This is a genomic window from Burkholderia sp. AU6039 (genome assembly GCF_002223365.1).
GTDB lineage: Bacteria > Pseudomonadota > Gammaproteobacteria > Burkholderiales > Burkholderiaceae > Burkholderia.
Genome location: NZ_NKFK01000003.1, coordinates 397,965 through 510,801, shown reverse-complemented (window position 1 = coordinate 510,801; position 112,837 = coordinate 397,965). Strand labels below are relative to the sequence as shown.

109 protein-coding genes, 3 tRNA genes and 2 pseudogenes (2 of these 114 only partly in view) are annotated in these 112,837 nt (G+C 67.0%); 59 read left to right on the top strand and 55 right to left on the bottom strand.

What is annotated here, in order from left to right; all coding sequences use genetic code 11:
- The 4 genes from CFB39_RS04955 to CFB39_RS04940 all read right to left on the bottom strand — a co-directional run.
- Positions 1-646, bottom strand: partial view of a bifunctional (p)ppGpp synthetase/guanosine-3',5'-bis(diphosphate) 3'-pyrophosphohydrolase gene (locus tag CFB39_RS04955; RefSeq protein WP_089472334.1) — the beginning only. The gene continues 1,721 nt to the left of window position 1, outside the view; 646 of the gene's 2,367 nt are visible here — the first part of the coding sequence; the start codon lies at positions 644-646; its stop codon lies off the left edge, out of view.
- Positions 647-709: 63 nt separating this feature from the next.
- A complete protein-coding gene (gene rpoZ, locus CFB39_RS04950) occupies positions 710-913 on the bottom strand; it encodes a DNA-directed RNA polymerase subunit omega (protein WP_006025620.1) in 204 nt (67 codons plus the stop codon).
- A gap of 58 nt (positions 914-971) precedes the next feature.
- On the bottom strand, positions 972-1,655 hold the full coding sequence (gene gmk / locus CFB39_RS04945; RefSeq protein ID WP_089472333.1) for a guanylate kinase: 684 nt from the start codon (positions 1,653-1,655) through the stop codon (positions 972-974).
- A gap of 6 nt (positions 1,656-1,661) precedes the next feature.
- Entirely contained in the window at positions 1,662-2,585 is a 924-nt protein-coding gene (locus tag CFB39_RS04940) for a YicC/YloC family endoribonuclease (protein ID WP_089472332.1), read from the bottom strand.
- A gap of 173 nt (positions 2,586-2,758) precedes the next feature.
- Here CFB39_RS04940 and rph point away from each other — a divergent pair, with 173 nt between their 5' ends.
- The 9 genes from rph to CFB39_RS04890 all read left to right on the top strand — a co-directional run bounded on the left by rph (position 2,759) and on the right by CFB39_RS04890 (position 9,281).
- Positions 2,759-3,490: a ribonuclease PH gene (gene rph, locus CFB39_RS04935; protein ID WP_089472331.1), complete on the top strand. Its 732-nt coding sequence runs from the start codon at positions 2,759-2,761 to the stop codon at positions 3,488-3,490.
- Between the two features lies 1 nt (position 3,491).
- A complete protein-coding gene (rdgB, locus tag CFB39_RS04930; protein WP_089472330.1) occupies positions 3,492-4,118 on the top strand; it encodes an RdgB/HAM1 family non-canonical purine NTP pyrophosphatase in 627 nt (208 codons plus the stop codon).
- Positions 4,119-4,152: 34 nt separating this feature from the next.
- Complete coding sequence (gene hemW, locus CFB39_RS04925; RefSeq protein WP_043181762.1) at positions 4,153-5,367, top strand: radical SAM family heme chaperone HemW; 1,215 nt, start codon at positions 4,153-4,155, stop codon at positions 5,365-5,367.
- A gap of 44 nt (positions 5,368-5,411) precedes the next feature.
- A tRNA-Ser gene (locus tag CFB39_RS04920) sits at positions 5,412-5,499 on the top strand.
- Positions 5,500-5,641: 142 nt separating this feature from the next.
- Positions 5,642-6,037 carry a hypothetical protein gene (locus tag CFB39_RS04915; RefSeq protein WP_089472329.1) on the top strand — a complete coding sequence of 132 codons (396 nt, stop codon included), beginning with the start codon at positions 5,642-5,644 and terminating at the stop codon, positions 6,035-6,037.
- A 235-nt stretch (positions 6,038-6,272) separates the two neighbouring features.
- Positions 6,273-6,566 (top strand): hypothetical protein, encoded by a 294-nt coding sequence (locus tag CFB39_RS04910; protein WP_089472328.1) that lies wholly within the window; start codon positions 6,273-6,275, stop codon positions 6,564-6,566.
- Between the two features lie 335 nt (positions 6,567-6,901).
- A complete protein-coding gene (locus CFB39_RS04905) occupies positions 6,902-7,393 on the top strand; it encodes an energy transducer TonB (RefSeq protein ID WP_089472327.1) in 492 nt (163 codons plus the stop codon).
- Positions 7,394-7,686: 293 nt separating this feature from the next.
- Entirely contained in the window at positions 7,687-8,997 is a 1,311-nt protein-coding gene (locus CFB39_RS04895) for an MFS transporter (protein ID WP_089472326.1), read from the top strand.
- A gap of 104 nt (positions 8,998-9,101) precedes the next feature.
- Positions 9,102-9,281 (top strand): hypothetical protein, encoded by a 180-nt coding sequence (locus tag CFB39_RS04890; RefSeq protein ID WP_039343411.1) that lies wholly within the window; start codon positions 9,102-9,104, stop codon positions 9,279-9,281.
- A 19-nt stretch (positions 9,282-9,300) separates the two neighbouring features.
- Here CFB39_RS04890 and waaC (CFB39_RS04885) read toward each other — a convergent pair whose 3' ends face one another.
- A complete protein-coding gene (gene waaC / locus CFB39_RS04885; RefSeq protein ID WP_089472325.1) occupies positions 9,301-10,299 on the bottom strand; it encodes a lipopolysaccharide heptosyltransferase I in 999 nt (332 codons plus the stop codon).
- Between the two features lie 171 nt (positions 10,300-10,470).
- Here waaC (CFB39_RS04885) and CFB39_RS04880 point away from each other — a divergent pair, with 171 nt between their 5' ends.
- Entirely contained in the window at positions 10,471-12,030 is a 1,560-nt protein-coding gene (locus CFB39_RS04880; RefSeq protein ID WP_089472324.1) for a chloride channel protein, read from the top strand.
- 116 nt (positions 12,031-12,146) lie between these two features.
- Here the strand turns inward: CFB39_RS04880 and CFB39_RS04875 are convergent, their stop codons facing one another.
- From CFB39_RS04875 to CFB39_RS04855, 5 genes are all read right to left on the bottom strand, one after another.
- Complete coding sequence (locus CFB39_RS04875; protein WP_089460559.1) at positions 12,147-12,548, bottom strand: YXWGXW repeat-containing protein; 402 nt, start codon at positions 12,546-12,548, stop codon at positions 12,147-12,149.
- A gap of 160 nt (positions 12,549-12,708) precedes the next feature.
- The gene (gene minE / locus CFB39_RS04870) at positions 12,709-12,963 is read right to left on the bottom strand and encodes a cell division topological specificity factor MinE (protein WP_006476634.1); all 255 of its coding nucleotides are present in this window, start codon (positions 12,961-12,963) and stop codon (positions 12,709-12,711) included.
- A gap of 12 nt (positions 12,964-12,975) precedes the next feature.
- Entirely contained in the window at positions 12,976-13,791 is an 816-nt protein-coding gene (minD, locus tag CFB39_RS04865) for a septum site-determining protein MinD (protein ID WP_046545140.1), read from the bottom strand.
- A gap of 59 nt (positions 13,792-13,850) precedes the next feature.
- On the bottom strand, positions 13,851-14,636 hold the full coding sequence (gene minC, locus CFB39_RS04860) for a septum site-determining protein MinC (RefSeq protein ID WP_089472323.1): 786 nt from the start codon (positions 14,634-14,636) through the stop codon (positions 13,851-13,853).
- 169 nt (positions 14,637-14,805) lie between these two features.
- Positions 14,806-15,318 carry a GNAT family N-acetyltransferase gene (locus tag CFB39_RS04855; RefSeq protein ID WP_174968547.1) on the bottom strand — a complete coding sequence of 171 codons (513 nt, stop codon included), beginning with the start codon at positions 15,316-15,318 and terminating at the stop codon, positions 14,806-14,808.
- Positions 15,319-15,988: 670 nt separating this feature from the next.
- Here CFB39_RS04855 and CFB39_RS04850 point away from each other — a divergent pair.
- Positions 15,989-17,149 (top strand): alkane 1-monooxygenase, encoded by a 1,161-nt coding sequence (locus CFB39_RS04850; RefSeq protein ID WP_089472322.1) that lies wholly within the window; start codon positions 15,989-15,991, stop codon positions 17,147-17,149.
- A gap of 102 nt (positions 17,150-17,251) precedes the next feature.
- On the opposite strand, the gene CFB39_RS04845 is transcribed toward CFB39_RS04850, so the two are convergent.
- The 3 genes from CFB39_RS04845 to serS form a co-directional block, all read right to left on the bottom strand.
- The gene (locus CFB39_RS04845) at positions 17,252-18,787 is read right to left on the bottom strand and encodes a methyl-accepting chemotaxis protein (RefSeq protein WP_089472321.1); all 1,536 of its coding nucleotides are present in this window, start codon (positions 18,785-18,787) and stop codon (positions 17,252-17,254) included.
- A 505-nt stretch (positions 18,788-19,292) separates the two neighbouring features.
- Positions 19,293-19,383: transfer RNA gene (locus CFB39_RS04840), tRNA-Ser, on the bottom strand.
- Between the two features lie 115 nt (positions 19,384-19,498).
- Complete coding sequence (gene serS, locus CFB39_RS04835; protein WP_089424732.1) at positions 19,499-20,800, bottom strand: serine--tRNA ligase; 1,302 nt, start codon at positions 20,798-20,800, stop codon at positions 19,499-19,501.
- Positions 20,801-21,063: 263 nt separating this feature from the next.
- Between serS and CFB39_RS04830 the strand changes: the two genes are divergently transcribed.
- Positions 21,064-21,330, top strand: coding sequence for a DUF2164 domain-containing protein (locus CFB39_RS04830; RefSeq protein ID WP_047850576.1), 267 nt, complete (start codon positions 21,064-21,066; stop codon positions 21,328-21,330).
- 43 nt (positions 21,331-21,373) lie between these two features.
- Here CFB39_RS04830 and CFB39_RS04825 read toward each other — a convergent pair whose 3' ends face one another.
- From CFB39_RS04825 to CFB39_RS04815, 3 genes are all read right to left on the bottom strand, one after another.
- Positions 21,374-22,684 carry a replication-associated recombination protein A gene (locus CFB39_RS04825; RefSeq protein WP_089472320.1) on the bottom strand — a complete coding sequence of 437 codons (1,311 nt, stop codon included), beginning with the start codon at positions 22,682-22,684 and terminating at the stop codon, positions 21,374-21,376.
- Between the two features lie 178 nt (positions 22,685-22,862).
- On the bottom strand, positions 22,863-23,552 hold the full coding sequence (gene lolA / locus CFB39_RS04820) for an outer membrane lipoprotein chaperone LolA (RefSeq protein WP_089472319.1): 690 nt from the start codon (positions 23,550-23,552) through the stop codon (positions 22,863-22,865).
- Positions 23,553-23,598: 46 nt separating this feature from the next.
- Positions 23,599-25,908 carry a DNA translocase FtsK gene (locus tag CFB39_RS04815; protein WP_089430739.1) on the bottom strand — a complete coding sequence of 770 codons (2,310 nt, stop codon included), beginning with the start codon at positions 25,906-25,908 and terminating at the stop codon, positions 23,599-23,601.
- A gap of 441 nt (positions 25,909-26,349) precedes the next feature.
- On the opposite strand from CFB39_RS04815, the gene trxB reads away from it, so the two are divergent.
- The 3 genes from trxB (at position 26,350) to CFB39_RS04800 (ending at position 28,839) form a co-directional block, all read left to right on the top strand.
- The gene (trxB, locus tag CFB39_RS04810; protein WP_089472318.1) at positions 26,350-27,312 is read left to right on the top strand and encodes a thioredoxin-disulfide reductase; all 963 of its coding nucleotides are present in this window, start codon (positions 26,350-26,352) and stop codon (positions 27,310-27,312) included.
- Positions 27,313-27,449: 137 nt separating this feature from the next.
- The gene (locus tag CFB39_RS04805) at positions 27,450-28,229 is read left to right on the top strand and encodes a Smr/MutS family protein (protein ID WP_089424726.1); all 780 of its coding nucleotides are present in this window, start codon (positions 27,450-27,452) and stop codon (positions 28,227-28,229) included.
- Entirely contained in the window at positions 28,216-28,839 is a 624-nt protein-coding gene (locus CFB39_RS04800; protein ID WP_039343458.1) for a trimeric intracellular cation channel family protein, read from the top strand. Before CFB39_RS04805 ends, CFB39_RS04800 begins: the two co-directional genes overlap by 14 nt.
- 87 nt (positions 28,840-28,926) lie before the next feature.
- On the opposite strand, the gene CFB39_RS04795 is transcribed toward CFB39_RS04800, so the two are convergent.
- The 4 genes from CFB39_RS04795 to CFB39_RS04780 all read right to left on the bottom strand — a co-directional run bounded on the left by CFB39_RS04795 (position 28,927) and on the right by CFB39_RS04780 (position 33,330).
- Complete coding sequence (locus CFB39_RS04795) at positions 28,927-30,045, bottom strand: ABC transporter ATP-binding protein (protein ID WP_089472317.1); 1,119 nt, start codon at positions 30,043-30,045, stop codon at positions 28,927-28,929.
- A gap of 112 nt (positions 30,046-30,157) precedes the next feature.
- Entirely contained in the window at positions 30,158-31,015 is an 858-nt protein-coding gene (locus CFB39_RS04790) for a carbohydrate ABC transporter permease (RefSeq protein WP_011544828.1), read from the bottom strand.
- Positions 31,005-31,943 carry a carbohydrate ABC transporter permease gene (locus tag CFB39_RS04785; protein WP_039343490.1) on the bottom strand — a complete coding sequence of 313 codons (939 nt, stop codon included), beginning with the start codon at positions 31,941-31,943 and terminating at the stop codon, positions 31,005-31,007. Before CFB39_RS04785 ends, CFB39_RS04790 begins: the two co-directional genes overlap by 11 nt.
- 139 nt (positions 31,944-32,082) lie before the next feature.
- Positions 32,083-33,330, bottom strand: coding sequence for an ABC transporter substrate-binding protein (locus tag CFB39_RS04780; protein WP_069247370.1), 1,248 nt, complete (start codon positions 33,328-33,330; stop codon positions 32,083-32,085).
- A 432-nt stretch (positions 33,331-33,762) separates the two neighbouring features.
- On the opposite strand from CFB39_RS04780, the gene zwf reads away from it, so the two are divergent.
- The 3 genes from zwf to CFB39_RS04765 all read left to right on the top strand — a co-directional run bounded on the left by zwf (position 33,763) and on the right by CFB39_RS04765 (position 37,907).
- Entirely contained in the window at positions 33,763-35,232 is a 1,470-nt protein-coding gene (zwf, locus tag CFB39_RS04775; RefSeq protein ID WP_089472316.1) for a glucose-6-phosphate dehydrogenase, read from the top strand.
- Positions 35,233-35,320: 88 nt separating this feature from the next.
- Complete coding sequence (pgl, locus tag CFB39_RS04770; protein ID WP_089472315.1) at positions 35,321-36,001, top strand: 6-phosphogluconolactonase; 681 nt, start codon at positions 35,321-35,323, stop codon at positions 35,999-36,001.
- Positions 35,979-37,907 carry a bifunctional transcriptional regulator/glucokinase gene (locus CFB39_RS04765; RefSeq protein ID WP_089439434.1) on the top strand — a complete coding sequence of 643 codons (1,929 nt, stop codon included), beginning with the start codon at positions 35,979-35,981 and terminating at the stop codon, positions 37,905-37,907. Before pgl ends, CFB39_RS04765 begins: the two co-directional genes overlap by 23 nt.
- Positions 37,908-38,003: 96 nt before the next feature.
- On the opposite strand, the gene CFB39_RS04760 is transcribed toward CFB39_RS04765, so the two are convergent.
- Positions 38,004-39,221 carry a Bcr/CflA family multidrug efflux MFS transporter gene (locus tag CFB39_RS04760; protein WP_089472314.1) on the bottom strand — a complete coding sequence of 406 codons (1,218 nt, stop codon included), beginning with the start codon at positions 39,219-39,221 and terminating at the stop codon, positions 38,004-38,006.
- Between the two features lie 247 nt (positions 39,222-39,468).
- On the opposite strand from CFB39_RS04760, the gene CFB39_RS04750 reads away from it, so the two are divergent.
- The 8 genes from CFB39_RS04750 to CFB39_RS04715 all read left to right on the top strand — a co-directional run bounded on the left by CFB39_RS04750 (position 39,469) and on the right by CFB39_RS04715 (position 47,132).
- Positions 39,469-39,933, top strand: a complete 465-nt coding sequence (locus CFB39_RS04750) for a hypothetical protein (protein WP_011351244.1) — start codon at positions 39,469-39,471, stop codon at positions 39,931-39,933.
- Between the two features lie 176 nt (positions 39,934-40,109).
- Positions 40,110-41,393, top strand: a complete 1,284-nt coding sequence (gene hemL, locus CFB39_RS04745; protein ID WP_089472313.1) for a glutamate-1-semialdehyde 2,1-aminomutase — start codon at positions 40,110-40,112, stop codon at positions 41,391-41,393.
- A 15-nt stretch (positions 41,394-41,408) separates the two neighbouring features.
- Entirely contained in the window at positions 41,409-42,530 is a 1,122-nt protein-coding gene (gene ribD, locus CFB39_RS04740; RefSeq protein WP_089472312.1) for a bifunctional diaminohydroxyphosphoribosylaminopyrimidine deaminase/5-amino-6-(5-phosphoribosylamino)uracil reductase RibD, read from the top strand.
- 461 nt (positions 42,531-42,991) lie between these two features.
- Positions 42,992-43,510, top strand: a complete 519-nt coding sequence (locus CFB39_RS04735) for a DUF1993 family protein (RefSeq protein WP_069247362.1) — start codon at positions 42,992-42,994, stop codon at positions 43,508-43,510.
- A 206-nt stretch (positions 43,511-43,716) separates the two neighbouring features.
- Positions 43,717-44,859, top strand: a complete 1,143-nt coding sequence (gene ribBA, locus CFB39_RS04730) for a bifunctional 3,4-dihydroxy-2-butanone-4-phosphate synthase/GTP cyclohydrolase II (RefSeq protein ID WP_089424716.1) — start codon at positions 43,717-43,719, stop codon at positions 44,857-44,859.
- Between the two features lie 53 nt (positions 44,860-44,912).
- Positions 44,913-45,428 carry a 6,7-dimethyl-8-ribityllumazine synthase gene (gene ribH / locus CFB39_RS04725; RefSeq protein ID WP_039371042.1) on the top strand — a complete coding sequence of 172 codons (516 nt, stop codon included), beginning with the start codon at positions 44,913-44,915 and terminating at the stop codon, positions 45,426-45,428.
- Entirely contained in the window at positions 45,425-45,862 is a 438-nt protein-coding gene (gene nusB / locus CFB39_RS04720; RefSeq protein WP_021157083.1) for a transcription antitermination factor NusB, read from the top strand. Before ribH ends, nusB begins: the two co-directional genes overlap by 4 nt.
- A gap of 73 nt (positions 45,863-45,935) precedes the next feature.
- Positions 45,936-47,132, top strand: coding sequence for a pyridoxal phosphate-dependent aminotransferase (locus tag CFB39_RS04715; protein ID WP_039371039.1), 1,197 nt, complete (start codon positions 45,936-45,938; stop codon positions 47,130-47,132).
- A gap of 100 nt (positions 47,133-47,232) precedes the next feature.
- Here the strand turns inward: CFB39_RS04715 and CFB39_RS04710 are convergent, their stop codons facing one another.
- Entirely contained in the window at positions 47,233-48,345 is a 1,113-nt protein-coding gene (locus tag CFB39_RS04710; protein WP_089472311.1) for a transglycosylase SLT domain-containing protein, read from the bottom strand.
- Between the two features lie 596 nt (positions 48,346-48,941).
- On the opposite strand from CFB39_RS04710, the gene CFB39_RS04705 reads away from it, so the two are divergent.
- Entirely contained in the window at positions 48,942-50,498 is a 1,557-nt protein-coding gene (locus CFB39_RS04705; RefSeq protein WP_089472310.1) for a UbiD family decarboxylase, read from the top strand.
- A 58-nt stretch (positions 50,499-50,556) separates the two neighbouring features.
- Positions 50,557-51,219, top strand: a complete 663-nt coding sequence (locus CFB39_RS04700) for a LysE family translocator (RefSeq protein ID WP_089473223.1) — start codon at positions 50,557-50,559, stop codon at positions 51,217-51,219.
- A gap of 112 nt (positions 51,220-51,331) precedes the next feature.
- Here CFB39_RS04700 and CFB39_RS04695 read toward each other — a convergent pair whose 3' ends face one another.
- Positions 51,332-51,634: a hypothetical protein gene (locus tag CFB39_RS04695; protein WP_021157078.1), complete on the bottom strand. Its 303-nt coding sequence runs from the start codon at positions 51,632-51,634 to the stop codon at positions 51,332-51,334.
- Between the two features lie 517 nt (positions 51,635-52,151).
- Here CFB39_RS04695 and CFB39_RS04685 point away from each other — a divergent pair.
- Positions 52,152-53,081 (top strand): Rossmann-like and DUF2520 domain-containing protein, encoded by a 930-nt coding sequence (locus CFB39_RS04685; protein WP_089472308.1) that lies wholly within the window; start codon positions 52,152-52,154, stop codon positions 53,079-53,081.
- A gap of 71 nt (positions 53,082-53,152) precedes the next feature.
- Entirely contained in the window at positions 53,153-53,716 is a 564-nt protein-coding gene (locus CFB39_RS04680) for a YggT family protein (protein ID WP_089425861.1), read from the top strand.
- Between the two features lie 15 nt (positions 53,717-53,731).
- On the opposite strand, the gene CFB39_RS04675 is transcribed toward CFB39_RS04680, so the two are convergent.
- From CFB39_RS04675 to CFB39_RS04655, 5 genes are all read right to left on the bottom strand, one after another.
- Positions 53,732-54,082, bottom strand: coding sequence for a DUF190 domain-containing protein (locus tag CFB39_RS04675; RefSeq protein ID WP_089473222.1), 351 nt, complete (start codon positions 54,080-54,082; stop codon positions 53,732-53,734).
- Between the two features lie 23 nt (positions 54,083-54,105).
- The gene (crcB, locus tag CFB39_RS04670; RefSeq protein WP_011351225.1) at positions 54,106-54,492 is read right to left on the bottom strand and encodes a fluoride efflux transporter CrcB; all 387 of its coding nucleotides are present in this window, start codon (positions 54,490-54,492) and stop codon (positions 54,106-54,108) included.
- Positions 54,493-54,694: 202 nt separating this feature from the next.
- Positions 54,695-55,564 (bottom strand): Sir2 family NAD-dependent protein deacetylase, encoded by an 870-nt coding sequence (locus CFB39_RS04665; protein ID WP_089472307.1) that lies wholly within the window; start codon positions 55,562-55,564, stop codon positions 54,695-54,697.
- Positions 55,565-55,748: 184 nt separating this feature from the next.
- Positions 55,749-56,129 carry a DUF4406 domain-containing protein gene (locus CFB39_RS04660; RefSeq protein ID WP_089472306.1) on the bottom strand — a complete coding sequence of 127 codons (381 nt, stop codon included), beginning with the start codon at positions 56,127-56,129 and terminating at the stop codon, positions 55,749-55,751.
- Positions 56,126-56,725 carry an NUDIX domain-containing protein gene (locus tag CFB39_RS04655; protein ID WP_089439421.1) on the bottom strand — a complete coding sequence of 200 codons (600 nt, stop codon included), beginning with the start codon at positions 56,723-56,725 and terminating at the stop codon, positions 56,126-56,128. The genes CFB39_RS04660 and CFB39_RS04655 overlap by 4 nt, the downstream gene beginning before the upstream one ends.
- Positions 56,726-56,806: 81 nt before the next feature.
- Between CFB39_RS04655 and CFB39_RS04650 the strand changes: the two genes are divergently transcribed.
- The 3 genes from CFB39_RS04650 to CFB39_RS04640 all read left to right on the top strand — a co-directional run bounded on the left by CFB39_RS04650 (position 56,807) and on the right by CFB39_RS04640 (position 58,938).
- The gene (locus tag CFB39_RS04650) at positions 56,807-57,562 is read left to right on the top strand and encodes a DeoR/GlpR family DNA-binding transcription regulator (protein WP_089450074.1); all 756 of its coding nucleotides are present in this window, start codon (positions 56,807-56,809) and stop codon (positions 57,560-57,562) included.
- A gap of 228 nt (positions 57,563-57,790) precedes the next feature.
- Complete coding sequence (locus tag CFB39_RS04645; RefSeq protein ID WP_089472305.1) at positions 57,791-58,402, top strand: chromate transporter; 612 nt, start codon at positions 57,791-57,793, stop codon at positions 58,400-58,402.
- On the top strand, positions 58,399-58,938 hold the full coding sequence (locus tag CFB39_RS04640) for a chromate transporter (protein WP_089472304.1): 540 nt from the start codon (positions 58,399-58,401) through the stop codon (positions 58,936-58,938). The genes CFB39_RS04645 and CFB39_RS04640 overlap by 4 nt, the downstream gene beginning before the upstream one ends.
- Before the next feature lie 119 nt (positions 58,939-59,057).
- On the opposite strand, the gene scpB is transcribed toward CFB39_RS04640, so the two are convergent.
- The 3 genes from scpB to CFB39_RS04625 form a co-directional block, all read right to left on the bottom strand.
- On the bottom strand, positions 59,058-59,867 hold the full coding sequence (gene scpB, locus CFB39_RS04635) for a methylmalonyl-CoA decarboxylase (protein ID WP_089472303.1): 810 nt from the start codon (positions 59,865-59,867) through the stop codon (positions 59,058-59,060).
- Complete coding sequence (locus tag CFB39_RS04630) at positions 59,864-61,087, bottom strand: CaiB/BaiF CoA-transferase family protein (protein ID WP_089472302.1); 1,224 nt, start codon at positions 61,085-61,087, stop codon at positions 59,864-59,866. The genes scpB and CFB39_RS04630 overlap by 4 nt, the downstream gene beginning before the upstream one ends.
- A 61-nt stretch (positions 61,088-61,148) precedes the next feature.
- Positions 61,149-62,471 (bottom strand): MFS transporter, encoded by a 1,323-nt coding sequence (locus tag CFB39_RS04625; RefSeq protein ID WP_089472301.1) that lies wholly within the window; start codon positions 62,469-62,471, stop codon positions 61,149-61,151.
- Between the two features lie 169 nt (positions 62,472-62,640).
- On the opposite strand from CFB39_RS04625, the gene CFB39_RS04620 reads away from it, so the two are divergent.
- Entirely contained in the window at positions 62,641-63,573 is a 933-nt protein-coding gene (locus tag CFB39_RS04620) for a LysR substrate-binding domain-containing protein (protein WP_089473221.1), read from the top strand.
- A 55-nt stretch (positions 63,574-63,628) separates the two neighbouring features.
- Complete coding sequence (locus tag CFB39_RS04615) at positions 63,629-64,273, top strand: LysE/ArgO family amino acid transporter (RefSeq protein WP_089472300.1); 645 nt, start codon at positions 63,629-63,631, stop codon at positions 64,271-64,273.
- On the opposite strand, the gene CFB39_RS04610 is transcribed toward CFB39_RS04615, so the two are convergent.
- The 7 genes and pseudogenes from CFB39_RS04610 to CFB39_RS40110 all read right to left on the bottom strand — a co-directional run bounded on the left by CFB39_RS04610 (position 64,259) and on the right by CFB39_RS40110 (position 69,449).
- Entirely contained in the window at positions 64,259-65,419 is a 1,161-nt protein-coding gene (locus CFB39_RS04610; protein ID WP_089472299.1) for a mandelate racemase/muconate lactonizing enzyme family protein, read from the bottom strand. The two genes, CFB39_RS04615 and CFB39_RS04610, sit on opposite strands and share 15 nt — an antisense overlap.
- 116 nt (positions 65,420-65,535) lie before the next feature.
- Positions 65,536-66,000: a hypothetical protein gene (locus CFB39_RS04605; RefSeq protein WP_089430721.1), complete on the bottom strand. Its 465-nt coding sequence runs from the start codon at positions 65,998-66,000 to the stop codon at positions 65,536-65,538.
- A gap of 342 nt (positions 66,001-66,342) precedes the next feature.
- Positions 66,343-66,600, bottom strand: a pseudogene (locus CFB39_RS04600) (cupin domain-containing protein); the annotation flags it as partial.
- Between the two features lie 67 nt (positions 66,601-66,667).
- Positions 66,668-67,797, bottom strand: a protein-coding gene (locus tag CFB39_RS04595) for an IS3-like element ISBcen15 family transposase (RefSeq protein WP_089472298.1) whose coding sequence is annotated in 2 segments (ribosomal slippage) — positions 66,668-67,545 and positions 67,545-67,797 — 1,131 coding nt in all. Because the reading frame shifts where the segments join, the coding sequence is not laid out codon by codon here.
- Between the two features lie 81 nt (positions 67,798-67,878).
- A pseudogene (locus CFB39_RS04590) lies at positions 67,879-67,980 on the bottom strand (cupin); the annotation flags it as partial.
- 137 nt (positions 67,981-68,117) lie between these two features.
- On the bottom strand, positions 68,118-69,194 hold the full coding sequence (locus CFB39_RS04585; protein ID WP_089472297.1) for an Imm72 family immunity protein: 1,077 nt from the start codon (positions 69,192-69,194) through the stop codon (positions 68,118-68,120).
- An 84-nt stretch (positions 69,195-69,278) separates the two neighbouring features.
- Positions 69,279-69,449 (bottom strand): hypothetical protein, encoded by a 171-nt coding sequence (locus CFB39_RS40110; RefSeq protein WP_179257644.1) that lies wholly within the window; start codon positions 69,447-69,449, stop codon positions 69,279-69,281.
- Between the two features lie 155 nt (positions 69,450-69,604).
- Between CFB39_RS40110 and CFB39_RS04580 the strand changes: the two genes are divergently transcribed.
- On the top strand, positions 69,605-70,840 hold the full coding sequence (locus tag CFB39_RS04580; RefSeq protein WP_144030231.1) for a hypothetical protein: 1,236 nt from the start codon (positions 69,605-69,607) through the stop codon (positions 70,838-70,840).
- 5 nt (positions 70,841-70,845) lie between these two features.
- On the opposite strand, the gene CFB39_RS40700 is transcribed toward CFB39_RS04580, so the two are convergent.
- The gene (locus CFB39_RS40700; protein WP_256991356.1) at positions 70,846-70,968 is read right to left on the bottom strand and encodes a hypothetical protein; all 123 of its coding nucleotides are present in this window, start codon (positions 70,966-70,968) and stop codon (positions 70,846-70,848) included.
- Positions 70,969-71,443: 475 nt separating this feature from the next.
- On the opposite strand from CFB39_RS40700, the gene CFB39_RS04575 reads away from it, so the two are divergent.
- Positions 71,444-71,518: transfer RNA gene (locus CFB39_RS04575), tRNA-Gly, on the top strand.
- 134 nt (positions 71,519-71,652) lie between these two features.
- Positions 71,653-72,420 carry a tRNA (guanosine(46)-N7)-methyltransferase TrmB gene (gene trmB / locus CFB39_RS04570; protein ID WP_089439409.1) on the top strand — a complete coding sequence of 256 codons (768 nt, stop codon included), beginning with the start codon at positions 71,653-71,655 and terminating at the stop codon, positions 72,418-72,420.
- 111 nt (positions 72,421-72,531) lie between these two features.
- Here the strand turns inward: trmB and CFB39_RS04565 are convergent, their stop codons facing one another.
- The 3 genes from CFB39_RS04565 to CFB39_RS04555 form a co-directional block, all read right to left on the bottom strand.
- A complete protein-coding gene (locus CFB39_RS04565) occupies positions 72,532-73,362 on the bottom strand; it encodes an undecaprenyl-diphosphate phosphatase (RefSeq protein WP_046545097.1) in 831 nt (276 codons plus the stop codon).
- An 81-nt stretch (positions 73,363-73,443) separates the two neighbouring features.
- Positions 73,444-74,025: a DUF1439 domain-containing protein gene (locus tag CFB39_RS04560; protein ID WP_011351198.1), complete on the bottom strand. Its 582-nt coding sequence runs from the start codon at positions 74,023-74,025 to the stop codon at positions 73,444-73,446.
- On the bottom strand, positions 74,022-74,351 hold the full coding sequence (locus tag CFB39_RS04555; RefSeq protein WP_254600200.1) for a YkgJ family cysteine cluster protein: 330 nt from the start codon (positions 74,349-74,351) through the stop codon (positions 74,022-74,024). The genes CFB39_RS04560 and CFB39_RS04555 overlap by 4 nt, the downstream gene beginning before the upstream one ends.
- Before the next feature lie 163 nt (positions 74,352-74,514).
- Here CFB39_RS04555 and hemN point away from each other — a divergent pair, with 163 nt between their 5' ends.
- The 16 genes from hemN (at position 74,515) to ureG (ending at position 89,227) form a co-directional block, all read left to right on the top strand.
- Positions 74,515-75,906 (top strand): oxygen-independent coproporphyrinogen III oxidase, encoded by a 1,392-nt coding sequence (gene hemN / locus CFB39_RS04550; protein WP_089472295.1) that lies wholly within the window; start codon positions 74,515-74,517, stop codon positions 75,904-75,906.
- 79 nt (positions 75,907-75,985) lie between these two features.
- On the top strand, positions 75,986-76,243 hold the full coding sequence (locus tag CFB39_RS04545) for a hypothetical protein (RefSeq protein ID WP_006488573.1): 258 nt from the start codon (positions 75,986-75,988) through the stop codon (positions 76,241-76,243).
- 104 nt (positions 76,244-76,347) lie between these two features.
- Positions 76,348-77,004 (top strand): protein-L-isoaspartate O-methyltransferase, encoded by a 657-nt coding sequence (locus CFB39_RS04540; RefSeq protein WP_089472294.1) that lies wholly within the window; start codon positions 76,348-76,350, stop codon positions 77,002-77,004.
- A gap of 14 nt (positions 77,005-77,018) precedes the next feature.
- Complete coding sequence (locus tag CFB39_RS04535; RefSeq protein ID WP_089472293.1) at positions 77,019-77,342, top strand: rhodanese-like domain-containing protein; 324 nt, start codon at positions 77,019-77,021, stop codon at positions 77,340-77,342.
- A gap of 417 nt (positions 77,343-77,759) precedes the next feature.
- Complete coding sequence (gene urtA / locus CFB39_RS04530) at positions 77,760-79,067, top strand: urea ABC transporter substrate-binding protein (RefSeq protein ID WP_089472292.1); 1,308 nt, start codon at positions 77,760-77,762, stop codon at positions 79,065-79,067.
- Positions 79,068-79,216: 149 nt separating this feature from the next.
- The gene (gene urtB, locus CFB39_RS04525; RefSeq protein ID WP_089472291.1) at positions 79,217-80,836 is read left to right on the top strand and encodes an urea ABC transporter permease subunit UrtB; all 1,620 of its coding nucleotides are present in this window, start codon (positions 79,217-79,219) and stop codon (positions 80,834-80,836) included.
- Between the two features lies 1 nt (position 80,837).
- On the top strand, positions 80,838-82,025 hold the full coding sequence (gene urtC / locus CFB39_RS04520) for an urea ABC transporter permease subunit UrtC (RefSeq protein WP_089472290.1): 1,188 nt from the start codon (positions 80,838-80,840) through the stop codon (positions 82,023-82,025).
- Positions 82,022-82,879, top strand: a complete 858-nt coding sequence (gene urtD, locus CFB39_RS04515) for an urea ABC transporter ATP-binding protein UrtD (RefSeq protein WP_089472289.1) — start codon at positions 82,022-82,024, stop codon at positions 82,877-82,879. Before urtC ends, urtD begins: the two co-directional genes overlap by 4 nt.
- 4 nt (positions 82,880-82,883) lie before the next feature.
- Positions 82,884-83,576, top strand: a complete 693-nt coding sequence (gene urtE, locus CFB39_RS04510) for an urea ABC transporter ATP-binding subunit UrtE (RefSeq protein ID WP_047851116.1) — start codon at positions 82,884-82,886, stop codon at positions 83,574-83,576.
- Positions 83,577-83,784: 208 nt separating this feature from the next.
- Positions 83,785-84,660: an urease accessory protein UreD gene (locus tag CFB39_RS04505; RefSeq protein ID WP_089472288.1), complete on the top strand. Its 876-nt coding sequence runs from the start codon at positions 83,785-83,787 to the stop codon at positions 84,658-84,660.
- Between the two features lie 236 nt (positions 84,661-84,896).
- On the top strand, positions 84,897-85,199 hold the full coding sequence (gene ureA, locus CFB39_RS04500) for an urease subunit gamma (RefSeq protein WP_006406310.1): 303 nt from the start codon (positions 84,897-84,899) through the stop codon (positions 85,197-85,199).
- A gap of 8 nt (positions 85,200-85,207) precedes the next feature.
- Positions 85,208-85,513, top strand: a complete 306-nt coding sequence (locus CFB39_RS04495) for an urease subunit beta (RefSeq protein ID WP_046545089.1) — start codon at positions 85,208-85,210, stop codon at positions 85,511-85,513.
- A 29-nt stretch (positions 85,514-85,542) separates the two neighbouring features.
- Positions 85,543-87,249, top strand: coding sequence for an urease subunit alpha (ureC, locus tag CFB39_RS04490; RefSeq protein ID WP_089472287.1), 1,707 nt, complete (start codon positions 85,543-85,545; stop codon positions 87,247-87,249).
- Between the two features lie 22 nt (positions 87,250-87,271).
- A complete protein-coding gene (ureE, locus tag CFB39_RS04485; RefSeq protein ID WP_089472286.1) occupies positions 87,272-87,895 on the top strand; it encodes an urease accessory protein UreE in 624 nt (207 codons plus the stop codon).
- The gene (locus tag CFB39_RS04480; RefSeq protein WP_089473220.1) at positions 87,882-88,562 is read left to right on the top strand and encodes an urease accessory protein UreF; all 681 of its coding nucleotides are present in this window, start codon (positions 87,882-87,884) and stop codon (positions 88,560-88,562) included. The genes ureE and CFB39_RS04480 overlap by 14 nt, the downstream gene beginning before the upstream one ends.
- Before the next feature lie 17 nt (positions 88,563-88,579).
- The gene (gene ureG / locus CFB39_RS04475) at positions 88,580-89,227 is read left to right on the top strand and encodes an urease accessory protein UreG (RefSeq protein ID WP_046196649.1); all 648 of its coding nucleotides are present in this window, start codon (positions 88,580-88,582) and stop codon (positions 89,225-89,227) included.
- Between the two features lie 63 nt (positions 89,228-89,290).
- Here ureG and waaA read toward each other — a convergent pair whose 3' ends face one another.
- From waaA to CFB39_RS04455, 4 genes are all read right to left on the bottom strand, one after another.
- Entirely contained in the window at positions 89,291-90,646 is a 1,356-nt protein-coding gene (waaA, locus tag CFB39_RS04470) for a lipid IV(A) 3-deoxy-D-manno-octulosonic acid transferase (protein ID WP_089472285.1), read from the bottom strand.
- 37 nt (positions 90,647-90,683) lie between these two features.
- Positions 90,684-91,568 (bottom strand): Kdo hydroxylase family protein, encoded by an 885-nt coding sequence (locus CFB39_RS04465; protein WP_089472284.1) that lies wholly within the window; start codon positions 91,566-91,568, stop codon positions 90,684-90,686.
- Between the two features lie 34 nt (positions 91,569-91,602).
- Positions 91,603-92,598, bottom strand: coding sequence for a lipopolysaccharide heptosyltransferase I (gene waaC / locus CFB39_RS04460; protein ID WP_089472283.1), 996 nt, complete (start codon positions 92,596-92,598; stop codon positions 91,603-91,605).
- A 174-nt stretch (positions 92,599-92,772) separates the two neighbouring features.
- The gene (locus tag CFB39_RS04455) at positions 92,773-94,167 is read right to left on the bottom strand and encodes a phosphomannomutase/phosphoglucomutase (RefSeq protein ID WP_089472282.1); all 1,395 of its coding nucleotides are present in this window, start codon (positions 94,165-94,167) and stop codon (positions 92,773-92,775) included.
- 262 nt (positions 94,168-94,429) lie between these two features.
- Here CFB39_RS04455 and CFB39_RS04450 point away from each other — a divergent pair, with 262 nt between their 5' ends.
- Genes CFB39_RS04450 through CFB39_RS04430 form a run of 5 tightly spaced genes read left to right on the top strand, consistent with a single transcriptional unit; the run spans position 94,430 to position 99,867 of the window.
- Positions 94,430-95,686: a lipopolysaccharide biosynthesis protein gene (locus tag CFB39_RS04450; protein WP_089472281.1), complete on the top strand. Its 1,257-nt coding sequence runs from the start codon at positions 94,430-94,432 to the stop codon at positions 95,684-95,686.
- Positions 95,683-96,507, top strand: coding sequence for a glycosyltransferase (locus tag CFB39_RS04445; protein WP_089472280.1), 825 nt, complete (start codon positions 95,683-95,685; stop codon positions 96,505-96,507). Before CFB39_RS04450 ends, CFB39_RS04445 begins: the two co-directional genes overlap by 4 nt.
- A 51-nt stretch (positions 96,508-96,558) precedes the next feature.
- The gene (locus CFB39_RS04440) at positions 96,559-97,695 is read left to right on the top strand and encodes a glycosyltransferase family 4 protein (RefSeq protein ID WP_089472279.1); all 1,137 of its coding nucleotides are present in this window, start codon (positions 96,559-96,561) and stop codon (positions 97,693-97,695) included.
- A 15-nt stretch (positions 97,696-97,710) separates the two neighbouring features.
- Complete coding sequence (gene galE, locus CFB39_RS04435) at positions 97,711-98,733, top strand: UDP-glucose 4-epimerase GalE (RefSeq protein ID WP_006485111.1); 1,023 nt, start codon at positions 97,711-97,713, stop codon at positions 98,731-98,733.
- A 27-nt stretch (positions 98,734-98,760) separates the two neighbouring features.
- Positions 98,761-99,867 carry a glycosyltransferase gene (locus tag CFB39_RS04430; RefSeq protein ID WP_089472278.1) on the top strand — a complete coding sequence of 369 codons (1,107 nt, stop codon included), beginning with the start codon at positions 98,761-98,763 and terminating at the stop codon, positions 99,865-99,867.
- Positions 99,868-99,955: 88 nt separating this feature from the next.
- Here CFB39_RS04430 and CFB39_RS04425 read toward each other — a convergent pair whose 3' ends face one another.
- The 9 genes from CFB39_RS04425 to CFB39_RS04385 form a co-directional block, all read right to left on the bottom strand.
- A complete protein-coding gene (locus CFB39_RS04425; RefSeq protein WP_089472277.1) occupies positions 99,956-101,839 on the bottom strand; it encodes a nucleoside-diphosphate sugar epimerase/dehydratase in 1,884 nt (627 codons plus the stop codon).
- 12 nt (positions 101,840-101,851) lie between these two features.
- The gene (locus CFB39_RS04420; RefSeq protein ID WP_089472276.1) at positions 101,852-102,868 is read right to left on the bottom strand and encodes a glycosyltransferase family 4 protein; all 1,017 of its coding nucleotides are present in this window, start codon (positions 102,866-102,868) and stop codon (positions 101,852-101,854) included.
- 6 nt (positions 102,869-102,874) lie between these two features.
- Positions 102,875-103,840, bottom strand: coding sequence for an SDR family oxidoreductase (locus tag CFB39_RS04415; RefSeq protein WP_089473219.1), 966 nt, complete (start codon positions 103,838-103,840; stop codon positions 102,875-102,877).
- A 322-nt stretch (positions 103,841-104,162) separates the two neighbouring features.
- Positions 104,163-105,353: a glycosyltransferase gene (locus CFB39_RS04410; protein WP_089472275.1), complete on the bottom strand. Its 1,191-nt coding sequence runs from the start codon at positions 105,351-105,353 to the stop codon at positions 104,163-104,165.
- A complete protein-coding gene (locus CFB39_RS04405) occupies positions 105,350-106,426 on the bottom strand; it encodes a glycosyltransferase family 1 protein (protein ID WP_089472274.1) in 1,077 nt (358 codons plus the stop codon). The genes CFB39_RS04410 and CFB39_RS04405 overlap by 4 nt, the downstream gene beginning before the upstream one ends.
- Positions 106,427-106,451: 25 nt before the next feature.
- Positions 106,452-107,603, bottom strand: a complete 1,152-nt coding sequence (locus tag CFB39_RS04400; protein ID WP_089472273.1) for a glycosyltransferase family 1 protein — start codon at positions 107,601-107,603, stop codon at positions 106,452-106,454.
- Positions 107,600-108,517, bottom strand: a complete 918-nt coding sequence (locus CFB39_RS04395; protein ID WP_089472272.1) for an NAD-dependent epimerase/dehydratase family protein — start codon at positions 108,515-108,517, stop codon at positions 107,600-107,602. The genes CFB39_RS04400 and CFB39_RS04395 overlap by 4 nt, the downstream gene beginning before the upstream one ends.
- Positions 108,495-109,529 (bottom strand): GDP-mannose 4,6-dehydratase, encoded by a 1,035-nt coding sequence (gmd, locus tag CFB39_RS04390; RefSeq protein ID WP_089472271.1) that lies wholly within the window; start codon positions 109,527-109,529, stop codon positions 108,495-108,497. The genes CFB39_RS04395 and gmd overlap by 23 nt, the downstream gene beginning before the upstream one ends.
- Before the next feature lie 15 nt (positions 109,530-109,544).
- Positions 109,545-112,837: the 3' portion of a glycosyltransferase gene (locus CFB39_RS04385; RefSeq protein WP_089472270.1), read on the bottom strand. The gene runs 418 nt beyond the window's last position; the window shows 3,293 of its 3,711 coding nt (coding positions 419-3,711); its start codon lies off the right edge, out of view; the stop codon is at positions 109,545-109,547.

Genomic DNA, 112,837 nt, shown 5'->3' with positions numbered 1-112,837 from the left:
TGTCGAGCGTTTCCCGCGCGACGCGGCGGCGCTTTTCCATCGGCACCGCGCCGAGCGTGCGCATATTGTGCAGGCGGTCGGCGAGCTTGACGAGAATCACGCGCACGTCGCGTGCCATCGCGAGCAGCATCTTGCGGAAGTTTTCCGCCTGCGCTTCCTCGCGGCTGCGGAATTCCATCTTGTCGAGCTTCGACAGGCCATCGACCAGTTCGGCGACCTTCGGGCCGAACCGTTCGGCCAGCTCGCTCTTGGTCACGCCCTGGTCTTCCATCACGTCATGCAGCAGCGCGGCCATGACGGCCTGCGCGTCGAGCTTCCAGCCGGCGCAGATTTCCGCGACGGCGACGGGATGGGTGATGTAGGGTTCGCCGCTCTGGCGATATTGACCGAGGTGGGCTTCGTCACTGAAGTGGAACGCCGCCTTGACCTCTTTGATTTCTTCCGGAGGAAGATACTCGGCAAGCACGCCCGTCAGTTTCGCGATCGAAACGACGCCGTGCTTGCGAGGCTGCTCCGGTGTGGCGGTCGGCCCGAACAGATGCCGGAAGGACTGTTCGAGAACCGCGTCGATGTACTGGCGCGCAGGCGACTGGGCCGTGGCTTCGGTGGTCGAATCCGCGGAGGCGGACGATGGGGTGGTGCTCATATTCGCCTCCAGGTCGAGTCGTTGCGCGCGTGGATTACATGGCTGGAACGGGCCGGATGCGCGTTACACCGGCACCTTCTTCAGCATCTCGACGCCGACCTGGCCGGCAGCGATTTCGCGCAGCGCGACGACGGTCGGCTTGTCGCGGCTTTCGATCTTCGGCGTATGGCCTTGCGCGAGCTGCCGCGCGCGATAGGTGGCGGCGAGCGCCAGTTCGAAGCGGTTCGGGATTTGCTTCAGGCAGTCTTCGACGGTAATGCGAGCCATGTTGGTAATTCCTTCTGAATATAGTCCTTATTCTACCTTATGTCCCTCGTCCCCCGCGTCATTCCGCGTGGGGCAGATGGATGCCGAGCTCGATGAACAGCTCCGTGTGTCGCGCGTACTGCGAAGCAAAGCGCAGGCGCGTGGCCGCGACGATGCATTCGAGCTCCGCGAGCGCACGCTCGAAGTTCTCGTTGATCACCACGTATTCCGCTTCGGGCGCGTGCGCGATCTCGCTGCCGGCGGCCAGCAGGCGGCGCGTGATCACTTTCGGCTCGTCCTGGCCGCGCTTCTTCAGGCGCTCCTCGAGCGCGTCGAGCGACGGCGGCAGGATGAAGATGCCGACCGCGTTGCGGAACTGCTTCTTCACCTGCAGCGCGCCCTGCCAGTCGATCTCGAGCAGCACGTCGTGGCCGTTCTTCATCTGCTCTTCGATCCACACGCGCGACGTGCCGTAGTAGTTGCCGTGCACTTCCGCGCTCTCGAGGAATTCGTGCGCCGCGTGACGCGCGCGGAAATCCTCGACCGTCGTGAAGTGATAGTGCTGGCCGTCCTGCTCGCCCGGGCGCGGCTTGCGGGTCGTGTACGAGATCGACAGGCAGATGTCGCTGTCCTTCGACAGCAGCGCATTCACGAGCGTCGACTTGCCGGCGCCCGACGGCGCGACGACCATGAACAGGTTGCCGGGATAGACGCCGCCATGCAGCGAATGCGCGGCGTGTCCGTCGTGAGTGGATTGGGTCATGTTGCGTTACTCCAGGTTTTGCACTTGCTCGCGCATCTGCTCGATCAACAGCTTGAGCGCCATCGACGCGTCGGCGAGTTCCTTCGCCGCCGCCTTCGAGCCGAGCGTGTTCGCTTCGCGATTCAGTTCCTGCATCATGAAGTCGAGACGCTTGCCGACGCGGCCGCCCTTCTCGATCACATGGCGCGTTTCGTTCAGGTGCGCGGTGAGTCGCGACAGCTCTTCCGCGATGTCGATCCGGATCCCGTACATCGTCACTTCCTGACGAATGCGCTCCGCGGCTTCCTCGCGCGTGACGATCGTCGAGCCGCCTTCGGGCGCCGCGATGCCGAGCGCCTCCTGCAGCCGTTCGACGATCTTCTGCTGGTGCTTCGCGATCAGCTCCGGCACGAGCGGCGTGATGCGCGCGACGATCGCTTCCATCTCGGTGACGTTCGACAGCAGCATCGTCGCCAGTTGCGCGCCTTCGCGCGAACGCACGACGACGAGCTCGCCGATCGCTTCCTTGCCGCACGCGAGCACCGCCTCGCGGATCGCGTCAGCCGACACGCCGCTCTCGGCGATCACGCCGGGCCAGCGCAGGATCTCGCCCGCGCGCAGGCGGCCGACGCCCGGGAACGAGTCGAGCACCGAGCGCTCGAGCTCGGCGAGCTGGCCGAGCGCCGACTGGTTCAGCGCGCCCGCGCCGATGCTCTGCTCGCCGCGCTGCAGGTTGATGCGGATGTCGACCTTGCCGCGCGACAGCTTGTTCATCAGCATTTCGCGCAACGCGGGTTCGCACGCGCGCACGTCGTCCGGCATCCGGAAATTCAGGTCGAGAAAGCGCGAGTTCACGGTGCGCAGTTCGACCGACACGCTGGTGCCGCCGTTGCCGGTGGCCGTCGCGAGTTCGCGCGTCGCGCTCGCGTAGCCCGTCATGCTGTAGATCATGGTTCGTCTCGCCGTCTTTGTGCCCTCGCGGGCGGGGATATGTCGAGGCGCCCGGCGCATCGGAAAGCGCGGGGCGGGAAGCGCGCATTATCCCATTTTTGCGGACCACCCCGCCGGGCACGCCCGCCGTTCGGCGCTAAAATCGGGGTTTCCTCTCGTTCCGCGATTCCCACATGACGTCTTCCGTTTCCCGCCCGAGCGGCCGCCGCGCCGACGAACTGCGCAAGGTCGCCCTGACCCGCCACTACACGAAACATGCCGAAGGCTCGGTGCTGGTCGAATTCGGCGACACCAAGGTGCTCTGCACCGCGAGCGTGTCCGAGCGCGTGCCCGACTTCCTGCGCGACCGCGGGCAAGGCTGGCTGACCGCCGAATACGGGATGCTGCCGCGCGCGACGCATACGCGCAGCGACCGCGAAGCCGCCCGCGGCAAGCAGACCGGCCGCACGCAGGAAATTCAGCGCCTGATCGGCCGCGCGCTGCGCGCGGTGTTCGACCTCGAAGCGCTCGGCCCGCGCACGATCCACATCGACTGCGACGTGATCCAGGCCGACGGCGGCACGCGCACGGCGAGCATCACCGGCGCGTTCGTCGCCGCGCACGACGCCGTGTCGAAGCTGATCGCGGCCGGCAAGCTCACGCGCTCGCCGATCACCGACCACGTCGCCGCGATCTCGGTCGGCGTGTACCAGGGCGCGCCCGTGCTCGACCTCGATTACGCGGAAGATTCGCAGTGCGACACCGACATGAACGTCGTGATGACGGGCGCCGGCGGTTTCGTCGAAGTCCAGGGCACGGCCGAAGGCGTGCCGTTCTCGCGCGCCGAGATGAACGCGCTGCTCGACCTCGCGCAAGGCGGGATCGCCGAGCTGGTGCAGCTTCAGAAAGACGTGCTGGGCGCCTGACATGCCGGACGACCACACCACCGCGCCGCTGTCGCGCATCGTTCTGGCGTCGAACAACGCGGGCAAGCTGCGCGAATTCACCGCGCTGTTCTCGACGGTCGGCATCGAGATCGTCCCGCAGGGCGACCTTGCCGTGCCTGAGGCGGAAGAGCCGTTCGGCACCTTCATCGAGAATGCGCTGACGAAGGCACGCCACGCGTCGCGGCTCACCGGGCAGCCGGCGATCGCCGACGATTCGGGCCTGTGCGTGCGCGTGCTGCGCGGCGCGCCGGGCGTCTATTCGGCACGCTACGCGCAGCGCGCGGGCCGTGACAAGGGCGACGCGGCGAACAACGCGTATCTCGTCGAGCAGCTGCGCGGCGTCGACGACCGGCGCGCATACTATTGCTGCGTGCTCGCGCTCGTGCGCCATGCGGACGACCCCGAGCCGCTGTTCGCCGAAGGACGCTGGGCGGGCGAGATCGTCGACACGCCGCGCGGCGAGCACGGATTCGGCTACGACCCGTATTTCTACCTGCCGTCGCTCGGCGCGACGGCCGCCGAACTCGAGCCGGCCGTGAAGAACACGCACAGCCATCGCGCGCTGGCGCTGAAGGCGCTGCTGGCGCGGCTCGCGGAGGAAGCATGAGCACGCCCGATACCCGTTCGCCAGCGGAGGTCGCATGAGCCAGGCCGCGGAAACCGGCGCGCGCGTCGTCGCGACCTTCACGTCGCCCGGCCAGGTGCGGCTCACGTCGCTGCCGCCGCTCGCGCTGTACGTGCATTTCCCGTGGTGCGTGCGCAAGTGCCCGTACTGCGATTTCAATTCGCACGAGTGGAAGGGCGAACGGTTTCCGGAAACCGAGTATCTCGACGCGCTGCGCGCCGATCTCGAGCAGGCGCTGCCGCTCGTGTGGGGCCGCCAGGTGCATACGGTATTCATCGGCGGCGGCACGCCGAGCCTGCTGTCGGCGGCCGGCCTCGACCGGATGCTGTCCGACGTGCGTGCGCTGCTGCCGCTCGACGCCGATGCCGAGATCACGCTCGAGGCGAATCCGGGCACGTTCGAGGCCGCGAAGTTCGCGCAGTTCCGCGCGAGCGGCGTGAACCGCCTGTCGGTCGGCATCCAGAGCTTCAACGAAACGCACCTGAAGGCGCTCGGCCGGATTCACGACACGACGCAGGCACGCGCCGCGGTCGAAATCGCCGCGAAGAACTTCGACAACTTCAACCTCGACCTGATGTTCGCGCTGCCGAACCAGACGCTCGACGAATGCCGCACCGACATCGAGACCGCGCTGTCGTACGCGCCGCCGCATCTGTCGCTGTATCACCTGACGCTCGAGCCGAATACGCTGTTCGCGAAGTTCCCGCCGGTCGTGCCCGACGACGACGCGTCGGCCGACATGCAGGAATGGATCCACGCGCGCACGGCCGAGGCCGGTTACGGGCGCTACGAAGTGTCCGCGTATGCGAAGCCGAATCATCAGTGCAAGCACAACCTGAACTACTGGCGCTTCGGCGACTATCTCGGGATCGGTGCGGGCGCACACACGAAGCTGTCGTTCCCGAACCGGATCCTGCGGCAGGCACGCTACAAGCACCCGGCGACCTTCATCGAGCAGGCGATGGCCGGCACGGCCGTGCAGGAAGAGCGTGAAGTCGGCGCGCGCGACCTGCCGTTCGAGTTCATGCTGAACACGCTGCGGCTCGTCGAGGGCTTCCCCGTGCACAGCTTCGCCGAACGCACGGGCCTGCCGATGAGCACGATCGAGCCGGCGCTGCAGGAAGCGGAACGGCGCGGGCTGATCGCGCGCGATTTCGCGCAGATCGCGCCGACGCCGCTGGGCCAGCGTTTCCTCAACGACCTGCAGGAATTGTTCCTGCGCGACGATTGAAGGGATGAACCACGCGGCATTTCGGTTACAATGCCGCCTCGTGTGGAAGCGTGGCCGAGCGGTTTAAGGCACCGGTCTTGAAAACCGGCGACGGGAAACTGTCCGTGAGTTCGAATCTCACCGCTTCCGCCAGGAAGTTCGCCAAACCCCGTCCATTCACCGAATGACGGGGTTTTTTGTTGGTCCGCGCACGCCCATCCCCCACGTTCCGACGCGTCACGCCGGATGCCGTTACAATCCGGCGCTCCGATTCGCGAAACGGGAAACCCACGTCATGAAGCCCTTCATCGTCTCGTCGCTCGCTGCCCTGCTGGTTGCCGTCAGCACGCCGGCGACGGCCGACACCGCCGCCGGCAACGACGCGCAAGCGTCGTGCGCGATCGCCTACGTGACGGGCGTCGGCGGCTCGCCGCGTGGCCTGAGCGAATACCTCGCGAGCCCGTCGCCCTACAACTACGTGAAGGACAACGACCTCCAGTGCAAGGTGGGTGACGATGGACGCACGTCGAACTGCACCGGCGTGACCTACCTCCGGAACGAACAGGTCAGCGTGTACGACGATTCCGATCCGGCAACACTGACCGTCGTGGCGCGCGTGGAGCTCGACCACGGCCAGAAATACCCGGTGATCATCGTCGTGCAGCGCAAGGACGCACGCTGCAAGCAATGATGCGGCGCCGCGCACGAGCCCGTCCGCCGAAACGGCACGGGCGTTCGCGCCGGCCGTCGCGCAGCACCTGAGCGGCGGGCACCGGCAGCGGCACGCCATTACATCGCAACGCGCCGGAAGCCCCCTCCCGGCCGGCCGCTCGATCACCTAGAATTCGATCAACACGGCGACACGACCGCCGCCGCGTACTCGATGCCGCGCGCGCCACCCCTGCGTGCGGCACACGGAGATCGCCATGACCGAACTGTCGACACCGGCGGAACACGTCGATTACGAAGGCTTCGAGATCCATGTCGTGCCGGCCGTCGCGCCCGGCAGCGACACGCGCTACACCTACACCGGTTACGTGTGCCATCCGGGCGCGAATCCCGCCTTGCCCGGCCACGCGGTGCCCTTCCATGCGGACGGCGAGGAAAGCTTCGCGAGCCTCGACGAAGCCGTCCACGAAGCCGTCCACATCGGCAAGAGCATCATCGACGGCACGCACCCCGACCTGTCGATCCTGTCACTCGTCACGCACGGCTTCTGAACCGGGCCGCACGCATCGCCGAAGATGGCGCGGGCGCGCCCGTGGTGCTGCCTGCAGCGACCCGCTGCGCTCGCGCCGGACCCTCGCCACGCGCCGGCGTGCCAGTCGCGTTCCTCGTGTTTCTTTCAACCTTGCAACACGCACGCCGCGATGCACGCGTGCGGCAGCCACGCGAGCGTACTGTCACATGTCACGTCACATCGCGATGCGCGAGCGCACGCCTTCTCGTCATCAGCGCTCGCATCATCCGGCATCGCCCGTTATGCGTTTCTCCCGATATCGGCTCGCATCCGTGCGCCTATCATTTTTTTATAGTCACTTCCGGCTAGCCTCCCATGCGCCCCCTTCCCCGTTTGCATGTCGACCGGTTGCGTGCAGTTGCACTGGCCGTCGTCGCCATGCTCGCGGCGTGCACGATCACGCCGCCTCCGTCGCTGCACTCGATCCTGACGATTCCGTCGATCACCCGCAGCGGCAACCTCGACCAGTACCGCGTCGAAGTCGCGCACCGTGTCGCCGAACGCAATCCGTCCGGCATGCTGCACGGCATACCCCAGGCCATGCTCCGCTCGCTCGTCGTCGTGGCCTTCACCGTCGATGGCAGCGGCCGGCTCGTCAACGCGTCCGTCTATCGCAGCAACGGCGACAGCGAAGCGGAAGCACTCGCGCTCGCGTCGCTGCGCCGCTCGGCGCCGCTGCCGCCGCCGCCGTCGCGACTGCTCGACGGCAACGGCCGGCTCGAACTGATGGAAGGCTGGCTCTTCAACGACGACGGCCACTTCCAGTTGCAAAGCACCGCGTCGGCGCAGGCGCAATCGATCGACTGAGCGGTCGCCGCCCCGCGATTGCCGGTGCGCGGCGGCGCTGGCTATAATTTTCCGCAATCGCGCGGCCATCACGCCGCGCGCGCGTTCGCGCGCCCCACCCGGCATGCGAGCCGACCACGCCGGCACCGGGCGGCGGCGACATACCCGTCTCCATCGTCGACCGGCGGGTGACGTCCGCGCCACGGCGCGCGTCCACGCCGCCACCGCATCATCCGCTCGGCTGCCCCCGGCAGGCATCCGCCTGCCCGACCGCACGCTCAGCCGACCGCCCCAACGACAAAACGGAGACATCCATGTCCGCATCCCCCCCGACCGTTGCACACGCAACCGGTTCGGCCGGCGCCATCAGCCACCGGCGCATCGTGTTCGCCAGCTTCATCGGCACCGCGATCGAGTTCTACGATTTCTACGTGTATGCAACGGCCGCCGCGCTCGTCATCGGCCCGGTGTTCTTTCCGCACGGGTCTGCGACCGCACAGGCGCTGTCCGCCTTCGTCACGTTCGGCATCGCGTTCATCGCTCGCCCGATCGGCTCGTTCCTGTTCGGGCACTTCGGCGACCGCATCGGCCGCAAGTCGACGCTCGTCGCATCGCTGCTCGTGATGGGCGTGTCCACCACCGCCATCGGCTTCGTGCCCGGCTACGACGCGATCGGCGCGCTCGCGCCGGTGCTGCTATGCGTGCTGCGCTTCGGCCAGGGGATCGGCCTCGGCGGCGAATGGGGCGGCGCCGCGCTGCTCGCGACCGAGCACGCGCCGCAGGGCAAGCGCGGCTGGTTCGGGATGTTCCCGCAGCTCGGGCCATCGGTCGGCTTCCTGATGTCGAACGGGCTGTTCTTCGCGCTCGCGCTGTCGCTGTCGGACGAGCAGTTCCGCAGCTGGGGCTGGCGCATCCCGTTCCTGGTCAGTGCGGTGCTCGTCGCGCTCGGCCTGTACGTGCGGCTCAAGATCACCGAAACACCCGCGTTCCAGGCTGCGCTCGATCGCAACGAGCGCGTGCGCGTGCCGGTCGCGACGCTGATCACGCAACACTGGCGGCCGACGCTGCTCGGTGCGCTTGCGATGGTCGTCTGCTACACGCTGTTCTACATCTCGACGGTGTTCTCGCTGTCCTACGGCGTGTCGGCGCTGCATATTCCGCGCCAGAGTTTCCTCGGCCTGCTGTGTTTCGCGGTCGTGTTCATGGGACTCGCGACGCCGCTGTCCGCGTGGGCATCGGACCGCTTCGGCCGCAAGCCGGTGCTCGTCGTGGGCGCGATCGCCGCGCTGCTGTCGGGTTTTGCGATGGAGCCGCTGCTCGGTAGCGGCTCGATGCCGCTCGTCGCACTGTTCCTGACGATCGAGCTGTTCCTGATGGGCGTGACGTTCGCGCCGATGGGCGCGCTGCTGCCGGAGCTGTTCCCGACCAACGTCCGCTACACGGGCGCGGGCGTCGCGTACAACCTCGGCGGGATCCTCGGCGCGTCGATCGCGCCGTATATCGCGCAACTGCTGGCGGCGCGCGGCGGGCTGTCGTGGGTCGGCGGTTATGTATCGGTTGCGGCGGCAATCAGCCTGATCGGCGTGCTGCTGATGCGCGAGACGCGCGACGCATCGCTCGTGTGAGACTCCGGGGCGACCCGGGTTGTGCGGCGACCGGCGCTGCCTATACTCGATCCTGGGTGCGCCGCTGCGCGCGCCCGGGATCCCGCCCCGAAGGAGCCGCCGCCATGAACATCCGCCTCGGCAATGCCGATCTCGTCCTGATCCTCGCGCTCGCGCTGGGTGGCGCGATCCTGCTCGCGATGCGCTTCCGGCCGCAGACCTGGCGCGGCCTCGTGTTCGAGGCGCTGCTGGCGAATCTGGCGGCCGTCGCCGCCGTCGTCACGGTCGAGGCGCTGCTCGCCTGAACCGGCACACCCCGCTTCGTCAGGCGGTCATCCGCGCGCGCAGCGCGCCGTAGGCCGGGCTGACCGTACCGATCGCGTCCAGCGCCTCGTCGACCGACGGCATCATGCCCGGCTCGCCGATCGACAGTGCATTCGGCGCGCCGCCGATCCCGCAATGATGGCGCGACGTCGCGACGAAAATCATCACGGTCGGCCGCTGCAGCGCGTGCGCCATGTGTACGAACCCCGTATCGACCCCCACCACGAGCGCAGCCCGGCCGAGCGCGGCGCCGAGCTCGCGCACCGTCATCGCGGGCAGCACGACCGAACCCGGCGCGCGTGCGGCGATGTCCTGCGCATCGTCATGCTCGGCAGCCGATCCCCACGGCAACAGCACGCGTAGGCCACGCGCCATCATCTGCGTGGCGAGCGCGGCCCAGTGGTTGGCCGGCCATTTCTTGTCGGGGTTGGACGTCGCATGGAACAGCAGCATGAATGGGGCGCCATCGGTCACGGCGGCCGGCAGGTTCACGTCCCGCGGCGGGACGATGCCGTACGTGGCCATACCCTCGGGGGCGTAGCCGAGCGCCTCGCCGGCGCTCACGCGCATCCCGTGCCACGCGTCGCAGTCCGGCCGCGGGCCAAAACGATGCGAATACGCGAAGCGTGCGCCCGTTTCTCCGAGATCCTGCGTCTGGTAGCCGACGCGGCGCGCGGCGCGCGCGAGCGCCGAAATGATCGCGCTCTTGTAGACGCCGTGCAGGTCGATCACCGCATCGTAGCGATGCGCCCGCAGCGCGCCGATCGACGCCGTGATCGCCTTCAGGTCGCCGCGACTGCGCATCTTCTTGAAGCGGCGCAGCGGCGCGCCCAGGACACGGCTGACGCCCGGATGCCAGCGCACGACCTCCGCGCACGATTCATCCACCGCCCAGTCGACCGTTATGCCGGGAAAGGCGCGATGCAGATCCGCGACGACGGGTAACGTCTGGACGACGTCGCCGAGCGACGTCACTTTCACGATGAGGATACGTTTCACGATGTGTGGGGATAGGCAAGCCAATTTGGCATGCTAACGATGGTTACCCATCGCGAACATTACGCTAACATTACTTTTGCAACAAAATGCATCTCGTTGGTGGGCTATTGTCGCACCCCGCACGCATGCCGTTCTTTTTATAATTCGATCTTTGCCTACCGGCCCGCGTCGATGCCACGCCCCGCTCTTCCCGCCCTGTTTCCCGCTCTTACCCGTCGTTCGCTGAGGATCTGGCGCCAGTACGGCGTGTTCTGGCTCGGTGCGATCGTCGTTGGCCTCGCGGCCGTGCTCTACGCGCGTCTGATCGACTGGGGTTACGAAACCTTCCGCACGATGCGCGATCACGCCGCGTGGCTGCCGCTGCTGCTGACGCCGGCCATCGCCGCGCTGTCGGTATGGATCACGCGGCGCTTCTTCCGCGGCGCCGAGGGCAGCGGCATCCCGCAGGTGATCGCGACGCTGCACGCGCGCCCGAGCGCGTTCGGCTCCCGGCTGCTGACGCTGCGCATCCTGTTCGGCAAGGTGCTGGTGTCGTTCCTCGGCATCCTGGGCGGCTTCACGATCGGCCGTGAAGGGCCGACCGTGCAGGTCGGCGCGGCGCTGATGTTCAACCTGCGACGCTTCTACCCGCGCTCGAACGCGCAGATCGAACGCCAACTGGTGCTCGCCGGCGCGGCGGCCGGGCTGTCGGCCGCGTTCAATACGCCGCTCGCGGGAATCGTGTTCGCGATCGAGGAACTGACGCGCAGCTTCTCCGCGCGCGCGAGCGGCGTGCTGATCACCGCGATCATCCTCGCCGGCGTCGTCGCGCTCGGGCTGAACGGCAACTACACGTATTTCGGCACGATCGATGCCGGCCCCCATTTTCCGAAACTGCTCGCGCTCGCCGTGCTGGTCACCGCGATCGTCACGGGGATCGCAGGCGGCCTGTTCTGCTGGCTGCTGCTCAACACGGGACGCTGGCTGCCCGCGCAGCTGCTGGGCCTGTATCGCGAGCGGCCGATCAGGTTCGCCGCGCTGTGCGGCTTCGCGATCGCCGTCGTCGGCCTCGTATCGGGCGGCACGACCTTCGGCAGCGGCTATGCCGAGGCGCGCGGCCTGCTCGACGGCAGCCAGCATCTGTCGGTGTTCTATCCGTTCCTGAAGATGATTTCGATGGTGGCGTCGTACCTGCCGGGCATCCCGGGCGGGATCTTCGCGCCGTCGCTGTCGATCGGCGCCGGGTTCGGCAACCTGTTGCATCTCGTGTTCAGCAACATGAGCCTGCCGATGCTGATCGCGCTCGCGATGGTCGGCTACATGGCGGCCGTCACGCAGTCGCCGATCACCTCGTTCGTGATCGTGATGGAGATGATCAACGGTCACGCGCTCGTGATTTCGCTGATGGCCACCGCGCTGGTGTCGAGCCGCGTGTCGCGCTTCTTCGCGCCACCGCTCTACGAAACGCTCGCCCTGCGCTATCTCGCGCCGCCCGTCACGGCCGCCGAACCGACTGCGGCAACCGCGGCGAGCGCGGCGGCGGCAACCGGCGTCACCGAGCCGCAGGATGCGGCCGCGGCGCCCGCCGATCCGCTCGACACGCTGCGCGACGAAGGCGGCAAGGGCGACGAAGCGTCCCCCGCCACCGTGCCGGCCGAAGGCGCAGCACATGCACCGGCGCCGCACGACGACGAGCCGGCCGCAGCCGGGACGCACGACCCGGCACAGCGTGGCCCGCGCGACGCTCAGTAGATCACGACGGGCGCCGGCCGGTAGTACACGGGCCGCGCCGGCACGACGATGCATCCGGCCAGCGTGATCGCGACGAGTGCGATGGCGATTGCGGTTCTTTTCATCGTCCGGCTCCATCAGGCCCAGTGACCACGGGTCCAGAACCAGTTCGGACCGCGCTGGTCCCAATGGCCCGGCACCCATTGCATACCGACGCGCTCGGCTTCCCAGTGACCGCCGATCCACACGTAGCGGCCATGCTCCCAGTGCCAGTGCCCGCGATCCCACACGTAGCCCACGCGCGAGGCCGGCACGACCTCGTAGCGCACCGGCGGCGGCGCGTTCGGCGCGACGATCACGACTTCCTCGGTGCGCACGGCGACCGGCTCGGCGACGACCATGCGGCCCTGCGGCACGATCACGGGAGTGCCGACGAGAATCTCGTCCGCATGCGCGGCAAGCGGCGCGACGACGGCTGACAGGCTCGCGGCAAGCAAGGCGAGCGAAACGATACGACGTTGAACGGTAGAGACAGCCATCACAACCTCCTGGTTGAACAAGTTACGCGAGCGTATTCGTTCAATGCGGGAGGCGCGGTAACGGCCGACAGACGCCGTGTTACGGCATGCCCGAAAGTGCAACAGGGCGTAAGACGCGCACGGCGGCGAGTGCCGCCGTGCGGAGGGATACCTGCAACGGTCAGGCTTGCGGGATCTCGATCTTCACTTCGAGGACTTCGAGATCGTCCTGGCGCTCGAGGCTCACGCGGATGTCATCGTCCGAAATATGGACATACTTCGAGATGACCGCGACCAGCTCCTTCTGCAGCGCCGGCAGGTAATCGGCCGGCGGCCGGCCGCCGACGCGCTCGTGCGCGATGATGAGCTGCAGGCGCTCCTTCGCGACCGATGCGGACTTTTTCTTCTCGCCGAGGAGAAACGAAAGGATGGACATGGGCGGCCTCCGTTACTTGCTGCCGAAGAGGCGCTGCAGCAGGCCCGGCTTCTGGTAATCGGTGAAGCGCAGCGGCTTGTCTTCGCCGAGGAAACGCGCGACGACGTCCTTGTACGCTTCCGCCACGTCGGTACCGTCGATATGCACGGCCGGCAGACCCTGGTTCGATGCATGCAGCACGGCTTCCGACTCGGGCACCACGCCGATCAGCTTGATGCGCAGGATCTCGCTGATGTCCTCGAGCGACAGCATCTCGCCTTCGCTGACGCGCTTGGGGCTGTAGCGCGTGATCAGCAGGTGTTCCTTGATCGGATCCTTGCCTTCGGTCGCGCGCTTCGTCTTCGACGACAGGATGCCGAGAATGCGATCCGAGTCACGCACCGACGACACTTCCGGGTTCGTGACGATCAGCGCTTCGTCCGCGAAGTACATCGCGTGCAGTGCGCCCGCCTCGATACCGGCCGGCGAATCGCAGACGATGTATTCGAAGTCCATCGCGACCAGGTCGTTCAGCACCTTCTCGACGCCGTCACGCGTGAGCGCATCCTTGTCGCGCGTCTGCGACGCCGGCAGGATGAACAGGTTCTCGCACTTCTTGTCCTTGATCAGCGCCTGGTTCAGGTTCGCTTCGCCCTGGATCACGTTCACGAGGTCGTACACCACGCGGCGCTCGCAGCCCATGATGAGATCGAGGTTACGCAGGCCGACGTCGAAGTCGATCACGGCCGTCTTGTGGCCGCGCAGCGCGAGACCGGACGCAAAGCTCGCGCTCGTCGTCGTCTTGCCCACGCCGCCCTTGCCCGAGGTCACCACGATGATTTTTGCCATTTACCCAATACCCTGTGTTCGTCAATGAGAGCCGATCGATCCGGAGCGCTCCGCGTGTTTTACGTCAGGCGCAGCGGTTCGATCATCAGTTTTTCCTCTTCGAGCCGGATCTGCACCGATTTGCCCAGTACTTCGGCGGGCAACGGGTTCTCGGTTGTTCGATAGATACCCGCGATCGAAATCAGTTCCGGCTCGAGACACGTGCAGAAAATGCGCGCGTCGTGATTGCCGTGCACGCCCGCGAGTGCGCGGCCGCGCAACGGCGCGTAGATGTGGATATTGCCTTCCGCGATGATCTCCGCGCCGTGACTGACCGGCGCGAGCACCACGAGGTCTCCTTTCGCGTAAATCTGCTGCCCCGAACGCAACGGCCGGTCGATCACCAGCGTCTGCCCACCGGCCTGCACGGGCGTCGGCGCGGGCTCCGACGGCTGTTCGGGCGCCGCTGCGGCTGCCGCAGCGGTGGCGGGCTCGACGGCTGGCACTGCCGCCGGTTCCGCTTCGTCGGCAGGTTTTGCGGCCGGCGCGCGGCGATCGCGCGCCTCCAGCAACGGCAGGCCGGCTTCCCCCGCCCAGCCCTGCGTTGCCAGTGCGACGACGCCCACCGGACGCATCCGCACGTCGTTCAGCATCTGGCGGATGTCCGCGAGCGCGACGCGTTCGCCGTCGGCCAGGCGGCGGACGTCGATCGCGACGACATCGTCGGCGAAAAACTCGGGAGTCGCTTCGAAGCGCTTGACCAGTTCGGTACGCAACGCGTCGAGATCGGTCGTCTTCACGGTGAACAGCAACGTATCGACCGATCCGCTGCGCAGCTCGAAGAATGGCGATTTTTTAAGCGACATGGACACTCTGCAAAAATTTTTTGCGTATTTTACAGGCGTCCACGCGTGCGGCCATTATTTTTGGGGAACCGGGTGGCGGCGGCCCGGGCGGGCGCGCAACCGGCATGCGGGCAGGCAAGCGGGCGACCCCATCCTCATCGCGCCGTGCGGCCCGCGTTCTGACGTCACGTCAGTGCTTCATCTGCGATACGTACAGCGATTTCATCGCGCCGGGCATCCGTGCGATCGGCGCGTGTTCGCCGGTATTGCCGAAACCCGCCCGCTCGTAGAAGCGGATCGCGTTGCGGTTCGCATCGGCAATCCACGCGTAGACGTCCTGGGCACCGCGCTCGGCGAGCCAGGCGGTGGCCGTCTCCAGCAGCAGCACGCCGCCGCGCAGATGACGCACCGCGTGCGCCACCCACAGCTCACTGACGAACGCACGCCGATCGGGCGTATTGTCGAAATACGCGCCGATCATGCCGGCCGGATGGCCTTCGGTATACAGCAGGAAAGTCGTCGACTCGTCGGACACGGCGCGCTGCGCGGCAATCGCCGACGCCGCGTCCGTTTCGACGTTCAGCAATTCGGCCTCCGGCGCTTCGCCGGGCGCGTAGGGCTCGCGCAGCGATGCGGCGCGGAGTTCGCGATACACGCCGCCCTGGTCGGCAACGATACGACGAACGGTCAAGGTCGAACTCATGCAGGCACAGCCCCCTTCGGACAGCAAGCTACTAGCTTCAACCGAAAGCGGGGCATGAGTCAAATCGTTATTTTCAAATGACAGCGCGAATCGAAAGGCAGCACGCACCGCCGGCGGCCAGTCGGCCCGTTCGTGTGCAGGTGCAGCATCGCGATGCCGATGCGTGCCGCCGAAAGACGGTTGCGGCGGCCTCGTTCGACGCATGCCGGCAGTCGCCTTGCGACATGCGGCAGTTGCCCGTCAGAGCCCGTGGATTTCAGCGCGAAAGCCGTAATGATCCGTAAGATTGGAGACCCCGGAAATAGATATCACGGGCACCTGCCGCCCTCTCGATATTGCATTGCAACATTTGTTGCGAACCCGTGGCGCCGACACCCGCACGCGTCACGACACGCCATCCGTCTGACAAACCGTGTCGGCCGTACGGGTCGATCCGGTGTTCCCCGCATGTTTCAATCAGCGTGCGCGGGCCCTTCCCTGCCTGCGCCGCACACGCCCGTCCGTTTGGAGCCGCGCGCCTAGTGCCGGAGTTTGGCAACCGTGCGCGTGGGTCGTATAACAGGCAGAACCGGGTGACGATCCGGCTCGACCGCGCGTGCTTCGCGGACCAACGAAAATTCGAACAATCGTACAGGCGGCCGCCCTCGGGCCGGCCGGCAGGAGGGAGGCAATGGCAATGACCCACGGATCGGCTTCGGGCTGGTCGGATGGCAAGCGTTACCTGTGGCTGCTCGGCGCGCTGACGATCACGCTGCCGATCCTCGCCGCCCAGCTCGCGCTGTCGACGGGCCTGCACGTATTCTGGTGGTTCGGCCCGCTGTTCGCGTTCGGCGTGATCCCGATCCTCGACACGCTGATCGGCGACGATCGCGACAACCCGCCCGAGGACGTCGTGCCGCGTCTCGAACGGGAGCGCTACTACCGGTTGATCGTCTATCTCGCGACCCTCGTCGAATATGTCGCGTTCTTCGCGTGCGTCTGGATCGTCGGCACGCACGCGCTCGCCTGGTACGACTACGTCGGCTTCGCGCTGTCGCTCGGCGCCGCGACGGGCATCTCGATCAATACCGCGCACGAACTCGGGCACAAGACCAACCGCTTCGAGCGCTGGCTCGCGAAGATCACGCTCGCGCCGGTCGCATACGGCCACTTCTACGTCGAGCACAATCGCGGGCACCACGTGCGCGTCGCGACGGCGGAGGACCCGGCGAGCGCGCGCTACGGCGAATCGTTCTGGGCATTCCTGCCGCGCACCGTGACCGGCAGCATCCGCTCGGCGTGGCGGCTCGAGAAGGCCCGCCTCGAACGGCTCGGGCATTCGCCGTGGACCTGGCGCAACGAAGTGCTGCACGCGTGGGCGATGACCGTCGTCGTGTGGGGCATCGCGATCGCGATGGCCGGCAAGGTCGTGATTCCGTTCCTCGTGATCCAGGCCGTCTACGGCGCGTCGCTGCTCGAAGTCGTGAACTACGTCGAGCATTACGGGCTCGGCCGCCGCAAGCTGCCGAACGGCCGCTACGAACGCTGCACGCCGCAGCATTCGTGGAACAGCAATCACGTCGTCACCAACCTGTTCCTGTACCAGTTGCAGCGGCACGCCGACCATCATGCGAATCCGACGCGCTCGTACCAGGCGCTGCGCCACTTCGACGATGCGCCGCAACTGCCGGCCGGCTACGCGACGATGATCCTGTTCGCGTACGTGCCGCCGCTCTGGTATCGCGTGATGAATCCGCGCGTCGTCGCGCACTACGGCGGCAACATGGCGCAGTCGAACATCAAGCCGTCGATCCGCGCCCGGGTGCTCGCGCAGTATCCGGCCGCGGCGTGATCGCGGGGGACGGGCCGGGATCGATCGGCACAGGCGCGCCGCTGAAAGCCGACGCCGCGCCGGCCCCGGTTCCCTCGAAGTCTGGCGCGACGGCCGCCGCCATCACGCCATTTCCGGCAGCCTGAACACGGCCACCGCATGGCGCAGCGCGCTCGCCTGCTCGGCCAGCGCCTGCGTCGCGGCCGAGGCCTGCTCGACGAGCGCCGCATTGCGCTGCGTCGCTTCGTCCATCTGCGTCACCGCGATGTTCACCTGCTGGATGCCGCCGCTCTGCTCCTGCGACGCGGACGAGATCTCGCCGACGATCGTCGTGACGCGTTGCACCGCGCCGACGATCTCGTGAATCGATTCGCCCGCCCGGCCGATCAGCACGGCGCCCTCGTCGACCCGCTTCGTCGACTGCTCGATGAGCCCCTTGATCTCCTTCGCCGCGGCTGCGCTGCGCTGCGCGAGCGTGCGCACTTCCGCCGCGACGACCGCGAAGCCGCGCCCCTGTTCGCCCGCGCGAGCCGCCTCGACCGCTGCGTTCAGCGCGAGGATGTTGGTCTGGAACGCGATGCCGTCGATCACCGCGATGATCTCGCCAACCTTGGCGGAGCTGTCGGCGATGCCGTTCATCGTGCCGACGGCATCCGTCATCACGCCGCCGCCCGCCGCCGCGATGTTCGACGCGTCGTGCGCCAGTTGCGCCGCATGCTGCGCGTGCTCGGCCGACTGGCGGACGATGCCCGTGAGTTCTGTCATGCTGGCGGCCGTCTCTTCGAGCGACGCGGCCTGCGCCTCGGTCCGCGCCGACAGGTCATGATTGCCCGACGCGATCTGGGCGCTCGCCGTCGCGACGGCTTCGGCGTGCGTACGCACTTCGAGCACGACGCCCGACAGGCTCGTCTGCATCGTCTGCAACGCGCGCAGCAGATCGGCGATCTCGTCGCGGCCGGCCGCGTCGACGTCGCGCGTCAGGTCGCCTTCGGCGACGGCCTGCGCGCACGCCACCGCACGGTCGAGCGGACGCAGGATCGCGCGGCTGAACAGGAACGCGCCCACCATCGCGACGCCAAGCACGACCAGCATCAGCACGAGGCTCGCGGTCGTGGCGTGCTGCGCGTCGCGGCTCGCCTGCGCCGACACCGCGGCGCTCTCGTCGGCGATCGACTTCGCGGCCCGCTCCAGCAGCGCCGCCGGCTCGCGGTCCACGCCCGCCACCGCGGCATCGCCCGCCGACGGCTCGAAGCCGGCCGCCTTGAACGCGTCGAACCCGCGCCGGTAACCCTCGCCCATCGCCGTGTGCGCGCGCATGAACTGCTCGACGAGCGAGCGGCTCTCGCCGGGCGGCAACTGGTGAACGAGCTGCGCGGCGAGCGTGTCGACCGTCCGCTCGCGCGTCTGGAACGCCTGCCAATACTTGTCGAGCTTGTCGGGCTGCTTGCCGCGCAACAGCGTGTCCTTCCATTCCTGCACTTGCAGCTTGAACTGTACGAGCGTGGCCGACACGAGCCGTTCCTCGCCGACGTTCGTCTGCACGTCGTCGGCAAACGTATCGATCGACCGATTGAGAATGTGGATACCGTACAGCGCGCCACAGAACATCAGCAGCAGCGCGACAGCGAATGCGAGGGGAATCTTGTAGCTCAGCTTCATGGGACCTTGAATCGACGGGGAACGATGCGATCCGGCACGAGCGCCGGCCGCCGCCCCGTGTTAACGGCCCGGGAAGCGCGGGCTTAAAGCTGAAGAAAGCAGTAAAGACCGGACGTGCATAACGAGGCCGGTCAGTGCGATCAGGTCGAATGCGTCGCGCGCGGCCCGATTGTCGCGCCCCATCCAGCGGCGCACGACGACGATCGACGGTACGCCGAGTACGATCCTCGCGATCACGTTGTACAGGTAGTGGCGCGGCCACCTTGGGTCGGCGTCGGCACGATCATCGCGGCATTCAGCACGATCGATGCTGCGTTTGCCATTCAGCGCGGCTGTATCGAGGACGCGGCACGATCATGCATGCGGTGGGCGCCCCCGCATCTGCACGATCCGAATTGCCGAAGGTCGAGCTGTTGCCACTACAACGGCTTGCGACTCGACGCACGCACCGCGAACCCAAAACGAAAAACCCCTTGATCCTTCCGGATCAAGGGGCTTCGTATTTTGGCGGAGAGGGTGGGATTCGAACCCACGGTACGGGGAAACCGTACGCCTGATTTCGAGTCAGGTACATTCGACCACTCTGCCACCTCTCCTTCCTTGCTGCATCTCGCGGCTGGTCGTTTCCGCGAGAAAAAGATTATAAGACGATCGCTTCGCAGCTGACAAGCCCTTTCTGCAATTTTTTTTGCGAGGGCTTTGACGGCCGCGTTACGACGCCTGTGCCGGCGCGTCGATACGCTCGATGCCGCCCATGTACGGACGCAGCGCTTCCGGCACCGTGACCGAGCCGTCCGCGTTCTGGTAGTTCTCCAGCACCGCGACGAGCGTGCGGCCGACGGCGAGACCCGAACCGTTCAGCGTATGCACGAGCTCCGGCTTGCCCTGCGCATTGCGGAAACGCGCCTGCATCCGGCGCGCCTGGAACGCTTCGGTGTTCGAGCAGCTCGAGATCTCGCGATAGGTGTTCTGCGCAGGCAGCCACACTTCGAGGTCGAACGTCTTCGCGGCCGAGAAACCCATGTCGCCCGTGCACAGCGTGATCACGCGGTACGGCAGGCCGAGCTTCTGCAGGATCGCTTCTGCATGGCCGACCATCTCGTCGAGCGCGGCGTACGACGTTTCCGGCGCGACGACCTGCACCATCTCGACCTTGTCGAACTGGTGCTGGCGGATCATGCCGCGCGTGTCGCGGCCGTACGAACCGGCTTCCGAGCGGAAGCACGGGGAATGCGCGGTCAGCTTGATCGGCAGGGCGGACGCGTCGACGATCGACTCGCGCACGGTGTTGGTCAGCGAGATTTCCGACGTGGAGATCAGGTATTGCGTGACCTTGTTGTCCTCGCCGCCCTTCTCGACGCGGAACATGTCGTCCGCGAACTTCGGCAGCTGGCCCGTGCCGTACAGGATCTCGGGGTTCACGATGTACGGCGTATACGTCTCGGTGTAGCCGTGCTGCTGCGTGTGCGTGTCGATCATGAACTGCGCGAGCGCGCGGTGCAGGCGCGCGATCGAGCCGCGCAGCATCGTGAAGCGCGCGCCGGCGAGCTTCGCGCCGGTCTCGAAATCGAGGCCGAGCGGCGTGCCGACGTCGACGTGATCCTTCACCTCGAAATCGAACTGGCGCGGCGTGCCCCAGCGGCGCACCTCGACGTTGTCGGCTTCGTCCTTGCCGACCGGCACGCTTTCATGCGCGACGTTCGGCATGCCCAGCATCAGGTCGGACAGGCGCGCCTGGATCTCGCCGAGCTTGGCTTCTCCCGCCTTCATTTCGTCGCCGATCCCGCCGACCTCGGCCATCACGGCCGACGTGTCCTCGCCCTTCCCCTTCATCGCGCCGATCTGCTTCGACAGGCTGTTGCGGCGCGCCTGGAGCTCTTCGGTACGGGTCTGGATCGCGCGGCGTTCCGCTTCGAGCGCGGAGAAGGCGGCGATGTCGAGGGTGTAGCCGCGATCGGCGAGGCGCTGGGCGACGCCGTCGAGGTCTTTGCGCAGCAACTGGATGTCGAGCATGGGAGGACTTGGAGAATCGTTGTGTAAGACGGGAATTCTAACGCACCGCGGGGCTGCCACGGCACTGGCCGGACGGACAATGCTGCAAACGGGCGATGACCGTGGCGCGACGGCCATGGCAGTATCGCAGTGCCGGACCGCCCGTCGGCGCCCGCGAAATCGCGCGGCATCGACGCGCCGCGGATCGCGAAACACCCGGGCGTGCCCGCCGCAACGCATCGAACGAGGCACGCGCCCCCCGTCACAACGACTCAAGGACCCCGATGGCCATCGAACTGGAGAAGGACGTACGCGACCGCGCGATCGCGTCGCTGCAACGCTATTTCACAGAAAACATGGATGAGCCGATCGGCAATATCCAGGCAGGTGCCCTGCTGCACTTCTTCGTCGAGGAAATCGCGCCCGCGATCTACAACCTCGCGATCGCGGATGCACAGCAGAGCCTGCACGCCCGCGTCACCGAACTCGACATCGAGTGCCATCAGGAGCCGTTCGGCTACTGGAAGAAGCAGCCGGCCCGCAAGCGCTGACGCGTTCGCGGCACCGGCGCAGGCCGCGCCGGACGTTGCCCGGTCAGTCCTTCTTGCCGGCCTCGCGGTCGAGTTCGCGCAGCCACGCGAGCTTGTCGGCGATCTTCGATTCGAGCCCGCGCGGCACCGGCTGGTACCAGCGCGGCTCGCGCATCCCGTCCGGCAGGTACGTCTCGCCGGCCGCATACGCATTCGGCTCGTCGTGCGCGTAACGGTAGGCGTGACCGTAACCGAGTTCCTTCATCAGCTTGGTCGGCGCGTTGCGCAGATGCACAGGCACCTCGCGCGACTTGTCCTGTTTCACGAACGCCATCGCCTGGTTGAACGCGTTGTAGCCCGCGTTGCTCTTCGCCGCGCACGCGAGATAGATCACCGCCTGCCCGAGCGCGAGCTCGCCTTCCGGCGAGCCGAGGCGCTCGTAGGTTTCGGCCGCGTCGTTCGCCACCTGCAGCGCGCGCGGATCGGCGAGGCCGATGTCTTCCCACGCCATCCGCACGATCCGCCGCGCGAGATACTTCGGATCAGCGCCGCCGTCGATCATCCGGCAGAACCAGTACAGCGCGCCGTCCGGGCTCGAACCGCGCACCGACTTGTGCAGCGCCGAGATCTGGTCGTAGAAGTTGTCGCCGCCCTTGTCGAAGCGCCGTGCGTTCAGCGTCATTGCGCTGCTGACGAATTCGGCATCGATCGTCGCGGTGCCGGCCGACGTGGCCGCCGTCTGAGCCTGCTCGAGCAGGTTCAGGAAGCGCCGCGCGTCGCCGTCCGCATAGCCGACCAGCGTATCGATCGCCTTGTCGTCGAACGACAGGCCGTCGAGTGCAATTTCCTGTGCACGCTTCAGCAACTGGCGCATCTCGTCGTCGTCCAGCGACTTCAGCACGTACACCTGCGCACGCGACAGCAACGCCGAGTTGACCTCGAAGCTCGGGTTCTCGGTCGTCGCGCCGATGAAGGTCACGAGCCCCGACTCGACGAACGGCAGCAACGCGTCCTGCTGCCCCTTGTTGAAGCGGTGGATTTCGTCGACGAACAGGATCGTGTGGCGGCCGGTGCGGTTCAGCGTGTCCTTTGCCTGCTCCATCGACTCGCGGATGTCCTTCACGCCGCCGAGCACCGCGGACAGCGCAATGAACTCGCAGTCGAACGCGAGCGCGGTGAGCCGTGCGAGCGTCGTCTTGCCGACGCCGGGCGGCCCCCACAGGATCATCGAATGCGGCTTGCCCGATTCGAACGCGAGCCGCAGCGGCTTGCCTTCGCCCAGCAAATGCGTCTGGCCGATCACCTCGGCGAGCGTCTTCGGCCGCAGCGCCTCGGCGAGCGGGCGGCGCGGCTCGACTTGAAACAGGTCGGACATGAACCCTCGCTCCACATCAAACGATGGCGGCCGAACCGGCCGCCGGACCCGACATTATGACAGCCGCGCGAAAGCACCGCCGCGCCTGGTACCCGGCACCCGGTGCCCGCGCCCAGAAACAACAAGGGCCTGCCGTCGCCGGCAGGCCCTTCGGTGAGACAGCAGCGCGCGGCGCCGGTCAGCCGGTAATCACGTCGGCGCCCTTCGGCACGACGAACTTGAACGTATCGCCCTTCAGCGGCGGATTCGTCTGGATGTTCGTGAACGTCAGCAGCGTGACGTTGCCGAACACGTCGTGCAGTTCCATCGCGGCGAGCGTGCCGTTCTTGAAGCCGATGCCGATCCGCTGGAACTGCGTGTCCTGCGCCTTCGGCAGCATTTCGAGCCACTCGATGCCGCCCTTTTCGCCGGCATCGCGCAGTGTGTAGTTCTTCTCCAGATCGTTGCTGCCGAACAGGATCGCGGCGGGGCTCGCGCCCAGCGCGCCGTTCAGCTTGCGCTCGGTGACCTGGTTCAGGTCGCGGTCGTACACGTAGAGCTTGTCGCCGTCGGCCTGCAGCACCTGCTGGTACGGCTTCTGGTACGTCCAGACGAACTTGCCCGGGCGTGCGAACACGAACGTGCCGCTCGAATTGTCGGTGGGCTTCGGCACGGCCTGCGCGGCGCTCGCGCCCTTCGCCGGGGCCTTGACGATCTGCTGCGTGAAGTCGCCCTTCGCCGAACGCACCTGCGACACGAACGCCTTCAGTTGCTCGGTGCCGCCCGCGAACGCGTGCGTCGCCGCGAGCATCAGCGAGGCGCCGGCGAGCGCCGCGCCGAGCCAGCGCCGCGTCGAACGAAGGGACATTGCGAACGAATGTTGCTGCATATTGCGGTTTTCTCCCTGGGTGGCCGGCGCTGCGAACGCCGCGGACTCATTCCGCGTCGCGCGCCGGCACAAGAATTTCGCGGTTGCCGCTCGACGACATCGCCGACACGAGCCCCGACTGCTCCATCTGCTCGAGCAGCCGCGCCGCGCGGTTGTAGCCGATCCGCAGGTGGCGCTGCACGAGCGAGATCGATGCGCGGCGGTTCTTGATGACGATCTCGACCGCCTGGTCGTACAGCGGATCAGACTCCTCGCCGCCTTCGCCGGTTCCCGCGCCGGCCGAGCCCTCGTCGCCGTCGGCGGTGCCGCCTTCGAGCAGGCCCTCGACGTAGTTCGGCTCGCCCTGCTCCTTGAGCTTCTCGACGACGCGGTGCACTTCGTCATCTGCGACGAACGCGCCATGCACGCGCACCGGCAGCCCGGTGCCCGGCGCCAGGTACAGCATGTCGCCCATCCCGAGCAGCGATTCGGCGCCCATCTGGTCGAGAATCGTGCGCGAGTCGATCTTCGACGACACCTGGAACGCGATCCGCGTCGGCACGTTGGCCTTGATCAGGCCCGTGATCACGTCGACGGACGGACGCTGCGTCGCGAGGATCAGGTGGATGCCGGCCGCGCGCGCCTTCTGCGCGATCCGTGCAATCAGTTCCTCGACCTTCTTGCCGACGACCATCATCAGGTCGGCCAGCTCGTCGATCACCACGACGATGTTCGGCAGGCGGCCGAGCGGCTCCGGATCGTCCGGCGTCAGGCTGAACGGATTCGGCAGCTTCTCCTCGCGCTTCGCGGCCTCGTCGATCTTGTTGTTGTAGCCCGCCAGGTTGCGCACGCCGAGCTTGCTCATCAGCTTGTAGCGGCGCTCCATCTCGGCGACCGTCCAGTTCAGCGCGTGGCCGGCCTGGCGCATGTCGGTGACGACCGGGCACAGCAGGTGCGGAATGCCTTCGTAGACGCTCATTTCGAGCATCTTCGGATCGATCAGGATCAGGCGCACCTGGTCAGCCGTCGCCTTGTACAGCAGCGACAGGATCATCGCGTTGATCCCGACCGACTTGCCCGAGCCGGTCGTGCCGGCCACCAGCAGGTGCGGCATCTTCGCGAGATCCGCGCACACCGGCTTGCCGCCGATGTCCTTGCCGAGGCTCAGTGTCAGCGCCGACGACGCGGCCGCGTACACCTCGGAACCGATGATCTCGGACAGGTGCACCGTCTGGCGGCGCTGGTTCGGCAGCTCGAGCGCCATGTAGTTCTTGCCGGGAATCGTCTCGACGACGCGGATCGACACGAGCGACAGCGAGCGCGCGAGATCCTTCGCGAGATTGACGATCTGGCTGCCCTTCACGCCGGTGGCCGGTTCGATCTCGTAGCGTGTGACGACCGGGCCCGGATAGGCGGCGACGACGCTCGCCTCGACGCCGAAATCCTTCAGCTTCTTCTCGATCAGGCGCGACGTGAACTCGAGCGTGTCGGCGGAAATCGCCTCCTGCGCCTTCGGCGCGGGATCGAGCAGCGATACCGCGGGCAGCGTCGAATCGCCCGGCAGGTCGGTGAAGAGCGGCACCTGGCGCTCGCGCTCGACACGCTCGGACTTCGCCGGCGTGACGACCGGCGGCACGATCGTCACGGGCTCGTGATCCTCGATGCGCACGCGCTCCTCTTCGACCTTGCCTTCGCGACGCACGGCCGCGGCCTCGCCGAGCTTGCGGTCGCGCTCGGCCTCGCGGCGCAGCTTCGCGACGTTGACGGCGGACAGGATCGCGCCGCCGACACGCTCGGCGACCGACAGCCACGAGAAGCGGAAATACAGCGACAGGCCGATCGCGAGCGCGATCAGCAGCAACAGCGTGCCGCCCGTGAAGCCGAACGCATGCGACATCGCACCCGCGACGGCCTCGCCGACGACGCCGCCCGGCGCGCGCGGCAACTGCACCTTCAGCGACCACATGCGCAGCGCCTCGATGCCGTCGCACGCCAGCACGACGAGCACGAACGCGAGGATTTCGGTGAGCCAGCCGATCGGCCGCTCGGGTTCGTCCGAGACCGCCTCGTGGCGCGTGATGCGACGATAGTTGACGGCGATGCGCCGCGCGAGCGGCACGATCAGCCAGTAGGCCGACAGGCCGAACAGCAGCAGGATGATGTCGGCCGTCCACGCGCCGACGCGGCCGGCCCAGTTCGTGATGTGATCCACCTGGGCGGCGTGCGTCCAGCTCGGATCGCGCCGGCTGTAGCTCAGCAGGGCCATCACCAGAAATGCGCAGAGCGCGACCTGGAGAATCCAGCGGATCTCCGTGAGGAGCTTCGACATCCGGTGCGGCAACGCCTGTGCCTGGGCGGAATAAGGAGCTTTTGCCATGAATCCGTATAAAGAGGACGGGCCGTGCGCCCGCCTGTCGTTCGATCCCGCTTATTGTAAACGCTGCACCGGGCCGCCAAGTGTAAATGACGGTTACATAACAGGGCCGGGGCGCCGACGACCCCGCGGGTGCATTTCCCGGCAGCCCTTTTCGCCGTGGTACGGCCGCCCCCGTCGGGCACCGCCGCGACGCCCCTCGAGCCGGCGCCAGGCCCCGCTGCACACGTGCGGCAACGCGCCGGCGGGCGCCCTGCCCACCCCGCGTGCGCGGCCGTTGCACTGCCCGACACTATCGCGACGATTGAAACTCTCGTTCGGCAACGCAGCAACGGGGCCTTTATAATGCGCGTCTGATACCCATCTATGACGGCATCCCGGTCAACCCGGATCGTACGGCGAGCCCTACCCCGCCCGCCGCGGCCGCCTTTTACGGATTCGCACATGTCCACGCCCAAACACGCCAAAGTCCTGATTCTCGGTTCCGGCCCCGCCGGCTACACGGCTGCCGTCTACGCGGCACGCGCCAACCTGTCCCCGGTGCTGATCACCGGCATCGCGCAGGGCGGCCAGCTGATGACCACGACCGACGTCGAAAACTGGCCGGCAGACGCGAAAGGCGTGCAGGGTCCGGAGCTGATGGCGCGCTTCCTCGAGCACGCCGAGCGCTTCAACACCGAAATCGTGTTCGACCACATCCACACCGCGAAGCTGCACGAGCAGCCGATCCGCCTGATCGGCGACTCGGGCGAATACACGTGCGACTCGCTGATCATCGCGACCGGCGCGTCCGCGCAGTATCTCGGCCTGCCGTCCGAGGAAGCGTTCATGGGCAAGGGCGTGTCGGCCTGCGCGACCTGCGACGGCTTCTTCTATCGCGGCCAGGAAGTCGCGGTGATCGGCGGCGGCAACACGGCCGTCGAGGAAGCGCTCTACCTGACGGGCATCGCGAAGAAGGTCACGGTGATCCACCGCCGCGACAAGTTCCGCGCGGAGCCGATCCTGATCGATCGCCTGCTGGAGAAGGAAAAGGAAGGCGCGGTCGTGATCAAGTGGGATCACGTGCTCGACGAAGTGACCGGCGAGGATTCGGGCGTCACGGGCCTGCGCATCAAGAACGTGAAGACCGGCGCAACGGAAGACCTCAACGTGCAGGGCGTGTTCGTCGCGATCGGCCACAAGCCGAACACCGACCTGTTCCAGGGCCAGCTCGAGATGAAGGACGGCTACATCCTGACGAAGAGCGGCCTGCACGGCAACGCGACGTCGACGAGCGTGCCGGGCGTGTTCGCCGCGGGCGACGTGCAGGACAACGTGTACCGCCAGGCGATCACCAGCGCCGGCACGGGCTGCATGGCCGCGCTCGACGCGCAGCGCTACCTCGAAAGCCTGCACGACAAGAAGTAAGCCGCGAGACCTGTCGCGCCGGGCGCTACAATGGCGTCCGCTGCCGCGAAGCGGGTCTGGCCGGACAAGCCGCTGCCGCCGTGCAGCGGCTTTTTTTTGCCCGCGCGCCCGAACGCGCCTGCCCTGCGTACCGAATCATGGCGAAGAACCAGCCCCATCCGAGCGATCCCGCGAAGCGGCAGATCGCCGCCCGTCCCGCGAACCCCGCGCCCGTCGCGCCGGCGCCCGCCCCCGATCCCGCCGCGTTGCGCGGCCAGGGGCTCGCGGGCCTCGGCGCGCTGCGCAAGTCGCTGCAAGGCGAAGCCGATCGCCGCGACCGCGAGCGCGTCGAAGCGGCCAAGGCCGAGCGCAAGGCGGAAGCCGACGCAAACCTGTTCCGCAACGAGATCGGCGCGATCCGCCCGCTGAACGCGCCGCCGCGCGCGGCGGCCGGGCGCACACCGCCCGACCCGGTGCCGAAGCAGACGCAGCGCGACGAGGAAGCCGTGCTGAACGCGACGTTGTCCGACGAATTCGATCCCGAGACGCTGCTCGACAGCGACGACTCGCTGTACTACCACCGCCCCGGCATCAGCCGCGACGTCGTGCGCAAGCTGCGCAGCGGCGCGTGGATCGTGCAGGCGCAGATCGACCTGCATGGAATGCGGCGCGACGAGGCGCGCGACGCGCTCGCCGAGTTCATCCGCGAAGCCGGCAAGAAGGGGCTGCGCTGCCTGCGTGTGATCCACGGCAAGGGGCTCGGCTCGATCGGCAAGGAGCCGGTGCTGAAAGGCAAGGTGCGCGCGTGGCTCGTGCAGAAGGAAGAAGTGATCGCGTTCTGCGAGGCGCGCGGCCACGACGGCGGCGCGGGCGCGGTGCTGGTGCTGCTGCAGCCGTTCGCGGCACCCGGTGACCGGGGGCCGCGTGCCGCATCCTAGGCTGACGCTCGCGATCGCGGTACTGGAGGCGATCGCCACGCTGGCCTTTGCGATCTCGGGCTTCATCGAGGCGCGCAAGAACCGCCTCGACTCGGTCGGCACGTTCGTCGTCGCGCTCGCCACCGCGTTCGGCGGCGGTACGCTGCGCGACATCCTGCTCGAGCGCCGGCCGTTCTACTGGGTCGTGCACGACGACTACGTGATCGCGATCTTCGTGCTCGCGCTGTTCGCGCCGTTCGTGCTGCGGATGCTGTCGCGGCTGTCGGCCGAGCGGTTGCTGCTCGTCGCCGATGCGATCGGGCTCGGGATCTTCAGCATCTCGGGCACGGCGATCGCGCTCGATGCCGAGATGCCGCGCTTCATCGCGGTGATGATGGGCGTGATCACGGGCGTGGTCGGCGGGATCGTCCGCGACGTGCTGTGCAACGACATCCCGCTGATCCTGCGTGATTCGCGGCCGTACGCGACCTGCGCGTTCGTCGGCTGCTGGTTCTACCTGCTGCTCGTATGGCTGCAGTTCGATTCCGTGTACAGCGTGCTGCTCGCGACCGGCTTCATCCTCGTCGCGCGGCTCGCGACGTTCAAGTTCGACGTGCGGCTGCCGCACTGAGCGCCGTCGCGGCATCGACCGTCGCGCCAAAACAAAGGGGCCGTCCGAAGACGGCCCCTTCTTGCTTCGTTCAGCGCTCGCGCGATCTCACGCGATCCGCTCTTCCGACGCCGGATCGAACAGCACCGCCTTCGACACGTCGAACAGCAGCGACAGCGTCTGGTCGGGCTGCGGATTCGCGGCCGGATGCACGCGGCTCACGATGCGCTTGCCGTTCACCTGCGCGAACACGTGGGTGTCCGGCCCGGTCGGCTCGGTCACGTCGACGCGCACGTCGAACGGCTGCAGGTGCGACGCGTCGCCGTTGTGCGCATGGCGCACGTCGGTGATGCGCTCCGGGCGCAGGCCGAGGATCACCTCGCGGCCGACGTGCGACTTCAGCTTCGCCGCATCGAACGGCAGGTTCAGCACGCCGCGCTTGACGCCCGTGTCGACTTCAAGCGCGATCCCGCTGCCCTGCTCGACCAGCTTGCCGTTGATGAAGTTCATCGGCGGCGCGCCGATGAAGCCCGCGACGAACAGGTTCGACGGCGAATCGTAGATCTCCTGCGGCGCGCCGAACTGCTGGACCACGCCGTCCTTCATCACCGCGATCCGGTCGCCGAGCGTCATCGCCTCGATCTGGTCGTGCGTCACGTAGACGATCGTCGTGCCGAGGCGCTGGTGCAGCAGCTTGATTTCCGCGCGCATCTCGATGCGCAGCTTCGCGTCGAGGTTCGACAGCGGCTCGTCGAACAGGAACAGCGACGGATCGCGCGCGAGCGCACGGCCCATCGCGACACGCTGGCGCTGGCCGCCCGACAGCTGGCCCGGCTTGCGGTCGAGCAGGTGCTGGATCTGCAGCATCTGCGACACGCGGTCGACGATCTGCTGCTGTTCGCTCTTCGGCACCTTGCGGATGTTCAGGCCGAACGAGATGTTCTCGCGCACCGTCATCGACGGATACAGCGCGTACGACTGGAACACCATCGCGATGTCGCGATCCTTCGGCGACAGGTCGTTGACGACCTTGCCGTCGATGCAGATCTCGCCGCTCGTCACGGTCTCGAGCCCGGCGATCATGTTGAGCAGCGTCGACTTCCCGCAGCCCGACCCGCCGACCAGGATCAGGAACTGTCCGTCCTCGATCTCGATGTCGACACCCTTCAGGACCGGCACCCCGTTCGGGTAGGTCTTGTACACGTCACGGATGGAAAGGCTTGCCATGCTGTGAATCCTCTGTCTCGTCTCGCGCGGCGCGCTCCGGCGCCGCGTCGGGTTCGTTTCGATGCGCCGCGCGCGAGGCGCGGCCGGTTCGTCGTATCGGATGAAGCCGCGCTTACCCCTTCACCGCGCCCGCCGTCAGCCCGCGCACGAAGTAGCGGCCGGCGACGATGTAGACGAGCAGCGTCGGCAGTGCGGCGATGATCGCGCCGGCCATGTCGACGTTGTATTCCTTCACGCCCGTCGACGTGTTGACGAGGTTGTTCAGCGCAACCGTGATCGGCATCGAATCGACGCCGGAGAACACGATCCCGAACAGGAAGTCGTTCCAGATCTGCGTGAATTGCCAGATAAGGCACACCATGAAGATCGGCAGCGACACGGGCAGCAGGATCTTCGTGAAGATCGTGAAGAAGCCCGCGCCGTCGATGCGCGCGGCCTTCACGAGCTCGGCCGGCACGCTCACGTAGAAGTTGCGGAAGAACATCGTCGTGAACGCGATGCCGTACACGACGTGCACGAACACGAGGCCCGGAATCGTGTTGGCGAGGCCGAGCATCCCCTGCAGGCGCGCCATCGGCAGCAGGATCACCTGGAACGGGATGAAGCAGCCGACCAGCATCATCGTGAACAGCGCGTCGGCGCCGCGGAAGCGCCAGTGCGTGAGCACGTAGCCGTTGAACGCGCCGATCAGCGACGAGATCAGCACGGCCGGGATCACCATCTGCAGCGAGTTCAGGAAGAACGGCTTCATGCCGTCGCAGCGCACGCCGGTGCACGCGCCGCTCCAGGCCTTCACCCACGGGTCGACGGTCCACGTGGTGGGCGGCGTCAGCAGGTTGCCGGTGCGCAGCTGGTCGAGATCCTTGAACGACGTCGACAGCATCACGTAGATCGGAAACAGGAAATACAGCGCGAACAGGATCAGTGCCGCATAGATCACTGCCCGGCTGATCGTCATCTTAGGCTGCATTGCGGGTGCTCCTCGATTCCATATACATCAGCGGCACCAGCACCGCGACCACGGTCGCGAGCATCATCACCGAGGACGCCGCGCCGAGCCCGAGCTGGCCGCGGTTGAACGAAAACGTGTACATGAACATGGCCGGCAGCGACGACGACGTGCCCGGGCCGCCCGCCGTCAGCGCGACGACGAGGTCGAAGGTCTTGATCGTGATGTGGCAGAGGATCAGCAGCACCGAGAAGAACACCGGGCGCATGCTCGGGATCACGATCTTGCGGTAGATGGTCGGCAGCGTCGCGCCATCGACCTGCGCGGCCTTGAAGATCTCCGCGTCGACACCGCGCAGCCCCGCGAGGAACAGCGCCATCACGAAGCCGGTCGACTGCCACACGGCCGCGATCACCACGCAGAAGATCGCCTTGTCCGGATCGTCGAGCCAGCCGAACGAGAAGCTCGTCCAGCCCCAGTCGTGCATCACCTTCTCGAGGCCGAGGCCCGGGTTCAGGATCCACTGCCACGCGGTGCCGGTGACGATGAACGACAGCGCCATCGGGTACAGGAAGACCGCGCGCAGCGCGCCTTCGTTGCGGATCCGCTGGTCGAGCAGGATCGCGAGGAACAGCCCGAGCGCGACGCAGATCACGATGAACGGAATCCCGAACCAGCCGAGGTTCGCGGCGGAGGTCCACCACACGTCGTTCTGGAACAGGTCCGAGTAACGGCCGAAGCCGTCGAATTCGTAGTTCGGCAACAGCCGCGAATTGGTCAGCGACAGATAGCCGGTAATCAGGATGAAGCCGTAGATGAACACCACGGCGATCGCGACGCTCGGCGCAAGCACGAGCTTCGGGATCCAGCGGTCGGCGAAGGCCGACATCGGCGACGTACGCCGTGCGGCGGCAGCGCCGGATCCGTTTCCGCTAAGAGGGGCAGCCACTTGATTCGACTCCTGGAACGAGGGCGACGCAGGCCGGGCCGGCGCCGGGTACGGCACGGGCTTCGCGGGCGAGCCCGTTTGCTGCGCATGCAAAAACGCCCGGCCGATGAAGCGTTTCCGGCCGGGCGCCTGTCGCGCGTTACTTGACCTTCGCGGCCTTCGCGAGCGCGGCGACCGCGCTCTTCGAATCCTGCTGCGAGTTCATGAACTTCGTCACGACGTCCGTGATCGCGCCGGCGGTCGCGTCGCTCTGCGCCATCCCGTGCGCGAGCGACGGGACGAAGCCGCCCGACTTGATCGCGGTCTGCTCGTCGGCATACGACTTCTTCGCGCAGTCGTCGAACTTGTCCATCTTCACGCCGAGGCGGACCGGCACCGAACCCTTCAGCAGGCTGAACTGCTCCTGGAAGTCCGGCGTCATGATCGTCTTCGCGAGCGCGAGCTGGCCCGGCGTCGCGTTCTTCTCGCCCTTCTGCTGGAAGAACACGAACGAGTCGACGTTGAACGTGTACGAATTCGCGGTGCCCGGCACCGGCGCGCAGACGTAGTCCTTGCCCGCCTTCTTGCCGGCGTTCTCGAACTCGCCCTTCGCCCAGTCGCCCATGAACTGCATGCCGGCCTTGCCGTTGATGACCATCGCGGTCGCGAGGTTCCAGTCGCGGCCGTTACGGCCGGTGTCGAAGTAGCCCTGGATCTTGCGCACCGTGTCGAACACGGACAGCATCTGCGGCGAGGTCAGCGTCGCCTGGTCGAGGTCGACCAGCGCCTTCTTGTAGAACGCCGGGCCCTGCGACAACACGACGTCTTCCCACAGCGTCAGGTCCTGCCACGGCTGGCCGCCCATCGCGACCGGCTGGATGCCCGCGGCCTTCAGCTTGTCGGCCACCGCGAAGAATTCAGGCCAGGTGGTCGGCACCTTCGCGCCGACCTTGTCGAGCGCGGCCTTGTTGATGTACAGCCAGTTCACGCGGTGCACCGAGAACGGCGCCGCGACGGTGTGGCCCTTGTACTTGATGATCTTGTCGATTTCCGGCGGCAGGTTCTGCTTCCAGTCGCCGGCAGCGGAATCGATGTTGACGAGCACGCCCTGGTCGGCCCAGTCCTGGATCAGCGGGCCCTTGATCTGCGCGGCCGACGGAGAATCGCCGCTGATCACCTTGGTCTTCAGCGCGGTCATCGCCGCGGCGCCGGCGCCGCCCGCGACCGCGAAGTCCTTCCACACGTAGCCCTGCTTCTGCACGTCGTCCTTCAGCACGCCGACGGCCTTCGACTCGCCGCCCGAAGTCCACCAGTGCAGCACCGTCACGTTCTCGGCTGCCTGCGCCGCCACGGCGCCGGCCATCAGACCTGCGGCGCAGAGCGCGCCCATGATCGAGCGAACTTTCATTACTTATCTCCTCCAGACTGAATCAACTCGTGAGGTTCCCTTGAGCGGGAACCGGCTTCTTGATAACGACGGGGAAATCGAGCCGCGGGACGCATGCAGCGTACGGGGCCGATGACCGGCCGGGCTCTTACAGAAAGCGTGAATCGAGATTCAACGGCGTGTCTCCTCTTGGTGTTTCTGGCCCGCCGCGGTGATGCGGCGCGAGCCCGGGGCCGACGTCGCGCGGACGATGCGCGCCGTCAATGTCCGATAACATTCGGCACAAGGCGTTCCCGAAGGCGAAGCTCGCGCAGTTCATCGACCGCACTTCTTTTTTTCTTCACCCAGGTGCTACCCCTTGCGGCGGATTGTAGTTAAACTACAATTCAGTGTCAAAAATATTTTTATCGCACTACGGATCGCTTCCGAGCACCCCCAACCCGGCGGAGACACATGCATACCGATTCCAGCTTTACCTTCGTACTTTTCGGCGGCACCGGCGATCTGTCGATGCGCAAGATCCTGCCTGCGCTGTTCGAAGCGCACCGTGCGAACATGCTGGCGGAGAGCGGCCGGATCGTCGCCGTGGCGCGTCATGAATCGGATCGGGCGTCCTATCTCGAATGGGTCGACACGCACGTGAAGCCGCACGCGGCCAAGGCCGCCGGCAAGGCGTTCGACGAAGCTGCGTGGAAGTCCTTCCTCGATCGCATCGAGTACGTGCACCTCGACCTCGGCCGCGCGGAAGACTACGTCGTGCTGCGCAACGCCGTGGCATCGCTGCCCGGCATCCGCGTGTTCTATCTCGCGACGGGCCCGTCGCTGTTCGTGCCGATCTGCAAGGCGCTCGCGTCGGTCGGCCTGAGCGAAGGCTCGCGCATCGTGCTCGAGAAGCCGCTCGGCTACGACCTGAAGTCGTCGAACGCGATCAACGACGCGGTCGGCGAGATCTTCGCGGAAGGCCAGATCTACCGGATCGACCACTACCTCGGCAAGGAACCGGTGCAGAACCTGCTTGCGCTGCGCTTCGGCAATGCGCTGTTCGAGCCGCTGTGGCGTCGCGAATGGGTCGAGAGCATCCAGATCACGATCGCCGAGGAGCTCGGCGTCGAGGCACGCGGCGATTTCTACGACAATACCGGCGCGCTGCGCGACATGGTGCAGAACCACCTGCTGCAGCTGCTGTCGATCGTCGCGATGGAGCCGCCGCATTCGATGGATTCGGATTCGGTGCGCGACGAGAAGCTGCGCGTGCTGCGCGCGCTGAAGCCGGTCGATCCGCGCGACATCGGCAAGGTGGCCGTGCGCGGCCAGTATCATGCGGGCGTGATCAAGGGCGCGCAGGTGCCGGCCTACGCGACCGAACCGGGCGTGAAGCCCGACAGCCAGACCGAAACCTTCGTCGCGCTGAAGGTCGAGATCGAGAACTGGCGCTGGGCCGGCGTGCCGTTCTTCCTGCGCACCGGCAAGCGGCTGGCCGATCGCGTCGCGGAGATCGTCGTCAATTTCCGCCCGGTGCCGCATTCGGCGCTCGGGCCCACCGCGCTGCGTCCCGGTTCGAACCGCCTCGTGATCCGGCTGCAGCCGAACGAGACGATCCGCCTGTACTGCCTCGCGAAGCAGCCCGGCGAAGGGATGAACCTCGCGAGCGTGCACCTCGACCTCGCGTTCGACCAGTTCTTCAAGGAAGGGCAGATGGAGGCGTACCAGCGCCTGCTGCTCGACGTGATCAACGGCCGTCTCGCCCTCTTCGTGCGCCGCGACGAACAGGAAGCCGCATGGCGCTGGGTCGAGCCTATCCTGAACGAATGGGCACGCACGCTGAAGCCGCCGAAGCCGTATGCGGCGGGCACGTGGGGGCCGGCCGCGGCGAGCGCGATGCTCGCGCAGCACGACACCTGCTGGCTCGAAGAAGAGAACTGATGCAAACCGTTGCCGCGCACGCCACCGTACGCGGCAACGTGCCCCACGATTCGTACGATTTGAACAGACAAAGCAGTCCGGAGGAGATGTGATCGAGATTCACGCTTTCGACACCCAGGAAGCGCAAAGCGAAGCGCTCGCGCGCGCCGTCGGCGATGCGCTGCGCGCCGCGCTCGCCGGCCCCGCGCGCCCGACGCTCGCGGTGTCCGGCGGCACGAGCCCGCGCCCGTTCCTGCACACGCTGTCGCACGCGGCGCTCGACTGGGCCGGCGTCGACGTGACGCTGGTCGACGACCGCTGGGTGCCGGAGGACGATGCAGCCAGCAACGCGCAGCTCGTGCGCGACACGCTGCTGCAGCACGCCGCCGCCCTTGCCCGCTTCCTGCCGCTCGTCGACACGCGCGCCGCGCTCGACGCGCACGTCGCCGCGCTGAACGCGAACGCCGACTACCGCGTGCCGAGCGTCGCGGTGCTCGGCATGGGCGAGGACGGCCATACCGCGTCGATCTTCGCCGACGCGCCCGAATGGGATCACGCGATCACGACGCCCGAGCGTTTCGTCGCCGTCCATCCCGGCGCCGCGCCGCATGCGCGCGTGAGCTTCTCGCTCGATGCGCTCAAGCGCGTCGACCGGCTGTTCCTGCTGATCGCGGGCGAACGCAAACGCGCGGTGCTCGACGCCGCGGCCGCGTCGCTGCAGAAGAACGCGATTTCCCAACTGGCCAACGACAAGGGGACCCAGCTCGATGTCTACTGGTGCGCAAAGTAAGGCGGTCGTCGCGGGCCAGCATGCCGACGGCCCGCGCCTGCTCGCGGACGTCGGCGGCACCAACGCGCGCTTCGCGCTGGAAACCGGCCCGGGCGAGATCACGCAGATTCGCGTCTATCCCGGCGCCGACTATCCGACGATCACCGACGCGATCCGCAAGTATCTGAAGGATGTGAAGATCAGCCGCGTGAACCACGCGGCGATCGCGATCGCGAACCCGGTCGACGGCGACCAGGTCACGATGACCAACCACGACTGGAGCTTCTCGATCGAGGCGACGCGCCGCGCGCTCGGCTTCGACACGCTGCTCGTCGTCAACGATTTCACCGCGCTCGCGATGGCGCTGCCGGGCCTGACCGATGCGCAACGCGTGCAGGTCGGCGGCGGCGCGCGCCGCCAGAACAGCGTGATCGGGCTGCTCGGGCCCGGCACCGGGCTCGGCGTGTCGGGGCTGATTCCGGCCGACGACCGCTGGATCGCGCTCGGCAGCGAAGGCGGCCACGCATCGTTCGCGCCGCAGGACGAGCGCGAGGACCTGGTGCTGCAGTACGCGCGCAAGAAGTTTCCGCACGTGTCGTTCGAACGCGTGTGCGCGGGCCCCGGCATGGAGATCATCTATCGCGCGCTCGCCGCGCGCGACAAGAAGCGCGTGGCCGCGACCGTCGACACGGTCGAGATCGTCGAGCGCGCGCATGCGGGCGACGCACTCGCGCTCGAGACGGTCGAATGCTTCTGCGGGATTCTCGGCGCGTTCGCGGGCAGCGTCGCGCTGACGCTCGGCGCGCTCGGCGGCGTGTACATCGGCGGCGGCGTCGCGCTGAAGCTCGGCGAACTGTTCACGCGCTCGTCGTTCCGCGCGCGCTTCGAGGCGAAGGGCCGCTTCACGCACTACCTCGAGAACATCCCGACCTACCTGATCACCGCCGAATACCCGGCGTTCCTCGGCGTGTCGGCGATCCTCGCGGAGCAGTTGTCGAACCGCTCGGGCGGTGCGTCGTCGGCCGTGTTCGAACGGATCCGCCAGATGCGTGACGCACTGACGCCGGCCGAGCGCCGCGTCGCCGATCTCGCGCTGAACCATCCGCGCTCGATCATCAACGATCCGATCGTCGACATCGCGCGCAAGGCCGACGTGAGCCAGCCGACCGTGATCCGCTTCTGCCGCTCGCTCGGCTGCCAGGGGCTGTCCGACTTCAAGCTGAAGCTCGCCACCGGCCTCACCGGCACGATCCCGATGAGCCACAGCCAGGTGCATCTCGGCGACACGGCCACCGACTTCGGCGCGAAGGTGCTCGACAACACGGTGTCCGCGATCCTGCAGTTGCGCGAGCACCTGAATTTCGAGCACGTCGAGAACGCGATCGAGATCCTGAACGGCGCGCGGCGCATCGAGTTCTACGGGCTCGGCAACTCGAACATCGTCGCGCAGGACGCGCATTACAAGTTCTTCCGCTTCGGGATCCCGACGATCGCGTACGGCGACCTGTACATGCAGGCCGCATCGGCCGCGTTGCTCGGCAAGGGCGACGTGATCGTCGCGGTGTCGAAGTCGGGGCGCGCGCCCGAGCTGCTGCGCGTGCTCGACGTCGCGATGCAGGCCGGCGCGAAGGTGATCGCAATCACGTCGAGCAACACGCCGCTCGCGAAGCGCGCGACCGTCGCGCTCGAAACCGACCACATCGAGATGCGCGAGTCGCAGCTGTCGATGATCTCGCGGATCCTGCATCTGCTGATGATCGACATCCTCGCGGTCGGCGTCGCGATCCGCCGTGCGTCGACGAACGGCGAACTGCCCGAGGCCGTCGCGCAGGCGAGGGCACGCGCGAGCGACGACGAAACGGCCGACGTGCTCGACTGGCTGAGCCACGGCGCGTCGCCGGCGGCGAAGGACGTCGCGCGGGATTGACGCGGCGCGGCGGCAGCCGCTTTCCGCGTTCGAGACAAAAACGCCACCGGCGCAGCGCGCGCGGTGGCGTTTTTCATTTTGCCGTCAGGCCGCGGATCAGGCGCCCGCCTTGACGGGCCGCCCGTGCCAGCGCAGCACGAGGTAGCGGCCGGCGAAACACAGCACGCCCGCAACGCCGATCGTCACGCCCATCGCGAACGGCGTGCCGTCCGCGAGTGCGCCGATCGCGACGCTCGCGAGCGCGCCGAGCGCCAGCTGCATCGCGCCGAACACGGCCGCCGACGCGCCCGCGTTGTGCGGATAGCGATGCATGAGGTCGGTCGTGCAGTTCGCGGACAGGATCCCGACCACGCCGACAACGAAGAACAGGCACACGACGATCGACCACAGCCCGCCCCACCCCGTCAGCGCGACGAGCGCGACCGCGAGCGACGCGATGCAGCTCACGAGCGACGCGGCCGCGATGATGCGCAGCGAGCCGAGGCGGCCGACGAGCCGCGTGTTCGTGAAGTTGCCGATCATGATGCCGACGACGTTCAGGCCGAACAGCAGCCCGTAGTGCTGCGGCGACACGTGGAAATACTCGATGTACACGAACGGCGTGGCGGTGATGTACGAGAACATCGACGCGAACGCCATCCCGCCGCACAGCATGTGCCCCCAGGCGACGGGGTCGGACAGGATGCGCCCGTACGACGCGAACGACGCGAGCACGGCCGCGCTCTTGCGCCGCTCCTTCGGCCAGGTTTCGGGCACGCGCAGGTACGCGGTCGCCGCGCACACCGCGCCGAACACGGCCAGCACGACGAACACGCCGCGCCAGCCGGAGAAGCGCAGGATCTGCCCGCCGATCAGCGGCGCGAGCAGCGGCCCGACCGCGGTGACGATCGCCACCATCGACAGCACCTTCGCCGCGTCGGTCGGCTCGTGCGCGTCGCGGGCGATCGCACGCGACAGCACCGACGCCGCGCCGGCGCCGAGCGCCTGCAGGAAGCGCACGAGGATCAGCATGTCGATCGACGTCGACACGAAGCAGCCGATGCTCGCGAGCGTGAACAGCGCGATGCCGCCGAGCAGCACGGGGCGGCGGCCCCACGTGTCGGACAGCGGGCCGTACAGCAGCATGCCGACCGAGAAGCCGGCCATGAAGCTCGTCAGCGTGCGCTGCGCGGCGCCGGGGCTGACGGAGAAGCCGGCGGCGATCGACGGCAGGCTCGGCAGGTACATGTCGGTAGCGATCGGCCCGCAGGCGGCGAGCGCGCCGAGCAACAGGATCAGCCGGGCATCGGGCCGGCGTCGGATGACGTGAGACATGGGTATCCGGAATGGAGCCCGCGCGCATCGGGGCGCGCGTGGCGGTGAAGACGGGAGGCCGCGCCGCGAACGGCGCGCCCAGGCCCATGATTGTACGCGCAACTTTTTTGCGTGCTGGCGGCCGCGTGCGCGGCTGGCGGGAAAACACCGGCGCGACGCCCGCCGCGCGGGATCGAGCACCGGGATTCGATTAAGCTTGCAGCTTCCCGCCCCTCTTGTCTGACCAATTCGCCGCACGACCGAACCGATGACCGCTTTCCTGCTGATCTGGAGCCCCAAGAAATGGCCGTGGCCCGAACTGCCCGACGTCGCCGCGCGCGTGAAGGCCGGCGAGGCCGTGCATGACGTGTGGGGCTGCGGCTTCGCGCGCGGCATCCTGCCGGGCGACCGCGTGTTCCTGCATCGCGTCGCGAAGGAGCCCAAGGGCGTGTTCGGCTCCGGCTACGTGACGCGCGCGCCGTACGAGGTGCCCGATCCGTCGACGAAGCGCGGCTACCGGCTGTGCATCGACTTCGTGTACGACTGGCTGGTCGACGCGCACCAGGACGTCGTGATCGCGCGCGACGCGCTGCGCGTCCATCCGTATTCGGTGCAGACCTGGGATGCCCAGAGCTCCGGCACGGTGATCAAGCCGATGGTCGAAGGCCCGCTCGAGAAGCGCTGGGCCGAGCTGACCGGCAAGCGCAAGCCGCCGCCGTTGCCGGATCGATAACGGGGCCGAATCGTCCCCTCTTCCTTCCCGACCCGCGCGATCCCTCGCGCGCCGATACGCCGCAGACCGCGCCGCGGGCCCGCCGCGCGCGTCTCCGGTACAATCAGACGATCGTTCCGCCCAGGCGCCGCGGCCCGTGCACAGGCCCCCGCGCCCTTCTCTCGCAGGTTTCGTCCATGTCCAACAATCAGATCCTCTTCGAACGCGCCCAGAAGACCATTCCCGGCGGCGTCAACTCGCCGGTGCGCGCATTCCGTTCGGTCGGCGGCACGCCGCGCTTCGTCGCGCGCGCACAAGGCCCGTACTTCTGGGATGCCGACGGCAAGCAGTACATCGACTACATCGGCTCGTGGGGCCCGATGATCGTCGGCCACGTCCATCCGGAAGTGCTGTCGGCCGTGCAGAACGTGCTCGCCGACGGCTTCTCGTTCGGCGCGCCGACCGAAGCCGAGATCGAGATCGCCGAGGAAATCTGCAAGCTCGTGCCGTCGATCGAGCAGGTGCGGATGGTGTCGAGCGGCACCGAGGCCACGATGAGCGCGCTGCGTCTCGCGCGCGGCTTCACGGGCCGCAGCCGCATCGTCAAGTTCGAAGGCTGCTACCACGGCCACGCGGACAGCCTGCTCGTGAAGGCCGGCTCGGGCCTGCTGACGTTCGGCAACCCGACGTCGGCCGGCGTGCCCGCCGACATCGCGAAGCACACGACCGTCCTCGAATACAACAACGTCGCCGCGCTCGAAGAAGCGTTCGGCGCGTTCGGCGACGAGATCGCCGCCGTGATCGTCGAACCGGTCGCGGGCAACATGAACCTCGTGCGCGGCACGCCGGAATTCCTGAACGCGCTGCGCGCGCTGTGCACGAAGCACGGCGCCGTGCTGATCTTCGACGAAGTGATGTGCGGGTTCCGCGTCGCGCTCGGCGGCGCACAGCAACATTACGGGATCACGGCCGACCTCACCTGCCTCGGCAAGGTGATCGGCGGCGGGATGCCGGCTGCCGCGTTCGGCGGCCGCCGCGACATCATGGCCCACCTCGCGCCGCTCGGCGGCGTCTACCAGGCCGGTACGCTGTCAGGCAACCCGATCGCGGTCGCCGCGGGCCTGAAGACGCTGCAACTGATCCAGGCGCCCGGCTTCTACGACGCGCTCACCGCGCAGACGAAGCGGCTCGCCGACGGCCTCGCGGCCGAAGCGCGTGCGGCCGGCGTACCGTTCGCGGCCGACTCGATCGGCGCGATGTTCGGCCTCTACTTCGCCGAACGCGTGCCGACCAGCTTCGCCGAAGTGACGAAGAGCGATACCGAGCGCTTCAACCGCTTCTTCCACCTGATGCTCGACGAAGGCGTGTACTTCGCGCCGTCCGCGTACGAGGCCGGCTTCGTGTCGAGCACGCACGACGACACGGTGATCGACGCGACGCTCGCGGCCGCACGCCGCGCATTCGCGGCACTCGCTGCCTGACCCGGGTCCGCGCGCATGTTCTCGGATATCGATTTCGCCCACATGCAGCGCGCGCTGACGCTCGCCGCGCGCGGCATGTATACGACGGCGCCGAACCCGCGTGTCGGCTGCGTGATCGTCAAGGACGGCGACGTGATCGGCGAAGGCTTCACGCAGCCGGCCGGCCAGGATCACGCGGAAGTGCAGGCGCTGAAGGACGCGCGTGCCCGCGGCTACGACGTTGCCGGTTCGACCGTCTACGTGACGCTCGAGCCGTGCAGCCATTTCGGCCGCACGCCGCCGTGCGCGAACGCGCTGATCGACGCGCGCGTCGCGAAGGTCGTCGCCGCGATGGAAGACCCGAACCCGCAGGTGTCGGGACGCGGCCTCGGGATGCTGCGCGACGCGGGCATCGACGTGCGCTGCGGGCTGCTCGCGCACGAAGCCGGCGAACTGAACGTCGGCTTCGTGTCGCGGATGACGCGCGGCCGCCCGTGGGTGCGGATGAAGACCGCCGCGTCGCTCGACGGCCGCACCGCGCTGCCGTCCGGCGAAAGCCAGTGGATCACCGGCGAGGCCGCGCGCCTCGACGGGCACGCATGGCGTGCGCGCGCCTGCGCGATCCTCACCGGCATCGGCACCGTGCGTGAAGACAACCCGCTGCTGACCGTGCGCGGCATCGACACGCCGCGCCAGCCGCAGCGCATCCTGGTGGACAGCCGCCTCGACCTGCCGCTCGACGCGCGGCTGCTCGAAGGCGCGCCGCTGCTGATCTTCTGCGGCCGGCTCGACGCCGCCGGCGAAGTGCGCGCGAACGTGCTGAAGTCCCGTGGCGCGGAAATCGTGCCGATCGCGAATGCGCAAGGCAAGGTCGACCTGCCCGCGATGCTGGTGGCGCTCGGCGCGCGCGGCGTCAACGAGCTGCACGTCGAGGCCGGCCACAAGCTGAACGGCTCGCTGCTGCGCGAGCAGTGCGTCGACGAATTGCTCGTCTACCTCGCGCCGAGCCTGCTGGGCGCCGATGCGGCCGGCATGTTCGACCTCGCCGCGCCGGCGAACCTCGACGCGCGTACGCGGCTGTCGTTCCACGGGTTCGAGCGGGTCGGCGACGACCTGCGGATCCTCGCGCGCTTCGCGCCGCCCGACGCCGCGCACTGAACGGGATCGTCACGACGTTTGCCGGTGTTGTCGCGGCAAGATCAATCTCGAAGTCGACATGATCGCGCGCTACGTCGAACGGATGCGCTCGTCGTCGCAAGGCATGCATCAGGACTGATCGTCAGCCACGGACGGGCGGTTCGGCCCGTCGTGGCCGGAGCGCCGCCCTCGCACCACCTCGTTCGGTCGGCCGCCGGTCGAACCCGCCGCGCGACGCATGTCGCCCATCGCGTCGGGACGACGCGGATTGCTCCCGCCCCATTTCTCGCCGCGCTGCCGTCGCCGGTCGAAGCCACGACGCGTGCGCTCGTCGCTCGCCCACCTGCTCCGACAGCTGGCCGAATGGCCAACGACGCGCACGGGTCATGCCGCCGCGCTAAGATGCGTCGACAGCGGTTCCGGCGCCGCAACGCACGGCGCGGCCGCGTATTGGTCACCCTCTTCCTCAAGGAGTCGTTCCCATGTCCATTTCGATGTATCAGGCCTCGGTGCCTGTCCTGATCCGTGGCCTGACCAATCTTCAGCACATTCTCGGCAAGGCGCAGGCGCATGCGGCCGAAAAGCAGATCGATCCGTCGGTGTTCGTCGGCGCCCGCCTGTACCCGGACATGCTGCCGCTCGTCCGCCAGGTCTACATCGCGACCGACACGGCCAAGGGCTGCGCCGCGCGCCTCGCCGATGTCGAAATCCCGAGCTACCCGGACGTCGAGCAGACCTTCGACGAACTGCACGCCCGTATCCAGAAGACGATCGACTACCTGAAAAGCTTCGACGCCGCGCAGATCGACGGCAGCGAGGCGCGCCAGATCGTGCTGAAGATGCGCGTCGGCCCGATCGAGTTCACCGGCCAGTCGTACCTGCTGAACTTCGTGCTGCCCAACTTCTTCTTCCACGTGACGACCGCGTACGACATCCTGCGCCACAGCGGCGTCGAGCTCGGCAAGCTCGACTACCTGGGCGGGCGCGACCAGCACGCGTGACGCGCGGCCGGGCAAAGCCCGGCCCGCCACTGTCCGCACGCGCATGCAGCCATTGCGCGGCGGCCCCACCAGGCCTGCCGCGCAGGCCTGCCGCGCAGGCCGGCCGCAGCGCTTTCCGGAGCGCTCGCCGGTCGCGCGCGGTCCACGCCAGCCGAAACGTCGTCCGGCTGGCGTAAAATACGCACTTTCCTCTTTCACGCCCCCTTATGACGCTCGCCTCCACGCTCGACATCATCGCCGAGCTGAAAGCCGGCCGGATGGTGATCCTGGTCGACGAAGAAGACCGCGAAAACGAGGGCGACCTCGTGATCGCCGCCGAATTCGTCACGCCGGAAGCGATCAACTTCATGGCCAAGTACGGCCGCGGCCTGGTTTGTCTGACGTTGACGCAGGAACGCTGCAAGCAGCTGCACCTGCCGCTGATGACCTACCGCAACGGCACGCAGTACGGCACCGCGTTCACGGTCAGCATCGAAGCGGCCGAAGGCGTGACGACCGGCATCTCGGCCGCCGACCGTGCGCACACGATCGCCACGGCGGTTGCGCATGACGTGCGCCCCGAGCACATCGTGCAGCCGGGCCACGTGTTCCCGATCATGGCGCAGCCGGGCGGCGTGCTCGTGCGCGCGGGCCACACCGAGGCCGGTTGCGACTTCACCGCGCTGGCGGGCCTCACGCCGGCCGCGGTGATCTGCGAGATCATCAAGGACGACGGCACGATGGCGCGCCTGCCCGACCTGATCGAGTTCGCGCAGGAACACAACCTGAAGATCGGCACGATCGCCGACCTGATCCAGTACCGCAGCCGCACCGAATCGATCATCGAGCGGATCGCCGAGCGTACGATGCAGACCGCGCACGGCACGTTCCGCGCGGTGCTGTACCGCGACCAGCCGAGCGGCTCGCCGCACATCGCGCTGGTGCGCGGCACGCCGTCGCCGGACGTCGATACGCCGGTGCGCGTGCACGAGCCGCTGTCGGTGCTCGACCTGCTCGAGACGGGCGTGTCGACGCACTCGTGGACGCTCGACGCCGCGATGCGCGAGATCGCGGAGCGCGACCTCGGCGTGATCGTGCTGCTCAACTGCGGCGACACGAAGGAACACCTGATCGACGTCTTCAAGGCGTTCGACGAGGAAGAAAAGGCCGCTGTGCTCAAGCGCCGGCCGGTTGATTTCAAGACGTTCGGCATCGGCGCGCAGATCCTGCGCGATGTCGGGGTCAGCAAGATGCAGGTGCTGTCGAATCCGCGCAAGCTGGGCAGCATGTCCGGCTACGGCCTGGAAGTCACGGGCTTCATTCCGATGCCCGGCGGCGAAGCCAAGTCCTGCCCGGCGTCCCACGCGTAACCCGCCACGGCGCTTTCGCCCTATAACCGTTCATCCACACCACGGACAAGATCATGGAAATCGGACAATACCAACCGAATCTCGAAGGCGACGGCCTGCGTATCGGCATCGTGCAATCGCGCTTCAACGAGCCCGTGTGCAACGGCCTCGCCGACGCGTGCGTCGAGGAACTGGAACGCCTCGGCGTCACCGGTGAAGACGTGCTGCTCGTGTCGGTGCCCGGCGCGCTGGAAATCCCGCTCGCACTGCAGAAGCTCGCGGAAAGCGGCCAGTTCGACGCGCTGATCGCGCTTGGCGCGGTGATCCGCGGCGAGACCTACCACTTCGAACTCGTGTCGAACGAGAGCGGCGCGGGCATCACCCGCATCGGCCTCGACTTCAACCTGCCGATCGCGAACGCGGTCCTGACGACCGAAAACGACGAGCAGGCCGTCGCGCGCATGACCGAAAAGGGTCGTGACGCCGCACGCGTCGCCGTCGAGATGGCCAACCTGACGATGGCCCTCGACCAGCTCGGCGATGACGACGAGGACGAAGAAGAGGAAGACGACGAAGAGGAGCGCGCATGAAGAAGAGCGCCCGCCGACAATCGCGCGAGCTGGCGACGCAGGGGCTGTACCAGTGGCTGCTGTCGAACGCGTCCTCCGGTGAGATCGACGCGCAACTGCGCGGCGCGCTCGGTTACGACAAGGCCGACAAGGAGCTGCTCGACGCGATCCTGCACGGCGTGATCCGCGAGCACGCCACGCTCGTCGAAGCGCTGACGCCGTCGCTCGATCGCCCGATCGACCAGCTGTCGCCGGTCGAACGCGCCGTGCTGCTGATCGCCACGTTCGAGCTCACGCACCACGTCGAAACGCCGTACCGCGTGATCATCAACGAAGCTGTCGAACTCGCGAAGACGTTCGGCGGCTCCGACGGCTACAAGTACGTGAACGGCGTGCTCGACAAGCTCGCCGCGAAGCTGCGCCCCGCCGAAACGCAGGCGCGCCGCAACGGCTGAACCCGTTGGTCCGGAACGGGCGCGCATGCGCCCGTTTTTTCTTTTGCCCCGCCTCCCTCGCCCTGCCCGCCCGATGAATACCGCCACCGATTCGCTCGTCAGACTCGCCGCACGCGTCGACGCGATCCAGCCCTTCTACGTGATGGAACTGATGAAGGAGGCACAGCGTCTCGAGTCCTCCGGGCGCGATGTTATCCACATGGGCATCGGCGAGCCGGATTTCACTGCGCCGGAGCCGGTCGTGGAAGCGGCCGCGGCCGCGCTGCGCCGTGGCGTCACCCAATATACGAGCGCGCTCGGCATCGCACCGCTGCGCGAGGCGATCGCCGCGCACTACGCACGCGCCTACGGCCTCACGATCAGTCCGGAACGGATCGTCGTGACGGCCGGCGCGTCGGCCGCGCTGCTGCTCGCGTGCCTCGCGCTCGTCGGGCGTGACGACGAGGTGCTGATGCCCGACCCGTCGTATCCGTGCAACCGGCACTTCGTCGCCGCGGCCGAAGGCCGCGCGGTGCTCGTGCCGAGCGGCCCCGATGCGCGCTTCCAGCTCACCGAGGACGACGTCCGCACACGCTGGGGCGACCGCACGCGCGGCGTCCTGCTCGCGTCGCCGTCTAACCCGACCGGCACGTCGCTCGAACCCGACGAACTGAAACGGATCGTCGAAGCCGTGCGCGCACGCGGCGGCTTCACGATCGTCGACGAGATCTACCAGGGGCTCAGCTACGACGCGGCCCCCGTGTCGGCGCTGTCGTTCGGCGACGACGTCGTCACCGTGAACAGCTTCTCCAAGTATTTCAGCATGACGGGCTGGCGGCTCGGCTGGCTGGTGGTGCCGCCCGCGCTGGTCGGCACGTTCGAGAAGCTGGCGCAGAACCTGTTCATCTGCCCGTCCGCGCTCGCGCAGCACGCGGCGCTCGCGTGCTTCGAGCCGGCCGCGCTCGACATCTACGAAGCCCGCCGGCTCGAATTCAAGCGCCGTCGCGATTTCATCGCACCGGCGCTCGAACGGCTCGGCTTCACGGTGCCCGTGATGCCGGACGGCGCGTTCTACGTGTATGCGCACTGCGGCGGCGTCGCCCACCCGGCGGCCGGCGACAGCGCCGCGCTCACGACGGCGATGCTGCACGACGCGGGCGTCGTGCTGGTACCCGGCATGGACTTCGGTGTCCATGCGCCGCGTGACTATATCCGCCTGTCCTATGCGACGGCCTACTCGCGGCTCGAGGAAGCGGTCGACCGGCTCGCGACACTGTTCGGGCAGCACTGACGCGCGGCCGGTGCGGCGGCCATTCCGCACCCCGCAAAAGCAAAAAGGCACCCGATCCGGGTGCCTTTTTCATGTCCTGCCGGCTGGAGCCGTGCGTGAGTTACGCGCCAAGCTCCGAATGATCGCCGTGCGGCTGCTTCGCGGTATCGACGCTCGCGTCGTCCTGCGACGTGGCTTCCTTCGATGCCGTCGACTTCGCCGCCGTTTCGAGCGTCGCATGCACGCGCTTCGCGCCGCCTGCGGCTGCCGTCACGGCGGCGGCCGTGACGATCGGCTTCGCCGGCGCCTGCGGCGCATTGACGGGTACGCTACGACCCCGCGCGACGTCACGCAGACGACCGCGCTCGGCCATCACCTTCGAACCGTAGCCGTTGTCGTCGGGGTTCGTCGAGCCGTTGTAAAGGCGCAGGCCGTTCGCGAGCGAGCCGCCGCGTGCGATGCAGTCCTTCAGCACGAGTGCGCCGACCTGCAGGTTCGCGAGCGGCTGCAGTGCGGTATCGGTGCCGCCGAAATACTCGAACTTGTCGGAATGGACCTTCGACATGACCTGCATCAGGCCCTTCGCACCGACGCCGCTCTCGGCGTACGGGTTGAAGCCCGATTCGATCGCCATCACGGACAGCAGCAGCAGCGGATCGAGGCCGACGTCACGGCCGGTCTGGAACGCAGCCTTGACAAGCTGGCCGAGCGGCTCCTGTGCGACGCGGTAACGGCGCGACAGGTAGGTCGCGACGAGCGCCTGTTCGCGATTCGATGCGAGCGCACGGTCGTCACGCGCATCGGCCGCCACGCGCTGGGTCGGGATCAGCTTCGCCAGCGCGACGGGCGACGGGCCGTTGCGGGCCGGATCGGACGCGTCGCCCTGCGCGGCGGCGGCTTCCGGTGCGACGTCGAGGCCGACCGCAAGCGCGTCCGTTTCGGGGCTGTTCTCTTCCTGCTGCGGCTGCGCGCCGGCGGGCGCGAAGTTCGGCAGCGGATGGCCGGTCAGCAGACGGGCCGGGCCGGCTTGCACGGCCGCGGATACGACCGGCATCAGCTTCGCGGCCAGCGTGCCGCGGACGGTTGGCAGCAGCCACAGTGCAAGCGCAACTGCGACAGCGAGACAGCCGACAACGCTGAATAGATGGTGACTGACACGCGTCCCGCGACGCAGCATGCTGCGCACGAATTGCGCATGCTGCTCACTAGGACGCCACGATAACCAAGCGTTCATTCAGATCATCTCCCATGAACATGACTCGTGCGGCTCGCTCAGCTCGATGGCGAGACAGGTAACGCGCCGCGGAATCACGACGCCGCACGCTTTGGTTGGGGCGTGCAAGCATCGGGGAAACGGTATAAGTACCGTTCGAGGCCACGGTGTAAGAGGGCCGGCACCTTCGCACACTGGGCGAGGCGGGCATACGCGGTGGCACCCACGCAAAAAACCAGCGTCTGGTGGCGCTGGCTGAGACTACGACTAAGGCCGTCGGATACGCCGTGCAGGATTCGGCGGACGGTGACGCGCTGCGTCAAAGATCGGTGATTGGCGGCTCGAAGCCTTTTACCCTGCAGCCAATGTGAGCGGATTCTAGCAGGGTTTTATAGATCGTCAACACTATAAAACATTGAAATTATAACAAAAAGTAATTTACCGACACTCTTCAGAACGCAATCCCCGTGCCGTAGGGGGTTTGCGCGCGGTCGACTTTTTTCACCGCCGGGCGGGCATGCGCCCGCGCGGGTAAAATCGTCGGTCGATTCGGGGTCGCAGCCGGTCGCTGCGCCCACCCATCGCTGCCCGCCTGGCGGGTGGCCCGGACCATCTTCATGAAATACAAAGACTTACGCGATTTCATCCAGCGCCTCGAGGCGCTTGGCGAACTGCGGCGCGTCACGCAGCCCGTGTCGCCCGTGCTCGAAATGACCGAGCTGTGCGACCGCGTGCTGCGCGCCGGCGGCCCTGCGCTGCTGTTCAACGCGCCGACCGGCTACGACTTCCCGGTGCTCGGCAACCTGTTCGGCACGCCGCGCCGCGTCGCGCTCGGGATGGGCGTGGATGCGGGCGACGACGCCGCGCTCGATTCGCTGCGCGATCTCGGGCGCCTGCTGTCCGCATTGAAGGAACCCGATCCGCCGAAGAGCCTGAAGGACGCCGGCAAGCTGCTGTCGCTCGCGAAGGCCGTGTGGGACATGGCGCCGAAATCCGTGTCGTCGCCGCCGTGCCAGGAGATCGTCTGGGAAGGCGCCGACGTCGACCTGAACCGGCTGCCGATCCAGACCTGCTGGCCCGGCGATGCGGGGCCGCTCGTCACGTGGGGGCTGACGGTCACGCGCGGGCCGAACAAGTCGCGGCAGAACCTCGGGATCTACCGTCAGCAGCTGATCGGCCGCAACAAGCTGATCATGCGCTGGCTCGCGCATCGCGGCGGCGCGCTCGACTTCCGCGAATTCGCGCTGCAGAACCCCGGCAAGCCGTATCCGGTCGCGGTCGTGCTCGGCGCCGATCCGGCCACGACGCTCGGCGCCGTGACGCCCGTGCCCGATTCGCTGTCCGAATACCAGTTCGCCGGCCTGCTGCGCGGCAGCCGCACGGAGCTCGCGAAGTGCCTGACGCCCGGCGTCGACACGCTGCAGGTGCCCGCACGCGCGGAGATCGTGCTCGAAGGCTTCATTTATCCGCAGGAAGGCAGCCCTGCCCCGGCTCCGGCCGGCGCACCGCCGCGCCCGGCCGGCAATGCGTCCGCCAAGTACGAGCACGCGCTCGAAGGCCCGTACGGCGACCACACCGGCTATTACAACGAGCAGGAGTGGTTTCCGGTGTTCACCGTCGAGCGCATCACGATGCGCCGCGACGCGATCTACCACTCGACCTACACGGGCAAGCCGCCTGACGAGCCCGCCGTGCTCGGCGTCGCGCTCAACGAGGTGTTCGTGCCGCTGCTGCAGAAGCAGTTCACCGAGATCACCGACTTCTACCTGCCGCCCGAAGGTTGCAGCTACCGGATGGCGATCGTCCAGATGAAGAAGAGCTACGCGGGCCACGCGAAGCGCGTGATGTTCGGCGTGTGGAGCTTCCTGCGGCAGTTCATGTATACGAAGTTCATCGTGGTCGTCGACGAAGACGTGAACATCCGCGACTGGAAGGAAGTGATCTGGGCGATCACGACGCGTGTCGACCCCGTGCGCGACACCGTGATGGTCGACAGCACGCCGATCGACTATCTCGATTTCGCGTCGCCGGTGGCCGGTCTCGGTTCGAAGATGGGGCTCGACGCGACCAACAAGTGGCCCGGCGAGACCAGCCGCGAATGGGGGCGCCCGATCGAGATGGATGCGGCCGTGAAGGCGCGCGTCGACCGGCTCTGGCAGGAGATCGGCCTCTGACGCCATGCGGCCGGCGCCTGCCGGCCCGTGGACCGCCATCGCGACACGCACATCGAAGATGATCTTTCCGCCCGCCTCCATGCTGTCCGACGGCTTCTTTCTGTCGCTGTGCCTCGACATCGGCCTCGTCAATGTCGCGATGCTGTCGCTGACGCTGTCGCACGGCTTCCGGCCGGGCTTCTGGCTCGGCATCGGCTCGTGCGTCGGCGATCTCGTCTATGCGGCGCTCGCGCTTGGCGGGATGGCCGTGCTGCTGCAGTTCGAGCCGGTGCGCTGGATCGTATGGATCGGCGGCGGCGCCGTGCTGCTGTTCCTCACGTGGAAGATGGCGCGTGAAGCGCTCACGCCGGCGAAGACGGCCGGCGACGATGCCCAGGACACGCCGCCGCCGCGCGCCAGCGCACGGCGCAGCTTCCTGCGCGGGATGCTGCTCGCGATGTCGTCGCCAAGCGCGATCCTGTGGTTCGCGGCGGTCGGCGGCGCGCTGATCGCGAAGGCCGGCGCGACCACGCCGGCCACCGCGTCGGTGTTCCTGTCGGGCTTTTTCCTCGGCGGCCTCGCGTGGACACTCTTCATGTGCACGCTCGCAAGCCAGGGCCGCAAGCGCGCGGGTGCCGGGCTGATGCGCGCGTGTCATGTCGCGTCGGCGCTGCTGTTCGCGTATTTCTCGTACAGCGTGATCGTCGGCGGCTACCGCGACCTGATCGTGCACGCGGTGTAATCGAAGTCGGCCTCACCGAGGTCTGGCGGTGGGTCCAAAGAAAAAACGGCGCAGCGCCCCTTGCGGGACGTTGCGCCGTTTTGCCACGCGCGGCCAGGCCGCGCGGCACGAATCAGCGACGCCAGCCGTGATGGCCCCAGCCGCCGTAACCGTGACGCCAGTACGGGCGACCGTAGTAGCCACCATAGCCGCCGACGACCACGGCGGGCGGCGGCGCGTAGTAGGCCGGCGCCGGTGCGTAATAGACGGGCGGAGGCGGCGGCGCGTAATACACGGGCGGCGGCGGTGCATAGACGGGATACGCGGGCGCGACCGGGATACCGATGCCGACCCCGATCGACACGTGAGCCTGCGCAGCGCTTGCGGCACCCAGGCCCAGCGCGGCGGCGGCGATGAACGGAATGAGCTTTTTCACTTCGATTCTCCTGCTGGAGCGGTATTTTATGCGCCCCTGTCGGCAACGGCGGGCGTGCACGTCGCATGGAAGCAATGTAGCGAAAACCCGCTCCTCGCGTACCGTGCATTTGTTGCAAATTGCAATCGCACGTGGCCGGAGCCGCCGCGCGGCGTGGCTCGCGGCGCCTGCGGCGCCCCTTGCCGGTCGCGCGACTCCGTCCGACGAATCGGGTCGCAACATCATGACCGGTCAGTCTTACCGGATACAGCGCGCGCAGCGGGCACGCAACCGTAATGAACGATTACAAATTTGAGACAAGATGCCGACATTTCAAGCCGGATAGCGAGGCGATATGTTTCGGGGTCGGATTCTCCGATCATGAATCGACCGCGGTGCCGGGCGGTGAAACTCGCGCCGATATGGCGCCGCATACCGATAAGCCAAGTCACGTCCCGGGCAGAAGCCACCCTTTCACGGCCCCGCGGTCATTCCTGCGATACTGGCGGTTGCTTCGTTTTCGCTTACATCCGCCGCCATGTCCGTTCCCGATACACCCCGCCTCGGCTTTATCGGCGCCGGCCGTCTCGCGCGCTGCGTCTCGCAACGCTTCGCGCGGGCCGGCTTTCCGGTCGTCGCGATCGCGAGCCGCACGCCCGCGTCGGCCGCGGCGCTCGCCGCGCGCATCGACGGCTGCCAGGCGGTCGACACGCCGCAGCAGGTTGCCGACGCCGCCGACCTGATCTTCCTGACCGTGCCCGACGACCATCTCGCGTCAGCCGCCGCCGCGCTGCACTTCGACGCGTCGCGCGCCGCGCAGCAAGCCGTCGTTCACTGCAGCGGCGCGTCGGCGGTCGCCCTGCTCGATCCGGCGAAACGGCAAGGCGCGGCCACCGGCGGCTTCCATCCGCTCTACCTGTTCGGCGGCACCGACGCCGACCTCGCCCGCATCGATGGCTGCTCGGTCACGATCGAAGCCGACGGCGCGTTGCACGCGACGCTGCTGCGACTTGCTGCCGCACTCGGCTGCCATCCGCTGTCGATTCCGGCCGGCGGCCGGATGCTCTATCACGCAGCCGCGCACTACGCGGCGAGCTTCGCGCTGTGCGGGCTGGCGGAAGCGGTCGAGCTGTGGCGCGGCCTCGGTTTCGACGAGGACGCCGCGCTGCGCGCACTGCTGCCGATGCTGGCCGGCACGATCGAGACCGCCCGCGACAAGGGGCTCGCGAACGCGCTCTCCGGCCCGGTGTCGCGCGGCGACACGGGCATCGTCGAACGCCAGTTGGCACTGCTTGAAACGCGCGGCGGCGATCACGCGACGCTGTACGCGCTGCTGACCCGCCGCGCGATCGCGCTCGCGGCACAGCGCGCCACGCCGCCGGCATCGCTGCCGGCGCTCGCCGAAGCCGTCGAAACGTCGCTCGCGCGCACCGCCGCACACCCCTCCCCGTCGCAAGACGAGGCGTGATAATGTGTCGGCCGATGCGCCGCCATCCGGCGTTGGCGGCCGCACGCTACTGACTAAAAAGGATGCCAACGATGTTCGGCGAGATCGCCCGTTTTCTGCTCAATACCGTCTTCACGCTGTTCGGCGCCGCGCTGATCCTGCGCGTCTGGATGCAGGCCGTCCGCGTGCCACCGTACAACCCCGTCACGCAGGCCGTGCTGCAGGCGACCAACTGGCTCGTGCTGCCGCTGCGCCGCGTCATCGCGGGCGTGCGCGGCATCGACTGGGCCAGCGTCGTCGCCGCGCTGCTCACCGCGCTCGTCTACGTCGTGCTGATGGTCGTGATGGCCGGCTTCGACCCAGCCGCGGTGATCGCGACGCTCGTCGTGGTCGCGCTGCTCACCGTCGTGAAGTGGGCGCTCAATCTCGTGATCTGGATGACGATCCTGATGGCGCTGCTGTCGTGGCTCAACCCGCGCTCGCCGGCGATGCCGATCCTCTACCAGCTGACCGCGCCGTTCCTGAACCCGCTGCGCCGCATCATCCCGAACCTCGGCGGCATCGACCTGTCGCCGATCCTGCTGTTCGTGATCGTGCAGGTGCTGCTGATGGTCGTCACGCGCGCCGCCGTGTCGCTGACGATGTTCGGCATCTGACGCCAACGTCGCACCCTACGCCGCCGGCCCCTGCGCCGGCGGTCCGCCGAGCGTGTCGATCACGCCGAAGCGCGCCGGCATCATCGCGTAGCACACACGCACCTTCTCGTGCGACAGCCGGTCGAGCAAGCGCTGCGCCTCGTCCTCGGTGACGATGAATTCGATCTCGATCGCGAGCGACCCCTGCAGTTCGAAGAAGCGGTCCTCGTGCAGCACGCGATGCTGGCCGAACCCGGCCATCGCGCGAAACGCGGAACCGCCCGCGACGCCCATCCGGTTCGCTTCCTCCAGCAGCCATTCCCACAGCGGCTTCCAGTGCAGCCGGTGCTTCTCGTGCACATAGAAGCGCAGGAAGATCTTGTCCATCGCACCCTCCGATGGCGGCACGCTCAGGCCGCCGCGAGCCACGCGCGCGCGGTCCACATGCCGAGCGCCGTCAGCGCGAACGATCCAGTCAAGTGTAGGGCAGCCACCGCAAACGCCCATCCGAATTCGCCCTGCACCGCATGCGTCATCACTTCGACCGAATAGGTCGAGAACGTCGTGAGGCCGCCGAGAAAGCCCGTGATCACGAACAGCCGCCATTCGGGCGGCAACCCGACGCGGGTCGTGAACACGACGGCGGCGATACCGATCACGTAGCCGCCGATCAGGTTCGCGGCGAGCGTGCCGAGCGGCACGGCGGGAAAGAATTCGTTGAGCGCGAGACTCAGGAACCAGCGCAGCAACGCGCCGAGCCCGGCGCCGACGAAGATCGCGACGATCGAATAGAACAAGGGCGCTCCCGGTCGAAGATGCGGCTGGAGTCAGCCGCCGGCCCCCGGTTGCCCGGGGCGAGATCCGCTCCCGGACGCCGATCGCGCGTGCGCGGGCGGCACACGCTGAACTGTATGCGGATTCGCCGCGCACCTGCAACGGCGACCGGCTGCGGGATGCCGGCCCGTTCGGGGCGTTCGGGTCGTGAGCCCGCCCGCAGGCTCACGCGCGTTGCCAGGCTGCGTCGAGCGCGCTCAGCGTCGCCAGCGCACCGCCCTTCAGGCCAATCACGTCCGCCCGGCGCGCATGCGCTTCGCGTGCGTTGATGCGGATCACGTCGGCGCCGAGCCGTTCGCCCAGCAGGCGCACGGTCGGGATCGCGGTGCCCGCGCCGATCTCGACCACGGCGACGCGCCCGGCCTGCGCGAGCCAATCTTCCAGCGCACGCTCCTGCGCGTCGTAACGCGCCCCGAGCCAGCCGGTGTCGCCGAACATCAGGATGTTCGGCCGCGCGAGGCCGCCACAATGCGGACAACGCGGCATGTCGCCGACGAGGCGGCAGGTGGCTTCGTCGACGTCCGGCACGAACGGCGCCGCCTCCCACGTGTCGTCCGAACAGGGGCGCAGGCACTGCATCGCGTGGATCGAACCGTGGATCTCGACGATCCGCGCCGGATCGAAGCCGGCTTTCTGGAACTGGCCGTCGACGTTGCTCGTCAGCACGAAGCCGCCGTTCGGCATCGCGTCGATCCAGCGGCGCAGGATCGCGAAGCCCGCATGCGGCTCCGTCGCGCGGTAAAGCGCGAGACGGTGCCCGTAGAAGCCCCACGCGAGCGGAGCGCGTGCCCGGAATGCATGCGGCGAGGCGATCTCGTGGAATTCGAAACGCTCGTGGCGCAGCGCCGGATACGCACGCCAGAAGCCGTCCGTGCCGCGAAAATCGGGCAGCCCGGAATCGACGCCAATACCGGCGCCGGCCGTCACGAGCAAGGCGTCGGCACGCGCGAGCGCGGCGACGGCGGCAGCGACGAGATCGGCTGGCAGTTGCGCGGCAGCAGCAGCTTTGGCGTCGGTGGAATCGGAGAACGGCATGGTGGGGCGGCGGTAACGTCGGGCGGTGCGCGGGTGGCGTCGCGATCATACGCCGGTTTGCGTGCGGCGCGGCATGCGCAATGCAACGGCTTGACCCGGTGCTCGCCCGGCTCAGAGTGATGCAGTCAGCCGGCCGATACCGAGGGCGGCCGGCGGCGCTCCGGCTGGCCGCCTCCCCGCCTGATCAGCTATCCGGATCGTCCTGCGCGACCGGAATGTCGTCGGCCGCGAAATAGACCGGCTTGCCGAGCTGTCTTGCAAGACCGACGTCCGTGTCCGCCCCGCGCGACGCGCCGTCGATGCGCAGCACCGCATCGCAGCGGCGCAGCAGCCGGTGCGCGGCCGGATACAGAAACGTCTCGCTGATCGCGTCGCCGACCTGTCGCGACCCGGCCGCGACGGCGAGCGGCAGCGACACCCATTCGCCGATCATCGGCACGTGTCCGCGGCGATACACGGCAAGCGCCGCCGCCTCCAGCCGGTGCAGGTTCGCGGCGATGCGCGCGGGGTCGCCGTCCGTGCCGCTGCGATAGGGGCCGGCGACCAGCACGAGCAGCGGCGTCATGCCGTGCGCGCGCCGGCGGTTTCCCGCAGCGCGACGTACTGGAGCAGCATGATTGTCTTCGCATCGACGATCTCGCCGCGCTCGATCGCGTCGAGCGCTGCCTGCAGCGGCATCTCGACGACCTCGAGATCCTCGCCCTCTTCCGCGACGCCGCCGCCGTCGCCGGTGCGCAGCGACGCATCGTATTCGCCGACGAAGAAATGCAGCTTCTCCGTCACCGAGCCGGGGCTCATGAATGCCTCGAACACCTTGCGTACGCCGCGCACGCGATAGCCGGTCTCCTCTTCGGCCTCCGCGCGGATGCGCGCTTCGGGCGTCGCGTCGTCGAGCAGGCCGGCAGCAGCCTCGAGCAGCATGCCGTCGTGCCCGCTGACGAACGCCGGCATCCGGAACTGCCGCGTCAGCAGCACGTCGCCCGTCCCGGCATTGCGCAGCAGGATGGTCGCGCCATGGCCGCGATCGTAGGTCTCGCGGCTCAGGCGCTGCCACGTTCCGTCGCGGCGCAGGAAATCGAACGTCACCTTCTTCAGCACATACCAGTCATCGGACAGCACCGTCGTATCGACGATGCGGACACGGTCTCGCGTTGCAGCCATCCCAGCCTCCGGTTCGACAAAAGACGGCGCCCATGGTAACGTGCACATTCGTGCAATTTCAAGAAAATTCGTGCAAACACGATGCTGACGACACAACGCAAGAAAGCGATCCTCGACGCACTCGCGCGCGACGGCCAGGTGCTGGCAGTCGAACTGAGCGCGCAATTCGGCGTGTCCGAAGATACTGTCCGCCGCGACCTGCGTGAGCTTGCGGCCGAAGGCCTGCTGCAGCGCGTGCATGGCGGTGCGCTGCCGGCGTCGCCCGCCGTTGCGCCGTTCGCGCAGCGCGAGGCGCTCGAGACGGCGGAGAAGCGGCGCATCGCGCGGCGGGCCGCGGAGATGATCGCACCCGGCCAGGTGGCGATCGTCGACGGCGGCACCACCTCGGCGCTGCTCGTCAGCCAGTTGCCGGCCGATCTGCGCGCGACGATCGTCACGCACAGCCCGAGTGTCGCGGTGGCGCTCGCCGCGCATCCGTCGATCGATGTGATCCTGATCGGCGGGCGGCTCTACAAGCATTCGATCGTGGCCGTCGGCGCGGCGGCGATGGAGGGCATTGCGCGCATTCATGCGGACCTGTACTTCATGGGCGTCACGGGCGTGCATCCGGTCGCGGGGCTCAGCACCGGCGATTTCGAGGAAGCGGCGATCAAGCGCGCGCTCGCCGAACGCGCGGCCGAGACGGTCGTGCTCGCGTCGCAGTCGAAGCTGCGCGCGGCGTCGCAGTTCGTGATCGGCGAGCTCACGCTGGCGCATACCGTCGTGGTCGAAAAGGAAACCGACGCCGCGCTGACGAAGCCGATCGAGGCGGCCGGGGTGACGGTCGTGCGTGCGTAGCGGCCAAGGGTTGCGTTCACGCGAATGCGCGGGATGCGTCGATGCGTTGATGCTTGATGTGCTGATGTACCGGGCCGATGGATGAACTCGATGAGCTGAGTGCACCGGAATGCACGCGTCGACTCGGCCGAAGGCTTTCATCACATCGCCGCCGAGCCCCTGTCAGCGTGCTGACAGGGTCCGCTTGCTAACATGGGCAACCGCCCAACCGCCACGCACCGCCCACCGATGCCGCCGCCCTCCTCCGCCACTTCACCTGCACCGCCAGCAGGCGACGCGCCGCCGCCCGGCGTCCTCGCGCTGTTCATCGCGTTCTCGCAGATCGGCCTGACCAGCTTCGGCGGCGGGCTCAGCGGGCGGATGATGCGCGACTTCGTCTACGAGCGGCGCTGGCTCGACGAGGAGGCGTTCCTCAACGGCCTCGCGCTGTCGCAAGCGCTGCCGGGTGTCAACGTGAAGAACCTCGCGATCTGGATCGGCTACCGGCTCGCCGGATGGCGCGGCGCGGTGGCCGGCTTCACCGGCATCATCGCGCCGCCCGCCGTGCTGATCGTGCTGTTCGGCATCGCATTCTCGACCCTCACGCGCTTTCCGCTCACGCACATCGCGCTCGCCGGCGCGGCGGCCGCGGCGATCGGGCTGTCGATCTCGATGGCGATCACCGCCGTGCGCCGGCTGCCGCGCCGCACGTTGCCGTTCGCGGTGATGGCGCTCACGTTCGTGTCGGTGGCCGTGCTGCACTGGCCGCTCGTGTGGACCGTGCTGGTGGGCGGCACGCTGAGCGTCGCGCTCGAATACCGCCGCGCGGCCGCGACGCCAGCCGGGAGCGACGCGCGATGACCGCATTGCAACGCTACACCGCGCTGTTCGGCGTGTTCGCGCCGCTGTCGATCGCGACGATCGGCGGCGGACAGGCGATCATCGCCGACATCCAGCGGCAGGTCGTCGACGTGCATCACTGGATGACCGCCGCGCAATTCGTGAACGACTTCGCGATCGCGCGGATGGCGCCGGGCCCCGGCTCGCTGCTGGCCACGTTGATCGGCTGGCAGGTCGCCGGCTTCTGGGGCGCGGTGATCGCGACGCTCGCGCTGTTCGGCCCGACCGCGTTCCTGATCTACGGCGTCGCGCATCTGTGGCGGCGGCACCAGGGCGCACGCTGGCAGATCGCGCTCGAGGCCGGCCTGCGCCCGGTCGCGGCGGGCATGATCCTCGCGTCGGTGTGGGTGCTGCTGCAGGCGCTCGACGGCGGCTGGGCCGCACGGGCAATCGCGGTTGCGTCGACGCTGTGCGTGATTTACACGCGCATTCACGCGCTGCTGCTGATCGCGATCGGCGCGCTGTTGCTCGTCGGCGTGCACGCGCTCGGCATGTGACGCGCGGCGACGCGGCACGCGACGTCGGCCGCGCATGACGCAACCGATACCTGCACAACGACACGCGCGCGTCCGCACGCTTTTCACCGCTCGCGCGCCTCGCTCGCACAACCCGTCGCCTAGACGCCGCGAAACACCGGCGCGCGACGTTCCGAAAACGCACGCAGCCCTTCGTCGAAATCCGCGCCTTCGCACGCTTGCCGGCGAAACTCGGCAATCCGTTCGAACGCATCGGCCGGCAACGGCCGCGCGTCCTGCAGCACGCGCAATTGCTCCTTCACGGCGTACACGGCGAGCGGCGCCTTCGCGGCGATCGTGCGCGCGACGTCGAGCGCCGTATCGTCGACGCCGCCCGCGTCGGCCAGCCGGTTCACGAGCCCGTGATGCGCGGCGCGCTCCGCATCGAGCGGCTGCGCGCAGAAGAACATCTCCTTCAACACGTGGATCGGCAGGTTGTCGTAGAAGCGCAGCAGGCCGCTCGTCGAATACGGCAGGCCGATGTTCGCGGGCGTCATCGCGAAACGCGCGTCGCGCGCCGCGACCACCAGGTCGCAGCTCATCACGAGATCGACCGCCCCGCCCCACGCCGAACCCGACACCGCCGCGATCACCGCGCCCGGATAGGTCCGCACGCGCCGCAGCGCCCGTTCGAGCGGCTTGCCGTAGGCGAGCGGATCGCGATCGTCGGCCAGTTCGCGCAGGTCGTGCCCCGCGCTCCACACGTCGCCGCTGCCGTCGTTCGACAGGATCACGACGGGTGGCGGACGGTGTTCGGCCAGTGCATCGAGGTGCGCCACGAGCGCATCGAGCAACGGTGCATCGAGCGCATGCCGTCGCGCCGGATTCGCGAACCGCACGCGCGCGATCCGCTCGCCGACCCTGTCGACCGTCACGTTCGACGCCCCTTCGTGTTTCGTCGTGTCGCTCATTGCACGGCCTCCGCCAGCGCTTCCGCCTGGAAGATCGCACGCTCGGCCAGCAGTGCGTCGATCGCATCGTCGCCGTAGCCCGCTTCGCGCAGCACGTCGACCGTATGCTCGCCGAGCAGCGGCGGCGCATGGCGCGTGCGCGGCGCCAGCATCTCGTCGCCCATCCCGCCGAGCGGCGTGACGACCTGGCGCAGCGTGCCGAGCGTCGGATGCGCGACCGGCTCGACCAGCCCGCAATGCGCGAGCTGCGGATCGTCGAACACTTCGTCGAGCGTGTTGATCGGCCCGGCCGGCAGCCCGGCTTCGACGAAACGCTGCGTCCATTCGCGCTTGCCGCGCGTGCGCAGCCGGCTTTCGAGCAACGCTTTCAGTGCATCGCGGTGTGCGACGCGCGCATCGTTGGTCGCGAAGCGCGGATCGTTCGGCAGCTCGGGCAGGTCCAGCAACTGGCACAGCCGCAGCCACATGTCGGTCGTGATCGGTGCGAGGTTGAGCGGCCCGTCGGCCGTCTCGAACACGCCGTACGGCGCGATCACCGCATGCGCATTGCCGGTGCGCCGCGGCACGTCGCCGAGGCTCAGGTAGCGTTGCCCGTGCACGCTCAGCAGCGAAACGAGGCTTTCGAGCAGCGACGTACCGACATGCTGCCCGCGCCCGGTGCGCTCACGCTCGTACAGCGCGGCCATCACGCCGGTCGCGACCCACATCCCCGAGCTGAGATCGCCGATCGCGGTGCCCGTGCGGGTCGGCTCGCCGTCGGGAAAACCGGTGAGGCTCATCAGCCCCGCATAGCCCTGCGCGATCTGGTCGAAGCCCGGCCAGTCACGCAACGGGCCGCGCGGGCCGAACGCGGTGACGCTGCCCATCACGAGCCGCGAATCGCGCGCACTCAGCGCGGCATAGCCGAGCCCCATCGCGCCCATCGTGCCCGCCTTGAAATTCTCGATCACGACATCGGCCTGCGCGATCAGCCGGCGCACGACGTCGAGGCCGGCCGGCTGCCGGAAATCCACGCAGATGCCGCGCTTGTTGCGGTTGCAGGACAGGTAGTACGTGCTCACGCCGCGATCGAACGGCCCCCATGCGCGGCTCATGTCGCCGTGCGGCCCCGACTCGACCTTGATCACGTCGGCGCCGAGGTCGGCGAGCACCATCGAGCAGAACGGCCCCGACAGCGCGCGGCTCAGATCGACGACCCTGATTCCTTGTAATGCCTGCATTCCGGACTCCTGATATTGATGACGGGGTGTGGCTTGTTGTCGGACGATCGCGGCGTGCTGCTCATTCGGGCAATGTCTGATGACGCGTTTCGACCGCGAACGGCAGGATCAGGATGCCGAGCCCGAACACGGCCGCGGTCCATGCGACCGGCACGCCGAGCGAGCCGTAGCCGTGTATCGCGGCGCCGAGCAGGAAGTTCACGCCCGCGCCGATGAAGCGGCCGACCGACGCGTTGAACGCGAACGCGGTGGCCCGTACGCGCGTCGGGTACTGCTCGGGCAGCCATAGCGAGAAAATCGCGAAATTGCCGCCGAAGAAACCGAGGAACGCGAGCGACACCATGAACGCCGCGAGCCCGTTCGGCTGGTAGAACGCCCAGCCGAACGCGAACACGATCGATGCGGCCATGCCCGCGAAATACACGCCGAGCGCGGTGCGCCGGCCGAGCCGTTCGGACAGCCACGGCGCCACCAGGCAGCCGGCGATCGTCGCGCACGACAGGATCGCCGCGCCGATCGATGCAAGCCGCATCGCGCCGATGTGGTCGATGCCCGCGCGCGCCGCCAGCGTGCTGACCGCGCTCGCCTCGTACACGGAGCCGGCCCACAGCCCGACGATCGCGACGCCGACGAGGCTCGCGCTCGTCACCGTGCGGCGCAGGAAGGCCGGCGCGAAGATCTCGCGCAGCGGATGGGCGCGTCGTGCGTCGGCCACGTCGCCGTCGCGTGCGTCATGCCGGCGCCACTGGCCGGGCTCCTTCACGCGCATCACGGTGAACACCGCGAGCAGCGCGGGCGCGAGCCCGCACAGGAACATCGCGCGCCACCCGTAGGTCGCGCCGATCGTGTAGTTCAGGCACGCCGCGATGAAGAAGCCGAAGTAGTAGCCCGTCTGCAGATAGCCCGCACCCATCTTGCGGCGGTCTTCCGGCCAGCTTTCGGCGACGTAGGTGCCCGCGAGCGCCCATTCGCCGCCGACGCCGATCCCGGCGATCAGCCGGCACGCGGCCAGCGCCCACACGTCGTGCACGAACGCAGCTGCGCCAGTGAACACCGAGTAGATCAGGATGCTCGCGGCGAGCGTGCGCACGCGGCCGAAGCGGTCGGCGAGCGGGCCCCAGATGAACGACAGCCCCCAGCCGATCAGGAACAGCGCGAACAGGATCGAGCCGTACATCCCGAGATTCGCGGGCGTCGCCGCGATGCCGGACGCCGGCAGCAGTTCGGTCAGCGCCGGAATCAGCACCAGCGCGTAGATCACCGAATCCACGCCGTCGAGCACCCAGCCCGCATACACGGCCCAGAAGCCCTTGACCTGCTCGCGCGTGAGCGGCGTGCGCCGCGGCTTCGCGCCGGCCGCCGGCGCGTCGATCGCCTTGAACATCTTCGTCTCCTTGCCGGCAGGGCCGGCGCTTTTGCCGCGTCCGGTCCGGGATGGCCGGGAGGCTGGCTCTTTTGTGAGACGAGTATAGAAACACCATCGATCGGGGAAAAATATGATATTCATCTCGCTCGATCGGATTCGCTTATGGCTCGAAACGGGAGGGGCGACGATGGACTTGAGGCAGTTGCGCTATTTCGTGAAGGTCGTCGAATGCGGCAACGTCACGCATGCGAGCGAGGCGCTGCATGTCGCGCAGCCGGCGGTCAGCCAGCAGATGCGCAATCTCGAACAGGATCTCGGGATGCAGCTGCTCGAACGCAGCGTGCGCGGCGTCGCGCCGACCGCCGCCGGCCGCACGCTGTACCAGCACGCGCTCGAGCTGCTGCGCCAGGCCGACGGCACGCGCGAGCTGCTGCGCCGCGACGCCGAGACGCCGCAGGGCCGCGTGACGGTCGGCATGCCGTCCAGCACCGCGCGCGTGCTGGCCATCCCGCTCGCCCGCGCGGTGCGCGACCGCTTTCCCGGCATCATGCTGGAGCTGATCGAGGCGCCGAGCGCCGATCTCGACACGCTGCTCGAACGCACGCGGCTCGATCTCGCGATCGTCGTCGACGCGGTCGACACGCGCGGCATCGCGGTTCACCGGCTGCTGACGGAAACGCTGTACCTGATCACGTGGCCCGGGTTCCCGGTGCCGGACGATCCCGTGCCGCTCGACGCGATCGCGCGGATGCCGCTCGTGCTGCCGAGCGCGCCGAACACGATCCGCAACCGCGTCGACTGGGCGATGCGCGAGGCCGGGCTGTCGTACGAGATCAGCTTCGAGGCGAGCTCGACCGGGCTGCTGTTCGCGGCCGTGATGGCGCAGCTCGGCGTGACGATCCTGCCGTGGACGGCCGCGCACGTCGAGATCGAGGAGCGCAAGCTCAAGCTGTCGACGGTCGCGCACCGGCTGTTCGCGCGCGACCTGTCGCTGTGCTGGCACGATACGGCGCTCGTCAGCAACGCGGTGCAGAAGGTGAAGGCGGAGATCGTCCGGCTGTTCGACACGCTCGGGCAGCGGCCCGAGTGGGCATTGACAACGCCCCCGGGCGCCCCTTAACGTTTCGTTCATCGTAACCCTCACCGGTTCAGCTTAAGAGGTTGTCGGCCCGCTCGTGCTCGACACCTCTGCCTTCACCGAAGGCCTGCTGCTTGGCGCCGGACTGTTCACGTCCGTCGGCCCCAAGGACGCTTTCGTCATCAAGCGCTCGATCTCGAGCCCCCATCTGCTTTCCATCGCCCTCGTCTGCGCAGGCAGCGATGCGCTGCTGATCGTGCTCGGCGCGCAGGGGTTGTCGTCGTTGCTGTCGCAACATCCCGGCGTGGCGTCGGCCGCGCTGTGGGCCGGCATCGCGTATCTCGCCGGCTATGGCCTGCTCGCGCTGCGCTCGGCTATCTGGCGACGACAGCCGGAGCACGTCGACGGTCCGCGCACGGGCAGCGAACCCACGCGCTCGCGCACGGTGCTCGCGACCGCCGCCGTCTCGCTGCTCAATCCGTATGCGTGGATCGACACCGTGCTGCTCCTCGGCACCGTGATCGTGAGCCACACGCCCGCCGCACGCGCGCCGTTTGCGATCGGCGCGATGACCGCTTCGCTCGCGTGGTTCCTGATGCTCACGTATGGCGCCCGCGCATGCCGCGCGTGGTTCGCCCGCACGCTCGCGTGGCGCATGCTCGATTGCTTCGTCGCGGTGATGATGCTGGGCTTCGCGGTGCGTTTCGCGATCGATGCACTGCGGGCGTCAGCGGCCCGATAACGTGCGAAACACGTCGTGCGCGCCGGCATGCAGCTCGAAGCCGATGCCCGGCGCTTGCGGCACGCGTGCGTATCCGGCGTCGACGCTTGCGCCATCGGCCAGTCCGCTGAACGGATGAAACGCGAACGGACTGACTTCCGCACCGCCGAGCCCGAGCGCCGCGACGACGTGCAGCGAGAACAGATGGCCGCCATGCGGCCAGAACGCATCGCGCCGCCAGCCGCGCGATGCGAAGTGCTCGACGATCTGCAGATAGCCCGGCAGCCCGTAGCCATGCACCGGATCGAACACGAGCACGTCGCGCTCGGGGCGCAGGCCGCCGTAGCGGTCGAGCAGCTTCGCTTCCGCGAGCGAGAACAGCGCCTCGCCGGCCGCGATCGGCGGTGCGTAGCGCGTGGCGATGTCCGCCTGGAGCGGCAGGTCGAGCGGATCGCAGATGTCCTCGAACCACCAGAGATCGAACGGCGCGAGCATCGCGGCAGCGGCTTCGACGGTCGTCGCGTCGTACGTGTTCATCGCGTCGACCGCGAGGTGCGAACTGTCCGCCAATTGCGTGGCGGCCGCTTCGATGCGTCTGCGGTCCTGATCGAGATCCGCGCCGCCGATCTTGATCTTCGCGTGCGTGTAGCCGAGATCGGCAATGCGGCGCATTTCGTCCGACAGACGCGCGAGATCGTCATGCGGATAGCGGTAGCCGCCACCCGCATACACACGCACGCTTAGGGCGGCCGTGCGTTCAAGTCGGTCGGCGAGAAAGGAAGCGAGCGGCAGGTCGGCGATCTTCGCGGCGGCATCCCAGATCGCCATGTCGAGCGTGCCGACTGCGACGCATCGTTCTCCGTGCCCACCGGGCTTCTCGCCGGCCATCATCGCGCACCATGCGCGGAACGGGTCGAGGTTCGTGCCGGCTTCGTCGGCGAGTGAGTCGGCCGCGGCCAGCAGGCGCGGCGCGAACCGTTCGCGAATCAGGCCGCCCTGCGCGAAACGGCCGATCGACGCGTAGCCGTAGCCCGTCACCGGGCGGCCATCGCGCACGACGTCGGTGGTAACCGCGACAACGCTCGTCGTCAGGCCGCCGGACGGGATCGCCGGATCGGCATAGCGGGACACGGGAATCGCTCGTTCGTGGATCGCGGTGATGCGCATGGTCGGGGTTCCGATGGTGGCAGCCGAGGCGCTGGCAAACGACGTACGCGATGCGGCCGTAACAGTGGGCGGACCGCTGCATCATAGGCGCTGTCGCCGCACGCTGCAGGCGAGCGTTACCGTGGCGGACGATCGTGCTGCAGCCGCTGCGTGATCGCCGAGAAGTCGGCCTGGATCACGGCGAAGATGAACGCGGTCGACATCCCGAACAGCAGCACGCCGCACGACGATTCGATCGCGCCGAGCATTCGCCAGTTCGCGGCGGGCACGATGCCTGACGCGCCCCGCGTCGACATCGCGTCGATCGAGAAGAACAGCGCATCGCTGAAGGAACCGATCGCACCGACCTGCACGAGCGTCGCGCCCCACGCGATCGCCTCCAGCGTATGGAGCAGCCCGAGCGCGATGCAGATCAGCGCGATGATGCCCGTCACCTGGCGCAGTTGTTGGTGGATGTCGTCGCGGCGCACGTCGAGCGCTTCGCGAAGCCGGCGCGCGACAACCGCCAGGCCGACCATCGCCGCGGTGTGCACGAGGATCGTGGTCATGCCGAGCAGGATGCCGATCGTCCAGCTTTCCATGGGAGGCCTTTGGGGTCGGGGGCGGCAGCGGGGATGGGCGAAAGATTAACACCGGCGCCGCGCAATGGCGCGGGCGGGTGGCAATGGGTTTCCGGTGGCGGCGCCGGGCGCGACGTCAGGCCATGCAATCGGCACGCTCGGCACTTCCGACCCTTTCGGGAACGACGCTTGATATGTGCGCCTGCTCAGCCTCGCTGAAAGAAACGCGACCACGCTCGACGAGCTGTTTCCGAACCGGAACGCGTTCCGTGGAGCCGGAATCATCTGCGTGCCCTCCCGGCTCCGGGAACCGGGAAGGGATCCGGCGACGCAGGGATGCGTCGCTCGAATCGACCGGCCCGCTCAGGCAAAGACGAAGTACTTGCGCACCGTTTCCACCACTTCCCACGTGCCTTTCATGCCGGGTTCGATCACGAACACGTCGCCGGCCTTCAGGTGCACCGCCTCCTCGCCTTCCGGCGTGATGATGCAGTAGCCGTCGAGAAAGTGGCAGTACTCCCATTTTTCATAGTTCACCTCGAACTTGCCCGGCGTGCAGATCCAGGTACCCATGATCTTGCTGCCGTCCTTCGAGAGGTAGGCGTTCAGGTGAGGCTGGCCCAATTTCCGTCCCAGTCTTAGCTGGAAAATTCCGGCTCTTGAGGCTGGCCCAATTTCCGTCCCAGTCTTAGCTGGAAAATTCCGGCTCTTCGGGGCGGGCCGAATCGGCCCGATCGGTGCACCGGCGGGCGAATTCCGCCGGTGTCATCCACTGCAGCGCAGAGTGAGGGCGCGCCTCGTTATAGTACTCGCGCCAGACTTCGATTTTGCGTCTGGCGTCCTCCAGCGACAAGAACCAATGTGCATTGAGGCACTCCTCCCGGAAACGTCCGTTGAAGGATTCGTTCTTCGCGTTGTCGGTTGGCTTGCCAGGACGCGAGAAGTCAATCTCCACGTCGTTCTCGTACGCCCATTTGTCGAGCGCCTTCGAAATGAACTCGCTGCCATTGTCTGCCTTGATATAGCGTGGAAGCGGGCGATGCTGCGCAAGCCGGGTCAGCGCGGCGACAACGTGTTCGCCACGCAATGAGCCGTCGACTTCAATCGCCAAGCATTCCCGCGTGTAGTTGTCCACGATCGTGAGCGTACGCAAGCGCCGACCATCAAACAGCGCATCAGCGACGAAGTCCATACTCCAGATTTCGTTGATTGCGCTCACTGACTGCTTTGGCTGTCGGCGCCGAGCCGACTTGTTCCGTCGAGGTCGTTTGTGGCGCAATGAAAGCCCCAGTTCCCGATACACGCGCTCGACGCGTTTATGGTTGTCTCGCCAGCCTTCCCGGCGAAGCATCACGTACACGCGGGGCGCACCATAATGCACCCGCACTTCGGTGATCTCCTTGATGCGCATCTCCAGCGCGCTTTGATCCCGCGCGACCGACTCGTAACGGTAGACCGTGCGGGAAAGTTGCAACAACGCGCAGGTCTGCCGCTGGCTTGCGCCGAAACGCTGCATCAAGTCCGTGACCAGATCACGGCGCCGGGAAGGCTTCAGAGCTTTTTTGACAGCACGTCCTGCAGCATGGCCTTGTCCAGGCTCAGGTCCGCCACGAGCCGCTTGAGCTTCGCATTCTCTTCCTCAAGCTGCTTCAACCGGCGCAGTTCCGAAGGCGATAGCCCGCCATACTTGGTCCGCCAGTTGTAAAACGTCGCGTCGCTGATTCCCATCTTGCGGCAGACCTCTGCGACCGGCGTGCCCAGCTCGGCTTGCTTTAACGCGTATGCGATCTGCTCTTCGGTGAACTTGCTCTTCTTCACGGCATGACCTCCTGGTCTTGATGACAACGTCATGCCGGAATTTTCCACTTCCAAATGGGACAGTTTTGTGGGCTAGGGTCACAGGTTCACGGTGTGCGGATCGCCGCCGATGCGCTTCCACTTGGTCGCATCGAGGACGGGGGTCGGGCAGGTTTCGCGCAGAACGGTGATGAAATCGGACATGTCGGCTCCAGACTAACGATCGTGTAAGAGGCCTGTCACGTTAGTTCGAAAGCGCCGTGGGGACTTGTATGCGTCCGACGCGGACTCGTCTATTTTCGACACCGGCCTGCGAGCGGGTGCGCCGCTTCGGCAGTTATTCAATTGTCCGGTTGAGGATCGGCATAATGCCAAATGACCATCCCCCACGCTGTGCGCTGCGGCCCCGGCATGGGCGCTCCGGCCTCGACATGAACCGAATCTTTCACGGCCGGGCTTTGCCAGTAACCGGTGCGCGGACATGGCTCTCCGGGCAGCACCCGTAGCCTCGGTTGCGTGGCTGGCTTGGGGATGTACGTTTCCTCCTCGGCCGGAATGCGGCCATCCTGGTAACGCTTGTCTTCCCACAGCAGCCGCCAGCGCACCACATGTTTGTCGTTGGTCCCTTCCAGCAGGTATTGGTGGGCAACACTGCCTCTGAGGAAATAGCTCGGACAGCCCACCTTGCCGGACGGAAACCACGGCTCCCAGATACCCTCGACCGGAATCTCCTGATCGCTGTAAATCTCGCCGCTTGCGGATTCATTCTTCGGCGGACAGGGCGGAAGCGATGCGGGGTAGCTGCGACCAGGTGGCCAATACCGCCATGCAGGAAAAAACGGATCCTGGAACAACGATTCATACGTCCAATGCTTGAACACCCGAGTGCCGCCGTCGGCACGCTTGCCATAGGTCAGGTATTCGGAAAAATTGAGCCCGACAGTGCACTTGAGAGCCAGACAGCTCAACTCTTCAATCCACGCCCCTTCCGCATACCCCGTTGCATATTCGAAATCCGAATAATCCGTATCCCTCACGCCAAGCGCGTGGAAAAACGGGTCGTATGTTCGACCGACCTCGTGCGCACTCCGCCCGAACAAAAGCTCGCCCCCCTTCTCGCTACCGGAGATGAGCGCAACGTATGCCGATCGCTTGTCGGCGCCTTGTCGCAATGTCTCGATACCTTGATCCATCCTCACCAACGCATTCAGGAAATCGCTGACATACGCTGCCTCCAATTCAGCCTGATTGGGGCTCGGCGTGTCCAATTGCCTCGCGTACGCGTGAAGAAAATCCCTGAAGAGATCAACTGCATGATCGAGGAACGTAACGCTTGTCCATTTCTTGAGCAGGTAAAACGCTTTGGCGCGCGCAACCAGTTCCTGCTCAGGAGTCATGGTCAGGGTATTCAGCATCATGGGTTCTGTTTTTCCGTCAATTGTTTGCCTGCATCGGATATCGCTCTCCGCACGCAACCTTCCTGCCTGATCTTGGCCGATCGCTCACGCTCGGCCAGCATGAGCGCGAATGTCTTCGAGAAGCATCAGCAGCCGCTCCGTGAATGCAAGCTGCGAGAGTTCATCGCCGAAATCTTCACGCACAGCTGTACCCGGATCGCGAATCTGGTCGATGGTCAGCGGCTGAAAATCGTTGATTTGTTTGGGGCCGTCCATGCGACGACTATCCGGCCACTCCATCAATCGCGCAACGACTGGTAGCGTTCAACAACTACGGCAGTTCGCAAAAAGCCAGAACAGGCGGCCGCACGATCTCCAATCTGATTATCATGAGTGTGCAGTCCCATTCCAGCATGTCGGCAGCGAACGCAATGAAGACCAGTCCCTCACTCAACCCACCGTTGCAGATTCTGCATAGAAAGGTCAAAGAGCCAAAATCGATCGTCGAGGTACGTCAATACTTCGTCGGAATGACGCCTGCGGATGTGCTATGCCAGGCATACCTAAAAGTGCTTGCGCGTGCTCACAATATGTCCGGGGCATCCTTTATCCAGTACGCCACGGGACTATCGAGATCGCAGCTGCGGCTAGGGGTGCAGCGTCAGTCCACCCTCGATCGTGCGATGCAACGTCGCATCGCAAACATGCGATCGCAGCTCCGCCGCAAGCAATGGAAACCCGCGGAAATTGCGGAGTTCGAGGCCGGGTTCCCCAGCCTTCGCTCAGACTTTCCGACCGCCTATGCCGATTTTACTTACGCTGTCTTTTACGGATTTGGCGGTGGCGAAGAAGCCATCTCTCATGCAATCGAGATCGACAGACTGATCTGGGATCTGGAACATGCGTATCGCGACGGTATGCCGCCTGTGCAAATTGGGCGGATATTACGTGATTGTTCCGTCTTCGATGCGGAGCACTTTAACCGTCCGGAAGGCCAGCTCACGGCCGATTATTCCGAGCGACAAGCACTTGCGGAACTCGCCCAGACCTCATCGTGGGAGGAGGCAACGCCCCTCATCGCTCTGATCGGCGTCCATTGCCTAATCTCCCTGCTAGCGATCTTTGATATCTGCATACAGAGATACCTCGGCCCCGTCTGGTCAGATTCCATCGACGGCTCGGTGGTAACCCGATTGTTTCCGCGTCTGTCCCCGCGTGCCGCCGTCGAGACTGGCCGGCCAAGCCGGCGCGGTTTGGTCGAATTGCCAATAGCGCTGCTGCTGGACTTCTGTGTTCGCCTGATCTACCGCTGGAGAAATGGCCAGTGGCCGCGCAAACGACCGTCCTGGAAGGAGGTCGCGTGCTGGACAACTTCCGTGTCCTCTGGCCTTTTGGCACAGTGGAGATCTGGACAGAAGTCAATGACCGCTGCAGACTTCGCGCGATTTTGGTTGGAGGCATCCTGCACGCCAAAACGCCAGCGGCGTCCACCCCCGATACCCATGCCGCTGTATTTCGCGGCCGTCATGCTTGAGACATGCTGCGTCACTTGGAAGAAGCGAGGACAGCACCGCAGCGTCCTGCTCCCCGACCGAGACGACTACCTGGCCCACCGCCAACGCTTGATGGAAGCCTCGGCGATGGGTGCATCGGGTCAGAGCGCCTAACTTTTTTACTCATCAGCCAAGCGTTCTTGCCAGTCGTCCGGCCGCTCGTCCTCCCCACGAGACTGCCAATAGGCGTCGTTGTTCGGATTCAGTTGATCGGCGTGGTTGTCGAGATCGTGCTTTTCCATGTTGGATTCCTCCTCGGTTCACCTGCCACATGGCAGTGAGCCAATGGTGCCGCGCAACGCTGCCGAAATAATCCCGAATCTTGACGATTTGAAGCCGAAGCCTGCTTCATGTCCAAGGAGTTGGTTTCCCGTGAACATCTCGCCGGTGTACTGCCCCACCGATCGCCACGATTTCAGACCGAGGCCCGTGAACGTGATTCCCCCTCGGTAAAACTGGCCACTTCGCATCGTGATGCATCCGTCAACCATGCGCTGACCACGTCAGAGCAGGGAGCTTGGAAACGAAATGGTCGTGGTGTTGAGTGTCACCCATGCACCGACTATCCCGGCAATTCCGCACCGCCCTAGACCGAACTCCGATGAACGCGCCCAGCAACACCATCGCACCGGCATCGAGCCATGCCAGTTTCGATGCCAGCAGCCAGAATCCGACGCTTGCCATCCCACCCTAAACCCCTGTAGAATTGCGCGTTCTGCGGGCGTCGTATAATGGCCATTACCTCAGCTTCCCAAGCTGATGACGTGGGTTCGATTCCCATCGCCCGCTCCACTTTCCGGCTGCATCGCAGCCTGCGCATGAGCCGCCTCGTCGAAGGCGGCTTTTTTGTACCATGTGCCGGTTCCCCCGGCGCACTGCTGCGCGCAACGGGCCCTCGCCCGCAACCGAGCCTTTCTCTGTCACCGATGATGCACGACGATCCGAACGAAGCCGGCCTGCCGCCGCACGACGACGCCATTCCCGATGAAGCCGCCGAAGGCGCCGACGCAGTCAATCCGCTGCACCACCGCCGCATCCGCAGCTTCGTGACGCGCGCCGGCCGCGTGTCGACCGGCCAGCGCCGCGCGATGGACGAGCTCGGCCCGCGCTTCGTGGTGCCGTATGCGCCGGAACTGCCCGACTGGAACGCCGTGTTCGGCCGCAGCGCACCGCGCATCCTCGAGATCGGCTTCGGCATGGGCGCATCGACCGCGGAAATCGCCGCGAACCGCCCAGGCGACGACTTCCTCGGCGTCGAAGTGCACGAGCCGGGCGTCGGCGCGCTGCTGAAGCTGATCGGCGAGCAGGATCTGTCGAACATCCGCATCATCCAGCACGACGCGGTCGAAGTGCTCGAGCACATGCTCGCGCCGGAAAGCCTCGACGGCGTGCACATCTTCTTCCCCGATCCGTGGCACAAGGCCCGCCACCACAAGCGCCGGCTGATCCAGCCGCCGCTCGTCGCGCATCTGGCGTCGCGCCTGAAGCCCGGCGCGTACATTCACTGCGCGACCGACTGGCAGAACTACGCGGAACAGATGCTCGACGTGCTCGGCGCGGAGCCGACGCTCGAAAACACGGCCGCCGACTACGCGCCGCGCCCCGACTACCGCCCGGTGACGAAGTTCGAACGGCGCGGGCTACGGCTCGGCCACGGCGTGTGGGACCTGGTGTTCCGCAAGCGCGCAGGCTGAGCCCCCTGGCTGCGGCGGCTCGCGCCGCCCCGCTCCGGACAAGAAAAAGCCCGACCGGCCTACGCCGATCGGGCTTTTTTCATGGAAAGCACGCCCGCCTTCGTGTTCGCGTCACGCCCAGTTCAGCCAGCCGCTGTACCCGACCAGCAGCACGAACAGCCCGAACGCGATCCGGTACCACGCGAACACCGTGAAATCGTGCGTCGCGACGTAGCGCAGCAGCCAGCGCACGCACACGAACGCACTGACGAACGCCGCGACGAGGCCAAGCGCGAACAGGCCGAGCGAATCGACGGTGAACGCCTGCCAGTCCTTGACGGTTTCATAAAGCGTCGCGCCGAAGATGATCGGGATCGCGAGGAAGAACGAGAATTCAGTGGCGACGCGCCGGTCGAGGCCGAACAGCATCCCGCCGATGATCGTCGAGCCCGAGCGCGACATGCCGGGAATCAGCGCGAAGCACTGCGCGATGCCGACCTTGAGTGCGTCGAGCGGCGTCAGCGCATCGACCGACACCACGCGCGGCGGCTCGCTGCGCTCGCGCTGCCGCGCCTCGGCCCACAGGATGATCGCGCCGCCCACGACGAGCGCGAACGCAACGGGAACCGGCGAGAACAGCACGGCCTTGATCTTCTTCTCGAACAGAAGGCCGAGCGCAATGGCGGGAATCGTCGCGATCACGACGTTCAGCGTGAAGCGCCGCGCGTCGGGCCGGCTGGGCAGCCCGGACACGATGGACGCGATCCGTTGCCGGTATTCCCAGCACACCGCGAGAATCGCGCCGAACTGGATCACGACGTCGAACGTCTTCGCGTGTGAATCGTTGAAATTCAGGAAGCTGCCCGCGACGATCAGGTGGCCGGTGCTCGACACCGGCAGGAATTCCGTCAGCCCCTCGACGACGCCGAGGATCAAAGCCTTGCAGATCAGGATCCAGTCCATCCGTGGCCCAACTCCGAAATGGTCGAATGAATGGGCCACTCTTCCACGCGCGGCCCCCCTCCGGCCGAGCGCGGTGCGTCGTCACTTTTCGACGATTGCCACGCGTATGCCGTTTGTAAGAATCGTAATTGTACCGGGTTCGTAGTTCACCCCGGCAAACTGCAGCTGTTCGGGCTTGAACGTGTAGATCGGATAGTTGGTCAGCAACTGCGTCGCGAGGAGGCCGGCGGCCGCGCCGACCTGCTGCGCGTACATCTGCGCGTCGCCGTCGAGCGCGAGGCTGTCGACGGCCGGCGACTTCAGCACGACCGAGCGGCTCGGCGCGTCGTAAGCCAGCTGGCCCGACACGGTGAACTTGCCGCTGACGGGCGCACGCAGGAACGGGCTCACGAAATGCGCGTCGAGCTGCACGGCCACGCGGTTCTGGTCGGGCAGCAGGTTGACGGCCGGGTTCGCGAGCGACACGTCGACGACCTGCGCGACCGTCTTCTGGTACGGGAACTTGCGCGCGACGGCTTTCTGCACGTCACCGCGCGAGAAGGTGTAGTGATCGGGGATGAACGGGAACGTCGACGCGCACGCGGCAAGCGAAAGCGTCACGCCGATGGCGCCGACGGTTGCGGCAAGAAAACGGCGCCGGCCGGGCGCGCAAGGTGCGGTCATGCTGAACACTCTCCTGGTTGCGACGGCCGCGTCGCGGCCTCGAGACGCGTGAGCCACGCGAGCGCGTCGTCGCGCGACGCGCCGCACATGTCCGCGGCCGGCTGCAGCCCGGAACAGCACGCGGGCCGCTCGGGTCGGCCGAAGATCCGGCAGCGCAGATCGTCGCCGAGCTGCACGCAGCGCACGCCGGCGGGCTTGCCGTCCGGCATGCCCGGAATCGGGCTGGAAATCGACGGCGCGATGCAGCACGCACCGCAGCCCTCGCGGCACGCATGCGGCGGCGGGACATCGGCAGGTGCCGGGCGGACAGGCAATTCGACGGACACTCGGCTCTCTCGAACGAACAACAAAAAACGGTGCGGCAACCGGACGCGGTGCCGGCAGCCCTACCCCGCATTGTGCCATCGCCGGATGCGACGTTATTACGCAATGCAGCCCAATCGCGCGTTTATATACTCGAAAGCATCTAAAAAAAGGCGCGAGACCGTCATGCATTCTGGTTCTGCCGACACCTTGTTCCGTCCCGATTTGCTCACGAAATACGGCGCGAACGGGCCGCGCTATACGTCGTATCCCACGGCGCTGCAGTTCCGCGACGATTTCGACCCGGCCGACTACGTGCGCGCGGCAACCGACCCCGGTGCGTCGTCGAGCGAGCTGTCGCTGTACTTCCACATCCCGTTCTGCAACACCGCGTGCTTCTACTGCGGCTGCAACAAGATCGCGACCAACAACCACCGGCGCGCGCGCCCGTATCTCGACCAGCTCAAGCGCGAGATGGCGCTGCAGGCCGCGCTGTTCGATCCCGCGCGCCCGGTCACGCAGCTGCACTGGGGCGGCGGCACGCCCACCTTCCTGTCCGACGACGAAACGGCCGAGCTGATGGCGGCCACCCGCGAGCACTTTGCGCTCGCGCCGGATGCCGACGCCGAATTCTCGATCGAGATCGACCCGCGCACGGTCACGCCCGCGACGCTCGTCCATCTGCGCAACATCGGCTTCAACCGGCTGAGCCTCGGCGTGCAGGATTTCGATCCGGTCGTGCAGCAGGCGATCAACCGCATCCAGCCGCTGGCGATGACGGCCGACCTGCTCTCCGCCGCGCGCACGACGGGCTTTCATTCGGTGAGCGTCGACCTGATCTACGGGCTGCCGCACCAGACCGTGTCCGTGTTCGCGCGCACGCTCGAAACGATCATCGAACTCGCACCCGACCGGCTGTCGGTGTTCGGCTACGCGCACATGCCGCACCTGTTCAAGATGCAGCGGCAGATCGACGACGCGACGCTGCCGCCGCCGGAAACGCGCATCGCGCTGCTCGGCCTCGCGATCGACATGCTGACGTCGGCCGGCTACGTGTACATCGGGATGGACCACTTCGCGCGGCCGTCCGACGAACTCGTGCGGGCGCAGAAGAACGGCACGCTGCAGCGCAATTTCCAGGGCTACAGCACGCGCGCGGATACCGACCTCGTCGGGTTCGGCGTGTCGTCGATCGGCAAGGTCGGCGACGTCTACGCGCAGAACGCGAAGGACCTGCCCGCGTACGGCGCCGCGCTCGACGCGGGCCGGCTGCCGATCGCGCGCGGCGTGCGGCTCACGCCCGACGACCGGCTGCGCCGCGACGTGATCACGCAACTGATGTGCAACCTCGACCTGCCGTTCTCGCATGTCGAGGCCGCGCACGGCATCCGCTTCGCCGATCATTTCGCGCGCGAACTCGACGCGTTGCGCCCGTTCGAGCGCGACGGGCTGCTGACGATCGCGGCCGACCGCCTGACGATCCATCCGGCCGGCCGGATGGTCGTGCGCAACATCGCGATGGCATTCGACGCATATCTCGGCCAGACGCCGCAGCAGCGCTACTCGCGCACGGTCTGAGCCCGACGGGCCCGGCCGGCCGCACGCGGGCGGCCGGTTTGATACAGTGTGGGGCTTACGCCCCGCCAGAATCCGCACGATGCGCACCACCAAAGCGACCCACGCGGTCGAACGCCTGAAGACCCGCTCCGGCAACCCGCAATTCGCGGCCGTCGCGATGGCGGGCGGCCTGTTTTATCTTGTCGACCGCTCCGGCGGCACGGCCGAGAAGCGCTGCGAGCCGCTGCCGCTCGACGAGTTCGTCAAGTTCGTCGACGAATTCGGCCCCAAAAAGCCGCGCAAGGCGAGCAAGCTCGACCTCGCGTTCGAGGCGCAGATCAAGAAGAGTAAGGGGTAAAGGTCTGTTGCAGGCCGCCTGAAGGCTTCGCGGCCGCCCCCTTTGGTACAATCACGAAGTTTCTCTATCCCCGCTGATGGCCGACGAGGCTGCGTGACCACACCATGAATATCGAAAACGCGCGTTTCAACATGATCGAACAACAGATCCGGCCGTGGGACGTGCTGGATCTCGACGTCCTGGGCCTGCTGTCGATCGTCAAGCGTGAAAACTACGTTCCGGCCGAATACCGCGATCTCGCGTTCGCCGATCTCGAACTCCCGCTGCCCGGCGGCAACAGCAAGATGCTGTTCCCGCGCGTCGAAGCGCGCGTGCTGCAGGAGCTGACGGTCAAGAAGCACGAGAACGTGCTCATCATCGGCGCCGGCTCGGGCTACCTGGCTGCGCTGTTCGCGCACCGCGCGCAGCACGTGACGGCCGTCGAGATCGATCCGACCAACGCGAAGTTCGCGGAAGACAACCTGCGCAAGGACGGCGTGACCAACGCGGAAGTCGTCCTCGGCGACGGTTCGCGCGGCTGGGCCGGCAAGGCGCCGTATGACGTGATCTGCGTCGCGGGCGGCCTGCCCGTCGTGCCGCAGGAAATGCTTGAACAGCTGAAGGTCGGCGGCCGCCTCGCGGCATTCGTCGGCGGCCGTCCGGTGATGAAGGCGCAGATCATCACGCGCATCGACGACAAGCAGTACCGTGTCGCCGACGTGTTCGAAACGTACATCGACCACCTCGTCAACGCGATCGAGCCGTCGCGCTTCAAGTTCTGAGCGGCGGAGCCACCATGCAGATCCTGACGGCCGCGATGCTCGCGGAATGGCTCGGCGACAAGGCGCGCCCCGCGCCGATCGTGCTCGACGTGCGCGAACCGTGGGAAATCGCGACCGCGCATATCGCCGGCAGCGTATCGATCCCGATGCAGCAGATTCCCGCGCGCAGCGAAGAGCTCGACGACGAAGCGGAAATCGTCTGCGTGTGCCATCACGGGATGCGCAGCGCACAGGTCGCGATGTTCCTCGAATCGCGCGGCTTCACGAAGCTGTACAACCTGCAAGGCGGGATCGACGCGTGGTCGCGCGACGTCGATCCGTCCGTGCCGCGTTACTGATCCTGCCCGCGACGCATCACGCGCCGCCGCGCCGATCGGCACCCTGCCGCCGGCCGCACTGATCCCCCGAACGGGCACGCATCGCGTGCCCGTTTCTCTTTTCCGCTCCGGTCAGCCACTTCAACAGCGCCGCGCCCTGCCCGCGTGGTGCGAAGTCATGGTGCACGACGGTCCCCGCACCGCGTGCAGGTGCAGGCACCGGAACGGGGAACCCTGACCGTGCACCATTTGCGCCCGTGAACCTGCACCGCGACGGACCGCGCATGCTGCACGACGCGTCATGCGCACCGTCCCGACGCCCCGCATCGCCCCGCGCAGGCACGCCGGACGTGCATCCGCACGACTGGCACATGCCTTGCGTTACTCGTTGGCCGACGCCTTCACGGCGCGCATATCCAACACGACAAGGGGATCCCGATGAAACGTCGCAGTCTGTTGAAGTTCGGTTCGATGGCCGGCGCACTCGCGCTCGCGGGCAAGAGCCCGTTCGCTCATGCGGCTGACGCGGGCACCGGCCCGATCAAGGTCGGCATCCTGCACTCGCTGTCGGGCACGATGGCGATCTCGGAGACGTCGCTGAAGGACACCGCGTTGATGACGATCGCCGACATCAACAAGAGCGGCGGCGTGATGGGCCGCAAACTCGAACCCGTGGTGGTCGATCCCGCGTCGAACTGGCCGCTGTTCGCGGAGAAGGCGCGCCAGCTGCTCACGCAGGACAAGGTTGCCTGCGTGTTCGGCTGCTGGACGTCGGTGTCGCGCAAGTCGGTGCTGCCGGTGTTCGAGGAACTGAACGGCCTCCTCTACTATCCGGTGCAGTACGAAGGCGAGGAAATGTCGCGCAACGTGTTCTACACGGGCGCCGCGCCGAACCAGCAGGCAATCCCGGCCGTCGAGTACCTGATGGGCGCGGAAGGCGGCGGCGCGAAGCGCTTCTTCCTGCTCGGCACCGACTACGTGTATCCGCGCACGACCAACAAGATCCTGCGCGCGTTCCTGAAATCGAAGGGCGTGAAGGACGCGGATATTCAGGAGGTCTACACGCCGTTCGGCCATAGCGACTATCAGACCATCGTCGCGAACATCAAGAACTTCTCGCAAGGCGGCAAGACGACCGTGATCTCGACGATCAACGGCGACTCGAACGTGCCGTTCTACAAGGAGCTCGGCAACCAGGGGATCAAGGCGACCGACGTGCCGGTCGTCGCGTTCTCGGTCGGCGAGGAAGAACTGCGCGGGATCGACACGAAGCCGCTCGTCGGCCACCTCGCCGCGTGGAATTACTTCATGTCGGTAAAGAACCCGACCAACACGAAGTTCAAGGACCAGTTCGCCGCGTGGGTGAAGGCGAACAACCTGCCGGGCGGCGCGAAGCGCGTGACCAACGACCCGATGGAAGCGACCTACGTCGGCATCCACATGTGGAAGCAGGCCGTCGAGAAGGCGAAGAGCACCGAAGTCGACAAGGTGCGCGTCGCGATGATCGGCCAGACGGTGGCCGCACCGTCGGGCTTCACGCTCGCGATGGACGGCAACCATCACCTGCACAAGCCGGTGATGATCGGCGAAATTCGCGGCGACGGGCAATTCAACGTGGTGTGGAAGACCAAGACCGCGGTGCGCGCGCAACCGTGGAGCCCGTTCATCGCAGGCAACCAGGGCAAGCCGGACATCGTCAGCTCGATTCCGGCGTTCCTGCGCCGGCAGCGCGCGGCGCTCGCCTGATGCCGGGCGGCGCGTCGCGCTTCACGCGCGACGTGCCGCTCGCACGCCGATGCCGAACCCGATGCGCCGGCCGCGCTTGCCGTGACGAACCGCACGCGCCCGCGCATCGCCGCCCGCATCCGCTTCCCCACGCCCGACAGGATTTCCCGATGCCTACACGCTTTCGCCGAGCCGCCGCCGCGATCGTCGCGTGCGCTGCCCTCGCGGGCGGGTTGCCGCACGCCGCGTTCGCGCTGACGGCCACCGATACCGCCGCGCTCGCCGGCGACGACTTCGACGCGAAGACGGCCGCGATCGAACGGCTCGCCGCCGACGCCGATCCGCGCGCCGTCGCGCTGCTCAACGCGCTGTCGACCGGCGACGCGCTCGCCACCGGCGACGGCCGCCTGCTGATCCAGACCGGCGACACCGCACACGACGCGCTCACGCAGGCCGCGACGCCGGCCGGCGACGCGCAGCCCGTGATGCTGAACAACCTGCTGCGCACGAAGATCACGGGCGCGCTGTCGGGGCTCGCGCTCGCGTCGCCCGACGTCGCCGCACGCCGCGACGCGATCGATGCGTTGCTGAAATCGCCCGACCCGGCGCTCAAGCCGATGATCGACCGCGCCCGTGCGAAGGAAACCGATCCCGCGCTGAAACGCCGCCTCGATGCGTTGTGGGCGATCGCCGCGCTACACGATGCCGATCCGGCGAAGCGCCTCGAAGCCGTTCAGGTGGTGGCCGCGCGCCAAGACCTCGACATGATCGAGCAGTTGCGCCCGCTCGTCGCGAAGAACGCCGACGGCAGCTATGCGGAGCCCGACGCTCGTGTGCGCGACGCCGCACAGCAGGGTCTCGACACGCTGCACGCGTTGCAGCGCCGCGGCGAGATCGTCGGCACGCTGTTCGCCGGGCTGTCGCTCGGCAGCGTGCTGCTGCTCGCCGCGCTCGGCCTCGCGATCACGTACGGGCTGATCGGTGTGATCAACATGGCGCACGGCGAATTCCTGATGATCGGTGCGTACGCAACCTATGTCGTGCAGACGCTGATCCAGCGCTACGCGCCCGGCGCGTTCGACTGGTATCCGCTGGTCGCGGTGCCCGTGTCGTTCGTGACGGCCGCGCTCGTCGGCATCGTGCTCGAACGGCTCGTGCTGCGACACCTGTACGGCCGCCCGCTCGAGACGCTGCTCGCCACCTTCGGCGTGAGCCTGATCCTGATCCAGGCGACGCGGATGCTGTTCGGCGCGCAGAACGTGCAGGTCGTGAACCCGTCGTGGATGAGCGGCGGCGTGACCGTGATGCAGAACCTGATCCTGCCGTACAACCGGCTCGCGATCCTCGCCTTCGCGCTCGCCGTCGTATTCGTCGCGTGGGCCGTGCTGACGAAAACGCGGCTCGGCCTGTTCGTGCGCGCGGTCACGCAGAACCGCCGGATGGCCGCGTGCGTCGGCGTGAAGACCGCGCGCGTCGACGCGTACGCGTTCGCGTTCGGCGCGGGCATCGCGGGCCTCGGCGGCTGCGCGCTGTCGCAGATCGGCAACGTGGGCCCCGACCTCGGCCAGAACTACATCATCGATTCGTTCATGGCGGTCGTGCTCGGCGGCGTCGGGCAGATCGCCGGCACCGTGCTCGGCGGCTTCGGGCTCGGCCTCGCGAGCAAGGCGATCGAGCCGTTCTGGGGCGCCGTGCTCGCGAAGATCGCGGTGCTCGTGATGATCGTGCTGTTCATCCAGAAACGTCCGCAGGGCATGTTCGCCCCGAAGGGCCGCAGTGCGGAGGCTTGACGTGACTTCATTCACTCACTCGTTGTCCAACCCGGCCGCCGATGCGCCGACGCCCGCCGCCGCCGCACGCGCGGAAGAGCGCTTCGCGCTCGGCCTGCCGCCCCGCCCCGCACTGCTGTCGCGGCGCGCGTGGCTCGCGCTGATCGCGCTGTGCGTCGCGATCGGCATCGGCGTGCCGCTCGCCGCGCTCGTCGCGCCCGAGTCGAGCGCGTTCCATCTGTCCGCGTACGCGATGACGCTCACCGGCAAGCTGATGTGCTACGCGATCGCCGCGCTCGCACTCGATCTCGTGTGGGGCTACTGCGGGATCCTGAGCCTCGGCCACGGGCTGTTCTTCGCGCTTGGCGGCTATGCGATCGGCATGACCCTGATGCGCGAGATCGGCCGCGACGGCAAGTACGGCAGCGACCTCCCCGACTTCATGGTGTTCCTCGACTGGCACCAGTTGCCGTGGTACTGGAGCGGCACGCAGCATCTCGCATGGGCGCTCGCGCTCGTCGTGCTCGTGCCGGCCGTGCTCGCGTGGGTGTTCGGCTTCTTCACGTTCCGCTCGCGCGTGAAGGGCGTGTACCTGTCGATCATCACGCAGGCCATGACGTTCGCCGCGATGCTGCTGTTCTATCGCAACGAGACCGGCTTCGGCGGCAACAACGGCTTCACCGACTTCAAGCGCATCGCGGGCTTCGCGATCACGTCGCCCGGCACGCGCACGGTGTTGTTGCTGCTGACGTTCGCGACGCTCGTGCTCGCGTTCATCGCCGCGCGTGCGATCGTCACGAGCAAGCTCGGGCGTGTCGTCACCGCGGTGCGCGACGGCGAGACGCGGCTGATGTTCCTCGGCTACAGCCCGCTCGCGTACAAGCTGTTCGTGTGGACCGTGTCGGCCGTGCTGTGCGGCATCGCGGGCGCGCTGTACGTGCCGCAGGTCGGCATCATCAACCCCGGCGAGATGTCGCCCGGCAACTCGATCGAGATGGCGATCTGGGTCGCGGTGGGCGGACGCGGCACGCTGATCGGGCCGATCGTCGGCGCGTTCGCGGTGAACGGCGCGAAGAGCCTGTTCACCGCATACTTCGCCGAATACTGGCTGTTCTTCCTCGGCCTGATCTTCGTGCTCGTGCCGCTGCTGCTGCCGCGCGGGATCATGGGCCTCGTCGAAACCGTGCTCGCGAAGGGGAAACGCGCATGAACGGAACGGCCCTCTACCAATTCACGCCGCCGCCCGAGGACGAAGGGCGGCCCGTCAGCGGCACCGCGTCGATGGGGCGCGTGGTGCCGCCCGGCATCGACACGTCGCACGGCACGATCCTCTACCTCGAGGATATCGAGGTGAGCTTCGACGGCTTCCGCGCGCTGAAGAAGCTGTCGCTCGCGATCGACGCGGGCGAGCTGCGCTGCGTGATCGGCCCGAACGGCGCGGGCAAGACGACGATGATGGACGTGATCACCGGCAAGACGCGCCCCGATGCGGGCAAGGTGTTTCTCGGCCAGACGATCGACCTCGCGCGGATGAACGAGCCCGAAATCGCGCGCGCGGGCATCGGCCGCAAGTTCCAGAAGCCGACCGTGTTCGAACAGCATCCGGTGTGGGAGAACCTCGAGCTCGCGATGCAGACCGACAAGGGCTGGCTCGCATCGCTGCGTGCAAAGCTCGATCGCCCCGCGCAGGCGAAGATCGAGGAGACGCTCGCGCTGATCGGCCTCGAAAGCCAGGCCTTTCGCGCGGCCGGCGAGCTGTCGCACGGGCAGAAGCAGCGGCTCGAGATCGGCATGCTGCTGATGCAGCGCCCCGCGCTGCTGCTGCTCGACGAGCCGGCGGCCGGGATGACCGACCACGAGACGATGGAACTCGCCGAGCTGCTGAACACGCTGCGCGGCACCTGCTCGATGATGGTCGTCGAGCACGACATGGAATTCGTCGCGGCGCTCGCGGGCGACACGGGCCGCGTGACGGTGATGGCCGAAGGCGCGGTGCTCGCGCAAGGCACGCTCGACCAGGTCAAGCGCGACGACGCGGTGATCGAGTCTTACCTTGGACGATGATGCGATGCTGAAGATCGATGCACTGAACCAGTACTACGGCGGCAGCCATATCCTGCGCAACGTGAGCCTCGCCGCCGACGACGGCAAGCTCACCGTGCTGCTCGGCCGCAACGGCGTCGGCAAGAGCACGCTGCTGCGCTGCCTGATGGGCGTCGTCGCCGCGAAGAGCGGCAGCGTGTCGTGGCGCGGCACGGCGCTCGGCGCGATGCCGCCGTATGCGCGCGTCGCGGCCGGGCTCGCCTACGTGCCGCAGGGCCGCGACATCTTTCCGCGGCTGACCGTCGAGGAAAACCTGCTCGTCGGCGCCGCGAGCCGCAAGGCGCCGTCCAAGGTGCCCGACCGCATCTACGACCTGTTCCCGGTGCTGAAGGACATGCGCGCGCGACGCGGCGGCGACCTGTCGGGCGGCCAGCAGCAGCAGCTCGCGATCGGCCGCGCGCTGATGAGCGAGCCGCAGCTGCTGATCCTCGACGAGCCGACCGAAGGCATCCAGCCGTCGATCATCCAGGACATCGGCCGCACGCTGCGCCAGCTCGTCGACGAATCGAAGATGACCGTGCTGCTCGTCGAACAGTATTACGATTTCGCCCAATCGATCGCCGACCGCTACTGGGTGATGAGCCGCGGCGAGATCGTCGCGGGCGGCGACGCGCACGAGATGGAAGCGAACGGCGTGCGCGAGCTGATCGCGGTGTAACGGGAAAGGCGGCCCGAAGCGGCATCGCTTCCGGCCGTCGATTCCGGCCATCGCTTCGGCACCTCGTCGAACGGCGCATGTCGGGCGCACGCCGACGAAGCGGCTCGGCGCGAGATCGCGCGTTACCCCGCGCTGCAGCGCGAGTACCGTAGCGTATATTGTTGCGGTAGCATCCTCGTTCCCCGCGCCCGTCCCCTGCTTCCCGCCGATGTCCGCCCCCGATTCCCACGCCCCGCTGTCCCGCCCCGCCGTCGCCAAGTCGTGGCGCGGCCGCCTCGAACTCGGCTTCGAGCGGCACGGCGAGCGCACGACGCTCGCGCACCGGCTGCACGATGGCCCGCTGCGCGTGCAGCGGCCGCTGTACCCGGAAGGCGACGCGATCTGCCACGCGGTGATCGTCCACCCGCCGGGCGGCGTCGCGGGCGGCGACCGGCTCGACATCGACATCGCGCTCGGCGACGGCACGCACGCGGTGCTGACCACGCCCGGCGCGACCAAGTGGTACAAGTCGAACGGGCTGGACGCGACACAGCGCATCGGCATCACGGTCGGCGAACACGCGAAGCTCGACTGGCTGCCGCAGAACAACCTGTTCTTCGACGCGGCGCATGCGTCGCTCGCTTTCACGGTCAAGCTCGGCGCGGGCGCCAGCGCGATCGGCTGGGACGCAACGCAGCTCGGCCGGCAGGCGGCCGGCGAAACCTGGTCGGCGGGCCGCATCGCGTCGACTTCGGCGCTCGTCGATGCCGACGGCCGGCCGCTGTGGACCGAGCGCGCGCTGCTCGATGCGCACGACCCGCTGCGCGGCGCGCTGCAGGGTCTCGCCGGCTTTCCCGCGTACGGCACGCTGTGGGCCGCCGGCGCCGCGTGCGACGCCGCGCTCGCCGAGTCGCTCGCCGCGCGGATGCCGTTCGATGGCACGCTGCGTGCGGGCGCGACTTGCGTGACGCCGGGTGTCGTGCTGATCCGCGCGCTGTCGACGTCGATGGAAGCACTGCAACGGCACTTCACCGATTGCTGGCTGCACCTGCGGCCGATCGTGCACGGCGTCGACGCACGGCCGCTGCGTCTCTGGCAAACCTGAGCGCGGTCATACCACGCACCGTTTCGGCGCAGCGTCGCGGCGGATGCTGCACGTTGCCCATGCATCGCGCACCACAAGCGCGCATCGCACTGCGTTCCATGCACATGGCACGCGCCTTGCTCCTTACATAACCGATACACGACGCACGCAAAACAGCGCGGTGCTACGATGAACCGCGCGTTCGCCCCGTTGCGCACGCACCGATAACAATTACGTTTTCCTGAACGTTTGCCTTCATGAAACTGACTCCCCGCGAGAAGGACAAGCTGCTGATCTTCACGGCGGCGCTGCTGGCCGAGCGCCGTCGCGCACGCGGCCTGAAGCTCAACTATCCGGAGGCGGTCGCCTTCATCACCGCCGCGCTGATGGAAGCCGCGCGCGACGGCAAGACGGTCGCCGAGGTGATGCACTACGGCACGACGCTGCTCACGCGCGACGACGTGATGGACGGCGTGCCGGAGATGATTCCCGACATCCAGGTCGAGGCGACCTTTCCCGACGGCACGAAGCTCGTGACCGTCCATCACCCGATTCCGTGAGGCCCCGCATGATCCCCGGCGAAATCCTCACCGACGACGGCGAACACGAACTGAACGCGGGCCGCGCGACGCTGACGCTCGTCGTCGCGAACACCGGCGACCGCCCGGTGCAGGTCGGCTCGCACTACCACTTCTTCGAAGTCAACGACGCACTGTCGTTCGACCGCGCGGCCGCGCGCGGCTTTCGCCTGAACATCGCGGCCGGCACCGCCGTGCGCTTCGAGCCGGGCCAGACGCGCACCGTCGAGCTGGTCGCGCTCGCGGGCGATCGTGCCGTCTACGGTTTTCAGGGCAAGGTGATGGGGCCGCTCTAAGCCGCGCCCCGCTCTTCAGGAACAGCACCATGACACTACGCTTGAGCCGCCGCGCGTACGCGGAAATGTTCGGGCCGACGACGGGCGACCGCGTCCGGCTCGCCGATACCGACCTGCTGATCGAGATCGAACGCGACTTCACGACCTACGGCGAGGAAGTGAAATTCGGCGGCGGGAAAGTGATCCGCGACGGGATGGGCCAGTCGCAGCGCGTGGCCGCCGACGTGCCCGACACGATCATCACGAACGCGGTGATCCTCGATCACTGGGGCATCGTGAAGGCCGACATCGCGATCAAGCACGGCCGCATCGCCGCGATCGGCAAGGCCGGCAACCCGGACATCCAGCCGGGCGTGACGATCGCGATCGGCGCCGCGACCGAGGTGATCGCCGGCGAAGGGCTGATCGTGACGGCCGGCGGCATCGACACGCACATCCACTTCATCAGCCCGCAGCAGATCGACGAGGCGCTCGCGTCGGGCGTCACGACGATGCTCGGCGGCGGCACGGGGCCGGCCACCGGCACCAACGCGACGACCTGCACGCCGGGCCCGTGGCACATGGAGCGGATGCTGCAGGCCGCCGACGGCTGGCCGATCAACCTCGGCTTTCTCGGCAAGGGCAATGCGAGCCTGCCGCAGCCGCTCGTCGAGCAGATCGCGGCCGGCGCGATCGGGCTGAAGCTGCATGAGGACTGGGGCACGACGCCCGCGGCGATCGACAACTGCCTGTCCGTCGCCGACGACACCGACACGCAGGTCGCGATCCACACCGACACGCTGAACGAAGGCGGCTTCGTCGAATCGACGGTCGCCGCGTTCAAGGGCCGCACGATCCACACGTACCACACCGAAGGCGCGGGCGGCGGCCATGCGCCCGACATCCTGAAGGTGTGCGGCGAGGCGAACGTGCTGCCGTCGTCGACCAACCCGACGCGCCCGTACACGATCAACACGCTCGACGAGCATCTCGACATGCTGATGGTGTGCCATCACCTCGATCCGTCGATCGCCGAGGATCTCGCGTTCGCCGAATCGCGCATTCGCCGCGAGACGATCGCCGCCGAAGACATCCTGCACGATCTCGGCGCGCTGTCGATGCTGTCGTCCGATTCGCAGGCGATGGGCCGCGTCGGCGAGGTGATCATCCGCACCTGGCAGACCGCGCACAAGATGAAGGTGCAGCGCGGCGCGCTGCCGGAAGACGGCACGCGCAACGACAACTTCCGTGCGAAGCGCTACGTCGCGAAGTACACGATCAACCCGGCGCTCACGCACGGCATCGCGCATGAAGTCGGCTCGATCGAGCCCGGCAAGTGGGCCGACCTCGTGCTGTGGGAGCCGGCGTTCTTCGGGATCAAGCCGACGATGATCCTGAAAGGCGGGATGATCGCGATGGCGCAGATGGGCGACCCGAACGCGTCGATTCCCACGCCGCAGCCGGTCCACTATCGCGAGATGTTCGCCACCCGCGGCGGCGCGCTCGCGCGCACGTCGCTGACCTTCGTGTCGCAGATGGCCGCCGACGCGGGCATCGCGGAACGCTACGGGCTCGCGAAGCAGATCGTGCCAGTGCGCAACTGCCGCCACGTGACGAAGGCCGACATGATCCACAACGCGTGGCGCCCGTCGATCAGCGTCGACCCCGAAACCTACGACGTGATCGCCGACGGCCAGTTGCTCACCTGCGAGCCGGCCACGGTGCTGCCGATGGCGCAGCGCTATTTCCTGTTCTGACCTGATTGCCGGCTTTCGATTCATGCGCACCCTCGACAAACGCATTGCCCCGAACGTGAAACTCGCCGCGTCGCTCGTCGCGCGCGCGCCGACGCTCACGCTCGCCTATGACGCCCGCTGCAAGAGCCGCCTCGCGGCGACGCTCGACACCGGCGAGGACGTCGCGGTCCTGCTGCCGCGCGGCACGATCCTGCGCGACGGCGACGTGCTCGTCGCCGACGACGGCGCGCTCGTGCGCGTCGCCGCGGCGCCCGAGACCGTGCTGCGCGTGCACGCGGCCGACCCGCTCACGCTGATGCGCGCCGCATACCACCTCGGCAACCGCCACACGCCGGTCGAGATCGGCGACGGCTACCTGAAGCTCGAAGCCGACCCGGTGCTCGCGGACATGCTGCGCCGGCTCGGCACGCAGGTCGAGGAGACCCTTGCGCCGTTCCAGCCGGAAGCCGGCGCGTACGGCGGCGGCCACAAGCACGGGCACGACGCGACCTTCGCCGAGGATTACGCGCTCGCGCAGCAGGTGTTCGGCGAGCATCACGGCCACGCGCATTCCCATTCGCACGACCACGACCACGACCACGACCACGACCACGACCATCAGCATGGTCCCGGTTGCGCGCACGGCCACGGCCATGACCACCACTGAACTCGTCGCGCTGCTGCACCTTGCATCGCCGGCGCTGCCGATCGGCGCGTTCAGCTATTCGCAGGGGCTCGAAGCGGCGCTCGACGCGAACCTGATTCACGACGCGGATACCGCGCGCGACTGGATCGCGAGCGGCCTGACCGACGTGCTCGCGCATGGCGAGCTGCCGTTCCTCGCGCATCAACTCGCGCGCTGGCACGCGCACGACGCGCCGGCGCTCGCGGCCGAGAATGCGTGGTTCATCGCGAGCCGCGAATCGGCAGAACTGCGCCGCGAGACCGAACAGATGGGCTGGTCGCTCGCACAGCTCTGCGCATCGCTCGAATGGGGCGATGGCGCACGCCGCGCGACGCTCGCGGCGATTGCGCCGATCGCGCTGCCCACCGCATTCGCGTACGCAGCCGCCGCGCACGACGCGAGCGCCGATGCGGTGCTCGCCGCGTACGCATTCGGCTGGGTCGAGAACCAGACGTCCGCCGCGCTGAAGGCCGTGCCGCTCGGCCAGCTCGCCGGGCAACGCATCATCGTCGCGCTGCGCGGCGCGATCGACGCGGCCGTGCGCCGCGCGCTCGCGACGCCGCCCGACGCCGTCAACACGTTCGCGCCGCAGCTCGGCATCCTGTCCGCGCGGCACGAAACCCAGTATTCGCGGTTGTTCCGCTCCTGAACCCGACGCTACCCGCCATGAACGCACCTGCTCCCTCCTCCGCCCGCCGCACGAAGAAACTGCCGCCGCTGCGCGTCGGCATCGGCGGCCCCGTCGGCTCCGGCAAGACCACGCTGCTCGAAATGCTGTGCAAGGCGATGCGCGACAAATACGACCTCGTCGCGATCACCAATGACATCTATACGAAGGAAGACCAGCGGCTGCTGACGGTCGCGGGCGCACTGCCCGAGGAGCGCATCATGGGCGTCGAGACGGGCGGCTGCCCGCACACGGCGATCCGCGAGGACGCGTCGATCAACCTCGAGGCCGTCGACCGGATGCTGTCGCGCTTTCCCGACGCCGACATCGTGTTCATCGAATCGGGCGGCGACAATCTCGCGGCGACCTTCAGCCCCGAGCTGTCGGACCTGACGATCTACGTGATCGACGTCGCGGGCGGCGAGAAGATTCCGCGCAAGGGCGGCCCCGGCATCACGAAGTCCGACCTGCTCGTGATCAACAAGACGGACCTCGCGCCGCTGGTCGGCGCGAACCTCGACGTGATGGCGTCCGACACGAAGAAGATGCGCGGCGAGCGGCCTTACGTGATGACGAACCTGAAGGCGCTCGAAGGCGTCGCGGACGTAATCGCGTTCATCGAGAAGAAGGGTTTGCTGACGGTCTGAGCGACGAGGCGGCGCCTCGCGGTGCCGCCACGCGGGCTTCCGGCGGCATGGCACCGCCTTCGTCTAGTCGTCGGACGGGTCCTGCACGTCCTGCAGCGCGCGCCCGCCGCGTTCGGCGGGCGGCAACAGTGCCGCGAGCACGTCGACCGTGCGCGCGGTCGCGCCGCGGTGCCGCGATGCGAACGCCGCGCCCGCCGCGCCCATCGCGATGCGCCGCGCCTTGTCGGCGAACAGCGCGTCGAGCACGTGCGCGAGATCGAGCGGATCCTCGACCTGCAGCGCCGCACCAGCCGCGACCGCGTCGGCGGTCGCCTGCGTGAAGTTGAACACGTGCTTGCCGATCAGCACCGGCACGCCGACCGCGCATGCTTCGATCAGGTTCTGGCCGCCGAGCGGCAGCAGGCTGCCGCCGATGAACGCGATGTCGGCCGCCGCGTAATACGCGCCGAGCTCGCCCATCGAATCGCCGAGCAGCACCGTCACGTCATCCGGCAGCGGCTCGGCCGCCGGCCGGCCAGACGCGAGCGCGGCCTTGTCTGCCGCCCACACCGAGCGTCGCACGCACTTGAGGCCGCTGCGCTCGACGAGCGCCTCGACCTCGGCGAAACGCTGCGGATGACGCGGCACGAGCACCAGCAGCGCGCCGGGCGTGCGCATCGCCGCGAATGCGTCGAGCACCAGCGCTTCCTCGTTCTCGCGCGTGCTCGCGGCCACCCACACGGGCCGCGTACCGATCGCCTCGCGCCACGCATGGCCGCGCGCCGCGAGCTCCGGGGGCGTCGTCATGTCGAACTTCAGGTTGCCGAGCACGGTCACGTTGCGCGCGCCGAGCGACGTCAGCCGCTCCGCATCGGCCGGGCTCTGCGCGAGCACGCGCGAGAAGCCGCCGAACACGTCGTGCGTCGCCGCGCCGAACTTCGATGCCCGCCGGAACGAACGCGCGGACATGCGCGCATTGGTCAGCACCAGCGGCACGTCCGCGCGGCGGCACTCGTCGATCAGCGTCGGCCACACCTCGGTTTCCATCACGAGGCCGAGCGTCGGCCGCCACGCGTGCAGGAAACGTCGCACCGCGCCGGGCATGTCGTACGGCAGGTAGCAGCGCAGCACGCGATCGCCGAAGATCTGTTCGCCGGTCGCGCGGCCGCTCGGCGTCATGTGCGTGAGCAGGATGCGCGCATCGGGACGCGCGTGTATCAGCGCGTCGATCAGCGGCTGCGCCGCGCGCGTCTCGCCGACCGATACCGCGTGCACCCAGATCAGCGGCGCACGGTCGTCGCGCGAGCGGCCGGCCACGTGGCCGAAGCGTTCGCCGATGTGTTCGCGATAGCCGCGCTCCTTGCGCGAGCGCACGTACAGCCGGATGACGGCGATCGGGGCGACGAGCCACCACAGCGCGCGATAGATCACCCTCAGCATGCCGCGTCCCTTGTCTTGCTTCGACGAAAATGCGCGCTCAAACCAGCGCCCTGCCCGTCAGGCGTTCGAGGATGCCGAGCGGCGCGCATTCGCGGCGCACCATCGCGTCGACCGGCAGGAAGAAGGTCTGTTCGAGCATGAACTGGCCGGACATCACAGCGTGCGAAGTCTGATCGGAGAAACATATCCACACGCAGCCCGGCGGAAACGGCATCGTCTCCTGCGGGCTCGTCTTCTGGTAGTCGAGATCGGCCTTCATGCTGTCGTGCAGGTTCAGCATCAGGTGGTCGTACGCGCTGCGCGGCGACTTCGTCACGTGCAGCAGGTTCAGCAGCCACGCGGCGCCCGGCAACTGCGGCTTGATGTGCGGCAGGAAGCGCTTCGCGACGTCCTCGAACGGCTCGCCGACGCGCCACACGCGCGGCACGCCGGCCGGGTTCACGTTCGCGAACACGCGCAGGATGCGCTCGCCGTAGTTGGGCCGCGACGGGAACGCGTCGACGTGCAGCCGGCTGTCGTCCTTGCGCCACGACGTCTGGCGCGTCTCGACCTGCAGCAGCCGCAGGCTGGTCGGCGCGACGCGCAGCTTGCCGCGGTATTCGGGAAAGAGGCCGTCGACGAGCGTGCCGGCCTGCTGCTGGAAGCGCGCGACGAGCGCGCGCACCGCCGACTGCGTGACGCTATCGCCGAGCACGCCGGCGAGCGCGCCGCCGTTCGGCGCGAGGCTGATGTTCTTGCGTTTCGGGTCGGCGAGCGCCGGATCGAGCAGCGCTTCCTCGCCGCCTTCGATCGCGAAGCGCAGGTGCGGAAAATACAGCACCTTGCCTTCCTCGACGGCGGCCAGCAGCTGCTCGCGCGGCGCCGACAGGTTGTGTCCGCTCCAGTCGGCGGACGGGACTTCGATGATCTGGGATTCGCTCATGTTCGGTTCGCGTGGGTTCGCGCGTGTGACTGCGTTACAGGAGACCGAAGCCCGCGAGCGCCGACTTCACCTGCGCGATCGACGGGGGCTGCCCCGCCGTGCCGAGATTGACGACGTTCGGCGACCAGTAGCCGCCGGTCCGCCAGGCCGTCGCGAAATTGTACAGTTCGACCGTCGGACGCTTCAGCGCGGCCGCGATGTGAACCAGACCTGTATCAACCCCGACGGTGGCGGCCGCGCCGTCGATCAGCCCGACCACGGCCGGCAGCGACAGCCGCGGCGGTACGATCGCCGCCGCGCCGAACTCTTTCGCCAGCCGCTCGCTGGTCGCGCGCTCCGCGTCGTTGCCCCACGGCAGCACGAGCGACGCGCCGCGCCGCACGAGCGCCTGGCCGAGCTCGATCCACGCGGCGTCCGGCCACTGCTTGTCGGCACGCGACGTCGCATGAACGAATACCACGTACGGCACCGGCAGGTTCAGCCCGAGCGCGGCCACCGCGAGCGCCGCCGCGCGCGTATCGAGGCCGAACTCGACCGGATCGGCCGGCGTCGGCGCCGGGTCGCCCAGCGCGGCCGCGACGAGTTGCCGCGAGCGCTCGACGACGTGCGTGCGCGGCGCGATCGGCACGCGCTTGCGATAGAAGAAGCGCACGGGCCACTCGTAGCCGGCGCCGTCGGTGCGGTTGCCGAGCCCGACGAGCGGGCCGCGCGCCCAGCTGGCGACCCAGGCCGTCTTGATGAGGCCCTGGCAGTCGATCACGAGGTCGTACTGCTCGGCCGCGAGGCGCTGGCGGAACGCGCGGATCTCGCGCCACGTGGCGCCCGAGAACGGCTTCTTGCGCCAGCGGCGCAGCGAGAACGGCAGCACGTTGCGCACGCCGTCGACGAGCTTGACCAGGTCGACGAAGCTTTCCTCGACGAGCCAGTCGATCTGCGCATCGGGGTGGCGGCGCCGGATATCGGCGATCACCGGCATGTTGTGCACGACGTCGCCCAGCGACGACACGCGCACGATCAGGATCTTTTGCACGCTGAAAAAACGCCGGCAGGCAGCCGGCGACAAGCAGAAAGGGAGGATTTTATCCCGCCCGGCGAGTCACACAGACAAAAAGCGGCCGCACGCCCTTGGCGTGCGCCGCTTTTCGGGGATGGCGCGACGATCGGACTCACCGTCGCGCCGGTGGCGGCCCGAGGCCGCCGACGCTCAGAACGGCAGCTTGACGTCCGGCTTCGCGGCCGTCAGCACGCGGCGGAAGTCCTCCTGGATGCGCTTGAGCCCTTCCTGCGTCTCCGACTCGAAACGCATCACGACGACCGGTGTCGTGTTCGACGAACGTGCGAGGCCGAAGCCGTCCGGGTACTCGACACGCAGGCCGTCGATCGTCACGACTTCCTCGGCGCCGTCGAACTTCGCCTCTTTCTGCAGCTTGTCGATCAAGCGGAAGTTCTCGCCTTCGTCGAGCCACAGCTGCAGTTCGGGCGTGCTCATCGCGTCCGGCAGCCCGTTCAGCAGCGCGCTCGGATCCGCCGTCTTCGCGAGGATCTCGAGCAGGCGCGCGCCCGTGTAGAGACCGTCGTCGAAGCCGTACCAGCGATCCTTGAAGAACACGTGGCCGCTCATTTCACCTGCGAGCGGCGCACCCGTCTCGCGCAGCTTCGCCTTCACGAGCGAGTGGCCCGTCTTCCACATCAGCGGCTCGCCGCCCTTCGACTTCACCCATTGCGCGAGGTGGCGCGTGCACTTCACGTCGTAGATGATCTGCGCGCCCGGGTTGCGCGACAGCACTTCTTCCGCAAACAGCATCAGCTGGCGGTCCGGATAGATGATCTGGCCGTCCTTCGTGACGACGCCGAGGCGGTCGCCGTCGCCGTCGAACGCGAAGCCGATCTCGGCGTCGGTGTCCTTCAGCGCCTGGATCACGTCCTGCAGGTTTTCCGGGTGGGCGGGATCGGGGTGGTGGTTCGGGAACGTGCCGTCGATGTCGGTGAAGCGCTCGACGAGCTCGCAGCCGAGCGCCTTGAACAGGCGCGTCGCCAGCGGGCCGGCCACGCCGTTGCCGGCGTCGACGACGAGCTTCATCGGGCGGGCCGGCTTGATGTCGCCGACGATGCGCGCGATGTATTGATCGGCCACGTCGAACTGTTCGTACGAGCCGCTGCCCGTCTCGAAGCGCTCGTCGACGATGCGCTGGTACAGCGCCTGGATCTGCTCGCCGTAGATCGCGGCGCCGCGCAGCACCATCTTGAAGCCGTTGTAGTCGGGCGGGTTGTGGCTGCCCGTGACGACGATGCACGAATCGACGCGGCGCTCGCCGCCCTTCAGCGCGAGCGGGACGTTCGCCGCGAAATAGCCGACCGGCGTGGGCACCATGCCGACGTCGACGACGTCGACGCCCGCCGCACGCAGGCCATCGGCCAGCGCGCCGACGAGGTCCGGCCCGGACAGGCGGCCGTCGCGCGCGACGACGACCGCATCGCCGCCCTGCGCACGCACTTCGCTGCCGAATGCCCGGCCGATCCCGCGCGCGGTGTCGTTGTCGAGCGTCTTGCCGACCACGCCACGAATGTCATATGCCTTGAAGATGGATTGGGAGATCATCGATTCTCTTCTCTCAGTTGCGTGCATGGAAAAATGTCTGGCTTGCCTGGCCGCCGCTCGCCGGTGCCGCGCATGATACATGCGGCCCGGCACGGCGTGAAACCGCTGGCGCGGAACGGCGGGAGCGACCCCAATCCCACTTATAATCGCGGGTTTTGATGACGCGCATACCGCCCATTTTAATGCCTAGCCGCCCCGTCGCCGCCAATCTGCAGCCCCCGGGCGCCCTGCCGGCCGCCTCGCGCGCACGCCGCTGCCGCGCATGCTGAAGCGCTTCGGCAACCCGGACGTCGCGAAGGCCGTCGCGAATCTCGTCTGGCTGGGGCTCGAACGGCTCACGCAGATCGGCGTCGCGATCGCGATCAGCGGCCTGCTGGCCCGTTATTTCGGGCCAGATGTGTTCGGCAAATGGCAGTATGCGAATACGCTCCTCCTCGTACTGGCGCCGCTCACCTGGGTGTGCGGCGCGGAAATCCTCGTCCCGACCATCGTCCAGCGCCCGCCCGCCCAGCTCGGCGCGGTGCTCGGCAGCGCATTCGCGCTGCGCATCGCCGTCTCCGTCGCCGCGCTCGGCGCGACCTGGGTCGCGATCGCCGCGGGCGCCTTCGATCCGCTGGTCGGCGCGATGCTCGCGGGCCTCGCGGTCACGATGGTGTTCCGCGAGCCGTTCGTCGGCGTCATCAACGCGTGGCTGCAAAGCATGACCTACAGCAAGCCGCAGCTCGTCACCAGCATGGTCACCGCGCTGGTGAAGGCGCTGCTCGTCTGGCTGCTGGTCCGCGCGGCCGCGGGCCCCGCCCGCTTCGCGTGGCTGTGGGCGCTCGAAGCGGCCGCCATCGGCTTCGCGCTGCTGCTGTACTACCGGCATCGTAACGGCGGCGCGCTCGGCTGGACGTTCGACAAACCGCTGTTCAGGCACTTTGCAACGGCCGGCACCGTGTTCTGGCTCGGCCTCATCTGCATGTACCTGTTCCTGAAGCTCGACCGCCTGATGCTCGAGCGTCACGTGTCGTTCGCCGATCTCGGCCGCTACTCGGCCGCGCAGCAGCTCAACGAGAACTGGATCACGCTCGCGCTGATGCTCGCGCAGACGATCGCGCCCGCCTTCGTCTACCGCGTGCAGGACGTCGCGCGGCTGCGCCGCAACATCGTCCGGCTGATTGCGATGACGGCCGGCCTGATGACGGCCGGCGCGCTCGTGCTCGACGCCGCCGCCCCGCTGATCGTCGGCAAGGTGTTCGGCCACGGCTACGAAGCCTCGGTCGACATCTTCCGCTGGGCGGTCTGGCTGTCGGTACCCGCCGGCATCGAGGCGATAGGCAATCTTATCGTTCTCAAATATCAAGCAAAATTCGTGTTGCTGTCGAAATGGCTGCTCGCGCTCGCGATCGCGGCGCTCGTCAACCTGTTCGCGATCCCGCGGCTCGGCCTGTACGGCGCGCTCGTCGGGCTGGCGGCCGGCTACCTGGCCGCCGCCGCCGTCAATTTTTATTACATCCGTTTCAAGCTGCGACCATGACGTCCCCAGATTGCCCGACCCCGCTCGACGACGTGGCCGTGCTGATGCCGGCCTACAACGGGCACGACGACGTCGTCCGGACCCTCGCGTCGTTTCGCGAGGACACGCCCGTGCACGTGCTGATCGTCGACGACGGCAGCACGCCGCCGATCGTCGCGCCCGACCTGCCCGGTCTCACGATCGACGTGCTGCGCATGCCGCAGAACGGCGGCATCGAGCGTGCGCTCGCGGCCGGCATCGACGCGCTCGCCGCGCGCGGCTTCCGCTATGCCGCGCGCATCGACGCGGGCGATCTCGCCGCGCCGCAGCGCCTCGCGAAGGAGCGCGCGTATCTCGGCGCCCACCCGCGCGTGGCCTGCGTCGGCATGTGGACGCAAGTCGTGTCCCGCGCCGGCGAGCCGCGCTTCATGCTGACCCCGCCCGCCGACCCGCGCACGCTGCGCCGCACGCGCTTCCTGCGCTCGCCGCTCGTGCATCCGTCGGTGATGCTGCGCATCGACGCCGTACGTGAAGTGGGGAACTATCGGGCGAAATACCGCGCGGCCGAGGATCTCGATCTTTTTTTACGGTTAATGCAACGCTACGATTGCGCGAACCTGCCGGAACTGGGCCTCTATTACGAACTGAACGAGGGCGGGATCAGTGCGACCAAGCGCCGGCGCCAGCTGGTGTCGACGCTCACGCTGCTGCTGAGCCACTTCAACGTGCTGAACCCGTACGACTGGGCCGGCCTCGCCAAGAACCTGCTGCATTTCGTGACACCGTACCGGACGTTGCAGCGGATCAAGCAGACGCTGTTCGCCGCGCGGCCGTCCCCCTGACGCGCATCCGGCCCTTTCGGCAATTTCGACGCTTTATTTATTCTTTTTTTCATGTCCGTCACCTCCCCGCTGCGCATCGCGCTCGTCTGCAACACGGCCTGGGCGATCTACACGTATCGCCACGGGCTGATCCGTGCGCTCGTCGCGCGCGGCGCCGAGGTCATCGTCATTGCGCCGCACGACCGCACGGTGCCCTTGCTCGAGCAGATGGGCTGCCGCTACGTGGCGCTCGCGGTCGCCTCGAAAGGCACGAGCCCGCGCGAGGATCTCGGCACGCTCGCCGCGCTGGTGCGTCACTACCGCGCGCTGAAGCCCGATCTCGTGTTCCATTACACGATCAAGCCGAACATCTACGGCTCGGTCGCCGCGTGGCTCGCGCGCGTGCCGTCGATCGCGGTGACGACCGGGCTCGGCTACGTCTTCATCCAGAAGAGCCGCGCGGCAAGCGTCGCGAAGCGCCTGTACCGGTTCGCGTTCCGCTTCCCGCGTGAGGTGTGGTTCCTGAACCGCGACGATCTCGCGACCTTCACCGACGAGCAGTTGCTTGCGCATCCCGAGCGCGCGCGGCTGCTGCACGGCGAAGGCGTCGATCTCGAACAGTTCGCGCCCGTGCCGCTGCCGGCCGGAGACGCGCCCGTCTTCATCCTGATCGGCCGGCTGCTGTGGGACAAGGGCGTGCGCGAATACGTGGAGGCCGCGCGCATCGTGCGCGCGCGCTTCCCGAATGCGCGCTTCCAGCTGCTCGGGCCGCTCGGCGTCGACAATCCAAGCGCGATCGGCCGCGCGGATGTCGATGCGTGGGCCGACGAAGGCGTGATCGACTATCTCGGCGAAGCGCACGACGTGCGCCCGCACATCGCGGCGGCCGACTGCGTCGTGCTGCCGTCGTACCGCGAAGGCGTGCCGCGCACGCTGATGGAAGCGTCGGCGATGGGCCGCCCGATCGTCGCGACCGACGTGCCGGGCTGCCGCGACGTCGTCGCCGACGGCGAAACGGGCTTCCTGTGCCGCGTGCGCGACAGCGCGAGCCTCGCGGAGCAGTTGCTCCGCATGATCGAACTCGGAACGGCCGGCCGCGACGCGATGGGCGCGCGCGGCCGGCAGAAGGTCACGTCGGAATTCGACGAACAGCAGGTCGTCGAACGCTACCGGCGTACCATCCATTCGTTAACCGGTATCACCCTTTGAAGGAGCGCATCAGCAATGACCGCTAAAGGCACCATCCTCGTCACGGGCGGAGCAGGCTATATCGGCTCGCATACGACCGTCGAGCTGCTCGACAACGGCTACGACGTCGTGATCGTCGACAACCTCGTCAACAGCAAGGCCGAATCCGTGCGCCGCATCGAGCGGATCACGGGCAAGACGCCCGCGTTCCATCAGGTCGACGTATGCGACGAAGCCGCGCTCGCCAAGGTATTCGATGCACACCCGATCACCGGCACGATCCACTTCGCGGCGCTCAAGGCCGTCGGCGAATCGGTGGAGAAGCCGCTCGAGTACTACCAGAACAACATCGGCGGCCTGCTTGCCGTGCTCAAGGTGATGCGCGAGCGCAACGTCAGGCAGTTCGTGTTCAGCTCGTCCGCAACCGTATACGGCGTGCCCGAGCGCTCGCCAATCGACGAATCGTTCCCGCTGTCCGCGACGAACCCGTATGGCCAGTCGAAGCTGATCGCCGAGCAAATCCTGCGCGATCTCGAAGTCTCGGACCCGTCGTGGCGAATCGCCACGCTGCGCTACTTCAACCCGGTCGGCGCGCACGCAAGCGGGCTGATCGGCGAGGACCCGGCCGGCATCCCGAACAACCTGATGCCGTATGTCGCACAGGTTGCGGTCGGTAAGCTGGAAAAGCTGCGCGTGTTCGGCTCCGACTACCCGACGCCGGACGGCACCGGCGTGCGCGACTACATCCACGTCGTCGATCTCGCGAAGGGGCACATCGCCGCGCTCGACGCACTGGCGAAGCGCGACGCGAGCTTCGTCGTGAACCTCGGCACGGGCCAGGGCTACAGCGTGCTGGAAGTCGTGCGTGCGTTCGAGAAGGCATCGGGCCGCCCGGTGCCGTACGAGCTCGTCGCGCGCCGCCCGGGCGACATCGCCGAGTGCTACGCGAATCCGCAGGCCGCGGCCGACATCATCGGCTGGCGCGCGACGCTCGGCATCGAAGAAATGTGTGCCGACCACTGGCGATGGCAGGAGGGCAACCCGCGCGGTTTTGTATAATCCGCTGTCCATTTTTCGAGCGATCCCATGCTCAGCTTCGCGTCCGGCTTCATCGTCTCCCTGCTCGTCACGCTGTTCATCGTGCGCTATGCGCACCTTCACGAGAAATTCTCGATCGACAGCGACCTGGCCGGCGTGCAGAAATTCCACGTGCGGCCCGTGCCGCGGGTCGGGGGCATCGGGATCCTCGCGGGCGTCGTCATTGCCGGGCTGATCCTGTCCCGGCGCTATCCGACGATCGCCGGCAGCATTCTCGGGATCGTAGCCTGCGGCATGCCGGCGTTCCTGTCAGGCCTCGTCGAGGATCTGACCAAGCGCGTGTCGCCGCGCGCGCGGCTGCTCTGCACGATGGGGGCGGCCGCGCTCGCGTTCTGGCTGCTGGGCATCGCGGTCAAGCGCATCAGCGTGCCGCCGCTCGATTTCCTGCTCGGCTACGTGGCCATCTCGGCGTTCATCACCGTGCTGGCGGTCGCGGCGCTCGCGAACGCGATCAACATCATCGACGGCTTCAACGGGCTCGCGTCGATGGTCAGCTTCATGATGTTCGCGTCGCTCGCGTATGTCGCGTTCCATGTGAACGATCCGGTCGTGATGTCCGCTTCGATCATCATGATGGGCGCCGTGCTCGGCTTCTTCCTGTGGAATTTCCCGGCCGGGCTGATCTTCCTCGGCGACGGCGGCGCGTATTTCATCGGCTTCATGCTCGCCGAACTCGCGATCATGCTCGTGATGCGCAACCGCGAGGTGTCTGCGTGGTACCCGGTGCTGCTGTTCATGTACCCGATCTTCGAGACCTGCTTCTCGATCTACCGGAAGAAGTTCATCCGCGGGATGTCGCCCGGCATCCCGGACGGCGTGCACCTGCATATGCTCGTGTACAAGCGGCTGATGCGCTGGGCCGTCGGCACGAAGCACGCGCATGACCTGACGCGCCGCAATTCACTGACATCGCCGTACCTGTGGCTGCTGTGCCTCGTCGCGGTGATACCCGCGACGCTGTTCTGGCGGCACACGGTGCACCTGTTCGTGTTCGTCGTGCTGTTTGCACTGACTTACGTGTGGTTGTATCTGAGCATCGTGCGGTTCAGGGTGCCCAGGTGGATGGTGGTGAGGAAGCATCGGCGCAGCCACTGAGCGGCCTATCCGGCTTCCGGACAAAAAAAGCGCCCTTGCAGGGCGCTTTTTTTTCGTCTTGCCGCTCGGCTTACGGCCCGGGACCGCGTCACCCGTTCGATGCGGCACGTACCGACGGAACACTCTGCAACACGGGAGCAACGGCCGTCTGGTATTCCGGCACCCAGCGCCGCAGGTCGCGCCGCACTTCGTCATCGGGCAGCACACGATGCTGCATCAGCCACGGCAGCAGCTCGTCGAGGAAATTGTCCGGCACTTCCCGCGCACGCGCGATCCGTAGCTTCGGATGCGGTGTTCGCGTCGTTGCCTCGTCATCGGCGAGCAGTTCCTCATAGAGCTTCTCGCCGGGCCGCAGCCCTGTGAATTCGATCCGGATCTGCTCTTCCGAGAAACCATACAGGCGAATCAGGTCGCATGCGAGATCCACGATCTTCACCGGCTCGCCCATGTCGAGAATGAAGATCTCGCCGCCATGCCCCATGCTCGACGCCTGCAGCACCAGCTGCGACGCTTCCGGAATCGTCATGAAGAAGCGCGTGATCTCCGGATGCGTGACCGTGACCGGGCCGCCCTTCGCGATCTGCTGCTGGAACTTCGGGATCACGCTGCCCGCGCTGCCGAGCACGTTGCCGAACCGCACGGTCTCGAACTGGGTACGCCCGCTCGTCTGCTGCAGTGCCTGGCAGGCCATTTCGGCCAAGCGCTTGCTCGCGCCCATCACGTTGGTCGGATTGACGGCCTTGTCGGTCGAGATCAGCACGAAGTGACGCACATCGTGGCGGATCGCCGCGCGGGCCACGCGATAGGTGCCGAGCACATTGTTGCGCAGCGCCTGCCACGCGTTGTGCTCCTCCATCAGCGGCACGTGCTTGTAGGCGGCCGCATGGAACACGATGTGCGGCGCATGGCGCGACATCACCTGGTCGAGCAGCAGCGAATCCTTCGCATCGCCGATGATCGGCACGACCGGAAGGTCCGGGAAGCGCTCGTGCAACTCCTCGGTCAGCCGGTACATCGCATACTCGGACAGGTCGAACGCGACGAGTTGCGCGGGCGCGAAGCGCAGGATCTGCCGGCAGAGCTCGGAGCCGATCGATCCGCCCGCGCCGGTCACCATCACGACGCGGCCGCGCAGCAGCGCCTCGACGTGCGGCGTGTCGATCGTCACGGCATCGCGGCCGAGCAGATCCTCGAGATCGATGTTTCGCACCTGCGACAGGAAGCCCTGCCCCGGCATCAGCGCGGTCAGCGACGGCAGCACCATCGCCTTCACGCCGGCCCGCACGCACAGCGTCGCGACGCGACGCTGCGTCTCGACCGACGCCGACGGAATCGCGATGATCGCGTACTCGACCTTCATTGCGTCGGTCCAGTGCTTGAGGTCGTTGAACGAGCCCAGCACCTTGTGACCGTAGATTTCGCGGCCCTGTTTTGCGACATCGTCGTCGAGCAGGCCGACGAGGCGCCATTCGCCGGAACGCGACAGTTCGCGCGCGAGGCTCGCGCCGGCCGTACCGGCACCGAGCACCAGCACCGGCTTGCCCTTCCCGACGAGCCCGCCGTACAGGTAATACTCCTTCGTCGCGCGATACAGCGCGCGTGCGCCGCCCATCGCCAGAAATAGCATCAGTGGCGACACGAGCAGCACCGAGCGCGGAATGATCGGTTGTGGCTGGAACATCACGGCGCCGATCATCACGATCACTCCGCCGCCGACCACCGCCTTCGCGATACGCATCAGGTCGGGGAGGCTCGCGAACACCCACAGCCCGCGATACAGGCCGAACCCGCGAAACATCAGCGCGTAGACGGGCAGCACCCACGTGAGCGCCATCAGCGCGCCGCTCAGGAAATCATGCGGAACGCTGCCATTGAAACGAACGAGATAAGCGAACAACCATGCGGCGATGACCGCCGTCAGGTCGAACAGGAAAGCACTCAGCGACAGCCACGACGCTTTGGATCGCAACATCGGCAGGAAACCTCAAGAGTTGTTTTCGGCGGCTGCCTGGAACCGGCGCCAACGCATGTCGATCAACCATCCGAAGCATGCCAGGACGCCGTACCAAGCGAAGAACGACAGCCACTGCTGCAGTTCGGGGCGGCCCTTTGCCCACACGGCGAGAATTATGCCCGCGAGCATGATGAGGTACCAATATAGAGCGGTCCGACCGTGACTGACGCCCGATCGAACCATCCTTTGATAATAGTGCTCACGGTGCGCTTGCCAGAACTTTTCTCCGCGTAACAGACGTCTCAAAAGTGTTACAGATGCGTCAGCGATAAAGGGAGCGAACACCATCGCGGGAAACCAGATCGGCCAGGCGTTGGTACGCCAGCCCCAGTAGCCCAGCGCGCCAGCCAGGAATCCGAGCGGAATCGAGCCGGCATCGCCGAGAAACAGCCGTGCCGGATGAAAGTTGAGCAGCAGGAAACCCAACGCCGCACCGGCAACCGCCGCGCCAGCCACGACAAGATCGGGCGACGCATGGACGCCATCGAGCGCCGCGACCGCGTATCCGCCGAAGCCGAACAGCGCCATGCCGCCCGCAAGGCCGTCGGCGCCATCCATGAAGTTGTACAGGTTCGTCAGCCAGACCATCGCGAAACCCACGCCGGCGAGCAGCCACCAAGGCGCGTCGGCCGGAAACACGACGATCAGCGCGACGACTGCCGCGAGGTGCGCCGAGAACCGCACGCGGGCCGGCAGCCCGCGCCGGTCGTCGATCTGCGACATCGCGGCCAATCCTGCGGCGGCGGCGGCAATCAGCCACAGTCGCGGCGTGAGCGCCAGCAATGCGACAACGCACACCGGCACGATGCCCCATCCGCCGACGCGTGGGGTCGGCAGCGTATGGAGCGAACGGTCGTTCGGAATATCGGTTGCGAGGCGCCAGGCCAGGCCGGTGGCAAGCAACGTACGAAGAATCGTCGTCGAAGCGAGTGCGGCGGCCAGAGCCACCGCAGCTGCGGTGAGCCAGGTGGGGTTCGCGAGAAGCATGTGGCCTTATTTTCGTGTATCGCGCGAACGATACCATGCGGCGGTCGCTTCGAGGCCCTGGCGGGTCGTATAGGGCGGCTGCCAGTCGAGCACGCGCCTGATCCGGCCGGTATCGAGCTGCAGGCTGCCCGTCAGGCGATCGACGGCCGCACTGCGGCCGGTCAGCTTGCCAGCCACGCGCAGCAGGGCCGGCGGCACCGCAAGCAGGCGTGCCGGCTTGCCGAGCGCATCGCCGACGAGGCGCAACAGGCCCGCGACCGACGGCGCGTCGTCGTCGGCAACATGGAAGCATTCGCCGGCCGCGCGCGGATCGATGGCGCAGTGCAGCAGCGCGTCTGCAAGGTTTTCGACGAATACGATGCTGCGCCGCGCCGACACGGCTCCGAGCGGCAACGGCATCCCGCGCGCGACCGCGTCCAGCATCCTCAGGAAATTGGCACGGACGGTCGGCCCGTAGACGAGCGGCGGTCGCACGACGACAACGTCGAGCCCTGCCGACGCACCGAACTGCGCGAGTTGCCGCTCCGCGCGCAGTTTCGAACGGCCGTAAGCATCCTGCGGATCGGGTTCGGTCGCTTCCGACAATGGCACACCACCGTCGCCCTCGCCGACCGCCTTGATGCTGCTCGCGAACACGACGCGGCGTACGCCGTGATTGCGTGCCGCCTGCGCGAGACGCAAGGTACCAGCGACGTTAGTGGCGTCGAACGCGGCATCGGGGTCGGGCGACTCGTCGCGCATCACGTGCACGCGGGCGGCGAGATGGATCACGCAATCGGCGGCCAGATCTTCCGGCCAGCCTTCGTCCAGGCCGTCGAAATCGGCGGTGGCGTGCACCCACTCGTGCACGCCGTCGATGCAGCCACCGGGGCGCCGTACCAGTGCGGTCACCGTATGCCCTGCTGCCAGCGCGCGGCGGCAGACTGCCCGGCCGACGAAACCATTCGCGCCGGTGATGACGAGACGAGTCATCGCCATCTCCGGCCTTGCGGGCTGACGGCTCGGCGAAGCGGTGTGCAACCTCGGATGGCGCACGCAGGCAACGCCTGCCAATGCGCACGACTATCCGCGCACGACCGGCACGGGGGAACTGCAAGGGGGACGAAAACGAACACGTCAGGATCTCGAAGACAGGGAGAAGGCCGATCGCTGGCGCCGTCATCGATCGGCGCCGCCCGGCTGGCATCCGGGGGCATATCATGCCTGCACGGCCATTGTAACCTTGCCGCCGCGCCGCAACCAAACCGGGGCCGCCCGTCTCGCGCGGTAGCGCGCAAAGCGGACGGGCCTTCCTTCAGGCCAGCAACGCACCGATGCGATCAACGAGCGGCGCAATCATCCGTTCCCATCCGTGCTCGCGCTCGACGAAGGCGCGCGCGTGCTCAGCCATCTCGACCGCCGCGGGCTCGTCGGCGACGAGCCGCTCGATACGACTGACGAATTCTCCCGGCGTATCGGCGATCAGCAGATCCCGGCCACTTTCCGCGCCCAAGCCCTCGTACCCGAGCGACGTGGTGACGACAGGCAACCCGAGCGCCATGTACTCGAGAATCTTGTTCTGCACGCCGGCGCCGATGCGCATCGGGCACACGCCGATCGCGCCGCCGGACGCGGCCTGCGCGACTGACTCGACCCGGCCGGTCACGTCGACGCCGTCGTACGCGCGAAACTGCTCGGCCAGCGCGGGGGCGATGGACCCCACGATCCGGAAGCGATAGTCGGCACGCTTGCGCAGCAACGGCAGCACCGCTTCGGCGAAAAAGTGGCACATGTCCTGGTTCTGGACGGTGCGCATGTCGCCGATGAAAACCAGGATGCGGCTCGCCATGCTGCGTGCGGTATACGGCAAGTTCGACAGATCAACGCCGTTCGAGCACACCATCACCTTCCCGGCGGACGCGCCGGGAAACAGGTAATCGCGGTCGGTCCTGGAAACCAGCACCGACAGGTCGAAATCGTCGACGATCGTGCGCTCGTAGTCGAGCAGGCGCCTCGCCTCGATGCCGAACACGCGCGACTTCAACCCGCGCGCTTTCTTCAACTGCTTCACGCGGCTGTAGTTGAGCGAGATCGCATCGGTCATTTCCAGGATGCGCGGCTTGTCCGACCGGCGGACATACTCCGCGCAGCGCACGAGATGCACGAATGCGCCGTCGTGCGACGGCAGCAATCGCGATACGGCCGCCGCAAATGCGCGACTCCGGTAGTACGCCACCTGCAGCGGCGTGCGCGTGGGCAGCGCGAGCAGCGTGTTGATGTAGGATCGCCGACGGGACAGCAAGACCCGTTCGACCCGGTCGAACACGCCATCGTCGGGTAACGCGGCGTGCATCTCTTCGTCGCTCTCGCACAGACTCAGCAGCGTCAGCGAGTAATGGCGGGACAATACGCGGCAGAGGTGATAGATCCGCAGCTTGTCGCCGCCGATTACCGGATACGGAAACCGGGGCGTCAGCACCAGCAGCTTCTTCCTGTCCTGGCTCATGACAGACGCGCCCAGAAATCCTGAATCGAAGGACGAACGGCCGATGCTGAGAAGGTGCGTGCGCGGTCCATCCCGGCACCGGCCGCCACGTCGAATCGCGTGCTGTCGTCCCACACCCTGCGGATCTGTTCCGCCATGTCTTCCACCGAATAGGGATCGAACTGCAGGCCGCACTCGCCGACGATCTCGGGCATCGACGTCGTGTTGCTGCACGCGACGGGCGTACCCGAAGCCATCGCCTCCAGCAATGGAATTCCGAACCCTTCGAACAACGACGCAAAAATGAATGCGCGGGCTCGGCGGTAATGCTCGCGCAACTCCTCCCGCGACACATAGCCAAGCAGTTCGACGACGCCCGTCAGCCCGAGTGCGTCCGCCCGTGCGAGGAAATGGGTGTGATGGTCGGACTTGATCCCTGCGATCCTCAGCCGTGCATCGTCACCGAGTGCGGGGCGCGCCACGGCAAAGGCCTGTAACAGCCGATCGACGTTCTTGCTCGGCGCCTCCCCCGCGACCGTGAACAAGTAAGGCTCGCGCGCAACCTGACTCACCGGCGGCGCGAACCAGTCATCCGCAATCATGCACGGAATGACGGGGACGTCCGCCTCACGCAACCCGAACCGCTCCATCAGCTCCCGCTGCGTGAACCGAGAGATCGTCAACACGGCGTCGGCCCGACGCACGAGCCTCGGCACCACCTGGCGACGATAGATGCGCCCGGCGGTCTGATACAGCGATCGCGCCGGCGGCAGCACATTCCAGGGCTTCAGGTAGATCAGGTCATGGACGACCGCGACGATCCGCGTGTTGCCGGTGGATTGCAACGGCCCCGTGTTGTACGGACACAGCAAATAGTCGAGCTTCTGTTCACGGCACCGGCGCGGCAACTCGACCTGCTCCCACCATGGGAAGAAGCCGCGCCCTGCGCTGACGCACGGCCAGTCGTCCGCATGCACGCCGCTGGGACCGAGGCCCAGCACCGACGCGCTGACCGGCTCCACCAGTTGTCGCGCGTAGCGCCCCATGCCGCGGTAATTGCCCACCATCCAGGTGATATCCACCCCCAACTTCACGCGACGCTCCTCGAAGCGAATTGACTCATGAATAACGCGTCCCGCGCAGAACGGCTTCGTACACGGCCACCGTCTTCTCGGCGCATGCCGACCAGTTCAGTTCCCGCGCACGCGCGAGTCCGGCTCCGCGGAGCATATCGGCCTTGCCCTCCTGCTCGACGATCATTCTCATTCCGTCCGCTATCTCGTCGGTACGAGACGGATCGACCAGAATCGCCGCATCGCCCGCGACTTCGGGAACGGATGTCGTGCTGGACGCCACGACCGGCAATCCCGATGCGAAGGCTTCCACGACAGGCAGCCCGAAACCTTCGCACAGCGACGCGAACACGAGCGCGCTGGCCGACTGCATCAGCGCGCGCACGTCGTGATCGGGCAGATACTGGAGCCAGCGAACGTTGCCGTCACCGCCCGCGCCCAAACGCGCGACGAGTTGCTCGCAGCCCCACCCGGCGCGTCCGACGATGACCAGCGGTATCGCACGGCGCAGGTCCGCCGGCAAGCTCGCGTGCGCGTCGAGTACCCGCTCGAGATTCTTCCGCGGTTGCAGCGTCCCCACACACAGGAAGAATTGCGCCGGCAAGCCAAGCCGCTTCAGTACTTCGGCGCGCTCGGCCTGATCGATCCGTTCGAAGAAACGAGGATGCACGCCCAGCGGAACGACGGAAATCCGTTCCGGCGCGATGCCGAAATGCTCGACGATTTCCCGCTTCGAATAATCGGAAATCGTGATCACATGATCAGCCCAGGTTCCCGAGCGGCGCAATAACCAGCGGCGCAGCGCCGCCAGTCGGATCGTCGTCCATTCCGGATGCGACAGCGGAATTGCGTCCATCAGCGTCGCGATGACCGGTGCCGAAGACAGTTTGGGAATCAGGTGATCCGTCGCATGGAACACGTCCACGCTTTCTGCGCGCAGCGCCCTTTCGTCGATGGACGTCCAGGGTGTCACCGCGCCCAGCACCGTCGCGACCTCATGCCGACCGAGATTGACCGGCGGCCGAGCCCCTGGAAACACATCGTTGCCGGCAACCGCACCGAAGCCGGCGGGAACGAGACCGATCCCGCCCCGCGCCAGCAGCGCCCGCCCCAATTCGCGCGTATACGAACCGATGCCGTCAACACCGCCATGCGCACTGCTCCGGGCAAGCGCAGTCGTGCCGAAACCTACCTTCACCCACGCCCTCCGCCAAACATCCAGCGCAGCGTGCTTTCCAGCGGAATATCCTCGAGCGGCCCGACTGCGGCCTGCAACCGCGTGCCGTCGCCCTGCAATCGGCGCACTTCATTCGCGCGCACGAAAGCCGGATTGACGCGCACCTCGATCGAGTAGCCGGCGATCTGCTCCATCAGCGCGATCACCGACTTCAACGACACCGCCCGGCCTGAGCAGACGTTGAACACGCCGCCGGCAGGCGCGAGTTGAAGCAGGCGCCTGTACGCGTCCACCACGCGGCGCACGTCGGAAAAATCGCGCTCGACATCGATGTTGCCGAGCTCGATCACGCGCTCGCCGCGCTGGAAATGGCCGACGATCTTCGGCAGCAGGAACTGCGGTGACTGGCCAACGCCCGTGTAGTTGAACGGGCGTGCGACGACGATCGGCAACTTGTCGTGCCAGAGGCGCGCCATGTACTCCATCGCCAGCTTGCTGACCGCGTAATCGTTCGCCGGATTCGGCTCAACGGATTCGTCGATCACCTCGACCGCCGCATTGCCGTAGATGTTGGCGCTGCTGGCCAGCAGCACCGCCTTCGGACGGCTTTCCCGGTTCGCGAGCGCCTCCAGCAGGTTGCGCGTGCCGACCACGTTCGTGCGATAGATCGCGTCGGCATCGCCGTGCGCAACGAACGCGATCGCGGCAAGATGCGCGACCACGTCGGGCTGCACGTCGGCGACGACTTTCGCCAGTTCCGCGCGGTCGCACAGATCCACCCGATACATGTCGGACCCGATCGCTTCGGCACCGTGCGCGGTGCCGAACACACGATAGCCGGCGGCCCTCAGCGACTGCGCCAGATAGTCGCCGGTAAAGCCGCCGAGCCCCGTGATCAGCGCGCGCGGCGCGTCAGAACGAGAAGCCACGTTCATTGCGTCGCAGATCCGCTTCAACCATCATCGCGCACAGCTGCTCGAGCGTCGTCTTTGGCTCCCAGCCCAGCTTCTGCTTCGCCTTCTCCGGATTACCGATCAGCAGGTCGACCTCGGCCGGGCGATGGAACTTCGGATTGACGCGAACCACCGTCTTGCCGGTTGCGACATCGACGGCGATCTCGTTCACATCGCTGCCCTTGAATTCGAGGTCGACGCCGGTCGCCTTGAATGCCATGCGCACGAAGTCGCGCACGGTTTCGGTACGGTTCGTGGCCAGCACGAACGTATCCGGTTCGTCGGCCTGCAGCATGCGCCACATACCTTCGACATATTCCTTCGCAAAGCCCCAGTCGCGCTTCGCGTCCATGTTGCCCAGTTCGAGCACGTCGAGCTGGCCGAGCTTGATCTTGGCGACGGAATCGGTGATCTTGCGCGTGACGAATTCGCGGCCGCGCAGCGGCGATTCGTGATTGAACAGGATCCCGCTGCAACCAAAGATGTCGTAGCTCTCGCGATAGTTCACCGTGATCCAGTGCGCATACAGCTTCGCCACGCCATACGGGCTGCGCGGATAGAACGGCGTCGATTCGATCTGCGGAATCGCCTGCACCTTGCCGAACATTTCGGACGTGCTTGCCTGGTAGAAGCGAACCTTCGGATTGACGATGCGGATCGCCTCGAGCAGGTTCAGCGGACCGACGCCGGTGATCTCGGCGGTCGTGACCGGCTGGTCGAACGACACGCCGACGAAGCTCTGCGCCGCGAGGTTGTACACCTCGGTCGCGCCGGTCGTCTGCAGCAGGCGAATGCTCGCCGACAGGTCGGTCAGGTCGTATTCGACCAGGTGCAGGTTCGGATGCTTGGCGATGCCCAGCTCTTCGATACGCCAGAAATTCACCGAGCTGGTGCGACGATAGGTACCGTAAACGGTGTAGCCCTTGTCGAGCAGGAGTTCGGCGAGATAGGCGCCGTCCTGGCCGGTGATGCCGGTGATGATGACTGTCTTCATAGTGATGCTCTTTCCTTACGAAAGTGATGCGCTTTTTGTAAAAAGCTTCGCCAGGTCGCGAGAACTTTGGGCCCAGGTCAAATAAGCCATGCCTTCGGACGAAGGCGCCTGCCCCCTGCTTTCAAGTTCCAGCCAGGCGTTGATTTCAACGGCCAGATCCTGCCCGGTCTCACTGGAGAAATAATAGGCGTGATCTCCCGCGACTTCCCGAAACACGGGGATATCCCGGGCAATGATGGAAATCCCGTGTTGAGCCGCCTCGATCAGCGGAAGGCCGAAGCCCTCTCCGTATGAGCCGGCGATCAAGCACGACGATGCGGCGTAAAGCGCTTCCAGATATTCGTCGCTGATACCCTCCAGCCAGAACAGGCGCCGGCCGAGTTCTGGATGCCTCTTCAGCCGCGGGACCAGATCCCCTACCAACCAGCCTTGCTTGCCCACCAGGACAAGGTTGACCTGCCGATTTTCCTGCCACAGCCGTTCGAATGCATCCAGGATCTGCGCATGCCCCTTGCGAGGCTCCAGCGTCCCGACCATCAGGAAGGACGGTGATTTCTTCAGCGTCGCCAGCAAGTTCCCGGCATCGGCGGGAAGCCCCGTCGATGCGACGGAATTTTGAATATCCGCACCCAGGTGGAACCAGTCGATCGCGAAGCGGGCTGCGCGCTCCGGCGCATGTTGCGCCATCCATCGAGCCAGATCGCCCGCGACGGCCTCCGAAATGCAGAACGCACCGTCGCTCTCCGCGACGACGTCCAGCCACTTGGCGAAATTCTCGGCAACGCCGGGACCGAAATATTGGGGCAGGAAAATACACAGCAGGTCGTACACGACAAACTTGACCTGCACGCCCTGGTGCCGGAGCTTCTGGTAGAACGCCCGCTGCGCAGGCACGAGCTCTGGCGCGAGGTCCAGGCCGAGAAAGATGTCGCCGGGCCCGTAATCGACAGGCGCATCATGCAGCCACGCGTCTTCGAAACCCATCAGCTCGGCGGTGAATCGGCGGGCATAAGTATACGACTGCGCCGCCGTCGCATAAACCGGCTCCACCCTGAACCCGGCGGGGGGATGCTCCAGCCATTCCTTGACAAGACTCCTCACCACCCGCTGGATGCCACTTTTCGCATCGTGTTGAGCGAGCTCGGAGATATCCACCAGCAGTTGCCGCTTCGCATTGCGCGGCACGACGTTCCGGGCCATGGCCGCCGCGGCCTGCTGCAACTGGTTGTCCTCGGCTGTGCCGGCCTCTGCGACGACTGCGCGCGCCAGTATCGCGGGATGCGCCAACCCTGCAACATGGAAGCGCTCGATTGCATCGCGATACGCTTGCGCACACAGATCCGGAGCGTGGCGGCTCACGATGAGCTCCCGCGCGGTACGACCCAGTTTCGTCCGCAACTCGGTATCGGTGCGCAAGGTTTCCAGCGCCTCGACGAGTTGCGGCTCGGTAAATGCGTCTGGCAGTTTCCATACGGCGGCGTCGTCAAGGTCGGCCATGCTGCCATTCGCGTTGACGATGACGGCCTTGCCGTAATTCATGCAATCCAGCACAGTGCCGGACGTTTCGCCTCTGGACAGGGTTCGCAACTGCACACCGACGTCGGCAGCCGCGAGATACTGGCGGAAAATCGAAATATCCGCCCAGCCCGTGATCCGCACGTTGGCGGTCGAACCGAGCTCGCGGATCAGGCGCGACACGTCCTGCCCGTATTGCCCCGGATTGTTCTCGCCGACAAACACCAGATGACAGGTCGCGTCCTTTGCCAGACACGATGCAGCCCATGCCTTCAGCAATTGCAGGTTCAGCTTCATCGGCCCCAGCAATCCGAACGCACAGACCAGATAGTCGCTTTCCGCAATACCGAGTGCGGCGCGCGCGCCAGCCCGGTCGAGGTCGACATCGTTGTCTCGCATGTGGGGAATTTCGACCCAGTCGCCAAGGTCGCCGCCATACCAGCGCATGGCCTGGCGCTTCGAATTCCCGGAGTGGACGATCAGGCCCAGGCTCTTCTGAATCACCTCCAGGCTGCACGGATACTTCCAGACGACATCCGCCGGATCCGCTTTTTGATGGCGCTCGGCCAGGCTGGCGTAGCCGTGGTCCTCATACAACGCCTGCGACAGGCCACCCGGCCGCCATCCCTGGCCGTCCATTTCCGCAACGATGCCCGACAGGAAAAAGTCATGCAGGACCACCACTCCGGGAATGACATCCAGAAGCGGAAACATGTAGCGATGGAAGGACGAATTGCCGAAGTGATAGACCACACGGTCATACAAGCCGGCATGGTCAAGGAACCACTGAGCAGACCTTACCATCACGCCATCGAACTGCGGATTCCCAGCGGTATCCGGATCGACGATGACATCGATATCGTAGAAATGCGCAAGCTCAGGCAGCAGTTCGGCACTGTAGTCCGCAATGCCGGTGCGAGCAGGCGGCAGCGGAGAAACATAGGCGAGCTTCGGGCGCCGCGACTCCTGTCGATGCGCGGGCTGCTTGCCCCGAACATGCCACTGCTCCATGGCTGCAATGGTGCGGCGTGCGCTTTCATCCCACGAGAAGCGGCGCGACTGCTCTTTCCCGTGCCGAATCAATGCTTCGCGGAACGGCGCATCGGTCAGACCGCGACGTATTGCGCCGGCAATCGCCGCGTCGGAATGCGGATCGAACAATGCATCATCCCAACCGATGACTTCCGGCAAGCTGGACGTGTTGGCGCCGATGACGGGCGCCCCGCAGCGCATCGCCTCCAATGCGGGCAAACCGAAACCCTCGTGCCACGACGGGAACACAAACAGCGTGCACAGGTTGTAGAAATACAGCAAATCCTCGTCCGGCACGAAGCCTGTCAGCACCACCTCACCCTGGCTCAGGCCATGCTGCTGTGCCAAGCGCTCGAGTTCCTGCCGATTCGCGGGCTGCACCGAGCACACGATCGCCAATTGGTGATCACGTCGTACCGCTTCAGGCAAAAGCGCATAGGCCCGAATCAGGCCTTCGACGTTCTTGCGGTGATCGATGCCGCCGGTGTACAGGACAAACGGTTTCGTCAGCCCGTATTGCTTGCGCAACGTCGCTTCCCGTTCCGGGGAAACGTCGATGGACTGGAATGCATCGTCTGCGTCGGTGCCGATGTTGATCGAGCAGTCTGCGGGCAGTCCCAGGTACTTGATGCCCTCTTGACGCGAGGACTCCGAAATACCCAGCCACAAATCAGCCCGGCGCAAATGGTCGACCTTCTCCAGATACCAGGACTTGATGACCGGATTGTTCAGGTACGGATCGGGGTTGATATACGGAATCA

Excerpts from the sequence above, each read along its gene's own strand:
- CFB39_RS04480 (WP_089473220.1), top strand. The coding sequence starts at position 87,882 with ATGACCACCACTGAACTCGTCGCGCTGCTGCACCTTGCATCGCCGGCG.
- hemN (WP_089472295.1), top strand. The coding sequence starts at position 74,515 with ATGCATTCTGGTTCTGCCGACACCTTGTTCCGTCCCGATTTGCTCACG.
- CFB39_RS04830 (WP_047850576.1), top strand. The coding sequence starts at position 21,064 with ATGGCCATCGAACTGGAGAAGGACGTACGCGACCGCGCGATCGCGTCG.
- minE (WP_006476634.1), bottom strand. The coding sequence starts at position 12,963 with ATGTCCATCCTTTCGTTTCTCCTCGGCGAGAAGAAAAAGTCCGCATCG.
- CFB39_RS04455 (WP_089472282.1), bottom strand. The coding sequence starts at position 94,167 with ATGATCTCCCAATCCATCTTCAAGGCATATGACATTCGTGGCGTGGTC.
- CFB39_RS04910 (WP_089472328.1), top strand. The coding sequence starts at position 6,273 with ATGACCGAACTGTCGACACCGGCGGAACACGTCGATTACGAAGGCTTC.
- CFB39_RS04620 (WP_089473221.1), top strand. The coding sequence starts at position 62,641 with ATGGACTTGAGGCAGTTGCGCTATTTCGTGAAGGTCGTCGAATGCGGC.
- CFB39_RS40700 (WP_256991356.1), bottom strand. The coding sequence starts at position 70,968 with ATGGAAAAGCACGATCTCGACAACCACGCCGATCAACTGAATCCGAAC.
- CFB39_RS04790 (WP_011544828.1), bottom strand. The coding sequence starts at position 31,015 with ATGCAGCCTAAGATGACGATCAGCCGGGCAGTGATCTATGCGGCACTG.
- CFB39_RS04585 (WP_089472297.1), bottom strand. The coding sequence starts at position 69,194 with ATGATGCTGAATACCCTGACCATGACTCCTGAGCAGGAACTGGTTGCG.
- CFB39_RS04415 (WP_089473219.1), bottom strand. The coding sequence starts at position 103,840 with ATGACTCGTCTCGTCATCACCGGCGCGAATGGTTTCGTCGGCCGGGCA.
- CFB39_RS04640 (WP_089472304.1), top strand. The coding sequence starts at position 58,399 with ATGACCGCATTGCAACGCTACACCGCGCTGTTCGGCGTGTTCGCGCCG.
- rdgB (WP_089472330.1), top strand. The coding sequence starts at position 3,492 with ATGCCGGACGACCACACCACCGCGCCGCTGTCGCGCATCGTTCTGGCG.
- CFB39_RS04780 (WP_069247370.1), bottom strand. The coding sequence starts at position 33,330 with ATGAAAGTTCGCTCGATCATGGGCGCGCTCTGCGCCGCAGGTCTGATG.
- CFB39_RS04735 (WP_069247362.1), top strand. The coding sequence starts at position 42,992 with ATGTCCATTTCGATGTATCAGGCCTCGGTGCCTGTCCTGATCCGTGGC.
- CFB39_RS04425 (WP_089472277.1), bottom strand. The coding sequence starts at position 101,839 with ATGTTGCGATCCAAAGCGTCGTGGCTGTCGCTGAGTGCTTTCCTGTTC.
- ureG (WP_046196649.1), top strand. The coding sequence starts at position 88,580 with ATGAACGCACCTGCTCCCTCCTCCGCCCGCCGCACGAAGAAACTGCCG.
- CFB39_RS04855 (WP_174968547.1), bottom strand. The coding sequence starts at position 15,318 with ATGAGTTCGACCTTGACCGTTCGTCGTATCGTTGCCGACCAGGGCGGC.
- urtD (WP_089472289.1), top strand. The coding sequence starts at position 82,022 with ATGAACGGAACGGCCCTCTACCAATTCACGCCGCCGCCCGAGGACGAA.
- hemW (WP_043181762.1), top strand. The coding sequence starts at position 4,153 with ATGAGCCAGGCCGCGGAAACCGGCGCGCGCGTCGTCGCGACCTTCACG.
- CFB39_RS04760 (WP_089472314.1), bottom strand. The coding sequence starts at position 39,221 with ATGTCTCACGTCATCCGACGCCGGCCCGATGCCCGGCTGATCCTGTTG.
- CFB39_RS04765 (WP_089439434.1), top strand. The coding sequence starts at position 35,979 with ATGTCTACTGGTGCGCAAAGTAAGGCGGTCGTCGCGGGCCAGCATGCC.
- CFB39_RS04465 (WP_089472284.1), bottom strand. The coding sequence starts at position 91,568 with ATGAGCGAATCCCAGATCATCGAAGTCCCGTCCGCCGACTGGAGCGGA.
- CFB39_RS04410 (WP_089472275.1), bottom strand. The coding sequence starts at position 105,353 with ATGAGCCAGGACAGGAAGAAGCTGCTGGTGCTGACGCCCCGGTTTCCG.
- CFB39_RS04495 (WP_046545089.1), top strand. The coding sequence starts at position 85,208 with ATGATCCCCGGCGAAATCCTCACCGACGACGGCGAACACGAACTGAAC.
- trxB (WP_089472318.1), top strand. The coding sequence starts at position 26,350 with ATGTCCACGCCCAAACACGCCAAAGTCCTGATTCTCGGTTCCGGCCCC.
- ureA (WP_006406310.1), top strand. The coding sequence starts at position 84,897 with ATGAAACTGACTCCCCGCGAGAAGGACAAGCTGCTGATCTTCACGGCG.
- gmk (WP_089472333.1), bottom strand. The coding sequence starts at position 1,655 with ATGACCCAATCCACTCACGACGGACACGCCGCGCATTCGCTGCATGGC.
- ureE (WP_089472286.1), top strand. The coding sequence starts at position 87,272 with ATGCGCACCCTCGACAAACGCATTGCCCCGAACGTGAAACTCGCCGCG.
- CFB39_RS04680 (WP_089425861.1), top strand. The coding sequence starts at position 53,153 with ATGTTCGGCGAGATCGCCCGTTTTCTGCTCAATACCGTCTTCACGCTG.
- CFB39_RS04895 (WP_089472326.1), top strand. The coding sequence starts at position 7,687 with ATGTCCGCATCCCCCCCGACCGTTGCACACGCAACCGGTTCGGCCGGC.
- waaA (WP_089472285.1), bottom strand. The coding sequence starts at position 90,646 with ATGCTGAGGGTGATCTATCGCGCGCTGTGGTGGCTCGTCGCCCCGATC.
- CFB39_RS04450 (WP_089472281.1), top strand. The coding sequence starts at position 94,430 with ATGCTGAAGCGCTTCGGCAACCCGGACGTCGCGAAGGCCGTCGCGAAT.
- CFB39_RS04440 (WP_089472279.1), top strand. The coding sequence starts at position 96,559 with ATGTCCGTCACCTCCCCGCTGCGCATCGCGCTCGTCTGCAACACGGCC.
- CFB39_RS04905 (WP_089472327.1), top strand. The coding sequence starts at position 6,902 with ATGCGCCCCCTTCCCCGTTTGCATGTCGACCGGTTGCGTGCAGTTGCA.
- CFB39_RS04700 (WP_089473223.1), top strand. The coding sequence starts at position 50,557 with ATGATCTTTCCGCCCGCCTCCATGCTGTCCGACGGCTTCTTTCTGTCG.
- CFB39_RS04430 (WP_089472278.1), top strand. The coding sequence starts at position 98,761 with ATGCTCAGCTTCGCGTCCGGCTTCATCGTCTCCCTGCTCGTCACGCTG.
- CFB39_RS04750 (WP_011351244.1), top strand. The coding sequence starts at position 39,469 with ATGACCGCTTTCCTGCTGATCTGGAGCCCCAAGAAATGGCCGTGGCCC.
- gmd (WP_089472271.1), bottom strand. The coding sequence starts at position 109,529 with ATGAAGACAGTCATCATCACCGGCATCACCGGCCAGGACGGCGCCTAT.
- CFB39_RS04850 (WP_089472322.1), top strand. The coding sequence starts at position 15,989 with ATGGCAATGACCCACGGATCGGCTTCGGGCTGGTCGGATGGCAAGCGT.
- CFB39_RS04875 (WP_089460559.1), bottom strand. The coding sequence starts at position 12,548 with ATGGCTGTCTCTACCGTTCAACGTCGTATCGTTTCGCTCGCCTTGCTT.
- urtE (WP_047851116.1), top strand. The coding sequence starts at position 82,884 with ATGCTGAAGATCGATGCACTGAACCAGTACTACGGCGGCAGCCATATC.
- ureC (WP_089472287.1), top strand. The coding sequence starts at position 85,543 with ATGACACTACGCTTGAGCCGCCGCGCGTACGCGGAAATGTTCGGGCCG.
- CFB39_RS04825 (WP_089472320.1), bottom strand. The coding sequence starts at position 22,684 with ATGTCCGACCTGTTTCAAGTCGAGCCGCGCCGCCCGCTCGCCGAGGCG.
- CFB39_RS04685 (WP_089472308.1), top strand. The coding sequence starts at position 52,152 with ATGTCCGTTCCCGATACACCCCGCCTCGGCTTTATCGGCGCCGGCCGT.
- CFB39_RS04665 (WP_089472307.1), bottom strand. The coding sequence starts at position 55,564 with ATGCCGTTCTCCGATTCCACCGACGCCAAAGCTGCTGCTGCCGCGCAA.
- CFB39_RS04915 (WP_089472329.1), top strand. The coding sequence starts at position 5,642 with ATGAAGCCCTTCATCGTCTCGTCGCTCGCTGCCCTGCTGGTTGCCGTC.
- CFB39_RS04560 (WP_011351198.1), bottom strand. The coding sequence starts at position 74,025 with ATGACCGCACCTTGCGCGCCCGGCCGGCGCCGTTTTCTTGCCGCAACC.
- CFB39_RS04610 (WP_089472299.1), bottom strand. The coding sequence starts at position 65,419 with ATGCGCATCACCGCGATCCACGAACGAGCGATTCCCGTGTCCCGCTAT.
- rph (WP_089472331.1), top strand. The coding sequence starts at position 2,759 with ATGACGTCTTCCGTTTCCCGCCCGAGCGGCCGCCGCGCCGACGAACTG.
- CFB39_RS04815 (WP_089430739.1), bottom strand. The coding sequence starts at position 25,908 with ATGGCAAAAGCTCCTTATTCCGCCCAGGCACAGGCGTTGCCGCACCGG.
- minC (WP_089472323.1), bottom strand. The coding sequence starts at position 14,636 with ATGTCGCTTAAAAAATCGCCATTCTTCGAGCTGCGCAGCGGATCGGTC.
- ribH (WP_039371042.1), top strand. The coding sequence starts at position 44,913 with ATGGAAATCGGACAATACCAACCGAATCTCGAAGGCGACGGCCTGCGT.
- CFB39_RS04845 (WP_089472321.1), bottom strand. The coding sequence starts at position 18,787 with ATGAAGCTGAGCTACAAGATTCCCCTCGCATTCGCTGTCGCGCTGCTG.
- CFB39_RS04705 (WP_089472310.1), top strand. The coding sequence starts at position 48,942 with ATGAAATACAAAGACTTACGCGATTTCATCCAGCGCCTCGAGGCGCTT.
- CFB39_RS04630 (WP_089472302.1), bottom strand. The coding sequence starts at position 61,087 with ATGCAGGCATTACAAGGAATCAGGGTCGTCGATCTGAGCCGCGCGCTG.
- rpoZ (WP_006025620.1), bottom strand. The coding sequence starts at position 913 with ATGGCTCGCATTACCGTCGAAGACTGCCTGAAGCAAATCCCGAACCGC.
- CFB39_RS04420 (WP_089472276.1), bottom strand. The coding sequence starts at position 102,868 with ATGCTTCTCGCGAACCCCACCTGGCTCACCGCAGCTGCGGTGGCTCTG.
- CFB39_RS04565 (WP_046545097.1), bottom strand. The coding sequence starts at position 73,362 with ATGGACTGGATCCTGATCTGCAAGGCTTTGATCCTCGGCGTCGTCGAG.
- serS (WP_089424732.1), bottom strand. The coding sequence starts at position 20,800 with ATGCTCGACATCCAGTTGCTGCGCAAAGACCTCGACGGCGTCGCCCAG.
- ribBA (WP_089424716.1), top strand. The coding sequence starts at position 43,717 with ATGACGCTCGCCTCCACGCTCGACATCATCGCCGAGCTGAAAGCCGGC.
- CFB39_RS04795 (WP_089472317.1), bottom strand. The coding sequence starts at position 30,045 with ATGGCAAGCCTTTCCATCCGTGACGTGTACAAGACCTACCCGAACGGG.
- CFB39_RS04880 (WP_089472324.1), top strand. The coding sequence starts at position 10,471 with ATGCCACGCCCCGCTCTTCCCGCCCTGTTTCCCGCTCTTACCCGTCGT.
- galE (WP_006485111.1), top strand. The coding sequence starts at position 97,711 with ATGACCGCTAAAGGCACCATCCTCGTCACGGGCGGAGCAGGCTATATC.
- CFB39_RS04395 (WP_089472272.1), bottom strand. The coding sequence starts at position 108,517 with ATGAACGTGGCTTCTCGTTCTGACGCGCCGCGCGCGCTGATCACGGGG.
- CFB39_RS40110 (WP_179257644.1), bottom strand. The coding sequence starts at position 69,449 with ATGGACGGCCCCAAACAAATCAACGATTTTCAGCCGCTGACCATCGAC.
- CFB39_RS04805 (WP_089424726.1), top strand. The coding sequence starts at position 27,450 with ATGGCGAAGAACCAGCCCCATCCGAGCGATCCCGCGAAGCGGCAGATC.
- ribD (WP_089472312.1), top strand. The coding sequence starts at position 41,409 with ATGTTCTCGGATATCGATTTCGCCCACATGCAGCGCGCGCTGACGCTC.
- CFB39_RS04535 (WP_089472293.1), top strand. The coding sequence starts at position 77,019 with ATGCAGATCCTGACGGCCGCGATGCTCGCGGAATGGCTCGGCGACAAG.
- CFB39_RS04505 (WP_089472288.1), top strand. The coding sequence starts at position 83,785 with ATGTCCGCCCCCGATTCCCACGCCCCGCTGTCCCGCCCCGCCGTCGCC.
- urtA (WP_089472292.1), top strand. The coding sequence starts at position 77,760 with ATGAAACGTCGCAGTCTGTTGAAGTTCGGTTCGATGGCCGGCGCACTC.
- CFB39_RS04715 (WP_039371039.1), top strand. The coding sequence starts at position 45,936 with ATGAATACCGCCACCGATTCGCTCGTCAGACTCGCCGCACGCGTCGAC.
- nusB (WP_021157083.1), top strand. The coding sequence starts at position 45,425 with ATGAAGAAGAGCGCCCGCCGACAATCGCGCGAGCTGGCGACGCAGGGG.
- scpB (WP_089472303.1), bottom strand. The coding sequence starts at position 59,867 with ATGAGCGACACGACGAAACACGAAGGGGCGTCGAACGTGACGGTCGAC.
- minD (WP_046545140.1), bottom strand. The coding sequence starts at position 13,791 with ATGGCAAAAATCATCGTGGTGACCTCGGGCAAGGGCGGCGTGGGCAAG.
- urtB (WP_089472291.1), top strand. The coding sequence starts at position 79,217 with ATGCCTACACGCTTTCGCCGAGCCGCCGCCGCGATCGTCGCGTGCGCT.
- CFB39_RS04445 (WP_089472280.1), top strand. The coding sequence starts at position 95,683 with ATGACGTCCCCAGATTGCCCGACCCCGCTCGACGACGTGGCCGTGCTG.
- CFB39_RS04710 (WP_089472311.1), bottom strand. The coding sequence starts at position 48,345 with ATGAACGCTTGGTTATCGTGGCGTCCTAGTGAGCAGCATGCGCAATTC.
- CFB39_RS04645 (WP_089472305.1), top strand. The coding sequence starts at position 57,791 with ATGCCGCCGCCCTCCTCCGCCACTTCACCTGCACCGCCAGCAGGCGAC.
- CFB39_RS04940 (WP_089472332.1), bottom strand. The coding sequence starts at position 2,585 with ATGATCTACAGCATGACGGGCTACGCGAGCGCGACGCGCGAACTCGCG.
- zwf (WP_089472316.1), top strand. The coding sequence starts at position 33,763 with ATGCATACCGATTCCAGCTTTACCTTCGTACTTTTCGGCGGCACCGGC.
- hemL (WP_089472313.1), top strand. The coding sequence starts at position 40,110 with ATGTCCAACAATCAGATCCTCTTCGAACGCGCCCAGAAGACCATTCCC.
- lolA (WP_089472319.1), bottom strand. The coding sequence starts at position 23,552 with ATGCAGCAACATTCGTTCGCAATGTCCCTTCGTTCGACGCGGCGCTGG.
- CFB39_RS04655 (WP_089439421.1), bottom strand. The coding sequence starts at position 56,725 with ATGGCTGCAACGCGAGACCGTGTCCGCATCGTCGATACGACGGTGCTG.
- CFB39_RS04890 (WP_039343411.1), top strand. The coding sequence starts at position 9,102 with ATGAACATCCGCCTCGGCAATGCCGATCTCGTCCTGATCCTCGCGCTC.
- CFB39_RS04540 (WP_089472294.1), top strand. The coding sequence starts at position 76,348 with ATGAATATCGAAAACGCGCGTTTCAACATGATCGAACAACAGATCCGG.
- CFB39_RS04625 (WP_089472301.1), bottom strand. The coding sequence starts at position 62,471 with ATGTTCAAGGCGATCGACGCGCCGGCGGCCGGCGCGAAGCCGCGGCGC.
- CFB39_RS04545 (WP_006488573.1), top strand. The coding sequence starts at position 75,986 with ATGCGCACCACCAAAGCGACCCACGCGGTCGAACGCCTGAAGACCCGC.
- CFB39_RS04650 (WP_089450074.1), top strand. The coding sequence starts at position 56,807 with ATGCTGACGACACAACGCAAGAAAGCGATCCTCGACGCACTCGCGCGC.
- CFB39_RS04660 (WP_089472306.1), bottom strand. The coding sequence starts at position 56,129 with ATGACGCCGCTGCTCGTGCTGGTCGCCGGCCCCTATCGCAGCGGCACG.
- CFB39_RS04580 (WP_144030231.1), top strand. The coding sequence starts at position 69,605 with ATGAAGACCAGTCCCTCACTCAACCCACCGTTGCAGATTCTGCATAGA.
- trmB (WP_089439409.1), top strand. The coding sequence starts at position 71,653 with ATGATGCACGACGATCCGAACGAAGCCGGCCTGCCGCCGCACGACGAC.
- CFB39_RS04605 (WP_089430721.1), bottom strand. The coding sequence starts at position 66,000 with ATGGAAAGCTGGACGATCGGCATCCTGCTCGGCATGACCACGATCCTC.
- CFB39_RS04675 (WP_089473222.1), bottom strand. The coding sequence starts at position 54,082 with ATGGACAAGATCTTCCTGCGCTTCTATGTGCACGAGAAGCACCGGCTG.